The organism is Brevundimonas sp. LM2 (assembly GCF_002002865.1).
In the GTDB taxonomy this organism is placed as follows: Bacteria; Pseudomonadota; Alphaproteobacteria; order Caulobacterales; family Caulobacteraceae; genus Brevundimonas.
The window spans coordinates 1581103-1691876 of the sequence record NZ_CP019508.1 but is presented as its reverse complement, the minus strand read 5'-3'; the positions used below and the strand labels follow the sequence as shown (position 1 = coordinate 1691876).

The following is a 110774-nucleotide window of genomic DNA, read 5'->3' as shown; positions in this document are numbered from 1 at the left end:
GGGGGTAGTGGGGGCGGAAGGCGGAACGGCCCTGGGCCCGCCGGTCGCGCTCGGCGGCGGCGCGGGTCGGAGTGGCGACGGCGTCGAACAGGGCCTCCATCTCCGCGAATGCGAAGGCATGGGCGGGGTCCGCGGCCAACCAGGCCTGGAAGGCGGCGGTCAGCGCCGGGGTGTCGGGCTCGCGCAGGCGCACGAGCCAAGCGACGGCCGCCTCATAGTGGTCCGGCGTGGGATCGTGCCCGGCGTCCGGTGTGGATTGGAGAACGGGGGCGGGGTCGGGCATGGCTCGGGCTGACGCTTTCGTGACATCTCTATGACGCTCGGCGGGCCAAAAATCCCCATCGCCGAGACCGATGTCTCCGTCGTCGGATCCGCTCACGGCCAAAGCCCCGCCTCGGCCAGGCGGTGACGGCAATGGACGAGGGCCTTGGCCACCTGGTGCTCGACGGTCTTTTCGGAAATGCCCAGCTGCGCCGCCACCTGCTTCATCGTCATTCCGTGGCCGCGATAGAGCAGAAAGGCCTGTCGCCGCTTGGGGGGAAGCTCGTCGATCACCTCGGCAAGATAGTCGACCGCGCGGCGGGCGTGGAGCGCCCGATCCGCCTCAGGAGCCGGATCGGCGGCCAGGGCCGGATCTACGTCCGAGGCGACGAAGGCCGAGCGGAAGCGGCGGCGACGGAGCCAGTCCAGCGCCAGATTGCCGGCGATGCGCTGGAGAAAGGCTTCCGGATTCACAGGGGCGGCCTGGTCGCCGAGGGCGGCGACCCGGACCCAGACCTCCTGGGTCAGGTCCTGGGCCGCCTGGTCACAGCCGGTGCGGCGGCGGATGAAGGCGGCCAGGGCATCGCGCCGGCGGAGGTATACGGTGGTGAGGGCGGAGGGCGTGGTTGGGATAGGGGCTGGATTCGGATCCGCCCGCGCGCGGCGGACGGCGTCCAGCTCGACGATCTCCGGTCGCGCCGCCATGCGCCAGCCCCCTGCCCTGGCGGTCTAGCACGACTGCCGTGGAGTTTCGACGTTCGAAGGGGCGAAAGTCCCTATCGGAGCACCGCGCGGCTTTGTGGTGCGGTTTGGTCGTCGGCCAATCGTTCAGACCAAACACGCGGACTTTTCGACCGATGGTGAGATGACGCCCGACGCCCTGCGACAAACCCTTCTGTACGCCCAGACCCACCGCATTCCCGAGACCGAGCCCCTCGCCTGGGGCTTTCGAGACGGCGGACGGAAGCTCGCTTTGGACGCAGACGGACAAGCCCTGAGCCGGCCGAACCGCGAGATTCTGGTCGCGCGCGCCCCCGAAGAGGACGTCGCCCTGGCGCGGGTGATCACCGAGGCGAGGCGGGCGGTCGGGCCCGGGGCGCCGGATCTGGATCAGGTCGATACGCTGGCCACGCTCGTCGACGCCGCCCTGGCCGAGAACAGCATCAACAAGAACCACGCCCTGCTCATCGAGATCGCTGGGCAGCAAGGCCTGGCCGGGGCGGAGATCGACCTGGGCCAGTTGATTACCGCCCGCACGGGCGTGTGCCGGCACCGGTCGCTGCTGTTCAAAGTGCTGGCGGACGCGGTCGGTCTGCCCTGCGCCCTCGTGCGCGGCCTGCATCGCGTTCCCGATCCCGAGCCCGGCCGACCTGGGCGGCGCTCGGCCCACGCCTGGAATGAGGTCGTCCTGCCCGACGGCGAGCGCCTGCTGGTCGATGTCATGGACCGGATGATCGCCGATCTGTCCGACCCGATTGTGCGGCCGTATGCGGATGCAGCCGGGACCCCGCTCTATCCGGAAGGCGCGCAAAGCCCGATCCTGTCAGATCCCCAGCGGGTTGGGGGCTCGGCGGAGGATAAATGGGCCCTTGAGGCGGTGCGCGCCGCGCCCTGGGGACCCGTAAAAGGCGGGCGCGGCGGGCGGGGAGCCTATGTTTATCTCGACGATGTCAGCACCGATCAAGCGCGAGACCTGCGCCAGGCGCTGACGCAGCTCGCCCTGCGCCATGACGACCACCAGACCAGCGTTGGCGCGGCCGAAGGCCAAAAACGCGATGTGCTTCGCGTTCGCGGCGGGGCGTTCGTGCGGTTAAGACGGCTGGTTCGGCTGTAGGCTTGGGAGCAGGGATCGGCCTGATCATAGCCAGCGCGGCGTCGAAGGAGGGCTCCCCCGACGATGCGCGCCTCACGCTGCCCAACACTTCCTCACCCCCAGTTTCGAAAGCGAGAGTGCGGCGCATGGCGATGACGCGGCCTATAAGGCGAAAACGCTGATTGTCACTGGCTTGCCCGGGTTAAAGATCTTTCGTTAAGGACCCCTCAGATGCCAGCCAGCCTTGGCACGAGATGGCGTGATCCCTCGGCGAGACAAGCGTGGGCATCACCATTTTGCGCGAAGCGAAAGTGTAAATGAGCGCGGCTCGCCATACCAGTTTCCAGTCCCAGCTCCTGTAGTCTGGTAATATGTCTCGTCGGTTAGGTTATTCACGTTCACGGCAAACGACCATCTGTCGTCGAGGTCATACTCAACTCGGCCGCTCCAAATGGCTCGACCGCTCTGTGTGTATCGATACGGAACAAACCCGCCAGCCGCAAAGTCACAGCTGAGCACGCCAAGAAAGTTCACGGAAAATCTCACACACGCCGTACCAGAGTTGTAGGCACTAGATTGTGCGACAACGCCTCCGCCAAAAGTGAACCGATCCAACTGTCCTCTTGGAGACCAAGCCGCCCACGCTTTCAGGGTATGCTCTGGCTGACGGCTTACAAATGGCGTTCCAGCGCCCGTCTGTGGATTTGTACCGAACGAACTGCCACGTTGCTCGTTTTCATTGTACGTGTATGAAAGCGATAATTCGAGGTCAGGAAAAATCTGACCTCCCAGTTCAAAATCTACCCCTTGACTGAAAAATGTCCTGCCTGGATCGCCAATGAAACAGCAACGCAACTGCCCGCCAGGCAGTAGACCATTCTGGTACCTGTTTCCGTCGTTATCGACGTAATAAGTGACACCGTTCTCAACCAACTGCGCTGAGACGTCAAATACGGCAAAGCCATTTTGTTCGATCTTGTAGGCAGCGATGGTCGCATTCAACCTTCCATCTTCTCTCAACCACTTTAAGCCAACCTCGAGGTTCGAGCCTGTAATGGGATCGACGGCGTCCAGATTGCGATCGAGTTGATTTCCTTGGCTGATGTAGACATCCGTATAACCGACGTACGCCGTGAGTTGATCATTAATGTCGTAGAGTAGCGAGACTGACGGTGGCCAGGAGACATCCTCACTATCATACTCTTGAACTGTCGGATTGACTGCGGGTGGCCCCGCGGGCTCTCCAACTTGGCGGCCAGTGCAGCCAGTCTGTGCTAGGCTAGTGCATAGTGTGTCAAACTTGCCGTTCAACTCAAAGCTGCTGTATCGAAGGGCCGTGACGAGATGGAACCGATCTAGAGCCGTTAGCCGCAGATTTAGATATACACCCGTTTGCTCTTGACCAAAATCCCTGTAGCGCGTCGTAGGTAAAGCGCCACGCGGCTCAGTGTATAACGGATCGTAGGGATCAAAGTCAAAAACATTGATGCCAGGGACACCGCTAGGTCCGCCAGGATAAGGAATGTATGGACCAGATGCGGTGTTACCTACCAAGGTGCCATAATCGACCCGTCCACTTCCATCAGCAATGGATCGATTTGCCCCCACGGTGATTTCTTGCACCTGACCAAGCACAGTAAACTTACCACTAACGATAATCTCCGCTGCGAGTTGATCGGAATCATAATCCCGCATCTGACCGGCGAGCACAGGACCGGTAAGATTTATAGGGTTCACTGGCTGAGAATTATATCCTACTTTCTGCCGGCTTGACTGCCTGTTATTAGTAACTGATCCTTTTATAGACCAATTCTCTGTCAGTTGGTGCTCTAGGGATGCAAACAGTTCGGTCGTATCAAAATCCCACCGGTTCCAGGCAAAGCAAAGACAAGTTTCTCGTGGCAAAGCGAGATCGTCTCCGTTTTGAAAGCGTGGAAGGCCCCGATACCAAGGGACGCTATCTTGACGCGTAAAGCTAGCGCCCCACGTTAATAGAGTTCTTGACGTTAAATCATATTCTAGAATTCCGTAAATCAATGTTTTGTTGTCTGATGCAATGTCATAAAAGTATTCGTTATCCTGATAGGTCGTCACCAAACGCCCACGCAGATCTCCATTGAATGCAAGCGGACCCGTGACGTCCAAAACCGTGCGATAGTTGCTCCACGAGCCAACCTGGGCCTCCAGCACAGCCTGATAATTTTGAAGCGGCTTCTTGCGGACGAGATTGACTGTGCCTGAGGGATTTCCATAGCCGTTCAATGCGCCAGCGGCGCCGCGCAACAGCTCCACATGGTCGTACTGCGAGAGGTCAATCTGAGGGAAAAAGCCCGTCGAGTTGGCGTTCGCGCCTATTCCTGTGATAAGGGGCGCGCCACCGTCGATCTGAATAGAGGTAATCGCAAATCCTCTGGAGTAGAAAGTGTTCTCCAGACTTGTATCTCCCCGAACAAGCGTAACTCCGGGCGCTCGGTCCAACGCCCCGGTGAAGTCAACGATCCTTTGATCTTCCAGCAGCTGCGCGGTGAGCACGCTTACGGATTGAGGCAAGTCTCTGATGGTTGTCGGAATTTTGGATCCCACAGTGAGTGCGTTGGACGTATAGCTCTGCGTCCCCTCGGTCGCCGTCGTATCCCGGCTACCGTTCGTTCCGTTGACCACGGTTGCGCCGGATAAGCCCGCGCCCGTCGCCCCCTCTACCCGCACCGGTCCCAACACCCTCTCGTCGTCCACGCCCCCGGTGACGACCGCCTCGATCACCACCGTCCGTGCATCGCTGAACCGAAAGGTCAGCCCCGTCCCCGCTAGCAGCCGGCCCAGAGCCGTCTCCGGCGAAACCGAGCCCGACACACCCGGTGACGTCTTCCCGTTCGCCAGCTCGGCCGGATACACCAGCGCCAGGCCGCTCTCATTCGCGAACCGGTTCAACGCCGGGGCCAAGGGTCCGGCAGGGATGGCATAGGCACGAGCCTGCGCGGTCGTGGCCTGCGCCATCGCGGGCGCGGCGGCCCCCGCGGCGAGCAGGGCCAAGCTGCTGGCGCAGGCCAGAGCGGCGACACGCCAAGCGCGCGGCGAAGCTGTGGTGATCATGACGGCATCCCCCAAGGCTGCCGGCGCGCCCCCTGGCCCGCCGTCTGCACCCTATGACGCCGCGCCCGGCAAAAGCAGGAGGTGGGGAGAGCCGTCCGGCGCGGTCGTGGCCCCGGAGACACAGGGGGATCAAGAGCCGGGGCTGATCAGTCGGCGCGGACGACCACCAGGCCCGGAAGGCGGTGGACCCGCAGGCCGCGCTTTCTGTCCAGCGCCATCAAACCGCCCAGCGGATCCCGGGTTCGGAAGACCCCGCTGACTTTCAGCTCGCGCGCCGAGCCGAGGACCATCAACCGCTCGCGAGCATAGGGGTCGAGTTCTGCGGCGATGGCGGCCAAGGGTTCCCCCTCGAACTCCAAAGACCCGTCGGTCCAGCCGGCGGCATTGGGATCGGTCGCGGCCGCGACCGCAGAGACCGCCCTGCCCCAGGTCCAGGCCACTGTCTGGCCGGGGCCGAGGTCGCGGGTCGATCCGCCTGCGACGGCGCGGATGCGGTGATCGACGCCTGTGACCCGCGCGCCGCCGCCGTCGGCTAAGGGCCGGGTCTGGACGACGAAGACGGTGCCCAGAGCGGTCACGGTCCCGCCGCTGGCGCTGACCACGAAGGGCCGGGACGGATCGGGGGCGACGGTGAACAGGGCACGTCCCGACAGCAGACGGACCGCGCGGCGGTCGCCGGCGTAGACGACGTCGACGGCAGCCCCGGTGTCGAGCACTAGCCGGCTGCCGTCGTCCAGGGTGACCGTGCGCTGTTCGCCGACGCCAGCCCGGGCGTCTGTCTGAAGCGCCCGGCCCAGGCCTGGGCCGAAGGCCACGGCCGCGACCGTGGCGGCGACGAGGCCAGCGGCGAGCGCGCGGGGGCGGCCACGCGCCGACAGGGCCGCGGCGCGAGGCGACCAGCGGCGCAGGGCCGCCGCTTGGGGACCGAGAGCCGGGGCTGCATCGAGATCCAACCATAAAGCGTCGACAGCCTGGTAGGCGCGGGCGTTGGCGTCGTCCGCTAACCAGGCCTGCAGGCGCTGACGTTCGGCTGGGCGCAGGTCGCCCCGGTCCAGGCGCACACGCCAGCGGCGCGCTTGGCGGGCGCGGCGAGCGGTGGCGGACAGCGGGTGGGGACGCGACGGCATCAGGACAGGTCTAACAAGTTCGGGGCGGTCCAGCAGCGGCGCCTCTGAGTTCATGACGCCACAACCCGCCGAAAGAGGAGGTTTTTGTGACAGATTGTTTTCAGTCGACGGCGTCGAGACCCGCGGAGATTTCGGCCAAGGCCCGACGCAGGTGTTTTTCCACCATGTTTCGGCTGATGCCCAGACGCTCGGCGATGGTCGCTTGGTCCAGACCCTCAATCTTGCGCAGCACGAAGACCTCCCTGCAGCGGGGTGGGAGGGTCGCGGCCAGATCCAGAGCCCGCCGCAGCCGAGCCTGATCGATTACCCGCCGTTCGGCGGAAGGGGTGGCGTCGGGAAAACCCGCCAAGGCGGCGTCCCCGTCCCAGCCGCGCCGCGCTGCGTCTCGCCTGTGGTCACGAGCGAGATTGCCCACGATGCGATAGACGAAGGCTTCGGACTGGATCATCCGCTCATCCGCCCCGCCCGGTCGGCCGGCAAGCCTCAGATAGGCGGCCTGGACGATGTCCTCAGCGGCGTCCGGGTCGGCGATGCGGCGCGCCGCCCAGGCCCTCAACCGGTCATAGAGCCTCAAATAGGCGGCGGCAGGGGTGTCGGGACCGCCCTCGCTGGTCTTGGTCGCCGCACTGTCCATGGCCTGCCCTCCCCCGGCCTGGCCGCTACTGGCCGCCGTGCTCCAAGGCCCAGGCCCGGTAGTCGGCGATAAAGGCGTTGATCTCGGTGACGCCGGCGTTGTGGCCTTCCGCCAGAGCACGCGCCTCGGTCATCAGGGCTTCGGCGCGGGGCCCGAGGGTTTCCAGCTCGCGGCTGCGGCATTCGACATAGGCCTGGGCCCGCTCCCCAGTGTCTGCGACGTCTTCGGCCGTCAGCCCCATCCGATCCGGCAGCGGCGGCTTGCGGCATTGAGACGGCGGAACCGCCGCGGCCGTGCTGGGGGGCGCAGTCGGGGACGGCGGTGTCACCGCGACCCCGCTCTGGGGCGCAGGTGTGGGCGGCGGGGCGCTCGATGTCGTAGCCGGCGGGGCCGCCTGCAGAGCGACCAGGAGAACAAGGACGAGCATGGCAGGGCGCTCCAGCGGTTCGTTGGATTGAACGACTGGCGCACGGGCGGCCCGCACTCTGGCGTGACGCTCGCGCCCGCGGCGCGACCAGCGGGCGCGAGCGCTGGGTTCGACGCGCACCCAACGACCCTCTCCCGTCCTTATGAAGAAAGCCGCCCCGCTGGCAGGACAGCGAGGCGGCTCCTTGGACACCGGGGGCTCACACCCGGAGGAAGCGCCGCGAGGGTTCCGATGCGCGGACGGCTCCGGGGAACGAACGAGCGGAGCCCGGTCCGGCCGCAGGGGCGTGCCGCGCCACGCGCCGACGGCCGTGGCTCGGGTCAAGCATTGAGGATAAGGACATCGCGGTTCGCGCTCGTTTTGTCGTTTGCCAAGGCCGCGAGGAACGCCTGCAGACGGCGGAGCGGTGCCGCGTCAGCCCCGGCGTCCGCATTGGCGATGAGGACCGTGAGCAGCACCTCGGCCTGGTTTAGGTCGGCGGGCGGATGTTCCAGAAGATACTGCTCCGCGGCCATGAACCGGTCCCAGACCGTCTCGTCGCAGCGATCGACCCAATCGGTCCAGAAGGCGGCGGCAGTCTCGGGGGTCCAGAGGTCGCTCCCGGCGACAGAGCGATGGGCAAGGACGTGGGATCGGGCCATGGGGCCTCCAATCAAATGGGGGTGATCGCGCGCCGGTCTAGGACAGAGGGCGCAGACGGCGCGCGTAAGGGGCCCAGCGGGCTTCGGCGACGCCGAGAACGGCGATGAGCATCAAGGCGACCCAGAGGGCCAACCGCACCGTGACCGCGCCCCAGACCCGCGTCTCGGGTTCGAGGAAGGGCAAGAGATGGGTGGCGACGACGAGCCCTTGGAGCGCGACCGCGAGGATCAGCCACCAACGGTCGTGAGCGAGGCTGAGCCAGGCGAGCCAGACGAGAGCGGTGGTCGACAGCAGCACCATGCCGGGGCGGAATTCGGTGTCCACGAGAGGAGAGCCGAACATCAGCATCGTCAGGGCTAGGGCGGCAAGGCGTTCGGCCCCACGACCCTGCCAGACCAGCAGGATCAGGATCAAACAGCTGATCCCGGTCAGGCCGATCTGGAGGGTGTTGACGAAGCCCAAGGTCAGGCGGCCGCGACGACCAGGCCCAAGGGCGGCCGCTCCTTCTGTTCCAAGGGGCCGTCCATTCGGGTGCCTTCCCGACGCCAAGCGATGCCCTGGGCCTCGGCGACCGCCGACAAGCCCTTGTGGTTGGCGACGACGGCGCGGCGCGCCTGGGCCAGGCCTGTCATCATCTCCATGGCGTGGTCGAACTCAGGTTGGCCGACCTCGGCGGCGAGCTGGGCGGTCTTGCGGCCCTGGACCATCTCCGTGATCAGGGCCGCGGTCTTGAGCAGGGCGTCGTCGACGGCGTGTTCGGCGCCGTGAAGGGCGCGGGCGATGCGCAGGCCGGTGGCGTAATGGGTCATGGTCGGAAAAGCCTTCAGCGAGGGGTCAGGTCCAGCGCGTCCGCTAGAGGCCGTTGCCGGGCGCGAGGGTCGAGGCGCGTTCCGAGATCACTCCCATCACCACCACCACCCCCGCGAACAGCATCGCCATCACGATCGCGATCCCGAGGCTGATCCCCAATCGGAGGGGACCGGCCGGCGGTGCGGGCAGCCGGCCAAACAGTGCCGCCAGTCCGCTGTCGCGATCCCGAACCGGCGACGGCCGGGACACCGCTCGATCTGCAGGGGCTTCCGGGGGTGGCGACAGACCCGTTTCTTGCTCTGAGTAATAATGGGTCAATCGCGCCGCCGCCGCCTCGCGGTTGCGAACCCCCAGCTTGCGATAGGCGCGGCCGAGGTGGTTGGAGACGGTGCGTTCGGACAGACCCAGCTGGCGCGCGATGGCCTTGGTGCGCAGGCCCTGGCCGGCAAGCTGGACGCACTGAACCTCCTGCCGGCTCAGACCGAGGGGCATGGAGGGGTTCCGGGCGCGTGGGCCATGACGGACGCAGGACCGAACGGCGCGACCCGCAGGCCTAGTCTTTCGATCGCGCGTGATGCGTTCCTAGCTGGCATCGTGATCCTTTAGAGCGTCTCACGACAACCGTAGCTGGATCATCGGAATCGTCCAAACAAGGCGACCGCCCGGCTGGTGGGATTGAGACGACCCAAGGCCGCCCCGCAGAATCCGGGACGCAAGGCCAAGGCAACAGGCTGATGCTTTCCGCGCGACTTGAGCGGGTGCTTGTTGCGCTATCTGCCGTTCGGCCTGGCTGAGCGGAGGCGCCGATAGCCCGCGTCATAGGCGCGGCGCTGATCGCGATCGAGCGCCCGGACGAGCTCGGCACGCATGCCGTCCAGGCAGAACTGCCTTTGGAAGCGGTGGTGGTGCGGGGTCACCGCCGGACCATGGACGGCGCACCAGGCGGCCACGGACCGGTCGATGCGATCGACCAGAACGTCTTGGTCGGCGGGGCGGTCGAGGCGGAGATCCTGCACGCTCACGCGAATCACGCCGAGGTCAGGGTCGGGCTTGGGCGCGGCCGGCGGAGCGGGGCTGAGGGCCATGGCGGCCAGGGCGATGAGAAGGGTCATGGCTCATCTTTCGGGTTGGAGGGGGCGGGGCCCGTCTTGTCGGCGGCCCGGGCGCGATGGAGGCTGAGGGCCCGACCGGCCGGATCGGGGACATAGGCGAGCTCGGCGATGGCGTGCTCGACCCGCAGCCGGGTCGCGGGCTTGACCCGGTTGGCGCCGGTCAAAAACCGCGAGACCGTCGCGACCGATACGCCGGCCCTCAGGGCGACGTCCTTGATGGTGGAACGTGCGGCGGTCATGCAGACATGAGGCCTCAGAAGGGCGCGGCGGAGGCACCGGCCGGGGTTAAATCTTCGAGAGAGCGAGGTTGGGGTCTCGGGCCCGTGGGGTCGGGCCTCGCGCGCTATGTGGACTAGCCGGGGGCCACGAGGATGCCGGACGGGGCAGGGATGACGGCGCGGGTCGGGATCGAACGGACGACCGGCGTCGCGGTGGGCGGGCTCTCAAGTTGAACTAGGTCGCGGCGGAGCGCGGCTGCCTGGTCGCGCAGGTCTGCGGCCCGGGCGCGGAGACCCGGGACCCGGCTGGCCATCCGCGACCGGCGGCCGGCCGAGATCGACGGCTCGACCGCGATCTCGCGCTCGATTTCGTCGGCGGTGGCGTCGAACTCCTGGGCGGTCCCTTCGATGTCGGCGATCGCCCCCGCGGTTTCCGCGATCCGGTGCAGCCGACGATCAGCGTCATCGGCGCGGCGATCCGCTTCGTCATCGAGCCGTTCCTGCGCCCGCTCCCGGCGGTCCAGCTCCTCCTCCAGACGATCCGCGTCGTCGGCCGGCGGATCCATCCTCGGCTCGGCGGCGGCGTTCACCACGGGCTCAGGCTGCGCCGCCGCCTCTGCCGTCGCCGGAAGCGTGACGGGCCGCAGGGTGGGTGACCTACCGGGCGTCTGGACCGTGATGACAGTATCGACGCCGCCACCCGACGTGATGGGGGTTCGGACGAAGCTGGCGGGCGTCAGAGCATTCGCGGACGGATCGCCGAGGACCAGGGTGGACAGACAGACGGCGAGACCCACACACCCGAGCGAGACCATCGTGAGCAAGGATCGATCGCCCGGTCGGCGCGGGGACCCCGCCAGCAGGCGAGAGATCCGGCGCGACAGGGCGCGAGCCGGCGGCCCAAGCGCTGCGGCGGGAACCCGAGCCCCGGGACGGTCGGCAAAGGTCGCCAGCACCCGGGCATAGGTCGGAACATCGATGCGGTGAGTGGCGAGGGCGTCGGCCGCCTCCTCGGACCGGTCGGCGAGGCGCTGGGCGAGGCTCCAGACCAGGGGATTGAACCAGTAGACCGCCGTGGCGAGTCGCGAGACCACCAGCCAGCCCCAATCGCGTCGCGACAGATGCGCCAGTTCATGGGCGAGCACCGCGTCGGCGCAGGCGGCGGCGTCAGGCCGAGTGATGTCGGCGGGAGAGAGGAGGATAACGCCCCGTCCCGGACCCCAGCTGAGCGGTCCCCGCGCACGTTGCGCGGCGACGAGGCGAGGTCGGCCACGGCCGTTCAACTGGCGGGTCAGGGCCTCGGTCCAGACCGGATCGGTAACCGCCTCGCCTCTCCGGGTCCAGACGGACAGGACGGCGACGCCGACGGCGAGGCGAACGATCAGGATGGCGACGCCCAGGCTATAGACGATCCCAAGACCCTGCCAGAGCATCTGGGGATCTCCAGACCCAGGGAGGATTGGCGGCCAGCCACTGTCGCGGGCAGCGACGGCGGTCGCGTGCACGACGATCCCGGGATTTTGGAGGGGGGCCGCCGGCCCGGGCGAAGGGTCGCCCCCCCAGGTCACCAGGTCCACCAGCCCCTGAAGGCCGAAAGGGAGACTGAGCGGCGGGAGCAGGAGGGCGAGCCCTGGCCAGGCCAGCAGAAGTGCCGCGCCGAGCCGCAGCAGCTGGGCCTGATCCGCGGCCCTCCGGCCGCGCAGCAGCAGCGTGGCGATGAGAATGAGGCCGGCGAGGACAGCGGATTTCCAGGCCAGATCAAGGGCGAATTCCGGGCTCATGACCGGTCTCCGGTGCGGCGGACCTGCGCCGCGTCGATGGCGCGATGGAGGGCAGCGACCTCCTCGGGCTCGAGCGGGCCCAGATCCATCAGTGCCGTGGCCGTATTGGCGGCCGAGCCGTCGAAGAAGGTCTCGACCAGGCGACGGAGCGCCGAACGCGCCACGCTGGCGGGCTGGGGAACCGGGGCATAGACGTAGGTCTGGCCTTCCGCCCGATGGGCCACCAGCCCCTTGGCCACCAGGCGTCCCAACAGGGTGCGGACCGAAGAGTCGCTCGGCGCATCTTGGAGCGCTTGGCGCACCTGAACGGCGGTCGCTTGGTCGAGCCGGCAGAGGGTTTCAAAAACCTCGCGCTCGCGACGGGGCAGGGATTCGATCATGGCGCTTCCTGATCTGCGACAGGCGTAACATGCGACATTTGTCACAGGATGGGAAGCGTTTTTCTCGCGATTGTTTTTGTCTCACCCCTCGCCACGCGCGTCAGTCATCCGAACCCAGCTCCGAAGCCTTCGCGCCTGAGACCGGGCAAATCTCAGGCAGTCAGGACAATGGTGGTCAGGACAGGCGGGCGCATTCGGCGCAGCGCGGCTTGCCGCCCGTGCCGGACTGCCGGTTCTCTTTTTCGATATTGTTGCCCGTGTTGCAGTTGGTGTTGTCGTGATGCACCGTTTGCTTGATCGAGTGCCAGGGGCTGACCTTGGTCATGTCGTTTTGTCTCCAGGCTGGACAATTCCAGCGAATCGAAATGCCGGCGATTCGCCCGCAGAGTCCACACGCAGGAAGCGGTGGACACCCGCATGACTTGCGGATTGAATGACGTCGGAGGGGGAGATTAATGGCGGGACCCAAGACACCGGCCTGGGCCGGATGGGCGGTGGCGGCGGTCCTGGGCGTCGCCCTGGTCAGCCGCTGCGGCGGCGGGCCCGGGGGGGACCCCGGCAACAAGGGCGAAGCCAGCGTCGCGTCCGAGGCGACCCGACCTGTGCAATATCTCTATGTCCGCACCGACCGTCTGAATTGCCGGACGGAGGCGTCGACCGGAAGCGCCGCAGTTGCCCGGCTCCGAGACGCCGCCCTGGTCGGCGTCGTCGAGGAAGCCAACGGCTGGGCCCGGCTGAGCGAACCGGACTGCTGGGTGAAGCGGGAGTTCCTGGGTCAGTCGCCCCGCCCGCCGGCCCCTCCCCCGCCGGTGCCGCGCCCCCAGGCCCTGTACTCGGGCGGCGACAACGCAAGCGGCGGACGGCGCGCGGCCCGGTCGTCGCAAGGCGCTTACTACGCCAACTGTTCGGCGGCGCGCGCGGCCGGCGCGGCACCGGTCTATGCCGGCGATCCCGGCTATGCCTCCCGGCTGGATCGGGACGGCGACGGGGTGGGCTGCGAATGAGGCGGCGCAAACCGGACCGGATCGAGATCGGCCTGATCGCCGCCCAGGTGGTCGTGACCGGCCTATCCATCGGCCTGACGGTCTGGGGCTGGGTAGAATAGGATGCGGGGCGAAGGCGGCCCGGACGTTTAGACCGTAAGCGCTAGGGAGACTGTCGATGACACGCCGCCTGGGTTTGATTGTTCTGCTCGCCGCCGTCGGGGGGTGTGCGCCGACCGGCTCGGTCGACACAGGGGCCTCAGCGGGCGACGCGCGCCGGTGCTTCAACGTCAGCCTGGTCAGCGGCTTCTCGGAGCTTGAGGGGTCCGCGGTGCGGGTCTCGGCCGGGGCGCGGGACTATGACCTGGCGCTGAGTGGGCCGTCCTGCGACGACGTCGCCTGGGCCCAGGTGATCGCTGTGGAGTCGCGGCCGTCCGGCCAGCTCTGTGTGGGCGACCAGCCGGGTATCGCACGGGTCTTGTTCCGCGCAAGCGCCAGCCGCCGGGTGGTGCGGTGCGCGGTGACGTCGGTGAGCGAACAGGCGGCAGCGCCGGCCGCCTAGGTTCGGTCGATTGTGCGGGGGGTGCCGCGCACATGAATTCAGTCGCTCAAGACACCTCATTGACCTTCGCCGCATTGACAATTGCGTGTTCGACGACCCTCTATGTAGTCGCAAGGGAGGGTTGCATATGTCTTCACAGTTGTGGAACCGCGTCCGTGTGGATGGGGTCGGGCGGGCGTTGAGGCTGGTGCGGATGGGTCGCGCCGCCTTGGTAATGTCCGCTCTTGTGGCGACAAGCGCCTGCGCTTCACTGACCGCCGACCCGGCGGCGAACGGCGCGAACTCCGCTGGCCAGCCCTACTATCTGCCCATGGTCACCCTTGAGGTCGCGCTGGCGGTGAACGAAAGCGACAACAACGCCAGCCTGACCGTCCTGCCCGGCTATGTCGCTGACACAGCGGCCGGCGCGCTGACCCTCGCGAGACGGCCGGGTCTGTTCTCGGCCGACACGATCGAGATCAAGGTCAATGACCAAGGCCTGCTGACCTCGGGGACAGCCGCCTTTGACAGCCGCGCGCCCGAGACCGCCACGGCCGCTGGCCAGGTCATCGGACGACTAGAGAGCGGCGTGTCGTTCCGCATTTTGAGCTCCGAAGCTTTCGACCCCACCAACGCCACCGAGCGCGACGCGGCCGCGGCGCAACTGTCTGCGGCTTTGAGGGACTGGGCAGGGCGCGAACGGGCCGAGCCTGTGCCGGGGGAGGTTGTGGCCCCGCGCGGGGCTCCCGCCCCCACCGCCGCTGAGCGCGCCGCCGCCACCGAACGCGCGGCCGCCCGCGCGGCCAGACGCCGTCACCTGGATGAGGTGACGCGGACGCGGGTCGGCTTCGAATGGTCGTGGGTCGGCTCCGACGTCATGAGTGCTTCATCCGCTTGCGGCGCGGGTGCGGGCGTCTGCGTCCGCGCGCCCCGCCCCGGTCGATTGCGGGTGTACCGCTGCGAGAGCGCCCCGGAGCGGCCCGCGCCGGCGTCCTGCGGCCGCGAGACCGGAATTCTGCTGGGAACCTATGCGATGACCGTCCCCAACGGCGCCCCGAGCGTGGCGGTCCCGGTCCAGGGTGGTGTGTTCGCCGACACCGACCACACGCTGACCCTGTCGAACGGTATGCTGACCGGCTACCGCTCGGTGCGCGGCAATGAGTTGGAAGGCCTGGCGACCTCGGCCGGGAACCTGCTCACTGGCATCGCCAAGGGGGCGCTCGACGGCTTGACGTCCGACAGGGGTTTGATCGAAGCTGAGACCGCGCGGATCACTGCCCAGACCGCCCAGCTCGAGGCCTTGGCCAAGCGCGACGCTCTGCCGGTGCCCGGGTCAACGCCAGCGACCAGGCCGACGCCGGAAGCCGCGCTGCGTGAGGGGCCATTCCAGGTCACTCTGTTCGGGCCGGTGGAAGCCGCCTTCGGCTCGGGCAGCGCCATTCCTCCGCCCTCGAGCCCCGCACCGGCCGCTGCGCCTGCCGCGGCAGGAGCCGCGCCCACGCCGAACGCCGCAACGGCGGCGAACCCCGGCACGGCGGCCGGGACGGCGGGCGCGGGCGCGACTTCACAAGGCGCCGCCCCTCCGCCTTCGCGCGGCACACCCGGCGCGACGGGTGCTGCACAACCCCCCGCAGGCTGAGCGTCGCCATGCCGAAAAACAAAATCCCCGAAAGGCTCGACGACCGTGAGGTGCGCACCCCGTTCGGTCCGGACGATCGGTCCCTCGGCGGCTTTATCCTCGACCCTGTTGCGCTCGAGACCGGCCCCCGCGAGCCGGACCGGTGCACCACCCCCTTCATGGTCGAGACCAATGGCGGCGGCTCCTGGGAATCCGTGCCCGGGTTCAACGCCTTTCGCGCGCGCAACGTCGGCCTGCCGGCCTTCGCGGGCGACGCCAGGACGCCGGACCCCCGCTCCGCCTGGAGCCCGGAGCCGCGGCCGGACCTGTGCTCTGACCCCCGGCCGGAGAACACGATCGGCCCGGACGACCGGGTCCCGATCCCGGACACCACCGCCATCCCCTGGCGCTCGATCTGTCGGCTGGACATCCGCTACGACACGGGCGCACGCGCCTTGGGCACGGCCTGGTTCGTCGGGCCCCGCGCCCTGGCCACGGCCGGGCATAACCTGCTCCACCCGCGGGCTGGCCGGGCCGTCGACATCAAGGCCTGGCCGGCCTTCGATGGCGTGATCCGGTACAACGCCCCCCAGATCCAGGAGGTAGTGTTTCCCGACCAATGGCGACGAGGCTTCAAACTGGACTACGACTACGGCGTAATCCTGCTGGCCGACGGCGCGCTCGGCCACCAGCTGGGCTGGTTCGGCATCGCCGGCTACGACGACCCGCCTCAGAACATGCCGGCCCAGGTCTGCGGCTATGCCGAGGGGACGCCCTCCCCCACCCAGTATTACAATGGCGGGCGAACGTCCCACTGGACCGAAGACTTTGTCTATTACACCTTCGATACCGGGCAGGGGATGAGCGGGTCGCCGGTTTTCGTGCGGCTGGGCGAGGCTCGCCATGTGATCGGCATCCACACCTATGGAGAGCCGACGATCAACCGGGCGCGGCGGCTTTCGGGCCACGCCTATGATCTGTTGCGAGACGCGAACGCTTATCGGTAGGTGGCGAGGGGCTGTCGCCAACGCTAAAGGGGCCACTCCCGGGATCAGGGTTGGGCCGAGGGCGACAGGCATCTATCCGGGATCTTATCGACGCTCATGAGATCGACGAGACCTCGGCCGATCCGTTGCCGACCGTCCTCAGTTTGACGAGATCACAGCCCCTGAGCTTGGCATCCAAGGCCACGTTGAACATCGCTAGGTCACGCACGGCTCCGACCGATTTGAAGTGCTGTCGGATGGCCCAGATATGCTTTGGCTTCAGCGGTGCTTTCGCGCCGGTCAGCCGACCCGCGTTCCAGGGTTTACGGGGCGTGCTGAAGAGTTCGGGCTGGCCCATGGCCACCTCCTACGATCGAGACCCCAAGCCGAAGCTACACCCATCAGGCCCCCTTGCGGATGTCGAATAATCGTCTGTACACGATAGACAAATACGGAGACGCAGACCTATGGCGTGACCATGGAAGCTCGTATTGTCAGAGGCACGCCATCGACCACCCATCTAGGAAGAGCGCTCTGGCAGCTTGAGACACGACCCAGCCCTGGGTCGGAATGGTCTCGCCTGTATGGCACCGGCCATACCTCAACCTCGGTGGAAGAGCTTCGCGAGGCCGCTCGCGCTGGGGGACTTGCCCTGATCCCGGCGCAAGATGGACGCTGGAACGAAGTGAAGTAGGTCGCCTATCTAACGCGATGCGCGTGAATACTCCTAAACATCCCGCGCCTGGGCTGGTCAGTAAGCCCGTTGCCTTCAATGTGCCCGGGCCGTAGTCTGCGTTCCTCGGAGAACCGTCATGACCTTGATAAATTCGAGCGTGCCGGTGTCGTTTCTCTACGTCACCGACCGCGATAGAGCGCTGCTGTTTTGCGAACAGCTTGGCTTGGCGCTCCGTGGCTCTGATGATTTTGGAGACTTCATGGAAACGGGAGGGGGGCTGATCCGCATGACCGTCATGCCCGACCACATCGCTAGCCCTCACCCGGTTCTCGGTTGGGAGGTGTCAGACATTCTCGCTACCGCACAGGAGTTGAGCGAGCGCGGCATCGGGCTGACGATCTACGAAGGCATGGGTCAAGATGAGCTGGGGGTGTGGACCTCGCCGGATGGCAAGGCGAAGGTCGCTTGGTTCACAGACCCTGACGGGAATGTGTTGAGCTTATCGCAGGCTTAGCCATAGCTTCGACAGTTAATCCTCCGAAACGACCGGCACAACGTTCGCTCGCGGAGCGTCCATCAGATGTCCGCCAAGGGCTGTCCGGCTGACGACCGGACTCGACCCTTAAGCGGCCCGTGGAGGTTCTGATTCGAAGCGGCGGATCTGGAGTCTGATTTTCGCCCGGGAGGATATGAACGATCCCGACCCAAAGTGGAGGTTCGCGACGGTTCTAACCGAACAGACGTCATCTCTCGGTCCTAAGGAATCGTATCAGGCGTCGGTTCAGGCGTCGGTGGCGTCGTCGGCCAGATGATCGCATCTCCGACACCTTCCGCAGTGCAGCCAACCTTAGCCATCTCGACCAGCGCCAGGCGCTCGCGTTCCCACATCCATTTCGCTGTCCAGCCACAGCCTGTCGACCAATGCGTGCCAGATGCAGATATTACCTGCGTCTCCGCATCGAAAATCAGGTCGGAAGCGCATCCTCGCGACTCCATTTTTCGCTGTCGCTAAACCCGAACACGAGCAGCGGCACCTTCACAGGCGTTTCGTCGCCCGCAGCGACATAGAGGCGGCTGAAAACGTCGACCATGCCGTTTGCACATTCGACGATGACGCCCGTTCGACCACCAAGGTCTACAGCTACGACCTCCCGCGGCAGAAAATTGTCAGCTAAGACACATTCCGGGTCCGCTTGCACCAATGCCGTCACCCGTTCCAAGAGAGCTTCGTCTGAGGGTATGTCTGGCGCCTGTGTGTAGACTGAGATCGGTGGCGCAAGGGGTTCAGCCCTGCAGGCGACAGCCGCCAGTCCGGCGAGTGCCGTGAGCGTCACCTTTCTGAACATCGTTCTCTCCCAACAAGCGATCCCGATCTCGCACGACGGCCGCGACGAAGCCATTCTCCGTGTGAACAACCTGCTGACCAAGATGCCGTTAAGCAGCCGTACCCCCATCTTGGGGAACGGCGCTTCCGTCCCGCTTTAGGCTTATCTGCGGCACTATCCGCTGAACGGGACCGCGCCAAGAGGGGACTTTGTTGACCTCGCCGAGAGGCGACATTTATCGGCTGAGCACACCACTTGCGGTCGGGTCGATGCGAGCAGAGCTCTCGTCGTCCGTCGCGACCCGCTTAGTGAGCCGCGAAAGTCAAAGCCTCAATCTTGTTTCCGTCGGGATCGCGTACGAATGCAGCGTAGTAGTGCGGGTCATACTCTGGCCGCGGCCCAGGTTCGCCATCGGCGGCCCCTCCGTGCTTAAGCGCGGTGCGGAAAAAGGCATCAACCGCGGTCCGCGTCTCCACTTCGAACGCGATATGAACCCCATTGCCCGGAGACGCCGCGCCGCCATCGGCAGGCATGTTAAGACTGAACACGGTAATTCCCGCGCCATATCCTATTGCTTCATCGACCCGAAGGGTCTTGTTAAGCCCAACCTCACGCATGACTGCGTCATAAAAGGCTTCGGCCTGTTCCAGATCAGACGTTCCAAGAGAGACATGGTGGAGCATCAGCCGAGAACTACGCAATCATTGGTGGGTTCCGCCAAGCGCCAGCAACGGACTTTGAACTTCATCCTGAAAGTCATTTTCGCCGGAATGCGTATACCTGAGGGCAAGGACTCTCTCGGGTGACCTGTGCAGGGCGGACCGACGGCCTGAACGGCCTGGATACGCAGGCCGCCGCCGAGTTCAGCCTGTCCCAGCTTCAGCCCGATGATGCTAGCCAGACAATCCCGTACTGCGGAGGAGCGTGAGCCAACAATGAGCGATAGGACAGCTATACCCACCTTGAGCCAATGGCTGGGAGGCCGAGACCGTTTGGCCGAACTGACGCGCGGCTTCTACACGAAGGTTCCTGCGGACCCTATTCTTGGCCCTGTCTTTGCCAATATGGATCCGGGCCATGCCGCTCACGTCGCAGATTTTATCGACGAGGTCTTCGGCGGTCCCGCCGCTTACTCGGACGCGGGCGGCTCGCACGCCGGCATGATCGGTCAGCACCTGGAACGCGCCTTAACCGAAACCCAGCGCCGACGCTGGTTCGATCTGATGCTGGAAACCGCGGACGAAGCGGGTCTGCCCGATGACCCTGAATTCCGTGCGGCCTTTGTGGGCTACCTGGAATGGGGAACGCGCCTTGCCGTGATCAACTCCGCTCCAGGTGTGGCAGACCCTGCTCCCGCCATGCCGATGCCGGTGTGGGGTTGGGGTCCGCCCGGTGGCCCTTGGAAAGGCTGATGTTGCGGAGGATCAAAACCACTCCATGGCCGCTCGGCGCCAACTGCGGACATTGGCTGCAACGCCGCAAGCGGACATTCTGATCGCTATTTGGCTGTAGCCGAATTGCCCGACGCCGATTGGGTTGAAGCATCACCACAAAGGGTGAGGCGTGTGGGGTTATCACCCGCCTAGCGCGACACGAAGGCTGGGACTGGGCTCAACCTGATCGATGATCGCGTTGTAGATCTCGATCAGCCGCGTTAGCTGGCTTCGAACGTCCAAAGCTTTGAAGCCACCGAGGCTGTAAAGTTGCACGCAGACGAACTGCTCGAAGTCCACGAACTCAATCCGACCGCCAAGCCCTTCTGCGTCAGCAAGTACCTCGGCAGCGATCAGAGGCTTGGGATTGGTGATGATGACGGGCCGTCCCCCGGCGTCCAGGTTCGCGCGGCATTTGCCGATCAGCTGAGCGGTGGGCGCATTGGTGACGTGCAGCACCGCGTCCTCCAGCTCGAAATCGCCGCCCCTGCCCTTGGCGTCATTCTGGTTGGAGCCGTGATGGGTCACGCCGCCTTGCCCCAACGACAGCTCGAGGACCGCCCCCACGATATGCTGCATGACCGCGCCCACGATCATGACCCCGCCCATGGACTTCTGGCGCAGCTCGGCCTGGGCGAGGAGCTCGCGCAAGGCCATCCGCAAGCTCAGCGCCGGATCGGCCCGGAACGCAATCGGAGTGGTGTTGAAATAGTCCCGCGCCTTCTGCACCCAGAAGGCCTCAACCGCGTCGAGATCCAGATCCCCTGCTGCATGACGACGGTTGAGCAGGGCGACCAGCTCTTCCATCCGGTCGATGCTGCCGCGACTGGTTCGTCCACCCTCGCTGCCCAGGCTGTTGGTGACGCCATGTCGTCTGAGGATCCGGTTAGCCGCTACCCCGCCAGCTCCGGCGACCTGGGCGCTGTTGGCGGCCCGGAAGTCGAACGCGTCCAGCGGCATGTCGCGCCCCCGGGCACGATCCACCACGACCAAGGCGATCGCCAACGGCCCCGTCGTGGCGAAACGGCCGCCGTCGACTAGAGCTTCCAAATCCGCCAAGGCTTCGGCGCTGAGGGCCGGAGGAGTCAACTCATCACCGGTCATGCGCGATCCACCGATAGGGTCTGATCGGTCAGGGCCAGTTCCGCAAAGCGAAGGAAGTCTTTCACCCGACGGGCATGAAGCACGAGAACGCCATCATCGGTCACGACTTGCAAGAGCCCGGCCCGGACCGCCCAACCCGACACGATGAGAAACCGTCGCGGGCGGATGTAGCAGGCCACATAGGGATTGGAGCCCAGATGGACCCGGCCAAACGCGCCGCCGTTGCAGCTGGCGACAGGAACTGCGCCGACGGCGGCCAAGACCAGAACGGCTGAGGCGACGCCCAGGTCGAGCCCCCGCAACGGGGTTTCGTCGTCGTCATCGCGCTGGCCGTCCAGTTCGGCCTCGATCTGGCTTTCCTCGCCGATTGGGTCGAAGGCGTCCTCGACCCGACGCATCAGGGCGGCCTCCACCTCCAGCACGCGGGAGACATCCGCCCAGCTGGCCGCAGTGAGATCCTGATAATGTTGATTGCCGGCAGGCGCGGCCTCATCGCCCGACACTTCCCAGCGCCGGGGCCATCGGAGCCGCCCCGGATCGGGCGCGGCGGGCGTCTCAAGGTCGAAGGTCTTCATTCCAGCGCTCGCCTAGCGTGCAACCTTGTCCACCGATTCGCCTTTTTCAGCATTGACGTTAACGGAACATAAGTGGAACTAGAATGAAGATGTGCGCCGATTCGGAGGGTGAGCCATGACCGTCAGCCCGTTCCCCGCGCCCGGATCGCAAGGCGCGCAGCGCGTCTTCTTTGAGTTCTTCGCCGGCGGCGGCATGGCGCGAGCCGGCCTGAAGGGTTGGCGCTGCGACTTCGCCAACGATTTCGACCCGATGAAGGCGGCGGTCTACGCCGCCAACTGGGGTGACGACCACCTGGTCTGCGGCGACGTCGCCAAGGTCAAACCGACCCAGCTGCCCGGCCGCGCCGATCTCGTCTGGGGCTCCTTCCCCTGTCAGGACCTGTCCTTGGCCGGACTCAACAAGGGCCTGGGTGCACGCAACGACAACGAACACACCCGCTCGGGCTCGTTCTGGCCCTTCTGGTTCCTGATCACGGCGCTCAAGGCTGAGGGTCGCGCGCCGCGCACCCTGATCTTGGAGAACGTCTACGGCGCCCTGACCTCCAACCAAGGCCGGGACTTCGCCGCCATCTGCGAGGCTATCACCGAAGCCGGTTACCGGTTCGGTGCCATGGTCATCGACGCCCGCCGGTTCGTCGCCCAATCGCGTCCGCGCCTGTTCATCGTCGCGGTCGACGAGACGGTCGCCCTGCCAGACGGCGCCATCAGCCATACGCCCGAGGCGGCCTGGACGCCGGCCCGGCTGCAAGCCGCCGTCGACGGCCTGCCCGAAGCGGTGCGCGACCAACATGTCTGGTGGGCCTTGCCCGTCCCGGCCGAGGCCCCGCCGCTCTTCTCCGACCAGATCGAGGAAGAACCGGCGGACGTCGCCTGGCACACGCCGGCCGAGACGCGGAAACTTCTGGCCATGATGAGCCCGCTCAACCGCGCCAAGGTGAAGACCGCCCAGACCCTGGGCCGGCGCGTGGTCGGGGGCGTCTATCGCCGGACCCGTCCGGACGCCCAAGGCCGCAAGGTCCAGCGCGCCGAGGTGCGCTTCGACGAGGTGGCCGGCTGCCTGCGCACCCCTGCCGGCGGCAGCTCCCGCCAGATCATCCTGGTGGTCGAAGGCGACCGGGTCCGTTCACGACTCCTGTCCGGCCGCGAAGCCGCCCGGCTGATGGGGTTGGACGACGATTACGTCCTGCCGGCCCGCTACAATGACGCCTACCACGTCGCCGGTGACGGCGTCGTCGCCCCAGTCGTCACCCACCTGGCCCGCAGTTTGATAGAGCCCGTTCTTGCTTGGGATGACGGCGCACCGGCGATGATCGCGGCTGAGTAGCGGCAAACTGCGCCACGCGGATTATGCGCCACCTACAACAGCCACCGTATTCCTGAACGCGCCAGAAGCGGAAGCGGTGGCGTGTCCCAGACGCTAACTTGACCGGGCTGTGCGTTTTACGACGACGGTCTGGGCGACGATGCGTCGGTTGATCTTCACTTTCCAGGCGAGCTGCTTCTCCGACAGAATACGCTTGCGCACGGTCTGTTTGAGGAAGGTGTATTCTTTCTCGCCGTAGAGATATCCCATGCGCATCGCATGCTCGATCAGATCGTTGTTCGCATTGGCCGTCGGATCCTTTGCGATCCGCTTCAGGCCGTCGAACAGATTGCCAGTGTCGATCTGGATGAAGCGGTTGATACAGACGTTGCCGACATAGGTCTCGCGGCCGGTCATCCGATTGCGGATGTAACAATGCTCCTTGATGTCCTGGCCGCACGGACACTGGTCCCACTCGTCGCTGATCTCCACCGCGACGAGCCCCCACTCTCGCCTAGCGACGTCGAAATCGTGGGAGAGCGACAGCGGCAGGATGTGGGCCTTCAGCCTCTCGAAGTTATGGCCGTCCATTTCCGCGTCTCCATTGACGGTCGCGCATCCCGCTTCGGCGGCATGCGGACGGGCTCACGCCCTACTTCGACCAGTGCCCGAGCACCCACTCCCAGGCGTGACCATCGTAGTCCCAGCGCCAGTGGGCGCGGACCCATTTGGTTTTCCCCAAGGGGCGGATCGTCCGCATGTTCTGCAGACGATCGACGGGCTTGGGCGGACAGGGCGGGCGGATTCGACGGGGCTTGATCATGGAGACCTCAGTTCAAGGTGTACTCGCGCCAGGGAATGGCGCTGAGGGGGACACGGGCCAGAAAACGCGCGATGTCGGGCCGGCCGAAATAGGTGGCTGCGCCCCGATGGTTCTGAGCCATCAGCACCACGGGCATGCCGGGGAAGGCCGGTTGGAAGCTGCGTGCCACCCGGTTGTATCCTGCGTTGTTGTCGAGGATGTGCCGCTTCACCACGACGATGGCGAAGACGATCCCTTGTTCGCGAACGATGGCGCCTTCAAAGCGCATGGATATCCTCCTGATGACCGAAAGGCCGCGTCACGGATGACGCGGCCTTTCGAGGTTCAGCCTTTCGGCGGGTAGGGATCGTTGCCGAAGCTGTCGCGCTCGCGGATCTGACCGTTGCGACGGTGGATCAGCAGTTCGCTCTGCTGATTTTGAGCGATTCCTCGGGCCTGAGAGATCGCTTCCGCCTGCGTCGGATGCACCGTGGTTGCGCGCGCATTGCCCGCGCCACGGACGGCCCAGCCATTGGCGTGGGGGACGACGTGTTGGTTCTTGCCCATTTCCTTCACCTCCCTTCCCGCTCTCGATGAACGTGACGTATGATATAGTTTACGACCGTGGCGCTTGTCAACCCCGTCTTCCGGCGCGTATGATTCATCTGTACAGCGTTTCCGAGGGACCGAATGTCTTTGGCCACCAAGCTCAAGGACCTGCGGGTCAAAAGCGGGCAATCGCTTCAGCAGGTCGCCGACGGCGTCGGCGTATCCAAGGCTCACATCTGGCAACTCGAACGCGGCGACAGCACCAATCCGAGCTTGGACCTGCTCCGGGGGCTCGCGGACCATTACAAGGTGACGGTGGCGTTCCTGTCGGACGAGAGCGAGCCTTCGGAAGAGGCGCCGGCCCTCCAGTTCTACCGGGAGTTTGACGGCAAGCTGGATGACAAGGCTTGGGCGGCCGTTCGCGCCATGGCCGAGGCGTTGAAGAAGCCGTGAGCGAGCTCCTCATGGATTTGGCGGACTGCGGCTCTCCCGAGCGGCTGATCCAGACGATCCTGAGGCATCACCCTGAGTGGACGCCACCTGTTCCGATCGAGGCACTCGCGGCGGCCGTGAATATTCTCGAGATCAGGGATCTGGACACGACCTCCTTCGAGGGGGCCTTGCTGACCGATCCTGACAAAAGCCAGGGCATCATTCTCTGCAGGCCGGGCGTGCCCGGCGGCCGTCGGCGCTTCACCATCGGTCATGAGTTGGGTCATTTCCTGATCCCCACCCACGTCGGGAACCAGCAGTGCACCCAAGCCCATCTCAGCGAGCGCGGGTTCTCGACACCGGCGCAACGGCGGGAGGCCGAAGCAAATCGTTTCGCGGCGGGCATTCTCATGCCGAAGCCCTGGTTTGAGCGCGACGCGGACCGACTTGGCCTCCCGGAGGTCGGTCATCTCCGCAAGCTGGCGAGATCCTATGACGTCAGCCTGGAAGCGGCCGCGAACCGGTTCGTCGAGCTGGCCTCGATGCCGTGCGCCGTCATCTTCTCTTACGACGGCGTGGTCCGGTACGCCCGTTCGCATGTGAGCTTCCCGCGTCTGGCCGTGGAGCGGAAAAGTCGCCTTCCCTCAGACTGCGCCACAAAGGTCAGGCCGTACGCCGGCACTGCGGCCCCGTCCGACTGGATCGAGATGGATGGGACGATCTGGCTTCAGCATGAGTGGGGGCGTCCGTCACCCCGTGTCCTTGAACAGGTCCTCCGGCAGGCCAACGGGCACGCGGTGACCATGCTGCTCTTGGCCGACGGCCCGACCAACGACGAGGACGAAGAGGAAGACGACATCTTGGCGCGCTGGAGCCCGCGGTTCTAGCTCGCGTGCCGTGGACCTGCAGGCTGGGACACGGCAACCGCTTCGGCCGCCAAACGCGACGAGCGGTCATTAGCACTCCGCAAGTAGCCCTTCTGCGCAATCTGACGGTGCCGGCCGCTGTGGCCTGCTTGCTCGATAATGCGGTCAGACGGCGTCGGCCAAGGTCCGGGTCCGACGGAGCCGACGATCTAGCCCACGACCGCATTCGCGATACGCAAGGTCTGGTCGACGAAGCCGAGCAGTTCCTGCTGATCGAGCGGCGGCTCCTGCATCCCGCGTGGATCCTCGCCGTGGTGATAGTCCTGCGTGTAGTCGTTGATCCGATCGAGTTCGTCGTAACGGGCGGCGGCGGGATGGTCCGCACTCCCTCCTCTGATCTTTCCTAGGATCCCGCCGAGATTGTCCGCCGGAGCGAAGCTCGCCGGGTAGAGATCGCGCATCTTCGTTTCTAGGACCACCCGCAGTTTCTTGATGATATCGCGCGGCTCACCCTGCCCGAGGTTGCGGTAGGCCAGAAGATCGTCGAGCTCGCTCTGCGCCCTGCCCCTACAGGCGTTGTCGAGATCGAACTCTGTCAGCCGCGTGCCCGTCGCCGAATGGTAGTCCAGCTGCGCGGCTGACCGTTCTGCGGGCGGCGATTTGTCCCACAGGCTCTTCAAGAAGGCTGCGTCGTGTGAGAGCACGATGACTTGGGCACCACGGCGGGCCACGGCCATGATCTCATGAATCGTGTTGCGCCGCCGATAGGAATCCTGACTGTTAAAGGGGTCGTCGAAGACCACCACGCGCTCGGCGATATCTGCCTCGCGTTCCAGCTCCGCGAGGAAGAAAGCCATCGCCAGCGTCGTCCGGTCGCCCGCACTCAGCGTGTTCTTGAAGCTCTGACGATCATCGCCCGTCCGGCCGTCGCCTAAAGCCACCTCGACGTTATCGATCCGCAGTCGGTAGGTGCAGGTCGCAAGGCCGCCAGGATAGGCGTGGTCGACGTCGACGATCTCGAAGCCGGCGTTGAAGAGATGCAAGAAGTGGTTGATGCGTTGCTCATAAGGTTTGACGACCTGGCGACAATGCTCCTCCAGCTGGGCTCGCACGGCCGCTTTCGCGGCATTATTCGCCGTCCGCGCTTCTACGGCCTCGCGCCACGCCCGGCTCGCCTCGATTCCCTCCTGACCATGCCGGCGAGCCACCCGTTCCAAATCGCTAATCGCCCGGCGCAAGACGGCCTCATCCGCAGCCGCAGTTCGTGCACGGGTCGTCTCAATAGTGATGTTGGCCCGATCGACGGCCCGGTTGTAGGCCGCTAGCTGGCCTCGGATCGCATTGATCTCCTCTGCGATCTCGGCGATATCCCCCTCCCGATCAATGACCTCGAGCGGCCGGGCCGCTTTGCGCTCCACAACGCTCCGCAGTTTGTGATGGACGCTCAAATAAGCGTCCCGCAGCTGGGCCAACGCGGGCAAATCCTCGCCCAAGTCGCAATGCTGGCCCCAAAACTGACGAGCCGCGCCATTCGCGATCGCCGACGCCCTAAGCTCGGCAAAGACCTCGGCTCCGAACTGCAAATCGATATGTTGTCCGAGCGTCTCGATTTCATCTCGCAAGCCGCGATAAGCTTCTCCGAACAACGCCCCATAGGATTGAACCAGAGGCAGCCCACCGACACCGTCCCGGGCACAGAACGGGCAGTCGTCCTCGTCCGTCAAATGACGAAGCCCATGCTCGAGCCAGCGCTCCCCGTCGTCGCCGAACCTGTGACGGGCCAGATGCGCGCCGACGCGTTGCTCGACCGCCGGGTCGGCACCGTCGATTGTGCGGCCCACCATCTCCCTCAAGTGCGCTGGCAACGTCGGGAGCGTTACCGCCTGCAGGCCAGCGCGCTCTCGAATCTGCGCCGACTGCTGCTGCGCGACCAGCGCGGCACGCGCGTCGGCAAGTTTGGCGGCCAGCTCGTCATCCGCTGGCAGTTGGTCGAAGGCTTGGGCGGCGAGGCCGGCAGCCATCGGCTCCAGCCTGCGTTCGGCGGCGGTCGCGGCCTGCGTGAGCGCTCTCCCCGCTTCTGCCAGCCGCGCCTCCTCCCGCGCTAGACCCACGCCATTCCGGCCGACGACGACGCGATACAAATTCCGCCGATTGGCGACGTCGACTAGGTCCCCGCTGTGGACATTCTCCGCGACGAAGGTCCCATCGAAGATGGAGAGCTTCGGCTCAGGTCCCGGCCAAGCGTCATTCTGGAACGTCCGCTGTGCGCCGGACCATAGCAAGTTAACCTGCTGCGCCGCGTCTACGCCGAGCGTCTTGCGGCCTACCACCAGCGCCGCTTCGTTCCGCTCCAAAGATCTGAGCACCGCGCACAAGGTCGTCTTGCCGAAACCATTCGGCCCGAAGATGAACGCGTGGCGAGACAGTTGAGGATTCGGCTGGGCGGCCGAACTCCGAAAACGACCGACGTTACGGATGCCGATTATTCTTTGAAGCATTTGGCCCTCCCGCCGCTACCTTAGCGCGCGGCGCGAGCAACATGCCAGCCACTGGAGGTGGACCTCGCGACCAAGATGCCTGTTGCTGATCGACTTCGCTGGACAAGCACAAAGCGGTCACTCCGAACCGCCGCAATGAGCCAGAGTCAGTCATGCCTGTGCAAAGGGCATCAGCCCCCATGCCTTGCGGCGGTCACGTCCGAAGCTTTAGATCGCTGTACGGCCAACGGCTACGCCCGGCCCTTTGAAGGCTTACCAGGCGACGGCCGGCCGAAGTGGCTCATAGCGGACGTCGTGGCCCCGAAATCTTTGCGGACGGGCAGCGGGGCGGGCTTCTGGCGACAAGCGGACGACGAGATGATCGCCGTCGTCTGCCTTGCGGCGTTCGACCGTGGCCTGCCCGTCTGGAACGCCAAGTTGCGCCAGGAGGGCCTTGCGGTCTTCGGTCGTGGCAATCTTCTGGGCGGATTGAACGGTCATCATGCACCTGCAGGCGGAATATGGCCTGAAACCAGCGTTAATTCCAGATGATCCAGTAAAGGTCTTAACGGCAGCATATAGCTCACATCCGATTCCCGGCCTGCGAACAGAATGCCCACAGCCGTCCGACGGTTGCCTTCGCCCAGCTGGGTGACCAGGGCCCCGGAATCGCCGGGAGCGGCAAAGGCGCGCCGCACGCCGCGCAGGACGAAAACCGGCTTGAAATAGACCGTCGCTCGGAACTCGATCGGCTCTTCGGCCGAGATCCACACCGTGGTCTTGTAGCTGACGGGATGGGAGCCCGCGAGCTCGCTCTCGATCACGCCCTTGGTGCGGCGCGTGCTGCGACCGACCTTTTCGATCTCGGCGTCTTCGATCGGATCGCCGACCTCGGCCGGTGTGTCGTAGAAATCGCCCTGCCAGGAGGAGATTTCGTCCGGTTTGATCAGTTTGAAGATCGCGGCGTCCGTGTTGAGGTGGGGCGGCACGGTGGCGGGGTCACCCGCCACGAACGGACCTGCGCGATCGTGATAGCCGATGGTGCGCGGATCGGGCTGTCCCGCCCCTACGTCCTTGATCCCCGGGGCCACGATCGGGTGGCCCTGCCGGGCATTGGAACAGCCGCCGGTCACATGGTTGGCGGATAGGCCATAGATCGCCCCCTCGCGGTCGCGGACCAGACAGCCGAGTGTCCCCGCGTCGCGAACATTGCCGAGGCTGACCGAAGACCCACAGGTATAGCGGCTCCATTGTCGTGCCAGGTTGATCGGTGCCGCGAGACTGGCCGCCCCGGGATCGACGACGAGCGGGCGGGCCGTCTTGAACTCGATCTCGGCCTGTCGGTCATAGCTTTCGATCAGTTCGGACCGCTCGCCGGCGTTGAGCGGGCGGGCCGTGTAGACGATGACTGTGCCCTTGTCGCCCCGATTGGGGTTGAACCCCACGGCGGTGATCGGCTTGCGGGTCAAGGCCTCGGCTGCGGCGGCCGAGAACATCTCCGCCCCGCCGCCCCGACCGGCCGGCGTGAGCCGTCCGCTGGACCCGCCGATGGCATGGAACAGCTGGCGCGCCTCGGCCCATGCTCGGAGGGCCTGGGCCTCCTGTTCCAATCGCGCGCGCGGCGGTCGAGCCATGATCAAACTCCTTCGGACACGAGGAACGGGGCGACGTCGTTGTCCGTCAGCGTGGTGTGGGTTGGGCCGTCGATGCCCAGACGGTAGCGGCCCGGGGCGTCCGGGGCGTTGACCGTCAGCCGCAGCTGGCCGACGGCCGCACCCGACCAAGCCACCGCGCCGAGATCGGGCTGGGTCTGCACCGCCCGGCCCTCCTCGTCGATGAGATCCAGAGTGATCCGAACCTCGAGACGGGCGGCGGGCATAGGCGCGATCAGCACCAGATCCATCGGCTCTCCCGCCGCATAGACCAGTCGGTCCAGCGATATCGACAGGGCAGCACGACCATCGCTGGCGCTGAACGGGGCGACGCGCGGGGTTGCGCCGAACAATCGATACAGATGATCGCGGAAGTCGCGCTCGCGCAGCACCTTGTTGTGCTCGCCCGGCGTGAAGGCATGCGGCGCTGTAAGCAAGGCCGCGCTCCAAATCGGCACGGCTCCGTCGCCGGCGTCGACGTCGCGGACGGCCAGATCGGGGCGGCCCCCGCGAAGCTCAACCCGGGTGCACGTCCGATGTCCGGTGGCGACGACCCCGTCGTATTGCACATGACCCGGACGACGGGACGGGCCGAGCCCGGCGCGGAAATCCTGCGCCGCTTGCAGATTGTCCAGCGACAAGCCGAGGGCGCGCGCCGTCGCGGGGTCGTAGAGGTCCGTGATCTGGGACACGCTGCCCTGCCAGGCGAGGGCGGCGACCACATCACGGTCCGGAAACAGTTGATAGAGCGATGGATAGCGCGCGTCCGCCGCAAGGCGCGCCGTGTCTGGGCCCGAGAGGCCGGCGGTCGATTCCAAACCCAGGGCCCGGGAGACGGCAACGGGGGCACCGGCATGGGGCACGGCAAGGGCGATCAGTCGGGTCACCGCGCGCCAGCCGGGCCGGTCCTCAAAGCCGCCGCTTTCCAAGAACCAGCGGGCGACCAGCCCCCCCATGGAATGGGCCACGAGGACGATCTCGTCCGAGCCCTCTTCCATCACCTCCTCGACGAGGGTGGCCAGGCTTTCGGCGGCTTCGCGCAGATCGCGCCGCCAGTCGTAAGGAAAGGCGATGAATGACGCCTTGGGCACACCCGCGGTTCCCGAGGCGATGTCGCGCAGATCATCGAGGATTGGCCCATAAACTGGCAGGCACGCGACCCGGTCGATCACCGCTGTGGGCCGGACGGCCGGATCCGCCAAGGCCACGATCCGGCGATAGCCCCGCACCGCCTCGACGGGTGTCGGCGGCCAGACCTCCTGGCCTCTGAGGCTGAGCCGCGACCCCATGATGCCGGGGACGAAAAGGATGGCCTGCATGGTGACCTCCACGACGCGCCATCGACTCACCGACACCCGTCATAAGAGCATAACGCGCCACGGTTGCCGCGTCCGCTGGAAAAACGAACGGCTGGCACCGAGGCAGACGGCGCAGGGGCTCTAGCGGTCGTCGCCTGCGGGATCGTCCCGGCTTCGAGTTTGCCGTCGCGCCTTGCGGCGCAGGACGATCCGACCCTCCAATGGCAGAGCGTCCAGGTCTAGCGCGTAACCCTCGCCGTCCTTGTGCGGGCGAGCCACGCCGATCTCGATCCAGCGCGCACCGGGGCCGTCGCCCTTGACAAGATAGACGCGCAGCACGGCGGGCGGCGGGGTCGGCATAACGAACGAGCCATCAGGGTGATCGGAGCACCGACCGAGCCTATGCCGGGGTCGCGGTCATTTTCGGGCAGGCACGCCTGCGTCGAGGCGGGTTATGGCTCCATCGCCTAAGCCGGCGAGACCCCGCTCAGGCGGCGAACCGCAACGTGGAGGTCGTGACGGCCCGCCGGGCCTGGGCCCAGGCGTCGAGGTCTGGCAAGGCGTAGACGATCTTCTGTCCGATCTTGCGGCAAGCCGGTCCGGTCCCCGCCCAACGGTAGGTGTGGAGCGTGGAGACAGCCAGACCCAGATGCCCCGCCGCCGCCTTGACGTCCAACCAGCGCAGCTGGGCGGCCGTGCCCAACAACCCCTGTGCCCCTGGAGGCGCTGGCGCGGTGGTGGCCTCGAGACGCGTCTGGGCTCGAGGCACAAGTGCCTGACCCATAAGCCGCGCCATTTCCGCCGAGATGCGCTCGGCAGCATCCTTCAGAGGATGGTCGGACAGGTGCGCGTAACGCTGGGTCGTCTTGGCGCTGCGGTGCCCGAGAAGGGCCCCGATGACCAGCAGACTGTCGCCGGTCAGGGCTCCCATGCTGGCGAAGGAATGGCGCAAGTCATGCAGCCGCACATCGGACAGACCGGCCGCGCTACGGATCCGCTCCCAGCTGGACTGGATGTCGGCGAGGTGACCGACGCCGTTGCGACCCGGCAGCAGATGGGGGTTGCCGGCCACCTCGGGCACGGCGTCGATCACCTGAAGGGCGGCGTCGCCCAGGTGGACGATCTTGGCTCCGGTCTTGCTGTCCGGCAGACGCAGACACCGGTGATGGTGATCGATCCATGCGCGCTGCAGCGACAGGATCTCGGTCCGGCGACAGCCGGTGAGGATGAGCAACCGGACGGCGGCAAGGGCATAGGGGCTCTCGACGCCGATCGCCTCGGCGGCCGCTAGGGCTTCCCCCAGCCGGGCCAGCTCGGCTGGCGACAGGAACCGCTCAAGCTTCTTCTCTGGAAAGCGTCGCACGCGCAGCGCCGGATTGTCGACGCGGATCTGACGGCGGATAGCGAAGTTGAAAGCGGCGCTGAGAATGGTCACCGAAGCGTTCGCGGCCCCCTTCCCGCCCCGCACGCGCGACACGCCCCGCTTCTTGGCCGTTTTGGCAAGCCTCGCCGTCTTGCCCGCGGCAATGTCCAGCAGCAGCCGATCGACGTCTTGAGATGTCACGGACCGGGCCTTGAGCGTGCCGATCAGGGGTTTGATGTGGTTGGTGATGTCGGAGCGCGCCGAGGCGATGGAGCTCTCTTTCCGCGTCGCCATGCCCTCGGTCAGATAGAGGTCGCACAGATCGGCGACGGTCACGTCCTCGCGCCGGCCCGCCTTCTCGGTCTGTGGATCGACGCTGTCGACCAGCCGCCCCTGGAGCGCCCGGGCGCGATCGCGCGCCATATCTACGGTCCAGGGCGAGCCGTGCGTCCCGATAGAGTAGCGTCGAGCCCGTCCCTCGAAGCGGTACTGCAGCACATAACTTTTCAGGCCCCCGGCGCTGATCTTAAGGCCCAGGCCAACGACCTCGCTGTCCCAGAGGAACTGGTCCTTCGCTTTCGGCCGCGCGGCGTCGACCGTCCGCTTCGTCAATCTGACCCGCCCGTTCGCCATCTTGGACGCCTCGCTCGCTCCGTCGCTCGATCCCGCCCCCTCACGCTCTAGTAAGCACATAGTAAGCGCGGGGACGAAACTCACGGGTTGCAACGTCGCGAAGGCTTCGGCGTAAGTCAATGATACGTAGTGATATTTCGCAGTCCAGCGAATGTACGGATACAACCTAAGGTAGTTTGGTAAGGCTGAGGTCGTGGGTTCGATTCCCCCCGGCGGCACCATCTGAACGACAAAGGCCCGGTCTCGCGACCGGGCCTTTTGCGTTCGGCGAACAGAACGAATCAGCGGCGATCGTCGCTTGGGCGGTCGTCGTTGGACGAGGACTGATAGGACAGGCCGAAAGACTGTCGGACGTCGCTGTCGCCTCTCGGACGGTCGCGCCCATACCCACCTCGGCCGCGGCCCAAAGACCGAGGCGCGTATCCGAAATCGGACCCGGCATAGCCGAAGTCGCCATATCCCCATCCCGGATAGCCGTAGCCGTAGCCGTTCTGGCTCTGCGAATAGGTCAGGTCCAGCCGGCCGCTGTCGCCGATCGGCAGCGACACGCCCGTGGCGACCGCGCTGAAGTCGCCCGTGCCGATGGCGCCGCTGACGAAACCGTGCATCTGCCGGTCGTCGACGGGCCCGCTGTCCTGGGCGAACGGCGCGTCGGACGCCGTGCGGGTCGAGATCCAGCGGTCGATCTGCTGGGCCGTGGTCAGGGACTGGGGCGTGGGGGCGATCACGGTGGCGTCCGGAACGGAATCCGCGACCGGGGCCACCGCGCCGACGACCACCGCATCGGCCCCTCGCGGCGCGGTCGAGACCACGCCGTCCGGGTCGGAGGCGAGGGATAGGCCTGCCAGGACGAGAAGGATCAGCATCGCGGGAACTCCACTTCGATCTTCATCCTAACCCGGAATGCGGCGGAAGGGTGATGATCAGGCGATGCCGTCGCCGCGACCCAGGGGATCCGGCAGGCGCTGGCCCTCTGGCACGAACTGAAGGGCAACGGAGTTGATGCAGTAGCGCAGGCCCGTCGGGGGCGGACCGTCGGGGAAGACGTGGCCCTGATGGCTGCCGCAGCGGGCGCAGGTCGTCTCGGTCCGGGTCATGCCATAGGACCGGTCGACGATGGCGGTGACGTGGGCCTCATCCACCGGCTCGGTGAAACTGGGCCAGCCGGTGCCGCTCTCGAACTTGGTGGCGGCGCGGAACAGGGGCAGGCCGCATTCGCGGCAGCAGAACACGCCGGGACGCTTTTCGCCCAGCAGAACCCCACAGAACGGCGCCTCGGTGCCGTGGCTGAGCAGGACCCGCTTTTCCTCGGCATTGAGGTCGGCCTCCAGGGCCACGCGCTGGCCTTCGCTGGGCGGCGTGAGGTCGAAACCCGAGGCGGAGCGGAGGGTCGTGTCGATGTCTGTCATGACGATAGAATAGGAAGGGCCGGACGAGGGTTCCACCCCGCCCGGCCCAACTTTCAGTCGATCTCGGCCGCAGCGCTCAAGCAGCGAGCGACCGCGTCGCGGCGTTAGCGCCCTAAGCTTACTGGAACAGCGTGCCCACCCAGGTCCGCACGGCGGTCTCGTCGGCGGGGTTGCCGGCGTAGACCAGGCCCTGGGCCGGGGTGAAGGGCTGGTTGTTGCCGCGCTGACGGCTGGTCCAGGCCTTGTGGCCATAGCTCAGGTCCGAATAGTTGGACGGCAGACGTTGCGTGGTGGGCTCGATGAAGATCGAGTCGGTCGCCGTGGTCGAGCCGGCGATGCGCACGTTGGGCAGGCGGGTCAGCAGGTCCAGCGTGTCCAGACAGCCCCCCGAGCAGCCGGCGTCCACCAGCACCACCACCGGGCCCTGAACCGGGTTGGCGGCCCCGGTATCGGCCTGGGCCTCGCGACCCGGCAGGGTGAAGGTCGGTTGGCCGGCGGCGATGGCGGCGTCGAAGGCGGCGACGATCGCGATGGTCTGTTCGATCACCGGGGCGGATTCCTGCACGAAGCGCGGGTCGGCCTGCATCCGGCCCAGGGTCGCCGCATACCAGTCGCGGTTTCCCTGCGTGGCGCGATAGGTGATCTCGCCCGCCGCCGGCTGGCGGCTGACGGTGAACTCCGGCGTCCAGATACGGTTGGCCAGGCCATAGCCGCGCGCGGTCGAGGTGTAGTCCGAGGACCCGGCGGCGGCGCGCAGATCCAGCACGAAGCCCTGGGGCCCGCGCAGGGCCGCCGCTTGGCCTTCGACCTGGGCGTTGAAGGCGTCCCAGCCGGCGCTGTCGGCGAAGGAGTGGACATTGACCCAGGGACGGCCGTTGACCGTCTCGACGCTCAGCGGGGTCGCGGACGGCATGTAGTTGGTGGCGCGGTAGGCGGTCTCGAGGTCGCCGGCGACCAGCGGCACCGGGCGGAGTTCCGTTTCCCGCGGACGGCCGCGCTCGCCGCGCTGGAATTCGCAGGTCGAGGGCACGCCGGCGGCGAACGGGTTGTTGCGGTTCCACAGCAGATAGGGGGCCGACGTGACGCGGCCGGCCTCGGTTTCGAGGTTGCCCTCCCATTTGTCGAGCTTGCCGCGCGCGTATTCTTCGATCGGGGTCAGGTTGCAGCTGACGACGATATCGCCGACCCGCGGCGCGTTGCGGACGCCGGATTTCACATAGGTGACCTCATAGCGGCCGTTGCGCCAGCCGGTGGCGATGCCGGGCCAGCTGGTGCCGAAATACGGGCCCATGCCCTCGAACGACGGGGTGATGGCGATGTTCGAGTCGCGGAAGCCGGCGGCGTAGTAGCGCATGAGATAGGCATGGCTGTCGCCCGAGTTGACCTGACCCAGGCGGCCGGTGGACTCGGCCAGACCGGCGTCGATCCAGGCGCGGAACGTGTCACCGGCCGGACCGGGAACCACGGCGGCGGGGTGGTTGTCGCGCAGGGCAGCGTGCGCCGCCTGGAGATCGGTCTGGGCCAGCTGGCGGAAGTCCTGTGCGGACGCCGCCCCCGCGACGAGAACGAGGGCAGCCGCCGAGGCGGCGGTCAGGAAACGGGTCATGGGCGAACTCCAGGGCCGGGGAATGCGAAGGATCGAGAGAGGTTAAAGCCGATTAGGCCCGGCCTTGCCAAGCCGGAACGATGATCGTGTGTCGCTTCGCCCCCGACGCGCGCCATGCGCCGCCCGTTTACACGCCCCCCGGCCCCGCCTACGAACCGCATCATGTTCTCCAAGATCCTGATCGCGAACCGGGGCGAGATCGCCGTCCGGATCATCAAGACCGCCCGCCGCATGGGCATCGCCACCGTGGTGGTCCATTCCGACGCCGACGCCGGCTCCATGGCGGTCGAGATGGCCGACGAGGCCATCCACATCGGCCCCTCCCCCGCCGCCGAGAGCTATCTGGTCCAGGACAAGATCGTCGAGGCGGTGCGATTCTCGGGGGCCGAGGCGGTGCACCCCGGCTTCGGCTTCCTGTCGGAAAACCCCGTCTTCGCGCGCCGGCTGGAGGCCGAGGGTATCGCCTTCATCGGCCCCAATCCCCACGCCATCGAGGCCATGGGCGACAAGATCACGTCCAAGAAGTTCGCGGCCCAGGCCGGGGTCTCGACCGTCCCTGGCTACATGGGCCTGATTGAATCGAACGCCCACGCGCTGCAGATCGCCAATGAGATCGGCTATCCGGTCATGATCAAGGCCTCGGCCGGCGGCGGCGGCAAGGGCATCCGCGTCGCCCACTCCGACGCCGACATGGCCGAGGGTTTCTCGGCCGTGAAGGCCGAGGCGCAGACGGCCTTCGGCGACGACCGCGTCTTCCTCGAGAAATTCATCATCGACCCACGGCACATCGAGATCCAGGTGCTGGGCGACAAGCACGGCACTATCGTCAGCCTGTTCGACCGCGAATGCTCGATCCAGCGCCGCAACCAGAAGGTCATCGAGGAGGCCCCCTCCCCCCTGCTGGATGACGCCACCCGCAAGGCCATGTCCGAACAGGCCGTCGCCCTCGCCCTCGCCGTGAACTACGACTCGGCCGGCACGGTCGAGTTCGTCGCCGGCCAGGACCGCAGCTTCTTCTTCCTGGAGATGAACACCCGGCTCCAGGTCGAACATCCGGTGACGGAACTGATCACCGGCGTCGATCTGGTCGAACAGATGATCCGCTCCGCCGCCGGCGAACGCATGGCCTTCGGTCAGGATGATCTGAAGATCGACGGCTGGGCCATCGAGAGCCGGATCTATGCCGAAGATCCCTATCGCGGCTTCCTGCCGTCCATCGGCCGCCTCGTCCGCTACGACCAGCCGGAAGAGGGCGAACAGGACGGCTACACGGTCCGGAACGACTCAGGCGTCCGCGAGGGCGACGAGATCTCGATGTTCTACGACCCCATGATCGCCAAGCTGAACACCTGGGCCCCCACCCGCCTCGCCGCCATCGACGGTATGGCCCGGGCGCTGGAGGACACCCATCTGCAGGGCGTCGGCCACAACGTGCCCTTCCTCGCCGCCGTGATGGATCAGGACCGCTTCCGCTCCGGTCAGCTCTCCACCAGCTACATCAAGGACGAGTTCCCGGACGGCTTCCAGGGTGCGGCCCCGGACCGGCGCCGGCTGGACATCCTGATCGCCACCGCCGCCGCCATGAACGAGATCCTGACCGAACAGTCCGGCGATCCATCCGACCGCACCGACTGGATCGTGCTGGTCGACCGCGACGCCCACGGCGTGTCGCTGGGCTATGACGAGGACGAGACCCTGACCCTGGACCTCGCCGGCGAGGACCGCGCTTTGCAGCTGGGCGAGATCGACTGGCGTCCGGGCCTGCCCCAGTTCCGCGCCGTCCTCGACGATGTACCCTACACCGCCGAGGTCGCCCGCATCGCCGACGGCTTCCAGATTCGCACCGGCGCGACCAAGGCCCGCGTGCGCGTCCTTACTCCCCGGATGGCCGAACTGTTCGCCCGCCTGCCCGTTAAACAGGCCGCCGATACCTCGAAGCTGATCCAGTCCCCCATGCCGGGCCTGGTCGTCTCCATCGCGGTGACGGTCGGTCAGGAGGTCAAGGCCGGCGAGACCGTCGCCGTCATCGAGGCCATGAAGATGCAGAACATCCTCAAGGCCGAGCGTGATGGGGTGGTCAAGGCGGTGGGGGCGAAGGCCGGCGACCCGGTGGCCGCCGATGACGTGCTGGTGGAGTTCGGCTGAGTGGACTAACCGGGGTTAGTCCGCTATTTTCGCGGTATGGATACCATCAACATCCACGCCGCCAAGACCCATTTCTCCGGGCTCGTTGAGCGCGTGGAGAAGGGTGAGACGATCATCATCGCCCGCGCCGGAAAGCCGGTTGCCAGACTGGTTCCACCGGAGCCGGAGACCACGGCGATGCCCGCAAGGCGCGCCATCGGTTTCTCGGAAGGCGAGTATGACATCGCCGCCGATTTCGACGCCAGGGCCACCGGGCACCGGGAGATCGAGGATCAGCCGAAGCCTCGCGCCACCCACCGCCTCGGCTTTCTGAAAGGCCAAATGGGCATCCCCGATGACTTCAACGAAATGGGTCGCGAGGACATCGAGCGCCTGTTCAACGGCGACCCGTGAGACTGCTGCTCGACACCCAGCTGCTTATCTGGGCCTCTGACCTGTCTCCACGCCTTAGCCGCAGGGCGGCCGACCTGATCGAGGATCCCGACAACGATCTGCACTTCAGCGTGGCCAGCATCTGGGAGACCGCCATCAAATTCGGCCTCGGCCGTCCCGACTTCCACGCCGATCCCCGCGTCCTCCGTCCCGGCCTGCTCGCCGCCGGGTTTCGGGAGGTACAGGTCACCGCCCGCCATGCGCTGACGGTGCTCGACCTCCCCCGCCTCCACGGCGACCCGTTCGACCGCATGCTCGTCGCCCAGGCGCGCAACGAAGGTCTCGTTCTGCTGACCAGCGACCGCCTGCTGGACGGCTACCCCGGCGACATCCGCCGCGTCTGACCTATCCAGACCCCTGCCCACCCCAAGGGCGAGCGCGACGGGGTGATAAAGGTTCTTGGCAGGCTCGCGACCCCTTCGCGGCCGACGATGTGCGGGTCGAGCTCGCCTAGCCCAGATCGGCGATCGCCTCGAGCACCTCGTCCACGGCCTCGTCCGTCGTGGCCCAGGAGCAGACGAACCGCACCGAGCCGTCGTCGAACCGGTAACAGGCCCAGCCCGCCGCATTCAGGGCGGCGTGCGCCTCGACCGGCATGCGCACGAAGACCGCATTGGCCTCGACCGGATGGGCCAGGGTGAAGGGCGAGCGGGTGGCGATGCCGGCCGCCAGCCTCTGGGCCATCAGATTGGCGTGGGCCGCTCCGTCCTCCCAGGCGTCGCTCTCGAGCATCCCCAGCAGCGGAGCCGCCAGGAACCGTCCCTTGGACGCGGTCTGCCCCGTCTGCTTCAGCCGGTTGTCGACCCGACGGGCCAGCGTCCGGTCGAACATCACGATGGCCTCGGTGCACAGACCACCGGCCTTGGCCCCGCCGAATACTAGCACGTCGACGCCCAGCCGGGGGATCTGGGTCAGGTCGAACCCGGCCGCCGCGGCATTGGCCAAGCGGGCCCCGTCCAGGTGCACGCCGTAGCCCCTGGCCTTCACCGGCTCGATCAGGTGGCGCAGCTCCTCCTCGGTATAGACCGTGCCGTATTCGGTCGACTGGGTCAGGCTCAGCGCGGCGGCGGGCTGGCGATGGCCGACCTCGGGTTCCTCCAGCGCGGCTTCCAGCGCCCGGACGTCGATCTTGCCCGACAGGCCCGGCAGGCCGATCAGGCCCACGCCCTGGCCGAAGAACCCCGGGGCCCCCGTCTCGTCGGTGCAGACGTGGGCCGAATGGTGCGCCAGCACGGCCTCGTGAGGCCAGGCCAGCATCGACAGGGCGATGGCGTTGGCCGCCGTGCCCGAGAACACGAACCGGATCTCCGCATCGGCATCCAGACGCTGCCGGATCTGGTCCGCCGCCCGAGCCGTAGTGTCGTCCGCCCCATAGGCGCGCGCATAGCCGGCGTTGGCCTCGATCAGGGCCCGCAGGGCGGCCGGGGCCATGCCCGCGGTGTTGTCGGAGCCGAAGTCGTAACGCATCGCCGGTCAGGCCTCGTTCTGGTCGCTGTCGCGGCCGGGATCGAAGCCGGCGCTGCGGGGATTGGTGGAAGCCCGCAGACCGCTCAGGACGAGCGTCTCGGGCAGGTCCTCGTCGCCATAGGGGACGGCGACCTGGTGCGGGAACGGGATCTCGATCCCGGCGTCGTCCAGCGCCTCCTTGGCCGCCTGAAAGACGTCGGCGCGAGTCTGCCAGTAGTCCTCGGACTTGCACCAGGCGGCCAGGGTCATCTCGACGGAACTGTCCAGCAGGTTGGTGACGCCACACCATGGCGCAGGATCCGGCAGGACCTTCTCATGCGCCGCGGCGGCGCCGGTGAGGGCCTGTTTCGCCGCGTTCAGGTTCTCGCGATAGCCGACCCCGATCTTGAGCTCCATTCGCCGGGTTTTCTGGCCCGAGAGGTTCAGGATCATATCGCCGAAGACCTTCCCGTTCGGGGCCATGATCTTCACGTTGTTGGCGTCGGCGATCTGGGTGAAGAACAGGTCCAGCCGCTGCACCTTGCCGATATTGCCACCGATATTGACCAGATCGCCGACGCGATAGGGCCGCAGCACCAGCAGCATCACCCCCGCCGCAACATTGGACAGGGTCCCCTGCAGGGCCAGGCCCACGGCCAGGGACGCCGCGCCCAGCACGGCGATGATCGAGGTGGTCTGCACGCCCAGCCGCTGCAGCACGGCGATAAAACCGATCAGGAAGACGATGACCCGCACCACCTGGACGGCAAAGCTGAGCACGGTCGGGTCGTGGCGGAAGCCTCGCACCCGCCCCAGGCCCTTGCGCGTCGCCGAGGACGCCCACCGCGCGGCGAAGATCGTCGCGGCGAGAATGATAAGGGCCACCGCAAGATTGACGGCGAAGTCGCCCGCGATCTGGGTCAGCTTGGCCACCATGGCCACGTCCACGGCGCTGACCTGTTCTGTGGCGGCGATGAGGGACGTCAGGGGATCGGTCGTCGAAAGCATCGGTGCGGTCTAACGCCTAACGTCCGGATTGGAACCCGCCGGGCGGGAAAAACTGGTGCTCGACGGCGGGACGATACGGGTTCAGACCAAGGATCGCTTCTGGAGTGGTGCGCTGAAGAAATCTTCCCTGATCGTCGGCGTCGATGTTCCCTGGGTCACCAGCTGGACCGCGGAAGCGATCCTCGGCGTACGACGCTGTCCGTCCGTAGGCGGACGACTAGCCCTGAGCCAGGGCGAACAGGCGGGCTATGGCCGGCCGGAGTATTCGAAGAATCATTTGCTACGCCAGCGCTTGAGCGTGGCGCGGATGCTGTGTCCGATGTGCGGTGAAGCGACCGCCGAAGACGACCGGGTAACCCAGGTCGCCCGACGCGTTCCGGCCGGGCGGCTGCGGGCGTCGGGCCGGGGCCTGGACCTGTCGCCCGGGATCGACGACGCCCAGGTCCTGATCGACGCCGGCGCGATCGCCCCCCTGCATCGCCGGTGCTCGGACCTCTCGCTCGCGCATTGCCCGCATCTGCGGGCGGAACCAGCCGTTGATGTCCAGCCCTTCCCGACCCGCTGGACCCTGGTACCGCTCATGATCGAGGCGACGGCACCGGCTCCGGCCGGTCACGCTCTTATACGCAGCCTAGGTGCGCCGCAGTCCGTTTCAGTGATCACCTTCCTGCAGCTCTGCGGGATCTCGGACCAGCTGGATCGCGCCTGGCGGACACGACGCAAGGCCGCCTAGCCGCTCTTGCCGATCCGACCGCCGCCGCCTTCGATGGCGTCGAGCAGGTCCATGACCTCGGCGATGGTCGCCGCCTCGCGCGCGGGCTTGTCCCAGCGGATGCGGCCGATGCGGGGGAAGCGCATGGCCACGCCGGACTTGTGCCGGGGCGACCGGTTCAGGCCTTCGAAGGCGATCTCCAGCACCAGACCGAAATCCCGCCCGGCCTTGACCGAGCGCACAGGACCGAACCGGTCGATGGTGTGGTCGCGCACGAACTTGTCGAGCTGTTTCAACTCCTCATCGGTGAAGCCGAAATAGGCCTTGCCGACCGGCGTCAGCGCGCCGTCCGCGGTCCAGACGCCGAAGGTGAAGTCGGAATAGAAGCTGGAGCGTTTCCCATGGCCGCGCTGGGCGTACATCAGCACGCAGTCGATGGAATGCGGATCGCGTTTCCACTTGAACCAGGGCCCCTTGGGGCGGCCGGCGACATAGACGCTGTCCCAGCGCTTCAACATCAGCCCTTCGGCCGCCGCGCCAACCGGAGGGTCGGCGCGCAGCACGCCCAGGGCCTCCCAGCTGTCGTAGGCGACCAGCGGCGACAGATGCAGCCGCTCGCCCGCATGGGCCGCCACCATGGCCTCAAGCCGCGCGCGCCGTTCGCGCAGCGGCAGACCGCGCAGGTCCTCGCCGTCCAGCGCCAGGGCGTCATAGGCCACGATGGCGGCCGGATAGGCGGCCATGGTCTTGGCGTCGACGGCCTTGCGGTTCAGCCGCTGCTGCAGATCGCCGAACGGGGCCACCGCGCCGTCGCGCCAGACCAGCAGTTCGCCATCGATCGCCCCCTCGAACGCCAGGGCCTCCATCACGTCGGGAAAGGTGGCCGAGATTTCGTCACCCGTGCGGGAATACAGGCGTGTCACTCCCGCCTCGCGGACCGCCTGGACCCGGATGCCGTCCCATTTCCATTCGGCGGCATAGTCGGCCGGCCTCAGCTTTGCGAAGTCCACCGCTTCATCGATGGCGACGGCCAGCATGACGGGCCGGAAACGGCCGGGGGCGTCGGGGCTGGGCCGTTCGGCCCGCCCTTCCAGCCAGGCGAACAGATCCCCATAGGGGGCTTCCAGCCCGTGCCAGACCTCCTCGATCTCGGACACGTCCACCGGGTCCAGCCCGATCACAGTCTCGTCCCCCTCCGGATCGGGCGGCTGCGATATGGACTCAGGGCGCACCATGGCCGTCGCCGTCTTCGCCAGCCGGGCCGACAGGCCGACGCGCAGCGCCCCGGTCACCAGCTTCAACAGGGCCCACCGGCCTTTTGGCGCCAGGGCGTCCAGCCAGCCTTCGAGCAGACCCTGAACCTCCCCGCGTTTGGCGCCCATCAAGGCGTCGACGATCTCCCCCAGCTCCGGCTCGCGGTTGGGGCGATGGTCGGGGTCCGCCGGCCAGATCAGGGCGACCGTCTCGGCCAGATCGCCGACATAGTCGTACGACCAGCGGAACAGCACCGGATCGACCCGCGCCTCGACCGCGCGGCGGATCATGGCCGGCTTGGCCGCATTGAAGCTGAGCTCGCCCGTCAGGGCCGCCAGGGCCCAACCGCGGTCCGGGTCGGGCGTGGCGCGCAGATAGTCGCGCAGAAGCACCAGCTTGGCATTCCTCGAGCCCGTCAGCGACAGGCGATCCAGCAGTTCGGCAAAGGCGCGCATCGACCCTCATCTAGGCACGGGTCACTCCAAACGCGAAAACACCCCGGAGGTCTCCCCCCGGGGCGAAGTCTTGTCGAACGCGCGAGCCTTAGTCGAACAGGCCGGCGATCACGGCGGTGATCAGGCCCCCGGCGACGGCGGCCAGGACCACGTCGTTGCCGCTGCGGACATACTGGTAGCCGCGCGGCGGGGCGCGAAGGCCGTAGCGGTTGTAGTCGTTCACGACATAGCCCCGCGAGTAGTAGCTGGGCAGGCGCTGGCCGTAGGACCAGCTGCGAACCTGGTAACCGCGCGGCGGGGCATAGCGGGGCGCGCTGTAGCGACGCTGAGCCTGTTGCCAACGGTCATAAGCCCGCGCCTGCTGACGGTTGTCCTGACGGTATTCCCGACGATCCTCGCGATTGTCCTGACGGTACTCGTGGCGATCTTGGCGGTTGTCCTGGCGGTCGTCGCGCCGATCGTCACGCTGTTCCTGGCGGTCGTTGCGCTCGTAGCGCGACTGGGCGTCGGCGGCCGATGCGACACCCATGGAGCCTGCGGCGATGAGGGCGGCGAGAGCGGCGGTGGTGAACTTCTTCACGGCGGTGTCTCCTGATGCGTCGGACGATCCGACTTGCCCTCACACTAGGAGTCCGCCGCTGAGCGGCTTCTGAACGCCGGCCGTCAGCCCCGGTTCAGGCCGCCGCCGCCGTCTGAACACTTTCCGCGGCCGCCTGCAGGCCGGCCCGCCCGCCACGAACCCTCTGCATCAACTGCGCCAGGGCGGCGAAATCGATGGGCTTGTTCAGATAGGCGTCCGCCCCCGCCTCCAGCCCCGCTTCATGGTCCTCGTGACGCGCCGAGGCCGACAGCACGGCGATCGGCGTTTCCGTATTGGCCCCGCTCGACCGGATCAGACGCGTAGCGGTCAGCCCGTCCATCACCGGCATGTTCACGTCCATGATGATCAGGTCGAAGGCTTGATGTCCCGCCATATCGACCGCGATTCGACCGTCTTCCGCGGAGGCCGCGACGTGGCCGGCCGAGCCCAGCCAGGCCTCCAGGATCATGCGGTTGACCGGATGATCCTCCACGACCAGCACCGATAGGCTCTCGCCCTGCCCCACTTCTGCGTCGACGGCCTCGGCCTGCGCCACCGCCTGCCATTCGACCACCTCGGCCTCGACCGTCAGGGTGAAGGAAGACCCCTGGCCGACCGTCGACTGGACCGCGATGTCGCCTTTCATGATGTTGGCCATCCGCCGGGCGATGGTCAGGCCCAGACCGGTCCCGCCGAAGCGGCGCGTCGAGGAGGCGTCGACCTGGGTGAAGGGCTGGAACAGCCGCTCCAGATCCTGGGGCGCGATCCCCGAGCCGCTGTCGGTCACGGAGAATTCGAAGGCCGCGCGACGGTCGTTGATGCGGCGGGCCCGCACGGCATAGCGGATCACCCCCGTCTCGGTGAATTTGACGGCATTGGACAGCAGGTTCTGAATGACCTGGCAAATCCGCAGCGGATCGCCCCGCACCACGGCCGGCATCTCGCCCTCGAACGCGCAGTCGAACTGCAGTCCCTTGGCCTCGGCCTGGGCGATGAACGGTCCGGTGACGCGGCGATGCAGGTCGTCCATGCAGATGTCGATGACCTCGAAGGTCATCTTGCCGGCCTCGATCTTGGTCATGTCCAGGATGTCGTTCAGCAGGTGCAGCAGGTTGTCGCCGGAGTTGCGGATGATCGACAGATATTCGCGCTGGGTCGTCTCCAGCCGCGTCGCGCTCAGAAGCTGGGCCGCCCCCAGCACGCCGTTCATGGGCGTGCGGAGCTCGTGCGAGATGATGCCCAGGAAATTGGACTTGGCCTGGCTGGCGGCATCGGCCTTGTCTCTGGCTGTCTGCAGTTCCTCGATCAGATGGGCCTGATGCTCCTGAAACGCCTTGATCCGCTCCTCGCGCAGCATCGTCATGGTCACGAGCACGAAAAGGCCGGCGGACGTCAGCGGCAACAGGCTGAGAAAGGAAATGAACTCGGGTCCGCCCCAGAGGCTGGCCGCGATGATCAGGGCGACCACCGAATAGGGGGAGGAAATCACGATCGCCTGTTTCGGCGAGCTTCGAAGCTGCGAGAAGACCAGCACATAGCCGCTGATCAGCAGGCCGACGGCCAGGGGTTGACCAAAGGCGACATCCGCGAACCAGGCCATCAGCGGCGCCGAGGCCCAGGCCGCGGTGGTCACGGTGGCGACCGCGGGAAACAGCAGGCCCCATCCGGCGTCGACCCGTCCGGCCATGCGACGCTCGAACGCCCCGCGCAGAGCGCCCGCCGCCACCGTGCCGCAGAACCAGACGATCGCCGCGAACGACCCGACGGTGCCCCAGAGCCCCAGGGCCCAGCTGGCGATGATCAGATAGCGAAGATATTGCGTCTGCAGGATCGCGGTCAGCGCCTGCGCCGCCTCGCCCGCATCGCTTCGGCCGCTCTCGAGGCTTTTGCTGATATCCTCAGAGCCAACCATGCATTTCCCAAGCGTCTGAACAGTCCCGCCACGACGTTACGGCGAACCTTCTAAGACGACGTGAACACTGGTTTTCCTACAGAAACCTCGGCTTCTGCCGGCGTCATGGCCCGGATCGAAAGGGCATGGACCGGGCCGGCCAGCTGTTCGGCCAACAGACTGTTCACCGTCCTCTGCCGCTGCACCCGGCCCTGGCCGAGGAAGGCGCTCGAGACCAACAGCAGATTGAAGTGGCTTTCGCCGCCAGGCCGCGCGTCCATCCCCCCCTCGTGATGATGTCCGGCGTGCCGCGCGCTGTCGTCCTCGATCTCCAAATGTGTCGGATCGAGCGAATCCGTCAGTTTTCTGCGGATAATCGTCGCGATCGGGCCTTCGGGCATATTCGCTTCCTTGATGGTGACCAATTCCACCCTACACTGTGACCAATGCCAGCGTCATTCGAGTACAAGCCCCGCTTCAAAGATATGCGGATCAAACCCCCCAAGGCCGGAGAGGCCGAGGCGGAGGCCGACGTCCTGCACCTGAAGCCTGGCGAGAAGCCGTGCAACTGGCCCGACTGCACCAAGCCCGCGACCGCGCGCGCGCCCAAGTCGCGCGAGCGGTTGAACGACTTCTATGATTTCTGTCAGCCGCACGCGGGCGAGTACAACAAGAGCTGGAATTTCTACGCCGGCATGAACGAGGCCCAGATCCGCGCGGCCAAGGAAAACGAGGCTATGACCGGCGGCCGCCCGACCTGGGAGATGAAGGCCGGCAAGAACTCGCGCGAGGCCGCCGCCTTCGCCGCCAAGATGGGCACGGCCAACACGGCCGGGGCCGGCAGCTGGCGCGACAGTTTCGGCCTGTTCGGCCGCAAGGGCGACCAGGCCCAGCAGACCCCGACCGAGGACCGCCGCGTCGGCAAGATCGAGCGCGGGGCCTTCGCCGACCTCGACCTCGAGCCCGGCTCGTCCAAGGAGAAGATCAAGGCCGCCTATCACGACCTGCTGAAACGCTGTCACCCCGACCACAATCAGGGCGACCGCGGGGCCGAGGCCAAGCTGGTGCGCGTGATCAAGGCCTACAAGATTCTCAAGAAGGCCGGCATCGCCTAGCGGTCAGCGTGACCGTGCCTATCTGAAGCGCTCCCTCTTTCGGAACGGAGCCTTCCCATGGACGTCCTCTACAAAGCCCACGCCACCGCTTCCGGCGGCGGTCGCGCCGGTGGCCGGTCGCGCACCGACGACGGCAAGATCGACGTCTCCCTGTCGGTGCCCAAGGCCATGGGCGGAGACGACGGCCCGGGCAGCAATCCCGAACAACTGTTCGCGGCGGGCTATGCCGCCTGCTATCTCGGCGCCCTGCGACTGGTCTCCAAGGACGCCGGCACGCCGGTCGGCCCGGATACCCAGGTCCATTCCGGGATCGGCTTCGGCAAGAACGACCACGGCGAGGGGTTCAACATCTCCGTGGACCTGAAGGTCACCGACCACGGACTGGACCAGGCCACGATCGACGCCCTGATCGAGAAGGCCCACCAGGTCTGCCCCTATTCCAATGCCACGCGCGGCAATGTCGATGTCGCCCTCAGCGCTGAGTAGAACTCAGATAGTATAGACTCGAAAAGCTTCGAATATAAGGAAACGTCGATTGCGACAGCGATCGACGTTTTCTTATTTTGAAAGAGCTGGAACAAATATTGTCCAGCTTCGCTATATTGGTTCATGGCGCAGGGAGCGCTAACCAATATGGACCGCGTCGAATCTTCAACTGAAAATACTACTCGGCGTCATTCTATTATTCCGGATTTCGAATATTCGTTTGACCTTCAAACTTTGAGCGGACGCGGTTTACGGCGGGATCTTGCCATGCTGAGCCGGGGGCTGCGGGCTCTGCGGCATAGGCCGATTTCGCGCCCGGCGGCTGATCCGAGCTGAGGCACGCGCGGCCAAATCGCCGCCTCCGCGATTCGTGGGCGGCGGCGCTGGACCCGGCCTTCCGCGTTTTCTAAGGGTAGGCCATGGCCCTCTCCCTCCTCGACGCGACCCCCGACCCCCTGCTGACGTTCGAACCCCACCGCAAGGTCACCGTGCGTGAAGCCTTCGGCATCGACGCCGACATTACCGTGCCGATTTTCGACACGGTCGACAGCCATGTGCCCGAAGCGGACCCGGCCTACCGGTTCGATCCCCAGACCACCCTGGCCATCTGCGCCGGCTTCGCCCACGACCGTCGCGTCATGGTCCAGGGCTATCACGGCACCGGAAAGTCGACCCATATCGAACAGGTCGCGGCCAAGCTGAACTGGCCCCTCGTCCGCGTGAACCTGGACAGCCACGTCAGCCGGATCGACCTGGTCGGCAAGGACGCCATCGTCCTGAAGGACGGCAAGCAGATCACAGAGTTCCGCGAGGGCATGCTGCCCTGGGCCATTCAGCGCCCGATCGCCCTGGTGTTCGACGAATATGACGCCGGCCGCCCCGACGTGATGTTCGTGATCCAGCGCGTGCTGGAGGCGCAGGGCCGCCTGACCCTGCTGGACCAGAACCGCGTCATCCGCCCCAACAAGTATTTCCGTCTGTTCGCCACGACTAACACGATCGGCCTGGGCGACACCTCGGGCCTGTACCACGGCACCCAGCAGATCAATCAGGGCCAGATGGACCGCTGGAACATCGTCACCACGCTGAACTACCTCGACCACGACGTGGAGGCCGAGATCGTCGCCGCCAAGGCCCCCGAATGGGCCACGGCCGACGGCCGCCGCGCCATCGCCGCCATGGTCCGCGTCGCCGACATGACCCGCAACGCCTTCATGAACGGCGACATCTCCACCGTCATGTCGCCCCGCACGGTGATCACCTGGGCCCAGAACGCCACCATCTTCGGCGGCGACCTCGGGCTGTCGTTCCGCCTGACCTTCCTGAACAAGTGCGACGAGCTGGAACGCCCGACGATCGCCGAGTTCTACCAGCGGGCCTTCGGCGAGGACCTCCCCGAGGCGGCGACGCGGGTGAAGGTGGGTTAGCGGCTCACCGCTTCCGAAACCGCACCGCCTCCGCCGCCAGCCCCGCGCCCCAAGGATCGGTGTCCTCCTTCGGCTCCGGCACGAACGGAGCCTCCGGCAGCCCCCCCGCCACCCCCCGCATGGCCAACGCCAGCGGCTCGGCCATCACCGCCAGCATCCGCAGCGGCTTCTTCTTCGCATCGGTGACTTCCCAGCCCTCGGCGGCGAAGGCCTCGACCTGGTCCAGCGGCGACAGGCGCTCTATGCTGTCCCAATCCTCCGGCCGCGCCGCGTCCTCGGCCGCCTCGGCGGTCAGGCCGAACACCGCCGTCAGAACCGCGTCCACCTCGGGAAACTCGTCGCGGCGTGCGGGGTCGGCGTGGCCGGGCTTCATCAGGGCCTTGGCCTCGAGGTCGGCGACGCCGGGCAGGTCGATCAGGCGGCGGAGGGGGGTCTGGGTCATGCCCTGCTCTACCCCCGCCGCCCCCGCCGGAAAACCCTAAGGCCGGATCCGGGCGAAGTAGGCCGCGATCAGGTCCAGACGCTCGCCGTACGGCACTGGCCCAGCCACAGGCCCGTCATTGGTGAACTCCATCAGCTGGTCCCCCTCGACCCGGGGCCAAACCACCCGCCCTTCGGCATTGGGGTCGGCGCTGCGGGCGAAGCCGGTCCAGTAGTCGGCCATGGCCCCGGCGGCGCGGACGTCGCGCTCGCCCACCGGACGGCCGAGAGTGTGCAGGGTGTCGAACACATAGGGGCGCTCCGAGGCGTGGGTCGCCCCGCCGCTCGGCTCGGGATTGCCCTCGGCCACCACGTCGAACCGGTACATCCAGGTCGGGTTGCCGGCCGTGGCGTGCAGCCGGGCCAGATGCCGCGCCGGCTCGTTGAAGATCAGGTCGCTGACCACCGAGGCGTCGTAGCCCGCCTGCCCGCCATAGGCCTGCACCAGGGCCTCGTATTCGGCGTCGGTCAGGGCGTCGTCGGTCTGGCCATAGACGCCGGGGCTACCCGGCCGGATCCACCAGAATTCGGCGCTGTTGGTGCCGATGATCATCGGCACCGGGGCCTGACGTCCGGCGGCGAAGGCCTCGACCACGTCCTCGGGCACCACGCGGCCGTCGACGACCAGATTGTCGGTCGAAAACACGGGCGCCGGCGACAGGGTGGCCTCGGCGGGCAAGGCCCTCAGGGCCTCGGCATCGGGCACCGGCAGGCCGACGCCGCGCGCGAAGGCGACGCCCAGGCTCTGGGCCGAGGGTCGCCCGGGTCGATCCTGGTCCAGCAATGCCGAACGCTGGCGGCCCAGGCCGGACTGGACCACGGCCCGGTGGAACAGGCCCCGCGCGGCCGGGGCGACCATCAGCTGGGTCACCGCCACCCCGCCGGCCGATTCGCCGAAGATCGTCACCTGGCCCGGATCGCCGCCGAACCGGCCGATGTTGTCGCGCACCCACTCCAGGGCGGCGATCTGGTCCATCACCCCGTAGTTGCCCGCGGGCTCCTCCGGCGCGCGGTTCAGGGCCAGGGCCGGGTGGTCGAAGAAGCCCAGCCGCCCCAGCCGGTAATTGATCGTGACGACCACCACACCCCGCCGCGCCAGGCTGGTCCCGTCGTACAGCGCCGCCGTGCCCGACCCGTTGTTGTAGGCCCCGCCATGGATCCAGACCATCACCGGCAAGGGCCCCGACGCCGCCTGGGGGGTCCAGACGTTCAGCGTCAGACAGTCCTCGCTCATCGGCAGGGGGCCGACCCCGGGATCGCCATTGGCCGGGGGCTGGACGCAGATGGCCCCGGGGCGGGTCGCGTCCCGCACATCGGTCCAGCCCAGGGCCCGCTCGGGCGGCCGCCAGCGCAGCGGCCCCACCGGCGGCGCGGCATAGGGCAAATTCTGGAACGCGGCGATCCCGGCCTCCGCCCGTCCCAGGATCCGGCCCTGGTCGAGCACGATCTCGGGGTCGGGGGCGGCGGGCACGGCGGTCGTCATCAGGGCGGACATCAGGGTGGCGAGAAGCATGGCGCGACCCTAGAGCCTGATCGGCTCCAGGGGAATCGTTTGACTGCAAAGGTTCAACGACGCCCTGGGCCGGCGTGGCTGCGCAATCTTTGCGGTGATCTGGTCACGGACGGCATAGCCCGCTAAGGAAGCGTTGGATTTGTGGCGGAAAGTTATGTCCGCTGAACCGGGGTATGAACTACATGTCTGATGGCGTGCGCGGTCGCCGCATTCTGGTGGTCGAGGACGAGGCTCTGGTGGCGATGCTGCTGGAGACGATGCTCGAAGACATGGGCTTCAGTCCGGTCGGGCCCGTCGGCGACATCGATTTGGCGCTGGAAATGCTGTCCGACGACGGCCGGCTGGACGGTGCCCTGCTCGACGTCAATGTCGCGGGACGCGAAGTGTTTCCCGTCGCTGCGGCTCTGAAGGCGCGTGGCGTCCCCTTCGTGTTCTCGACCGGCTATGGCGAAGGCGGACTGCCCGAGGACTGGCGCGGCCACCCCACCATCCAGAAGCCCTTCACCGAAGACGCGGTCCGCGACGCCCTGTTCAAGGCCCTGGGCGTCGCCGCCGTCTGAGATCCTTCAGGACTTCGCGCGCGGCGTTGTGACCGGGCGCGCCGGTGACGCCGCCGCCCGGATGCGCGCCTGACCCACACAGATACAGCCCCGGCACCGGCATCCGATGATCGGCATGCCCCAGCACGGGCCGGGCGCTGAACAGCTGGTCCAGCGTCAGCCGCCCGTGAAAGATATCGCCACCGATCAGGCCGAAACGGCGCTCCAGATCCAGCGGCGTCAAAGCGATCCGGCCCAGGACCGAGGCGCGGAAGCCCGGGGCCCAGGCGTCCACCGTGTCGATCATCAGGTCCGCGACCGTCTCGCGGTGATCGTCCCAGGAGCGCCCGTCGGACAGCGCGGGTGCCACGTGCTGGCAGAACAGACTGGCCACATGGGCGCCGGCCGGGGCCAGGCTGTCGTCCAGGGTCGAGGGGATCAGCATCTCGATGATGGGTCGGCTCGACCATCCGTTCAGCCGTGCCTCGGCATGGGCCCGGTCCATATAGGCCAGGCTGGGGGCTAGGATGACGCCCGCCGTGTGATGATCCCCCGGCTCGGGCCGAGCGGTGAAGCGCGGCAGTTCCGACAGGGCCACATTCATGCGGAAGGTCCCCGACCCGGAGCGATAGGCCGCGATGCGCTCGCGGAAATCGGAGGGCACCACGGCCGGATCGACGAGGCGGTCGAACAGCAGACGCGGATGCAGGTTCGATACCACCGCCCGCGCGCGCACGACGTCCCCGGCCTCCGTCACCGCCCCGACCGCCCGGCCCCCCTCGGTCACGACACTGGCGACCGGGGCCTCGAGGTGGATGTCGACCCCCTGTTCAGCGCAGGCGGCGGCCATGGCCTGGGTGATCGCCCCCATGCCGCCGAGGGCATGGCCCCAGGCCCCCTTGACCCCGTTCACTTCGCCGAAGACGTGGTGCAGCAGCACATAGGCCGACCCGGGCGTATAGGGGCTGGCGTAGTTTCCAACGACGCTGTCGAAGCCGAACAAAGCCTTGATGGGCTCGCTCTCGAACCACCCGTCCAGCCAGTCCCCGGCCGATTTGGTGAACAGGTCCAGCACGTCGCGCCGCGCGGTCAGGTCCAGCCCGCCCAGCCGCCGCGCCACGCCGGCGGCCTTCAGCATCTCCGGAAGGGCGTCCAGCCAGCCGCCGTCCGTCAGGTTCGGCGGCGTCTGCAGCACCAGGGCCCGCAGCACCTCGGCCACCCGCTCCAGGCGCGCCTCATAGGCGGGCAGGCGCTCGGCGTCCCGGGGCGAGAACTTCGCCACCTCGGCCTGGGTCCGCCCCTGCCCTGCCGCCAGATGGCGTCCGTCCTCCAGCGGCAGGAAGTTGGACATCCGCCTCTCCACCATCCGCAGGCCATGGCGGGCGAGAGCCATGTCGGCGATGACGCGCGGGTTCAGCAGGCTGACGGTGTAGCTGGCGGTCGAGTTGCGAAAGCCGGGATGGAATTCCTCGGTCACGGCCGCGCCGCCGACCACGCCGCGCCGTTCCAGCACCGTGACCTTCAGCCCCGCGCGCGCCAGGTAGAAGGCGCAGACCAGACCGTTGTGGCCGGCGCCCAGGATGGCGACGTCGGTGTCTCGCTCAGCCAAGCCGCCCTCCCCGCCCGGCTGGACAGGGACGCGTCGATCGCTGCGTCAGCGCCCCAGCGGCAGTCCCGTGAGGGTCCAGACCAGCATGACGATCTGCCCCAGGCTGATGACGACGACCAGTCCGCGCAGGGCGATGTCCCGAGCACCTGATCGCGCGCCCGGGGCTGGTGCGGGCTTGCGCTCGTCCCGATGCCGCCGCGGACGCCCATCGGCCGGCGCTCGCGCCTGTCGTCGGATCGGCTCCGATGCCTGTGTCCATGCCATGCCCCGCTTGTAACCTAGGGTTGATAACCGCGAAAGCCCCCGGGCAGGCCGCTACTGCAGCCTCGCCTGCCGCAAGGCTGTCAGATTGGCCGAACCGGTGCAGAAACAGACCGTCCTCAGCTGCTGGATCACGATCTGAAAATGCTCGATCACGGCGGCGGTCGACACGGTTGCGGCGGCGAGTACGCCGGTGGCCTGTCCTACCAGATCAGCGCCCAGCCGGATTGCCTTGGCCGCATCCACCCCATCCCGGACGCCGCCGGATCCGATCAGGACCGCCTCGGGACAGGCGGCCCGGACCTCGACGATGGCCTGCGCCGTGGGGATGCCCCAGTCGGCGAACGCCAGGGCATGGGCCTTGTCCGATGCGCGCGTCGCCCGCTCCCCTTCGATCAACCCCCAGTTGGACCCGCCGGCCCCCGCCACGTCGAGCGCCGCGACGCCCATGTCGACCAGCCGCTGAGCCGTGGCCGCCGACAGGCCGGCCCCGGTCTCCTTGACCACCACCGGCACACCTAGGCTGCCGACCAGGGCCTCCAGCGCGGCGCCGACGCCCCACCAGTCGCGGTCTCCCTCCGGCTGGCAGGCCTCCTGCAAGGGGTTCAGATGCACGATCAGCGCATCCGCATCGATCATCTCCACGATTCCCCGTGCCTGATCGACGCCGAACCCCTGGGTCAGCTGGGCCGCCCCGATATTGGCCAGCAGCGGCGTGTCGGGCGCGCGATCCCGAAGCGCGGTGTCGAGGCCCCCGGCCACGCCCGACTGGGCCGCGCCGCGCTGCGAACCGACCGCCAGGGCGATGCCAAGGGCCTGGGCCGCCTCGGCCAGATGGCGGTTGATCGCCTCCGCCCGCGCGGGCCCCCCGGTCATCGAACTGATCAGCAGCGGAGCCTTCAGACGCCGCCCCAGGAAATCGACCCCCAGATCGATCTTGTCATAGCCGAGGTCGGGCAGGGCCTCGTGCACGAAGCGCACCGAATCGAAGCCCGCATCGGTCGCGTGCCGCCCCCGCCCCGCCAGCACGACGTCGAGATGCTGGTCCTTGCGGTCGCGGATCGGATCGTCGGTCATCGCAAACAGCTTAGCGACGCCTGGTCACGGTTGGAACCGTCGACATCGCGGCGTAGAGTCCGTCCATGTCGACCCTCTGGTTCATCCTCCTGACGCTCGCCGTCTTCTTCCTGATGGAGGGCGTGGCCTGGTGCACCCATCGCTATGTCATGCACGGCCCGCTGGGCTGGGCCTGGCACCGCGACCATCATGAACCCCACGACAAGACGTTCGAGGTCAACGACCTCTATGGCGTGGTCGGCGCCCTGGCCGGCACAGGCCTGTTCGTCCTGGCCTGGTTGACGGGTCTGTGGTGGGTGCGCGCCATCGCCCTGGGCGTCACATTGTACGGCGTCATCTATGCCTTCATTCACGACGGACTGGTCCACCAGCGCTGGCCGTTTCACTGGATGCCGAGGAACGGCTACGCCCGCCGGCTGGTCCAGGCGCACAAGCTGCATCACGCGGTCCAGACCCGCGACGGGGCCGTGTCCTTCGGCTTCGTCTTCGCCCCGGACCCGCACCGACTGAACGCCATCCTGAAATCCCGCCGGACCGAGCGCGCGCCCGATCCGGGCGTGCCCCTGGCATGAGCCGGGGTCGCCAAACCGCCATCGGCCTGACCCTGGCGCTGCTGATCTTCAGCGGATGGCTGGCGCTGCACATCTGGGGCGTCTTCTTCCAGGCCCTGATCTGGCCCGCCCTCGCCCTGGCCCCGTTGCTGATCCTGACCCAGAGCTGGCTCGGGGCCGGCATGTTCATCGTCGCCCACGACGCCATGCACGGATCCCTCGCCCCCGGCCGTCCGCGCCTGAACGCCGCGATCGGTCAGCTGTGCGTCGGGGCCTATGCGGGTTTCTCCTACCGCACGCTCAACGTCTGCCATCACCAGCATCACCGCGCCCCGGGCAGTGCGGAAGATCCGGATTTCCACGCCGAGCGGCCCGGGGCCTTCCTGCCGTGGTTCCTGGCCTTCTTCACCCGCTATTTCGGGCTGCGCGAGTTCGCCATCCTCAGCGCCGTGATCGCCGTCTATATTTTCGTCTTGAAAGCCAGTCCGCTGAACATGCTGTTGTTCTGGGCGCTTCCGGCCATCATCAGCGCGCTGCAGCTGTTCGTGTTCGGCACCTGGCTGCCGCACCGGCATGAAGGCGACGGGCCCGACTTCATCGACCGGCACAATGCCCGGACCCTGCCGATGCCGTGGATCCTGTCGCTGCTGACCTGTTTCCACTTCGGCCTGCACCACGAGCATCACAGCTCGCCGAACACCCCCTGGTGGCGGCTTCCGACCCTGCGGACCGAAGCCGTCAGACCCGTGTCCACAACGCCGGTCTAGGCGGGGGCGGCTTGCTGCGGTCCAGCACCTGGGTCCACAGCGCGATGAGGGCCCCGCGCGCGAACAGCCACAGCTTCATGAATCGACCTACCGAGACCCGGCTGCGCCAGATCCCCGGCCCGCCGCGCCGCACCTTGCGACCGATCTCGCGATAGACGCCCCGCGCCGCGGCGATGGCCATCGACGACCGGAAGGGCAGGCCGCGTAGGCCGTCACGGGCACTGTCGTAATAGGGTTCGGCCACGGCCAGCAACCGCTGGGTCACCTGGTGGACGACCGCGCGATGGGCCGGATCCGCCACCGCCTGCGCGGTCGGCTCCAGCCCCGCCTCTATCAGCCAGTCCGCGGGCAGATAGACCCGTCCGCCCTGAGCGTCCTCGATCACGTCGCGCGAAATATTGGTCAGCTGAAACGCCAGGCCCAGATCCTGGGCCCGGCGCAGCACCGCGGCATCGGTGACGCCCATCACCCGCGCCATCATGACCCCGACCACGCCGGCCACATGCCAGCAATAGGCCATGACGTCGTCGAGGGTGCGGTAGTCGCGGTGCTCGACGTCCATCGCGAAACCGTCGATCATGTCCATGGCCCAGCGCTCCGGCAGGCGATGACGGATGGCCACGCGCTGGAAGGCGGCGAAGGTCGGGTCCGACATCGGCTCCCCGGTCATGGCCCGGCGGGTCATGTCGTACAGCCGGGCCAGCCGGCGCTTCTGTTCCTCGACCGAAAGTTCCTCGTGGCCGAAGCCGTGATCTTGGCCGTCGATCTCGTCGTCGCAGGCGCGGCACCAGGCGTACAGCAGCCAGGCGTCCTCGCGCACCGCCGGGTCGAACAACCGCGAGGCCGAGCGAAAGCTCTTGGACCCCTTGGTGATTGAGGCCTTGGACGCGGCGAGGACGGCGTCGGTCATTGGGCCCCGACCGCTCCCGTTGGGGTCTGTTCCAGCATCAGGCCCGCCGTGGCCTTGGCCGATCCGACCACCCCGGGAATGCCCGCGCCCGGATGGGTGCCGGCCCCGACGATGTAGAGGTTGGGGATGACGTCGTCGCGGTTGTGGGGGCGGAACCAGGCGCTCTGGGTCAGGATCGGCTCCAGCGAGAAGGCGGACCCCAGGTGGGCGTTCAGGTCGGTCTTGAAGTCCTTGGGCGTCCAGATCCGCGTCGTGACCAGATCGCGCCGCAGGTTCGGGATGTAGCGCTCCTCCAGATAGTCGATGATCTTCTCGCGGTATTCCGGCCCCTTGACGTCCCAGTCGATGTCGGCGGCCCCCAGGTGCGGCACGGGCGACAGGACGTAGTGGCTGCTCATGCCCTCGGGCGCCATCGACGGGTCGGTGGCGCAGGGGGCGTGGAGATACAGCGAAAAGTCGTCGGGCAGGGTCGGGCCGGAGAAGATTTCCGAGATGAGCTCGCGATAGCGGGCCCCGAAGCAGATCGTGTGGTGGGCCAGCTGCGGCTGCGGCTGCGACGTGCCGAAATGCAGCACGAACAGCGACATGGAGAACCGCTTGGACTTCAGCGACTTGGCCTTGGACTTGCCGCGCGGCGTCCGGCCCAGCAGGCGTTCGTAGGTGTCGACCACGTCGGCGTTGGAGGCCACCATGTCGGCCGGAATGACCTCCCCGCCCGCCAGGGTGACCCCGGTGGCCCGATCGCCTTCGGTCTCGATCCGTTCGACCGGGCTGTTCAGCCGGAAGTCGCCGCCCAGATCCTGGAAGAACTTCACCAGACCGCCGATCAGGGCGCTGGTGCCGCCGCGCGCGAACCAGACCCCGCCGCGCCGCTCCAGGGCGTGGATCAGGCCATAGACCGAGCTCGTCTTGAACGGGTCGCCGCCCACCAGCAGGGTGTGGAAGCTGAAGGCCTGGCGCAGGTGCGGATCCTTGATGTGCCGGGCCACCATGGTGTGGACGCTGTTCCAGGCCTCCAGGCGGACCAGCTCGGGGGCGGCCTGCAGCATCGATCCGAACGACTGGAACGGCACGGCCCCCAGCTTCAGATAGCCCTCCTGATAGAGCTCCTCCGAATAGGCGTGGAATTTGTTGTAGCCCTCGACGTCGTCGGGATTGAAGGCCGCCATCTGGCGCTCCATCGCCTCCTGGTCGTCATTGTAGTCGAACGACGCCCCGTCCTCCCAGCATAGGCGGTAGAAGGGATCGACCGGCAGCAGGTCGACATAGTCGCTCAACTGCGACCCCGTGCCGTCGAACAGCTCCTTCAGGCAGTCCGGATCGGTGATGACGGTCGGGCCGGCATCGAAGGTGAAGCCGTGTTCCTTCCAGACATAGGCACGGCCGCCGGGCTTGTCCCGCATCTCGACCAGGGTCGTCTGGATGCCCGCGCGCTGCAGCCGGATGGCCAGGGCGATGCCGCCGAAGCCGGCACCGATGACCACGGCGCGTTTGGATGTCACGTCTCTCATGAGGATCTTCCTACGCCGGTTTCGCGCAGCTGTCGCAGCGCGCGATGGATGGGCACGGGGGGTTTTCCGACCAGGATGCGCGCCTTGTCCAGCATCGTGCTCCGTCCTGCGTAGAAGCGCCGCACCAGGGGCTCCGACAGGCCGTAGAAACGCCGCATGACGCTCCATCGATCCCCGGGGTCCGCCGCGCGGAACAGCATCCGGTCCAGCAGCCGATAGAAGGCCCGATCAGCCCAGAGTTTCTTGGAATGGGCTTCCATCAGGGTCCGGAGCCCGGCCGAAGACACATCGGCCGCCCCGGCCACCAGCCGGGCCGTCGCCACGGCGTCCAGCAGCGAATAGCCGGTGGTCGGATGGAACAGGGCGGCCGACAGGCCCGCGCGGGCCACCGACGGTTCCTGGGCCCAGAAGGCGTCGATGTCGCCGTCCAGGGCGATGGGCAGGATGCCCTCCTCCTCGTCCACCACGGCCTCCACGGTCCAGCCGCGCGAGCGGACATAGGCGTCGATCCGGCCCCGAACGACCTCGCGATCCAGCCGGGACCCGTCGACGTAATAGGTGTCCTCGATCAGGACCGTGCGGTCGTCGAACGGCAGCAGATAGACGAATCGATAGGCCTCGCCCTGGGCCACCGTCGCGTCCATGATGGTCGGCCGGGTCAGGCCGTGCGGCTCGGTCAGGCGGACAGTGCGCCCCAGGAACAGCTGCCAGCCCAGATCCAGATGCGGCGTCGGGGCCGGCCCCCGGGCGTCGATGACGCCCTTGGTGCGGATCACCCGCTGGTCCGACAAGGTCACGCCGTCGGGCGACACCACCACCGCCTCCCCCGTGATCAGCCGATCGCCCAGCAGCGGGGCCACGGCCTGATGCAGCCGCTCGGACGTCATGCTGTTGTAGGGGGTCTTCATCGACCGGCTGAGGCCGGGGAAGTAGATCTCGTAACCGCCGGTCCAACGGTGCGGCGTCGCCGGGGCCAGCCAGGCGCGGTCCTCGGCCGAGATGTCGCCGTCGAAGAAGGACCAGGTGTGTTTCCCGCCCAGACGCCCCTCGCGCTCGATCACGGCGACGCGCAGCTCCGGCCGATCGATCGCCAGCCGCCAGGCGATGAGGCTGGACGCCAGGCCACCGCCGACGAGGATCAGGTCATAGTCGGCTTGGCCCATCGTCGAACCTTAGAGCGAAACGACCGCCGGTGCGACCATCCCCAGGACGGCCGCCTGCGCCTATTCGCCCTGTTCGACCGTCAGGGCATAGGCCCCTTCCTGACCCGAGGCGAAGCTGCGGGCGCGGATCACATAGTCGCCGTCTTCTTCGACGGTCCAGTCGATCTTGGCATGGGTGTCCGACAGACTGTCGTCGTCGGCGACCACGGACGTGAAGACCCCGTCATCTTCCGTTCCGACATCGAGATAGGCATCGAAGGCATTGGAAACCATCGTCAACGTGAGCTTTTCCTCAGCCTTCACCGTGACCTTGTAGGCATCGTAGTTGGCCCCGTCCTCGGTCAGGGCGTCGTCTTCGGACAGGGTCCCGCGCGCCGTCGCCCCGACCAGGATGCTGCCCGGCAGCGGCTGCGGCCCGCGATCGATCAATTCCAGCGAGTAGAGGCCGGTGGTGTCGCTCGACAGCGGCGACGCCCGCACGATGTAGTCCCCGTCGGCCGGCAGGATGTGGTTCAGGCGCGAATCCGTGCCCTCGCCCAGACCGTCGTCGTCGCTGGCCTGGGCCGAGAACTCGCCCTCGGCGCTGCCGACCTGCAGATAGGTGTCGAAATCGCCGGACCGCATGATCACCTGCACCCGATTGCCGGCGATGCCCGTGAAGCGATAGGCGTCATAGCCGCGGCTCTCGTCGTCGACCGCATCCCCCTCGACGATCTCACCCTGGACCGTCGCGCCCATGGCGAGCGCGGCGGCCGCGGGCTCCGGCGCGGCCGCCTCGAGGCTCAGGGTGAAGGGACCGCTGCCGTCTTCGCCGAAGGCCCGCGCCTCCAGTGAATAGTCCCCGGCCTCCGTGACGCTATAGGTCAGGCGCGCATCGGTCCCCTCGCCCGCCCCGTCATCATCCATGTCGACCGAGACCCGGCCGCCGTCATGCACGGCTTTCTCGGCGAACAGTTCCAGATAGGCGTCGAAGGCGTCGGACCGCAGGGTGGCGACGATCCGCTGTCCGGCGAGGGCGCTGAAGGTATAGACCTCGGCCGGGGCCCCGAGATCGTTCTTGTCGCCCCCCAAGGTGCCCTCCACCGTATCGCCCAGCGCGATCGGCGTGCGCGGGGCCGCCGGTCCGGCCTCGGCGACCGTCAGCGTATAGGCCCCGGTCGTGGCTCCATCCAGCGGCGCGGCGCGCACGATGAACTCGCCCGAACGGGGGGCGGTGAAGATCAGATAGGCGTTCAGGCCGCCGGCCCCCGAATCATCGTTCGACGCGATCTCGTCGAAATCGCCTCGGCCCGTCCCGATTCGCACCACGCTGTCGAAGTCGTCGCTGTCGAGGCTGACCGCGTAGCGCTGACCCTCGCTGGCGCGGAACGTATAGGCGTCATAGAGATGATCGTCGTCGTTCACGGGATCGGTGTCGGCGATCCGGCCCTCGACGGCCGTGCCGATGCGCAGGCCGGTGGGCCGGGGGGCCCGGGGCGCGGCAGCGCGCTCGCTGACCTGCAGACTGTAGTCGCCGCCCTCGAACCCGCTCAGCGTGCGGGCGCGGAGGCGATAGGCACCGTTCGTCGGGGCGGCAAAGCGCAGCCGCGCGTGGGTGCCCTCGCCCAGCCCGTCGTCGTCGCTGGCCAGGTCCCTGGTGTCCTCGGTCGGCCCCGACACGCTCAGATAGGCGTCGAAAACGTCCGAGCGCATGACCGCCTCGACGCGCTGCCCCTCCCGCAGCTGGACCACATAGTCGTCGTGGACGAACTGACCCTCGTCCTCGCTGTCGACCCGCGCGTCCTCCGCCGTCAGCGCGCCCGACACCGATGCCCCGATGCGGATCGGCGTCGCCTCCTGCGCCATGACGGGCCCGACGGAAAGCAGGGCTATGGCGCTGACGGTGACGGCGAGCGAAGAGCAGCGCATTTCATTTCCTCAGGGATAAGCCCTTCGCGATCATAGACGACGATCCGCGACATCTGTAAATCGCCGCGCACCGGTCGATTGCTGCCGAAGGAGGAGCCTTTCATGGCGGACGAGATCGCGCGCGCATCCATCATTGACGGCAAGGCCTTCGCGGCCACTCTGGTCGATCGCGTCGCCCGGGCGACCGACGACCTGATCGCCGACCACGGCATCAAGCCCGGCCTGGCCGTCGTCATCGTCGGCGAGGATCCCGCCAGCCAGATCTACGTCCGCAACAAGGGCGAGACCACCGCTCGCGCCGGCATGCGCTCCGACACCCACCGCCTGCCCGACACGACGACCCAGGCCGACCTGCTGGCCCTGGTCCGGTCGCTGAATGCCGACCCGGGCATCCACGGCATCCTGGTGCAGCTGCCCCTGCCGGCTCAGATCGACGCGGCCGCCGTGCTGGGCGCGATCGACCCCGACAAGGATGTCGACGGGTTCCACGTCGTCAACGCCGGGCGTCTGGCCGTCGGCCTGCCGGGTCTGGTGCCCTGCACCCCCCTGGGGTCGGCCCTGCTGCTGAAGGATCGGCTCGGCGATCTGTCCGGCCTGCACGCCGTGATCGTCGGCCGCTCCAACATCGTCGGCAAGCCGATGGCCCAGTTGCTGCTGGCCGAGAACTGCACCGTCACGGTCGCCCATTCGCGCAGCCGCGACCTGCCCGCCCTCTGCCGCTCGGCCGACATCCTGGTCGCCGCGGTGGGCCGTCCCGAGATGATCCGCGGCGACTGGATCAAGCCCGGCGCGACGGTGATCGACGTCGGCATCAACCGTGTCCCCTCCGCCGATCCGGTCAAGGCCGCCGAAGGCAAGACCCGCGTCGTCGGCGATGTCGCCTTCGCCGAGGCGGCCGCAGTGGCGGGTGCCATCACCCCGGTGCCCGGCGGCGTCGGCCCCATGACCATCGCCTGCCTGCTGGCCAACACCTATGTCGCCGCCTGTCGCGCGAACGGTCTGGAGCCGTCATCGTTCGACGCTTGAAGCGCGCGCGCGATGCGGGGATAGTCCCGACCGGAACGACGGCATCGGCCGTCGCACGGAGGGATCCATGGTTCGCATCAACTCGCGCCTCGGCGCGGCGGCGGCGGTTGTTCTGGCCGTTCCGGCTCTGTCGGCCTGCGGCTACAACACCATTCCCACGAAGCAGGAACGCGCCCAGGCCGCCTGGGCCGACGTCCAGAGCCAGTATCAACGGCGCGCCGACCTGATTCCCAACCTGGTCGCCACCGTCCAGGGGGCCGCGATCCAGGAACGCACCACCCTGACCCAGGTGATTGAGGCCCGCGCCCGCGCCACTTCGGTCCAGGTGACGCCCGAGACCCTCAGCGACCCCGCCGCCTTCCAGCAGTTCCAGGCCGCCCAGGGCCAGCTGACCAGCGCCCTGTCGCGCCTTCTGGTCACGGTCGAGGCCTATCCGCAGCTCCAGGCCAATCAAAACTTCCTTCAGCTGCAGTCGCAGCTCGAGGGGACGGAAAACCGCATCACCATCGCGCGCCGCGACTACAACGAGGCTGTGCGCGACTATAACACCAGCCTGCGCACCTTCCCGACCGTGATCTGGGCCAAGACGGCCTTCTCGGGAGAGGAGCCGATGCAGCTGTTCACCGCCACGGCCGAGGCCCAGAACGCCCCGCAGGTCGAGTTCAATCTGAACGGCGCCCCGGCCGCCCAACCCGGCGGCGGGGCTCCCGCCGTCGCCCCGGGATCGCCCCCGCCGAGCGCGTGACACAGGCCCGGATCACCAAGGTGACCAAGACCGTATTCGCCCGCGTCATAGCCGGTTGGGTGCTGTGTCTGATGCTGGCCTCGACGGCCTTCGCCGCCGAGCCGACCTTCCCGGCCCTGTCCGGGCGCGTCGTCGATCAGGCGCAGCTCCTCACGGCGGAGAGGGAAGCCGAAATCACCGCCAAACTGGCGCAGCTGGAGGCTGACACCGGCGACCAGTTCGTGGTCGTGACGCTGAACAACCTGCAGGGCTATGAGATCGAGGACTTCGGTTACCGGCTCGGGCGCGCCTGGGGCCTCGGCAATGCCGAGAACGACGGCGGCGTCCTGCTGATCGTCGCCCCCACGGAACGGAAGGTCCGGATCGAGGTCGGCTATGGGCTGGAGCCGATCCTGACCGACGCCCTGTCGAACCAGATCATCCAGAACGACATCTTGCCGCCGTTCCGGGTCAGCGGGTTCGAGCGCGGCATCACGGCGGGCGTGGACGCCGTCATCACCCAGTTGCGCCTCGACCCGGCCGAGGCCCAGGCCCGCGCCGCCGCAGCCGCCCCCACCGAGGCTGACGAGCCGGTCTTTCCGGTCCTGATCGTCGTCCTGATCTTCCTGTTCCTGTTCCTCAACCTGATGCGCGCCGGCACCCGGCATGGTCGCCGGCGTCGCGGCGCGGACGGTCTGGGATCGGTCATCCTGTGGGGGGCCGCCGAGGCCTTGAGCCAGGCCGCCAGCGGTCGCTCCGGCGGCTTCGGCGGCGGCGGCGGCGGGTTTTCGGGCGGCGGCGGCAGTTTCGGCGGCGGCGGGGCCTCGGGAGGATGGTGATGCGGATCAAGCCCGACGAACACGCAGCCATCGCCGCCGCCATCGCCGCCGCCGAGGCGAAGACCTCTGGCGAAATCTTCTGCGTTCTGGCGCGGCAGGTCTCCGCCTACCGCGACGTCAGCCTGATCTGGGCCGCCGCCGCCGCCCTGATCCTGCCGCTGGGGCTGATCCCGTTGGGGTTCGACGCGCGCTGGCTGCCCGGTTTCGCCGAGACCTGGGAGGCGGGACATCTGGCGGCGCGCGACGTGACGATCGGGCGGACCATTGGCGTCTATGCCGTGATCCAGGCCGCCGTCTTCGTGTTCGCCTATCTGCTCCTGCGCATCCCGCCGCTGTTGCGCCTTCTGACCCCGCGGTCGATCCGGCGCGACCGGGCCCGCCAGGCGGCCATGCATCAGTTCCTCGCCCACGGCCTGCACGTGACCCAGGATCGCACCGGCGTGCTGATCTTCGCCGCCCTCGACGACCACCAGGTCGAGGTCATCGCCGACGAGGGCATCTACAGCCGCGTCGATCCCGAAATCTGGGCCGAGGCGGTCGCGGCCCTGACCTCGGGTCTGAAGGCGCGGCGGCCGGTGGAAGGATTCCAGCGCGCCATCGACTTGACCGGGGGTGTCCTGGCCGAGCACTTCCCGCCGCGCGCCACGAACCGGAACGAAGTGCCCGACCGGCTGGTCGAGATCTGAAACGCCGCCGCATGGCTTTCACACCAGAAATCGCCTAGCGGGTCCGCATGCGTCTGATGACATACAATGTGCACCGCTGCGTCGGCGTCGATCGTCGTCTCGACGTCGAGCGCATCGTCGGGGTCATCGCCGAGCACGAGCCCGACATCGTCTGCCTTCAGGAACTGGACGTCGGACGCGCCCGCACGGGCGGAGTCGACCAGGCGCAGAAGATCGCCGACCGGCTGGTCATGGCCGTTCGCTTCCACGCCGCCATGACGATCGAACAGGAAGAATATGGCGACGCCATCCTGACCCGCTGGCCGGAGCGGCTGATGCGGGTCGGGGCCCTGCCGACCGTCAAGGGGATCTATGGGCTGGAGCCGCGTGGGGCGATCTGGGCTCAGGTGCAGAAGGAGGGTTCGCCGCCGCTCAACGTCCTGACGACCCATCTGGGCCTGGTCCCGCGCGAGCAGCGCCTGCAGGCGGCGGCCTTGATCGGAAAGGACTGGATGGGTCACGCCGACTGCCAGGGACCGACCATCCTGGCGGGGGATTTCAACGCCACCTCCATCACCCGCCCCTATCAGACCCTGGTGCGCCGTTTGGCCGACTGCCAGCGCCAGCTGGCCCTCAAACCGACCATCAAGACCTTCCCGTCCGGCTTCCCCGCGATCCGCATCGACCACGTCTTCGTCAGCCCCCACATCCGGGTGACCGGGGTCAAGGTCGCCTTCTCGCCCCTGGCGCGGATGGCGTCCGACCATCTGCCGCTGATCGTCGATTTCGAGTTTCAGGACACCTGATCCAGCAGGCGCTGGGTCCGGTTTCGGCGTTTCCAGGGTCGCCAGGCGTCGGCCGGCGACACCGGGTCGCCCAGCTGGAACTCGGCGATGGCGCGCTGGATCATCGATGGCTGGCTGGCCCCCAGGGGCGACATCCGTCCGGTGTCGAAGGTCTGGATGGCCTTGGCCGTCGTTCCCATCACCGCCTCGGCCGCCTCGAACTCCGCGCCCGTGATGCCGATGAAATGGCCGATCGACCTGTGCCGGAAGGCGCGGATCCGGGCCCGGCCCGCGTCGTCCTCCGGCGCGATGGCGACGTCGCATTCGGTATCGAACCCCAGCGAGCGGTTGTTGATATTGGTCGAACCGATCCGCAGCAGGCGGTCGTCGATGACCGTCACCTTGGCATGCACGATAATCCGTGCCCCGCCACGCGTATTGGGACTGAAGGCCGAGAACCGGTTGTGCACATCGGCGGTCTCCAGCCGGTACAGCACCTCGGCCCGGGCGGTGTCCATGGTCATGCTGTCGAACCAGCTGGGACTGCGGCCCGTCGAGACCAGCACCACCTCGGGACCGTCCGGTTCGCCCAGTCGCTCCGCCAGCGCCGCCGAAATGACGGGTGAGGTGAAATACTGGTTCTCCATATAGATCAGCCGTCGCGCGCCGCGGATGGCCGCCAGATGCAGCCGCTCGTTTTCCCGCACGCCAGCCCGGCCCGCGTGCCGCGGCTCGGTCCGCGCGATCCCCACCGCGACATCTTTGAAGTCGACCGCGACCCCGTCGGGCCAGGGATCGCTGTCGACGGGCTCGGGCACGGTCCGTTCCCAGGTCGCCTTGAACCAGCGCTCGCGCGCAAGATCCCCCAGCGCCAGCGCCGCCGGTCCGCTCATCACGCACATGGTCTCGTGCCGCGGCGCTGACATGATGCCCGAGGGCTGCATGCGGCGGGGATCATCGTCCCGGTGGGCCGACGAGTCCCAGCGATCGACGGAGATGTCGCCGCCGCCGCAGAAGGCCACCGCGTCGTCGATGATGACGGCCTTCTGGTGGTGACAGGCCCCGATCGGCCCCGGGGTGTCCAGCCGGAACTCGACCATCCGCTTGCGGAACCAGCCCTGGGCCCGGTGCGGATAGAAGCCTTGCGAAGCGGCGATCAAAAGCGGCGACTTCCAGATCAGCAGGCGCACATCCAGCTCGGGCCGCGTCTTGACCAGCATCCGCAGCTTGTGGCCGATCTCGGCCTGGCGGTCCCCGGCGCGCGTCTCGGGATCCAGCCGGGTCCGGGGGTCGAACTGCCAGCCCAGCACCACGACCGAGCGCCGCGCCTTGTCCAGGGCCGAAGACAGGGCGTCGAAATAGGCCTCGTTCTCCATCAGGATCGACAGCCGGTCCGCCGGCTCGACCCGCCAGCAGGTGTCCCCGGGGATCAGGACGGCCCGGGCGTCCAGGGTCGTGTTGTCGACCGCCTGCTCCATGACCCAGATTCGCCCCATGCTGACGATCCCGCCGGATCGCCGTCTCGTCCCACTGCGGGCCGTCGGGGTCAATGGCACAGGTGCGCAACGGTTCCGTCCTCGGATTGTGACGCTCTGCGAAATCAGGCATATATGCGCGCGCACCAGGGGAGCACGCGCGTGCAGGCTTTGATCGATCTGCTGGCTGGCTTCATCGCCCTGCTCGTCGCGGCGGCGCTGGCCCAGTTCGGCGCCGACATGGAGCGTCCGCCGCAGCCGCGACCGGAGGTGCACCGCATCAGCGACTGCCCCCCGCCGCCCGAGACGGCATCGGCCCAGGCCCGACAAGAGGACTGCTAGGCACGGCGCACGATTTTCGGGGAGCGCGCCCAGGTCGTGACCCGAAACGCTTTCACCGCGCAGGATCAGGCTCTAGGGTCGAAGGCGTGTCCGCCCTGTCTGCGCAGACACCCGCCCTACGAGATTGATCCTCCATGAAGTCCCGCCAACGGCCGCCGCTTGTTCTGACCGATCCCGAAGCGACCTTCCCGGCCGAGGCCACGGCTCCGGACGACATCGGGATCCCGGACGAGACCCCGGCGGCCACGCCCGCCCCGTCGCGCGAACGGCCGGTTTCGGAGCGCCGTCGTCGCCGGTTGCTGGAACAGGAACGTCAGCACGATGCCGTGGCAACAGTCGAGCCGGAGGTTCCCCCCGCCGCGGCGGCGCCCGCCCCCCGCCCGGAGCCCAGGCCCGAACCCCCGACGGTGGCCCCTTTCGCGGTCAGCGCCGACGCCCCCCCTGCCCGCTATTCGGGGCCGGAGCTGCCGGCACCATCGACCCTATCGACGACCCGCGCGCCCCAGACCGGCGCGCCCTATGCGATCGCCGGTGTCGCCTCAGCCCTCTGGATCGGCGGCGTCGCGGCCTGGGCGGCCTATGAGATCGGGGCCGGCGACGTGCTGGCCGACCCGCTGCGCCTGGCCATCTACACCCTGATCGCCCTGGCCCCGGCCGGTCTGGCGCTGATGCTGGCCCATGCGATTCGACAGGGCAACGGCCTGGCGCTGGAGACCCGCCGCGCGCGCCAGCTGGCCGAGGCCCTGGTGGCCCCGACCGCCTTGGCTGCCCAGCAGGCCGGCGATGTTCTGTCCGCCCTGCGCAACGACATCGACCAGGCCGCCCTCGCCGCCGAGCGGGCCCGCAATGACATGGCCCTGTTGCGCGAGGCTCTGTCTCTCGAGACCAATCGGCTGAACGAGGCCGCCGAGAACGCCGGGCGGACGGCGCGCCGTCTCACGGAGCAGCTGGGGCGCGAGCGCGAGGAAATGGCCACCCTGGGCGGACGCCTGGATGGCCAGGCGTCCGGCGTGCTGGACGCCGTCGAGCGCCAGTCCCGGCTGATCGTCGATGCCTCCGACCTGGCGCAGACCCAGCTACGCGAGGCCGAGACCGCGCTCGCCGCCCGGGCCGCCGATCTGGCCGCCGCCGCCAATGAGGCCCAGGACGCCGCCCGCCTGGCCGCCGACGACCTGGCGCGTCAAACGCTGCGGCTGGAGAACGCCGGAACCGGCGTGGCGGAACAGATCCTGTCGGTCGAACAGGGTCTGGGCCAGCAGCGCGCCGCCCTGGTCACCGCCGCCTATGCGCTGCGCACCGATCAGGAGGATTTTTCGGCGCAGGTCGAGAGTCAGCGCGCCCAGCTGACCGAGCAGCTGTCCGCCGCCCGCGCCGCCGCCGGGGATCTGGGGCAGACGTCCACCCGGGCGTCCGAAGGCCTGCGCGACCTGGTCGAATCGGCGACCGATCAATTCCGGGCCCTGGTCGACCTCTCGCAACGCGAGGCCGATGGCTTCGATGCGGCCACCAAGCTGTCGCTCGACCGGTTCGAAGCGCTCGCGGCCGAGGCGCGCGACACCCTGCTCGAGGAGACCCGTCGGGCCCTGGCCATGCTGAAGGCGACCGCGGAAGAAAGCCGCGCCGCCGCCGACGAAGCCGCTGGACAGGCGCAGATCCGCGCCGATCGTCTGGGGGAAGCCCTGTTCGACGCAGCCCAGAAGGCCGATCAGGCCGCGGACGCCCGTGTGGACGGAGCCCGTCGCATCGTCCAGGAGACGAGCGGACTGGTGGACCAGGCCGGGCAGCGCGCCATCGAAAAACTGGAGTCCACGCTGTCGCGCATGACCCAGGCCCTGGGGGAGGTCGATGCCGCCATCGGCGACCTGGACGAGCGGGCGTCCCGTCTGCCCGAGGAGGCCCGCGCAAGGGCCGAGGCGGTCCGCGTGACGGTCGAAGAGGGCCTCGCCGCCCTCGCCGCCGCCTCGCGCAAGGCGGCCGCCGACACCGAAGCTTTGGACGCCGGCTTCCAGGACCGCGTCCGACGCAACTACGACATGCTGACCGAGGCCGTGCGGCTGATGGGCGTCGTCTCGGGCGACCCCCAGCCGATGCGGCGGCGCGAGCCGTCGTTGGAAACGCTGGCCACGAATGCCGAGGATCGGCCCCGGCGGGTTGAGGCCGAACCTGAGCCTGAGCGGGATCGCGGTTTCGGGCTCCGGGGGCGGCTGCGCCTTTCACCCGCAGGCGGCGAGCCCCCGGCGCGACCCACGGCCCCCGCGCAGGACAAGCTGGACTGGAACGACCTGGTGGACGACCGGCCGGGTGAGGCCCCGATGACGCTTGACACCCCCGTCATGCCCGCCGACGACGACGCGCTGGCCGACCGGATTACCGCCGCGATCCGCCGGATGGGCGTCGATCCGAACGCACTGCTGCCTCGTTCCCGGGTCGAGGAGGCCGCCACCGCCTTCGCCGAACGCGATCCCGACCGCGCCCGCCAGATCGTGCGTCGAGTGGCCCCCGCCGCCGTCCGCAGCGTATCGCGCCGGGTCATGAGCGATGCCGATCTGCGGGCCGATGCGGAGCGCTACGTTCGGGGCTTCGCGATACGCCTGGGCGAACTGGGTCGCAAAGGCGATGGCCCGGCCGTGCTGGCCACCCTGGCCACCGATGGCGGCCGCGCCTTCATGCTTCTGGATGCCGCGGTCGGCGACCTCGCCTGACAGGAAAAAGAGACGTTCACGGTCGATCCCGTTCGGATTTGGCTTGACGATCCTGTCCGCTTGCCGACACGGTCCCGCGTTGTCACACCCCCGTCACACGCCCTGAGATCCCATGCTCGACATCACCGCCGAGACCCAACCGGATCGCAGGCCGGAAATGCTCGTCTGTATCTATGAGAACGGCGATCCGTCCTGGGACGCGATGAACGCGGCCACGACCGAGGGCTGGGCTCCCCCGGCCGCACGGACTCGCTTGATCGGTCCGGACGATCCGGCTGTGCTCGCCGGTCTGGTCACGGACGAGCTGAATAGCGCCGACTGCCGCGCCGTCCTGCTCGTGGGCCGCACCCGGCGCAGCGAGGGATTCCGCATCCAGATGCGGGCCGAGAACCGGGCGCTGGCCGGACAGGCCAAGCTCTCGTCGACCGGCCCGGCCATGGCGCGCGCAACCGCCCCCGTCGCGGAAATTGTCCGTGCTCTGAACGACGCGGGCCTGTCCACCGGGGCCACCTCCGAAAGCGAGGACGATGCCGGCAGCTATCTGCTGTACCGCGTCCTGACGGCGCTGCCGGACGCCGCCGATGCGCCCGCGGTCGGGCTGTTGCGCATGCCCCTGACGGCGCATCCCGACGCTGTGCACACCGCCTTGCGCGCAGCCGCATCCGCCATGGCCCGGCACCTGTCGCCCCTGCCCCGCACCCGTCTCAGCTGACCGCCAGGACGCCCTTCAGCCGCCATCCCGCGATCAGGCCGACCAATGCCAGGCCGGTCATGGAGAGATACCCCAGGGTCCCGAACCGGTCATAGAGCGGCCCGGCCGACAGGGTCGCCAGGCCGATCAGCACGCCCGACGCCATGACGGAATTCAGGGTCTGGGCCGCCGTGTGCTGGCCGGCGGGGGCCAGGCGCTCGACGATCTCGACCCCGCCCAGATAGGTCGCCGCGAACGTCAGCGCGTGCAGGCCTTGAAGCGGCCATAGCGCCCACAGCGGCGGGGTCACCGCCAGGAGGGACCAGCGCACGACGGCCGCCACGCCCCCGACCATCAAAAGGGCCCAGGGCCCGATCCCGCGCGCCCGGCGCCACGGCTCGATTACCCACATAAAGCCGATCTCGACCACGACGGACATGGCCCACAGCAGGCCGGTCATGGTCTCGCTGATCCCCTGGGCCTTCCAGGCGATGGCCGAAAATCCATAGTAGAAGCCATGGGTGGCCTGAACCGCGCCGATGGCCACGATGGCCGTCATGAAGCCCGGGTCGGCCGCCAGCTTGGCGATCCCCGCATAGCGATCGCGTTTGCGGCTGGGGCCCGCATCCGAAACCGGCTCGGGTGGCAGCAGGCCGGCCGCCGTCACGGCGATCAGCGCCCCGGCGGCGACGATCCAGACGATGACCCAGTCCACCGCCGCCCGCGCCAGAATCGCGCCCATCAGCACGTTCGCCGCGACGAAGGCGGCCGACCCCCAGCCCCGCGGGCTGGCGAAGGCGAAGCGGTGTCGCTGGGCGGCCGTCAGGTTCAGAACGTCGGTCAGCGGGATCATCGCCGCCATCGCGGTGGCCCCGAGAAACCAGAGCCCCCCCTGGATGAACACGCCCTGCGTCAGCCCGGCCCCCAGATAGGCGAGCGCGGCCATGGCCCCCAGGAGGGCGATCGGCGTTCGTCGCTCTCGGAACCCATCGGCCCAGACCGCCAGCACCGGGCCTGTCACCACCCGCGCCAGCATGGGCGCGGCCAGCAGGGCCCCGATCTCGGCCCCGCTGAAGCCCTGGGCCCGGAACCACAGGCCGGCGAACGGCAGGCTCACGCCATTGGCACCGAAGAGCAACACATACTGCAGCGCCATGCGGCGAGAGGGAATCATGACCCGTCCGATAGCAGACGCGGACGAAACCGTGGGCTACGGTCTGCCGATGACATGGAATCGTCACCTCGCGGCCTTCGCTGCACTGAACGGCGCGATGGCGGTGGCGGTCGGCGCCTTCGCCGCGCACGGGGCGGGGCCCCAGATCAAGACCCTGCTGCAGACCGGGGCCTCCTATCAGATGGCGCATGCCGTGCTGGGGGTCGCCTGCGCCGCCTTTGCCCCGCGCATCGCCCTGGCAGGCCTGGCCGGGTGGCTGGCCGCTGTCGGCGGTCTGATCTTCTGCCTGGCGCTGGCCTTCATCGGGCTGTTGAGCCTGCCGGCCTTCGGTCGCGTCGCGCCGGTCGGCGGCGTGCTGATGATCGCGGGCTGGATCGTCCTGGCCGTCGCCGCCCTGCGCCCCCCTGCCTCAACCGTCTGAAACCACAGCCACAAGCATCGACCCCAGCATGTCCTTTCCCGTGAACGAAACGCCCCGACGCGAGCTCTATCCCGAGCTTGAGCCCTATGCCTCGGGCTGGATGCAGACGGACACGGCGCACGAAATCTATTTCGAGGAATGCGGCAATCCCCAGGGCAGTCCGGTGCTGGTGCTTCATGGCGGTCCAGGCGGCGCGATCAATGCCGGAATGCGGCGCTATTTCGATCCGGCCATCTACCGCATCGTGCTGTTCGACCAGCGCGGTTGCGGCAGATCCAGACCCAATGCCTCGCTGGACGACAACACCACCTGGACTCTGATCGAGGACATCGAACGGCTGCGCGAGCGCTGCGGCATCGACACCTGGACGGTGTTCGGTGGGTCCTGGGGGTCGACCCTGTCCCTGGCCTACGCCATCACCCATCCCGAGCGGGTCAAGGCCCTGGTCCTGCGCGGGATCTTCCTGCTGACCAAGAAGGAACTGCACTGGTTCTATCAGGACGGGGCCTCGATGATCTTCCCCGACGCCTGGGAACGGTTCGTCGCCCCGATTCCCGAGGCGGAGCGCCACGATCTGATGGGCGCCTACTACAAGCGGCTGACCGGGGACGACCGCGCCGAGCAGGAACGCTGCGCCATCGCCTGGTCCAGCTGGGAAGGCGAGACGGTCAGTGTCGAGGGCCCCGCGGCCCGGCCGGACAAGTTCGCCGAGGCCGACTTCGCCCTCGCCTTCGCGCGCATCGAATGCTGGTATTTCGTGAATGGCGGCTTCTTCCCCGAGGAGCACTGGCTGATCAACAACATCGGCCGCATCCGCCACATCCCGACCTGGATCGCCCAGGGACGGTTCGACGTCGTCACCCCGATCGCCAGCGCCTGGGCCCTGCATCGCGCCTTCCCCGAAGCCCGGCTGGACATCGTCCCTGACGCTGGTCACGCCTCGTCGGAGCCCGGCATCGTCGACAGCCTGATTCGCGGCACCGACTGGGCGGCGACGCTCTAGGGAACGAACCGTGGCCGTGGTCGCTTCGACCGCATGGCGGCGCGTCTGAAAGTCTTCACCTGGTCCGACGGCTTCCACGCCTTCACCGTCGCCGCGTCATCGCGACCCAAGGCGCTCGAGGCCTGGGGCCTGACGGGCGACATCTTCAAGACCGGCCTGGCCAAGGAAGCCTCCGCCGACGGGCCCGACAACGCCGCCGCCCTCGCCTCCCCGGGGTCGGTCGTCACGCGCGGGCTGGCCGTCGACATCGGCGAGACCAGCCGCCGCAAGGCCCCGGCCAGGAAGGTCGTCTCCGAAAAGGCGCGGCGGCGCGTCACCGACCTCGAAGCCCGTCTTGAAGCGCTGGACGGCGAACAGACGAAGGCCCGCGAAGCCCTGGAGGCCCGCCGCGCCGCGCTCGATCAGGCGCAGGCCGATCTGCAGCGGGATCAGGCCGCCGCGCGCGCAGGCCTCGAGCGACAGCTCAAGACGGCCCGCGCGGCCATCCGCTGATCAGATCAGCCCATAGCCCTTGGGCAGTTCGGCATAGCGGTGGACCCGGGTCGACAGGATCAGGCCGAAGCCGAACATCACGGTCATCATCGACGACCCGCCATATGACAGCAGCGGCATCGGCACCCCGACCACAGGCGCGAGTCCCATGACCATCGCGCCGTTGACCAGGACGAACACGGCGAAGAAGGCGACCATGCCCGCCGACGCGAGGCGGCCGAAATGGCTGTGGGCCAAGGACGCGATGCGGAGGGCGATCAGAATGACCGCGATATAGCAGGCCAGAACGGCGAAGGAGCCGAGAAAGCCGAACTCCTCGGCGACGGTCGAGAAGATGAAATCCGTCTGGCGTTCGGGCAGGAATTCCAGCTGGCTCTGGCTGCCCAGGCCATAGCCCTTGCCGAGCAGCCCGCCGGATCCCAGGGCGATCTTGGACTGGATGATGTTGTAGCCGGTGCCGGACGGGTCGGACTCGGGGCTGAGGAAGGTCAGGACGCGGTTGCGCTGGTAGTCGTGCATGACGAACATGACGAACGGCGGGATAATGGCCACGACCGCGGCACCGCAGGCGGCGATGACGCGCCAGCTCAGGCCGGCGAAGAACATGACCGCCGCCCCGGTCAGGCCGATGACCATGGCGGAACCCAGGTCGGGCTGTTTGGCCACCAGCAGGAAGGGAACCCCGATCATCGCCGTCGGGATCAGCAGCTTCCACGACCACCGCGCTTCCTGGGCGGTATGGCTGTGGTACCAGCGCGCCAGGGCCAGGACGAGACCCAGCTTCATGAACTCCGCCGGCTGGATCCGCATGAAGCCCAGGTTCAGCCAGTTCTTCGCGCCGCCCGCGACATAGCCGAGCGGGGTGAACTCGATCATCAGCACCAGCAGGAGGAGGATACCGTACAGCGGATAGGCCGCCCGGAACCACCATTTCGGATGCAGCATGGCGAGGCCCAGCATGACCACCAGCAGGGCCCCGAACCGGATCACATGGTTGATCGCCCAGGGCCGCCAGTGACCGCCCGCGACCGAATACAGCATGGCGGTGCCGACGAAGGCCAGCAGGCACAGCAAGCCCACCAGACGCCAGTCCAGCTCGCCGATCTTGACGGACAGGCGATCGCGTTCGCCGGGACGGGTCAGGGCCGAGGACGTCATTGCGGGTCCGCCGCATAGGGACGCGGTCCGACATCGGCAGTCGCAGGCGTCGGCGCGGGGGCCGAGGCGGTCTGGGCCGCCAGCGAGGGCCCCTCCGCGTCGCCGGGATAGGAGGTCGCTTCGGCGAATCCGGATTGTTCGATCCGGGCGCGGATCTCGGGATCCTTCAGCAGGGCCACGCGCATGACTTCGCGCGCGCGCGGGGCACCGGCGGTGCCGCCGCCCATCCCGCCGTGCTGAACGATGACCGAAACCGCATACCGCGGGTTGTCGATGGGCGCGAAGGCGATGAACAGATTGTGGTCCTTTTCCTGCCAGGGTCGCCCGGCCCCCTTGCGCGATCCCGCCCCATAGTTCCGTGGCTGCGCGGTTCCGGTCTTGCCCGCCATGCGCACGGGACCCAGCCCCAACTGGCTGTTGCGGAAACCGGTCCCGCCGACGTCGGTCACGGCCTCCATGCCGTCCCTCAGCACCTTCACCAGTTCGGGGTCATAGGGCAGGTCCGCGAACGCGGCCCCCATGGCCTGCTCGATACCGCCGATGGACTTGATCAGCCGCGGCATCACCGCCTTCTGGCCATTGGCCAGCCGCGACGTATAGACGGCCAGTTGCAGGGCATTGACCGTCAGCGCCCCCTGCCCGATCGCATAGCTGGGGGTCTCGCCCGGATACCATTTGCCGTCGCCGCGCACGGGGTTGTCACGCCGCCACTGACGATCGGGCACCAGGCCGGGCTTCTGACCGCCGATGCCGATATCGAAGACCTGGCCCAGACCCAGGTCGCGCGCCGTCTGGGCGATCGCGTCCGGTCCGATCTCGACCGCCAAGGTCATGAAATAGACGTTGCACGACGCCTTGATCGCGCCCCGCATGTCGAGGGAGCCATGCGTGCCCAGGCAGGCGAACCGACGGCCGAGGTAATAGCCGCCCGTACACGTCACCCTGCGATCGGGGCTCACCCCCCGCTTGAGGGCCGCCAGGCCGACCACCGGCTTGAAGGTGGATCCCGGCGCGAACGTCCCGTCGATCGCCTTGTCGGTCAAAGGACGCCGCTCATAGTCCGCCAGGGCCCGGTAGGTGCGGCTGGGCACACCGCTGACGAACAGGTTCGGATCGAACGACGGCGCGGACACCATGCAGAGGATGTCGCCGGTGCGCACATCCATCATCACGCATCCACCGGCCTCCTCGCCGAAGACCTCCAGCGCCCGGTTCTGAACGTCGGCGTCCAGCGTCAGGACCACGTCCTTGCCCGGCACGGCGGGCCGAGATCCCCCGACGTCCTCGGCCACCACCCGCCCCCGGACATCGACCTCGACCCGGTTTCCGCCCGCCTCGCCGCGCAACTGCGGATCCAGCGCCTTTTCGATCCCGGTCCGACCGATCCGAAAGCCGGGGTTGTAGAGCATGGCGGGGGCGTCCTCCCCCTTGGCCTTGATGGCCGCGATGTCCCGGTCGGACACCTTGGCGACATAGCCGATGACATGGGCGAACGCCCCGCCGAAGGGGTAGTACCGCGCCTCGTTCATGTCCGCCATGACGCCGGGCAACTCGGGGGCGTAGATGTTGACCTTGGCGAACTCCTCCCAGGTCAGATCGCTCTTGACCGGGACCGGCGAGAAGCGGGGCGCGGCGTTGACGTCGCGAATGATGGCGCGCCGGCGATCGACGGTGTCTGGCAGGAGCCGCCCCAGCAGGTCCAGGGTCTGGTCCAGGTCCTTGGTCTCGTCACGCACGACCAGGACCCGGAAGCTGGGCCGGTTGCCGGCGATCACCTGTCCGTTGCGGTCCAGGATGCGCCCGCGGGGTGGGGGCACGAGGCGGAAGTTGAACTGATTGTTGGACGCCAGGGTGGCGTATTCCTCGGCCTGGACGACCTGAAGCTGAGCCAATCGAACGGTCAGCGCGGTCACGCCCAAGGTCGCCAGGCCGCCGACCACCAGCGTGCGCCGCAGGAACGATCCCTGCCGCTCATTGACGTCGGAGAAGAAGATCGAAGGCTCGCTCATCGGAACCGCACATCGCCGTCATCGAACCGCTGGACCATCCAGTCGGCGATCGGAAAGAGCAGCAGCGTCGGAATCACCTGGCTCAGAAGGGCCAGGAGGCTCGGTGCCCGCCCGGCGTCCAGACTAACCACCAGATACGCCATCAAGAAGGCGCCCGTCGTACACAGGGCGTACCAGACGAACAGGACCTGGGTCTCCTGACCGGCCAGCAGGCTGCGGGACCCGAGAACGACGGCATAGACCGCCAGCAGGCACAGCGGCCACAGGCCCATGGTCCCGCCCCAGAACATGTCGAGGAACAGCCCGAGGCCGAAAAGCACAGCCGGCGCCATCATCGAGGGGCGGATCAGCGGCCAGGCGAAGGCGAGCACCAGCGGCAGCACCGGCTCCGGCAGCTTGAGCCCGAACAGCTCGACCGGGGTGGCCAGGATCAGGGTGGCGGCCATGCAGACGAGCGCGGGATAGATGACCCATTGCAGCGGGCCGACCACGCGGACCTGCACCCCGCGTCTCACGCCGCGCCTCCGGGCGGAGGCTCTGAAGGCGTATCCGCCGTTGGCGACGCGGGCGTTGCTGCCGGGGCCGGGCGCTCGGGGGCCGGGGCCGGGCGAGCGGGCGGCGCGGCGGCGCGCGAGGGGGCGGGGGCGGTCTCACGGGCCGCACCTTGCGCGGGCGGCTGGGACGGGGACTGCGTCTGACGCGTGGCGGGGGCCGCAGGAGCCGTCGAGGGGGGTGTCGGGGCCAGGCCGGCCAGCGGCGGCGCGTTCAAGGCCTCACGGTCCGCCAGCTGGGCGAAATCCTGGAACAGCATGATGCGGACGTAGTCGATGGCGCCCCGGTCGCTGAACAGCTTGACCCGCCAGGAGCCGTCGATGCCCTTGGCGACGACACCGATCGGCACGCCGCGCGGAAAGCCGCCGCCGTCGCCCGAGGTCAGGACCCGGTCGCCCGCCTGAACGGCGTCCACGCCTCGGATGAACTCCAGCTTCGGATTGCCGGACCCATCGCCCGTCAGCAGGGCGCGGGCGTCGGTGCGATCGATCAGAACAGGCGTCCGGCTGGCCACGTCGGTCAGCAGCAGCATCCGGCTGACCCCGCCGGTCACCCCCACGATGCGACCGACCAGGCCCTGTTCATTGATGACGGGATTGCCGACCTGAACCCCCTTGTTGGACCCGGCGTCGAGCAGACGGGCGTTCACGAACGGACCGCGCGATTCGGAGACCGATCGCGCCGTCGCCAGGGCGACCACCGGCTCGGTCCGCAGGCCCAACATGGCCTCGTATCGCGCATTGACGTTCTTCAGGGCGATGGCCTGGTCGCGCCAGGGTTGGAGCTCTTCCAGCTCCCGTTTCAGTCGGCGGTTTTCCGACACGGCGAAGAAATAGCCGCCGACGAAGTCGGTGACCGCGCCGGTCCAGCGCACCGGGGCCGCGAACAGTCCGTTGATGGGGCCGGCGCCGGCGTCGAAGCCGGCCCGGACAGGACCATAGCCGTCCGCCGCCGCGTCATGGCGGCGATCGGCGACGATGAGCAGGACGGATGCTATCAGGGCGACCACGACCACCACCGCGGCGGTCCACACCAGCGGTACCTTGAACTGATCGAACGGTCCGTCGCGAAACGCCACGGCCTGCCTTCCCAAAAAGAGTCAGAATCGGCGGGACGCCCCCCGCCGCTGTGCGCAGCCTATCGCAAAAAGCGAGCCACAATGAAACCGGCGAATTGGCTGCAATCGCGGGGATTTGCAGCGCCGCGCGACCCCCGGCCTAGAGGGCCGAGTCGAGCACGCCCTTCATCCACCGCGGATGCTCGAGCACGCGTCCGCAACCGATGGCCACGCACGACAGGGGATCGTCGGCCACCGAGACCGGCAGGCCGGTGTGGTCGCGAATCTCGGCGTCCAGGCCCCGCAGCAGGGCCCCGCCGCCGGTCAGCATGATGCCCTTGTCGGCGATGTCGGCGGCAAGTTCCGGCGGCGTCGCCTCCAGCGCCACCTTCACGGCGTCGATGATCTGCGACACGGGCTCGGCCAGAGCCTCGGCCGCCTGACGCTCGCTGATGCGAACTTCGCGCGGCACGCCCTGCATCAGGTCGCGACCCTTGACCTCGATCGACAGGCCTTCGCCGTCGGCCGGGATGCGGGCGGTGCCGATGTCCTTCTTGATCCGCTCGGCGGTCGTCTCGCCGATCAGCAGGTTATGGTTGCGGCGCATGTAGCTGATGATGGAGTCGTCCATCTTGTCGCCGCCCACGCGAACCGAGCGGGAATAGACGATGCCGGACAGCGACAGCACGGCCACCTCGGTCGTGCCGCCGCCGATGTCGACCACCATGGAGCCGGTGGGCTCGTGGATCGGCAAGCCCGCGCCGATCGCGGCGGCCATCGGCTCGTCGATCAGACCGACGCGGCGGGCCGAGGCGTTCAGGCACGAATCGTTGATCGCGCGCCGCTCGACCGCCGTGGCGCCCGAGGGCACGCAGACGATGATCTTGGGGTTCACGAAACCCTTGCGGTTGTGAACCTTGCGGATGAAGTGCTTGATCATCTCCTCGGCGACTTCGAAGTCGGCGATGACCCCGTCGCGCATCGGGCGGATGGCTTCCATGTGGCCCGGCGTGCGGCCCAGCATCTGCTTGGCCTCGATGCCCACGGCGTGGACGATCTTCCGTCCACCAACGTTCCTCAGCGCGACCACCGACGGCTCGTTCAGGACGATCCCCTTGCCCTTCATATAGATGAGGGTGTTGGCGGTCCCCAGATCCATGGCGATGTCATTGGAGATGGCGCCGAAGAGGGAAAAACTCATGGGGGTCGGTTACCGTTCGGTTGGGGCCTTCAAGGCGCTGCAGATGAGCCGGTTTCGGCGACGCCCCACCCGATGCGTATCCCCATACGCAAAGGGTTTCCTGATCGTCCTCGCCTGACCGGCTGTTCGCTCGTTTGCCCGCATGGGCAGGTTAATACAAGCCCCGATCCCGTCCGGGGGCATAGGCGCGATCACGACCCGGTTATGGCTCCGCTTGGGCTTTCTCCCTGTCCGACGTCGGAGCATCAGTCCGCTTCGCCGCCGGCCCGCTCGCGACCCTTCACCAGTTCGCGCACGCCCAGCATCAGCCCCACGGCCACGACCGCGACGCCGGCCAGGATCAGCGACGTCCAGACACCGTCTCCGCTGACCGCCGCGACCACGGCCCCGCCGAAGAAGGCGACCAGGGCGGTTTTCGGCAGCACCCCCAGGGCGCAGCCCGTCAGAAAGGCCGGGAAAGAGGCGCGGGTGGCTCCGAACGCCATATTGACGACGATGAAGGGGGCGGACGGCACATTGCGGATCATGAAGCTCGCATAGAAGGCGTTCTCGCCCACGAAGCGCTTCAGTCGGTCCAGGGTGGCCCCGCCGAACCGGTCCAGGATCCGCGCCGTCGGGCCGCGTCCCAGCCAGTAGGTCACCCCCGCCGAGGTCACCGTCGCCGCCCAGCTGTAGAAGAAGCCGAGGGTCGGCCCGAAGGCGACGACGCAGGCGGCGATCAGAATGAACTGCGGCGCGCCGATGAAAGCTGCGGCGACGAACAGCGCCACGGTCGCCGCGAAGGCCCACGGACTGCCGCGATACCCCTGAAGCCAGCCCTCCAGGTTCGCCTCGGCCGCCAGTCCGAACTGGCTCTTGCCCAGCGCCAGCAACGCCAGGGTCGCGCCCAGCAGCAGGGCGGCCGCCAGCGCGGTCCGCCAGCGACGGGCCTCCATATGCAGGATGAAGTCGACGATGGCCTTCATGAGAGGCGCTTAGCACCGCTGGCGCAGGCCGCGCGAGCCTCGCCGTTTGATCCGCGTTTCGCATCTGCGTAAGAGAACGGTGCCGCTCTCCCGGGGAATCGCCGATGTCCGATCTTCAATCCACCGCCCTCGCCCGCGTCCAGCCGTCGGCGACCCTCGCCGTGACCGCCAAGGCGCGCGAGCTGAAACGCGCCGGCCGCGACGTCATCGGCCTCGGGGCCGGCGAACCTGATTTCGACACGCCGCAGAACATCAAGGACGCCGCTATCGCCGCCATCCAGCGCGGCGAGACCAAATACACCGACGTCGACGGCATCCCCGAGCTGAAGGCCGCCATCGTCGCCAAGTTCGCGCGCGAGAACGACCTGACCTACACCGCGGCCCAGATCCATGTCGCCTCGGGCGGCAAGCCGGTGATCTACAACGCCCTGGTCGCCACGCTGAATCCCGGCGACGAGGTCATCGTGCCGGCCCCCTACTGGGTCAGCTATCCGGACATGGTGCTGCTGGCCGGCGGCGAGCCGGTCTTCGTCATCGGCGCGGAGTCCGACGGCTTCAAGCTGCGGCCAGAGGTGCTGGAGGCCGCCATCACGCCCCGCTCCAAATGGCTGATCCTCAACAGCCCGTCCAACCCGACCGGGGCCGCCTATACCCGCGCCGAGCTGGAGGCCCTGGCCGAGGTCCTGCGGCGTCATCCGCAGGTCTGGGTCCTGACCGACGACATGTACGAACACCTGATCTACGGCGATTTCGACTACACCACGATCGCCCAGGTGGCCCCCGACCTCTACGACCGCACCCTGACCGTCAACGGCGTGTCCAAGGCCTATGCCATGACCGGCTGGCGCATCGGCTACGCCGGCGGGCCCAAGGCCCTGATCGACCTGATGCGCAAGGTCGCCAGCCAGACGACCTCCAACCCGGCGTCGATCAGCCAGTGGGCGGCGGTCGAGGCCCTGAACGGCCCCCAGGACTTCATCGCCGAACGCGGAGCCGCCTTCGAGAAGCGGCGCGATCTGGTGGTGTCGATGCTGAACCAGGCCACGGGCATCCGCTGCCCGAACCCCGAAGGGGCCTTCTACGTCTATCCGTCGATCGAGGGCCTGATCGGCAAGACGGCCCCCGACGGCACCGTGATCAGCGACGACGCGACCTTCACCACGGCCCTGCTCGAGGCCGAGGGCGTCGCCGTGGTCCAGGGGGCCGCCTTCGGCCTCAGCCCCTATTTCCGCATCAGCTATGCGACGTCGGAAAGCGTGCTGGAAGACGCCTGCGGCCGGATCCAGCGGTTCTGCGCCAACCTGCGCTGACGCCCGACAGGACTAGCTGGCGCGGCTGACCGCGAAGTCGGCCAGACGCTCCAGCGCGCCGCGCCAGTCGCCGGCCGGCAGGGCCCGCAGGGCGGCCTTGGCCGCGTCGGCATAGTCGCCGGCCGCATCCAGGGTGGCCGACACGGCGCCGGTGCCCACGATCAGCTCGCGCGCGCGGCGGAAATCCTCGTCGGTGCGCTGGCCGCCGTTGATGGTCCGGTCCCAGAAGGCGTCCTCGCGCCCCCGAGTGCGCGACACCGCCAGCAGCAGCGGCATGGTCACCTTGCCCTCGCGGAAGTCGTCGCCCGCATTCTTGCCCAGGGCCTCGGACGACCCGCCATAATCCAGGGCGTCGTCCGCCAGCTGGAAGGCCAGACCCAGGTTCAGCCCATAGGACCGCAGCGCCGAGGTCGTCGTCTGGTCGGCCCCCACGCCCACGGCCCCGGATTCGGCCGCCGCCGCGAACAGCTCGGCGGTCTTGGCCGAGATGATCCGCAGATAGGTCTCCTGGTCCAGGTTCAGGTCGTGGGCCCGGGTCAGCTGCAGCACCTCACCCTGGGCGATCACGCTGGAGGCCTGGGCCAAAATGCCAAGCGCGCGGATCTGGTCGGTCTCGACCATCAGTTCGAACGCCCGCGCGAACAGGAAGTCGCCGACCAGGACGCTGGTGGCCGAACCCCAGATCAGGTGGGCCGCGACCTTGCCGCGCCGCCGCTCCGAGCCGTCGACCACATCGTCGTGCAGCAGGGTCGCCGTGTGGATGAACTCGACCGAGGCGGCCAGCTTGCGCGCCGCCGTCAGATCGGCCTCGGGCCGGTCGACCGTCGCCGATCGCGCTGCGGCGATGGTCAGAAGCGGCCTCAGCCGCTTGCCGCCCGCCGAGACGATATGCTCGGCCAGCAGAGGGATGACCGGCACGCTGGACTGCATGCGGTCCAGGATCAGGGCGTCGACCGCCGCCATGTCGACCTGAGCCAGCCGGGCCAGGGCCTCGGCGTCGCCCCGGTCCCTCGCGGGATGGGCTCGGGGCGCGGTCAAAGTGACGGCATCCAACGGAAATCTCTCTCAAAATCGCGGCGCGCGGGAGGATCGCACCGCTTCTTCATCGCGCCCGCTTGCAGCAAACCGCTTCGCCGGACAATGGTGACGCCACCATGAGGGGTCAAGCCGCGTGACCGTCGCATCACCATCGTCCGCCGTCGTGGCGCAGGCCGAGCCCACCGAGAACGCCCTGCTGGGCGGAAAGGTTCGCCTGCTGCAGGCCGCGGACGGTTATCGCGCTGGCATGGACGCCGCCCTGCTGGCCGCGGCGGTCGCGGCGCAGCCGGGGCAGCGGGTGCTGGAAGCCGGGTGCGGCGTCGGCGCGGTTCTAACCCAGATCGCCGTACGCCGGCCAGGCGTGGCCTTGACCGGCATAGAGCGTGACGCGAGGGCGGCCGCTCTCGGGGCCCGCAATGCCGTCCTTAATGGACTGGAAGACCGGATGGCCGCGGTACAGGCCGACGTGGCCGGGGGCTTCGCCGCGCTCGGCCTCGAGCGATTCGACTGGGCCGTCAGCAATCCGCCCTTCTTCGATCACGAGACCGCGCTGCGGCCGCCCGCCCCCGCCAAGCGTGGGGCCTGGATCGCCGACGACGGTCTGGCGGCCTGGACGCGCTTTCTGATCGACGGCGTCCGCGACGGGGGCCGCATCGTCGTCATCCACCGGGCGGACCGGCTGGCCGATCTGCTGGCCCTGCTGGGCGAGCGGTGCGGGTCGTTCGCCATCCGCCCGATCCAGCCCTTCGCCGACCATCCGGCGAAACGCGTTCTGGTCCAGGCCGTGCGCGGGGGACGCGCGCCGTTGACGCTACTGCCCGCCCTGGTTCTACACGACCGGTCCGGGGCCAAGCATACGGCCGAGGCGGAGGCGATCCTGACCGGCAAGGCTGGACTGGACTCCGAAAAACCGAGTTCACAGAGTCCAAAATCGACAGGAACCCAGGCGAAGCCCCTCGGTTGAAACGCTTTCTTCGTTTTGGACTCTCGTGGCCGAGAGTCCGTTTTCCGTCCATCCCGCACGTCTCCGTCTCGGCGGCTCCATCAGGCCGGATGTCATCCTAGACGGCCGGTGCGTCAGTATCGGTCGCGCGCCGCGTGGACGAGGCTGGGTCGCTGAGGGTAGGAGAAGCCATGTCCCTGCGCCCCCTCTTCGTCACCCAGGTCTATGAGGCCACCCTGGCCACCGTGCCCGGTTTCGCCGACTTCAACGCCGAGCTCGTCGAGGCCTGCCGCATGCTGGCGTCGGAGGACGGGGCCGGCCGGGCCTGGAGCAAGACGCACAATTACCGCGGCTACACCTCCTACAGCTCGCTGAACGACCTGCCCCAGCGCCTGCCCGAGTTCGCCGAGCTGAAGAAGCATCTGGACCGCCACGCCCTGGCCTATGCCCGGGGCCTGAATTTCGATCTGGCCCGCAAGCCGCGGCTGGACACGATGTGGGTCAATATCCTCAAGCCCGGCGGGGCCCATTCCGGCCATCTGCACCCCCACGCCTTCCTCAGCGGCACCGTCTATGTCGAGGTCCCCGACGGGGCCTCGGCGCTGAAGCTGGAGGATCCCCGCCTGCCGATGATGATGGCCCGACCGGGCGTCGACCCGGCCGCCCCCCAGTCGGAACAGCCCTTCGTCTATCTCGCCCCGCAGGCCGGATCGGTGCTGATGTGGGAAAGCTGGCTGCGCCACGAGGTGCCGGTGAACGCGGCCAAGTCCGACCGCATCTCGATCAGCTTCAACTACGCCTGAGGCGTCACGGCAGCTTCAGCAGCCGATCGAGGCTGAAAGCCCCGGCCCCGAACCGGATCAGGTAGAGCAGCAGTGCCGCCCAGAGCAAATGCGTGGGCCAGCCCGACGGATAGACGAAGATCTGGATCACCAGGGTCATGCCCAGCAAGGCCAGGGCCGACACCCGCGTGGCCAGGCCCAGGACGATCAGAACGGGGAACAGGTGTTCGGCATAGGTGGCCAGATGGGCGGCCAGGGCGCTCGGTAGCAGGGGCACGCGGTACTCCTCCGCGAACAGGAAGTAGGTGCTGTCGGTGAGGGTCAGCAGGCCTTCCACCTTGGTACGGCCCGACAGAAAGAAGACCGCCGCGATCGCCCCGCGAACGATCAGGGTCAGCAGGTCGAGTGGCAGCGCCCGCTCGATCCCGCGCACGATCGGATCGAAGGCGGCGGCGGGATTTCGCGCGATGCCGTCAGAGGTCGTTGTCATAGCGGAGCGGCTCCTTCTGAAGTCCGGAAAAAACGCCCATGCCGATCAGATCGGTCAACAGGCGGGAGAGGTCGAGGGTCGGGCGATCCAGGCGGAGCCTCGCGGCGGCCTGGCCCAGCGGCAGGTCCTGGCGACACAGATCGAGGAACCGCCACTGTGCGTGGCTGAGCCTGTGATGCCGCACGGGCCCGTCAGGCCGCGCCAGGAGCAGCCCTTCGGACTGTTCGTCCCAGACCACGGCGGTTCGGGGGTCGCTGTCCGGACGGTTGGCCAGCCAGACCGAGGGCACCGTCCAGTCGAACCAGAAGACCCGGACCGAGGGATGCAGGCGCGCGCGCAAGCCGAACAGATCCGCAGACGACAAGACGGCGAAGTCCGCCGCGCGCATGACCGACGCGTCCGGCGCGCGATGCGCTTCGCTCCAGGCCCGGTCGATGCGGGCGATCGGAGCCAGAAACGGCAGGTCGATCGCAGGCGGAAAGGTCTCGAGCCAGTCGGCGAAGGCGCCCCCATAGTCATCCATGACCGGATTGCCCGGCGGGTGGGCCCGGGCATGGATGACGGCCGCGTCGCGAAACCAGGCGTCTCCGACCAGCCGGGCCACGGTCGGATAGAGCGCGGCCAGGGCGTCGGCGCGCGCCTTGGCGATGGTGTTCCGATAGACGGCGAGGCCCGGAAGGCCGGCCTCCGGGGTTGAAAGCCAGGGCGTCAAAGCCGCGTCGTCGCCCTCGATGGCCGCCTGCATGGCCGCATGAAAGGGCTCAGCCACAGCGCATCCCCTCGACGCGAAGCACGACGGCGGCGCGTTCGCGCTCCGCCATCAGCGCGGCGAACGGAGGAATGTCGCCGTCGCGCTCGATCAGGGTCGGACGCGGACCGATCCGCCGGATCGTTCGCGCGTAGAGATCCCACACGGCTTCCGAGACGTCTGCCGCGTGGGTGTCGATCAGCAGGGCCTCGCCCCACTCCGGATCAGGCGCATGGCCCGCCAGATGGATCTCGCCGATCGCGTCCGACGACAGCGCGTCGATGTAGGTCGTGGCGCTGCCACCGACATTGTTGGCGCTGACGTAGACGTTGTTGATGTCGAGCAGCAGACCGCAGCCGGTCCGGGAGACGAGCCGATTGAGGAAGTCGGGTTCGCTCATCTCGTGTCCGGCGAGGGGCAGATACAGCGACGGATTCTCGATCAGGAGGGCGCGCCCGAGAACGTCCTGGGCGCGGGCGACGTTGTCCGCAACCCGATCCAGCATGCCTTGCGTCCGTGGAAACGGCAGCAGATCCGGGTGATAGACGCCGCCCCGCTGGGACCAGGCCAGGTGCTCGGACATGAGGAAGGGTTCGAACCGGTCGGCCAGGGCCCTGAGCCGCGCCAAATGCTCCAAATCGAGCGGCTCGTCGGCCGCCAGCGAGAGGCCGACGCCGTGGAGCGACAGGGGCTTGTCGCGCCGGATCGCCTCCAGCCAGGCCAGCCGAGGCCCGCCCTCGACCATGTAGTTTTCCGCGTGGACCTCGAACCACAGACCGGCCGCGGGACAGGCCAGGGCCTCTTCGTAATGGAGGGGCTTCAGGCCCAGCCCCACCGTCGGCCCGGGGGGAACGGACCGACCGGGGCGCTGTCCGGCGACCGATCTGTGCGACATCGCGCTAAACCGAGATCAGCGCGAGACGGGCGTCAGCGAACCGTTGCCGCGCGGGGTCTGGATCGAGGTACAGGTGCCCGCCGGCACATTCTTCCAGGCATTGCCCTGATAGTCGCGAACCGAGGTGCCGGCGCAGGTCGTGCCGGGCCCGGCCGCGCAGTCGTTCTTGCCGGCGAGCGCGACGCCATAGCATTTCTCGACGCTGGGGGCGGTGGCGCGCGTGTTGCTCTGGGCGTTGGCGAGGCCGGTGCCGGCGACGAGGGCGGCGACCGCGGTCAGGCCGGCGACGGTGGCATGGGAGCGGGTCATCAGAAGTCTCCTGGGTTTAACGCGATCGGTGGTGACCGCATGCCCTGGGCTTCGTCAGGAGCCGGTGCCGGGTTACGGCTGCAGAACAGGAATATTTTTGCGTCGCCCCGACGTTCGCCGTAACCTTTCGGCTCCGTCGGCGAAGCGGGGGTGACGTGACCGATCGCGAAGCGCACCTCCAGTCCCTGATGCTGCGTGGCCTGGACGGCGACGCCGGGGCCTGGCGCGTTCTTCTGACCGATCTGGGCGCGCATCTGCGGCCCTTCTTCGCCCGCCGGCTGTTCGACGGGGGCGCGGATGCCGAGGATCTGGTGCAGGAGACCTTGATCGCCATCCATGCCAAGCGGTCCACCTGGGACCGCGCCCAGTCCTTCACCGGCTGGGCCTATGCGATCGCCCGGCACAAGCTGATCGATCACCTGCGGCGTCGCGGCCGCCGTCCGACACACCCGCTGGAGGAGGCCGCCGAACTGTTCGCCGACCATACGGTCGAGGACGGTGCCACCAGCGCCGACCTGTCCCGCTGCCTGGCCCTGCTGCCCCCGCGCCAGCGTCGCCTGATCGAGGACGTCCGTCTGAGGGGCCTGACGGTCGCCGAGGCCGCAGCCAATCACGGCTACAGCTTGGCCGCGGCCAAGGTCAGCATCCATCGCAGCTTGAAATCGCTGAATGCCCGCTTCGCGAACGTCTCCGCCGAAGGAGGCGACCTTGAAGACTGAAGACCTCATCGAGGCCCTGGCCGTCGACCTGCCCCCCTCCCCTCATCGCCAGATCGAGCGCCGGCTCCTGCTCTGGATGATCCCGGGCGTTCTGCTGGTCCTGGCGAGCGTCGGCCTGTGGCTGGGGTTCCGCAGCGACCTGCCCGGGGCCATGGGGGGCCCGACCTTCTGGGCCAAGGCCGCCTACACCCTGGCGCTTGCGGTCACCGGCTTCTGGCTGCTCGTCCGCCTGGGTCGGCCCGGCACCGGGGTCGTGGCCCCGCTGCTGACGCTGTTTGGGCTGCTGTTCGGCGTCCTCGCTCTGGCCGGCTACGAGATCGCGACCATGCCGATGCCCCAGCGGATGCCTGCGCTCATGGGCGACAGCGCGCGGGTCTGTACGCCCAACATCGTACTGTTGAGCGCCCTTGCCGCCCCCTTCGTGTTCTGGGCGGCGCGGGCCTTCGCGCCCACGCGCCCGACCCTGGCCGGAGCGGCGGCGGGCGTGCTGACCGCGGGCACGGCGGCCACCCTGTACGGCCTGCATTGCCCGGAGCACACGGCGGCTTTCGTGGCCGTCTGGTACTCCCTCGGCATCGTCGTCGCCGCGGCGACCGGCGCATTGGCGGGACGCTTCGTCTTTCGCTGGTAGGCTCGGCGCCTTCAAACCGCCGCGCCCTGGGCCTAGGTCATTTGCCACCCGGCGTGCGGGTCGCTACATCCCGCGCCTACATCCCCATTCGATTTAGACGACAGGGCGCACCGCACCTCATGGCGCAGCAATATATTTTCCAGATGCAGGGCCTGACCAAGGCCTTTCCCGGCGGCAAGAAGATCTTCGAGAACATCTGGCTGAGCTTCTACAACGACGCCAAGATCGGCGTGGTCGGCGTGAACGGCTCGGGCAAGTCGACCCTGCTGAAGATCATGGCGGGTCTGGATCCGGAATTCTCGGGCGAGGCCAAGGCCGCCGACGGGATCAAGCGCGGCTATCTGGAGCAGGAGCCCCACCTCGACGACGCCCTGAACGTGCGCGAGAACGTTGAGGCCTGGTGCGAGGAGAAGCAGTGGGTCAACCGCTTCAACGCCATCGCCACCGAGATGGCCGAGGAATACACCGACGAACTGATGGAGGAGATGACTGCCCTTCAGGAGAAGATCGACGCCGGCGACGTCTGGGACATCGACAGCCGCATCGAGATGGCCATGGACGCCCTGCGTTGCCCGCCCGACGACTGGGCCGTGACCAACCTGTCCGGCGGCGAGAAGCGCCGCGTCGCCCTGGCCCGCCTGCTGCTGTCCAAGCCCGACATGCTGCTGCTGGACGAACCGACCAACCACCTGGACGCCGAGTCCGTGGCCTGGCTGCAGCACCATCTGGAAGCCTTCCCGGGCTGCGTCATCCTGGTGACCCACGACCGCTACTTCCTGGATCTGGTGACCAAGTGGACGCTGGAGCTCGATCGCGGCAAGGGCATCCCCTACGAGGGCAACTACTCCAGCTGGCTGGAGCAGAAGCAGAAGCGCGTGGTCCAGGAGAACTCGGAGTCCGAGGCCCGCCAGCGCGCCCTCACCCGCGAACTGGAATGGGTCCGCTCGGGGGCCAAGGCCCGTCAGGCCAAGTCCAAGGCCCGTCTGGCCGCCTATGAGCGGATGGTCACGGAACAGGAGAGCCTGCGAGGGGCCCAGACCCACGCCCACATCCAGATCCCGCCCGGGCCGCGCCTGGGCAATGTCGTGCTGGAGGTCGAAGGCCTGCAGAAATCCTATGGCGACAAGCTGCTGTTCGACAACCTGACCTTCAAGCTGCCGCCCAACGGCATCGTCGGCGTGATCGGGCCCAACGGGGCCGGCAAATCGACCATGTTCCGCCTGATCACCGGTCAGGAGACGCCGGAGGGCGGAACCATCAAGGTCGGCGAGACCGTGAAATTGGCCTATGTCGACCAGTCCCGCGACAGCCTTGACCCCAACAAGACCATCTGGGAGGAGATCAGCGGCGGCACCGACGTGATGATGGTCGGCAAGCGCGAGATCAACACCCGCGCCTATGTCGGTTCGTTCAACTTCAAGGGCGGCGACCAGCAGAAGAAGGTCGGGCAGCTGTCGGGCGGGGAGCGCAACCGCGTCCACCTGGCCAAGACCCTGGCCACCGGCGGCAACCTGATCCTGCTCGATGAGCCGACCAACGACCTGGACATCGAGACGCTGCAGAACCTCGAGGAGGCGCTGGAGGAGTTCGCGGGCTGCGCCGTGGTCATCTCCCACGACCGCTGGTTCCTGGACCGTCTCGCGACCCACATCCTGGCTTTCGAGGGCGACAGCCACGTCGAATGGTTCGAGGGGAACTTCGAGGCCTACGAGGAGGACAAGAAGCGCCGCCTCGGCACCGACGCCCTGATCCCGCACCGGATCAAGTTCCAGAAATTCGGTCGCTGATCGAACTGTGATAGGATGCGGGACATGAGCGAAGACCTCCTGTCCCGCATCACCATCGAGCCCGGCAAGCGCGGAGGAAAACCCTGCGTGCGCGGCATTCGGATTACCGTCGCTGACGTCTTGGGCTGGCTTGCTGCGGGTGAGAGTCCGGACTCGATCCTGTCCTATCATCCCGATCTGGAGCCGGACGACATTCTCGCATGTCTCGCCTACGGGGCCCGTGAGGTGGATCATCCCCCGGTCGTCATCGCTGCTTGAAGATCATCATCGACCAGCAGCTGCCGCCTGTGCTGGCGCGATGGCTGCGTGACGAGCACGACATCGACGCCGTCCACGTCCGCGAAATCAGGCTGAAGGACGCGCCGGATCACGACATCTGGCTGGAGGCTAAGCGCCGAGGTGCGGTCGTCATCAGTCGAGATGCCGATTTCGCCAACTTTGCGCGACAGGACGTGGCCGGCCGCCTGGTCTGGCTCCGGATTGGCAACTGCACCAACCCCGAGTTGATCGCCGTATTCGAAGCGATCTGGCCCATCGTGTGGGCCAGGCTTCTTGATGGAGAGCGGTTCGTCGAGCTCAGGAACGACTAAATTCGAGATCGAACGCGATCAGCCTCGCGCCCACATCGGCGCATCGACCTCGGCCACCGGCCGAGCGGCCGGGAACAGCACCGCCGGCGACACCGCCACGCCGTCCTCGTCCGGCGTGACCATCCAGCCCTTGCGGGCGAAGGCCTCGCCCAGGGCGCGGCGCGAGGTGAAGACGGCGATCGGGGCGGCGAACAGCAGGGGCAGGACGATCGGGGCGAACCAGGTGGCCAGGTCCGGACGGATGAACAGGCCCAGGGTGAAGAGCACGCCCGTTGCCATCTGCCAGCGCATGGCCGTGAAGGCGTCGCGCCAGGCCAGGCCGTCGGCGCTGCGCTGCTGGGTGGCCCAGCCGGCGTCGTGGCCGCTGACGATCTTGGCGACGGCGATCGTGTTGGCGACCATCAGGATGGGGGCCATGGCGGCGGACAGGGCGATCTCCAGCGCCATGCCCTTGGCGATCTGGCGGGCCCCGCCAAAGGCGCGACGCTCGCCCGGACGGCTCAGCACCAGGACGAAGCCCATCAGCTTGGGCCCCATCAGCATCACCCCGCCCAGCAGCGAGGCCAGCATGAAGGGCGAGAGCTGCGGGTTCAGGATGTAGAAGAAGGACGCCCAATCGACCGGCCCCTGCAGCTGCATCGCCATGCCGACGATCAGGGAGGCGAACCACAGGGGCGAGGACAGATAGGCCATGCAGCCCATGGCCAGCTGCAGCCGGCTGATCGGGTTCAAACCCTTGGCCCCGATCAGGGCGATGTGCTGCAGGTTGCCCTGGCACCAGCGATGATCGCGGCGGATGAAGTCGGTGAGGGTCGGCGGCGTCTCTTCGCAGCTGCCGTCCAGGGCGGCGGTGACGTGGACGGCCCAGCCGGCGCGGCGCAGCAGGGCGGCCTCGACCACGTCGTGGCTCATGATATGGCCGCCGAAGGGCTTGCGACCCTCCAGCTCGGGCAGGCCGGCGCAGTCGGCGAAGGCGCGGGTCCGCAGGATGGCGTTGTGCCCCCAGTAGCTGGCCTCGGACCCGGCCCACCAGGCCAGGCCGGCGGCGGCGACGCGGCCGTACAGGCGCACGCCGAACTGCGACACCCGGGCGAACAGGGTCTGGGCCTTGATGATGGTCGGGGCGGTCTGGATCAGGCCGACGCCGGGGTGGCGCTCCATGGCGTCGACCAGACGCAGGACGGTCTCGCCGGCCATGGTCGAGTCGGCGTCCAGCACGATCATGTACTCGTAGGCTCCGCCGAAGGTGCGGGTCCAGTCGGCGATGTTGCCGGCCTTGCGCTCGATGTTCTCGGTCCGGCGGCGGTAGTAGACCGCGCTGCCCGCATGCGCCCGCAGCGACAGACAGGCCGACATCTCGGCCGCGGCCGCCTCGTCCTTGGTCGAGTCGCTGAGCACGAACAGGTCGAAGGCGTCCGAGGCTCCCAGGCGGGCCAGCGAGGCGTCCAGCGCGCCCAGGCGGGCCAGGGCCGCGCGCGCGTCCTCGTTGTAGAGCGGCATCAGCAAGGCCGTGCGCCGGCTCGGCAGGGGCGGATACGGCGCGAAGGCCATGTCGTCCTGTTCCCGGCCCGTCAGCATGACGATCAGACCGGCGAAGGTGCTGCAGAACCAGCAGGCGATGGCCGTGATCAGGACGGCGAAGATGGCCAGGGCCAGGATCTCGAGCGGCTGGAACCCCTCGCGCGCGCAGAGGATCACGGGCGCGATCAAGGCCAGCAGGGCCACGACCAGCGTCGAGCCGAAGACGATGAACCGCCGCGTCAGCAGGCCGTCCGGCCGCGACGCCATCTGTCCGGCGACCTGCAGCGCCGCATCGGCAAAGGCTTGGCGCGGCATGGCCAGAGGCGCGGTCTCCGGCAGCCAGCCGCCGACACCGGTAAAGGCGGAAATGGCTTCGATGCGATCGCCGGCGATATGCGCGCGTGCAGTCGACCCGTAGCCAATCATTGGATCTTCCTCAGGGGTCGCGCCGACTCGGAACAAGCGGTATTATTGCGGCGCACCATCCAGCGCACATTTGATCACTCTTGCGCGATTTTCAATCACATAATGGTGAGAACGCGTTTTTTTGGGCTATCGTGGGGAACCGGGCTCGAGCCGCCGCCTGAGGCAGAGCGCCGCCACCCCGACCCACCCGACCAGAACGATGGCAAAAGCCCTTTCCCAGTAGCCGACGTTGAGATCGGTCACAGTGCCCGGAAACAGGAGATGCTTGGTCAGAAGCGTCAGGACCGCCATCGCGCCGAAGGCAGCCGCCAGGAAGCGTCGCAGCCCCGACAGGCCGGACGTCTGTCTCAAGGCGACCAGCAGGAAGACGGGCGCCAGTTGGATGCCCAGTCCCAGATTGATGGCCATGTGGCGAGGATCGGGCCAAGGATACAGGCTGGACAAGACCAGGCCGGTGCCCGCCAACACGAACAGCAGACCCACGAGCGCGGCCGACACGAGCGATCGCGTCAGGATCACCACTGCGAGTCCGAAGCCCACGCCCGCCACCCCGGTCATGGCGCCGGCGATCAGCACGCCGACATTGAACAGGGCGGGCACGGTCGCCGTGGCCCCGCCCAGCTCGCTCAGATACTGGCGCGCATGATCGAAGCCCGGATAGGCGCTGCCTGCCGCCAGCACCGAGGCCAGGGCCAGGATCGGCGCCGCGATCCCCACCGCCAGCAGATGTTGCGCCACCGCCGTCAGCCGATCCGGCTGCAGCCTCATCACAGGACCTGCGGGGCTCGGGTCCCCACCTCGCCCGGCGGGGCAGGCGGCATCGCCGCCACGGGTTTCAAGCCCCAGATCGGTCGGATCGATGGAATGCGCCGCACGATCTCATAGATCAGCAAACTGCCGCCGATCGTGACGCCGGCCAGGACGACCACCTCGACCGCGGCCGGCAGGGCCAGGGGCCGGACCAGCCAGACGGCGGCGACCAGGATCGTCTGATGCGCGAGATAGCAGGTGAACACGGCGTCGGAGAGATAGCGCAGCACCGGGCTCTCGACCCGCCGCAGATACAGGCTGGCGAAGCCCAGGATGGCCGAGATCACCACCCACTGGTCGATGGCGAACACCAGATTGCGGGGAATGCCCCAGAAGGCCCCTCCCCCCGGATGGGCGGTCTGCAGCATCATGATCGGCAGGGCCAGGATCGCGACCCCCAGCCCGACCCAGCGGTACCGCTCCAGCTCCCGCCACACCGATTCGCGCCGCGCGATCAGATAGCCGAACAGGAAGGCCCCCAGCGACAGGGCATGATTATAGGCGTCGTGGCCGAGCGCATTGGTCACGCCGAACAGAGGAAACAGGGTCAGCCGGATCGCCATCAGATACAGGATCGGCACGGCCAGCACCCGCCAGCCCGACAACAGCCGGACCAGCCGGTCCTCCAGCCAGAGCAGCCGCTGCGGACGCAGCATCAGCAGGACCACGATCGCGCTGTAGACGGCGATATAGACGATGAACCACAGGTGATTGACCGGCACCCCATTGGCCAGACCGCTCAGCGAGAACTCCCGGCCCCACCACCCGGCCAGCCCCCCGGTCCACGCCCCCTTGTCCAGGGCCTCGATCCAGGACTGGATCGGCACGAGCACGAGCGTGCCGAACAGCAGGGGCGGGATCAGGCGCTCGGCCCGGGCCCGCGCGACCTGGCCGGCATCGCGCCGCGCGGTCATGAAGCGAAGCGCCGCGCCGGACACCAGAAACAGCAGGGTCAGCCGCCAGGGATTGGTGATCAGCACCCCTTCCCGCATCCATTCGAAGGTGTGCCGGCTGTGCACGTGCCAATCATAGGGCGCATAGACCAGACCCACATGATACAGGATCAGCAGGCCGAACGCGGCCACCCGGATCCAGTCCAGATCGAGGCGACGGACGGCGGCGGCGGCGGCAAGGGTCACAGCGCGTCTATGATCGACCGGACCCGCCCTGTCCACGCTACCTTAGCCGCACCGGGAGGGCCGGCCGCCTCGGGCAGACTGGTTCACACCCGGCGACGGGCGTAGATCAGACCCATGCCCCATCGTCCCGCCGTCCTGATCATGCCGCCGCAACTGGGACGGCTGACGCCCTTCCTGGAGGGGAGCTATCGGGTCTTTCACCTGTGGGAGGGCCCGCCGGTCGAGGCCCAGGCGGATATCCAGGCCATCGTCGTCGTCGGCGAGGCCCCCCTGGACAAGGCGGTGATCGAGCGCCTTCCGAACCTGAAGCTGATCGCCTGTTTCACCTCGGGCTATGACGCCATCGATCTGGACTGGTGCGCGGCGCGCGGTCTCCCGGTCACCCATGCGCCGAACGTCAATCATGAGGACGTCGCCGACCATGCCCTGGGTCTGATCCTGGCGGCGCGGCGTCAGATCGTCTGCGGCGACCGCGCTTTGCGGGCCGGGGACTGGCGCATGGAGCACCGGCTGATCACCCCATCCATGCGGGGCCAGAGGGTCGGCATCGTCGGTCTGGGGCGGATCGGCGAGGCCTTGGCCCGGCGTCTGGAGCCGCTGGGCTGCCCCGTCGCCTGGTGGGGTCCGCGCGACAGGCCCTCGCCCTGGCCCCGGGCCGACAGCCTGCTGGGCCTTGCCGCGACCAGCGACATCCTGGTCGTGGCCTGCCGCGCCGACGACACCAATCGCGGTCTGATCTCCAGCGACGTCATCGCGGCGCTGGGCCCGACGGGCCTGCTGGTCAATGTCGCGCGCGGATCGCTGGTGGACGAGGACGCCGTGATCGCGGCCCTGGCGTCGGGGTCCCTGGGGCAGGCCGCCCTGGATGTGTTCGAGCGCGAACCCACTGACCCCGCCCGCTGGGCCGACGTGCCCAATACCGTTCTGACGCCGCACACCGCCGGGGCGACGACCGAGGCGGTGCAGGGCATGCTGATGCTGTTGATTCGCAACCTGGCGGCGGCGATGGCCGGCGAACCGCTGGTGACCCCCGTCCCGCAGGCCTGACACCCGCGGCGGGCGTTCGAGCGCGCGAATTCGCGCTGGCCATCATATAAGGATATCCTTATATGATTATGCCATGTCCCTGACCGCCGACCAGACGATCGAAGCCCTGCGCGCCGCCGGCGAGCCGACCCGGCTGCGCATCCTGTCCCTGCTGGCCGGCGAGGAACTGTCGGTCATGGAGCTGTCGCGGGTCCTGGACCAGAGCCAGCCGCGCGTCTCCCGCCATCTGAAGCTTATGACCGACGCCGGCCTGATCGAACGCTTTCCCGACGGCGCGCGCGTCTTCTATCGCATTTCCCACGACTTCCATGTCCGCCGCCTGACCGACACGGTTCTGGACCTGCTGGACGATGCCGAGGGCGAGGCCGACCACATTCGTCTGGACGCCGTGCGCGCGGAACGGACCGCCGCCGCCGCCGCCTATTTCGAGACCGTGGCCCCCCGCTGGGACCGGATCCGCTCCCTCTACGTGTCCGAATCGGCGGTCGAGAGCGCCATCGCCCGCGCCGCCGGGCCCGGCCCGTTCGAGCGGGTCGTCGATCTGGGCACCGGCTCGGGGCGGATGCTGACCCTGCTGGGCCCCAAGGCCCGGATGTCGATCGGTCTGGACCTGTCCCAGAACATGCTCAACATCGCCCGCGCCAATGTCGTGAAGGCGGGGCTGGACAAGGTCGAGCTGCGCCACGGCGACATCTTCGCCACCCGCCTGCCGGCCCAGTCGGCCGACCTCGTGCTTGTGCATCAGGTGCTTCACTATCTGGCCGATCCGGCCGCCGCCGTCGTCGAGGCCGCCCGATTGGTCGAGCCCGGGGGCAAGCTGCTGATCGTCGACTTCGCCCCGCATGACCTCGAAAGGCTGCGCGAGGAACACCAGCACCGCCGCCTCGGCTTCGCCGACGAAGAGATCCGACGCTGGCTGGCCGACGCCGGCCTGGAGGCCTCGGCTTCCATCGCCCTGCCGCCCGACACGGCGGGCCTGACCGTCACCATCTGGACCGCGACGCGTCCCTCGGCTTCGGCCGCCGTCGCCAAGAGGAGCGTCGCCTGATGGCCGCCACCGCCCCCTCCCTCGCCGAGGCCCGCGCCCTGCTGCTGTCGCCGCTGGGGCCCGTCGCCCGCGCCGGCGACAATGCCGATGCCGTCCGCGTCTCGTTCGAATTCTTCCCGCCCAAGACCGACAAGGCCGAGGAGACCCTGTGGGAGGCCGTGCGCCGTCTGGAGCCGCTGAATCCCGACTTCGTCTCGGTCACCTACGGGGCCGGCGGCTCGACCCGCGAACGCACCCACCGCACCGTCCAGCGCATGCTGGCCGAGACCACGCTGAAGCCCGCCGCCCACCTGACCTGCGTCGAGGCCAGCCGCGCCGAGGTCGATGAGGTGATCGAGAGCTACAAGGCGATCGGCGTGAACCACATCGTCGCCCTGCGCGGCGACCCGCCGGGCTCCGCCGGCATCGGCGGCGCCTATCAGCCGCGTGCCGACGGCTACGCCAACGCCACCGAACTGTCCCAGGCCATCCGCCGGGTCGGCGGCTTCGACATCACCGTCGGGGCCTATCCAGAAAAGCACCCGGAAAGCCCCTCGATCGACCACGACATCGACGTGCTGAAGGCCAAGGTCGACGCCGGCGCGACCCGTGCGATCAGCCAGTTCTTCTTCGACATCGACGCCTTCCTGCGCTTTCGAGACCGCATCCGCGCGGCGGGCGTCACCATCCCCCTGATCCCCGGGATCATGCCGGTGTCCAACTTCGCCGCCACCCAGAGGATGAGCGCCTCGTGCGGGGCCAGCGTCCCGGCCTGGCTGGCCACCCATTTCGACGGACTGGACGACGACCCGGAGACCCGCAAGCTGCTGGCCGCCTCGGTCGCCGCCGAGACCTGCGCCCGGCTGCAGGAAGAGGGGTTCCAGGACTTCCACTTTTACACCCTGAACCGCGCCGACCTGGTCTATGCGATCTGCCGCGTCCTGGGCGTGCGCGAACAGAAGGCCGTTGCGTAATGACCTCTCCCCTCACCCGGCCCCACCGCATCGCCGCACTTCACAAGGCCGCAAAGGAACGCATCCTGGTCCTCGACGGATCGTGGGGCGTGATGATCCAGCGGCGCGAGCTCGATGAGGCCGACTTCCGCGGCGACCGCTTCGTGGAAGCCAATGGCTACAACGAAAAAGACCAGATGAAGGGCAACAACGACATCCTGTGCATCACCCGCCCGGACGTCATCGGCGATCTGCACGACCAGTATTTCGCCGCCGGGGCCGACATCTCGGAGACCAACACCTTCTCCGGCACCACCATCGCCCAGGACGACTACAAGCTGGACGAACAGGCGGTCTGGGACATCAATCTGGAGGGGGCGAAACTGGCCCGCGCCGCCGCCGACCGCTGGACGGAAAAGGAGCCGCACAAGCCGCGCTTCGCCGCCGGTTCGATCGGCCCGCTGAACAAGATGCTGTCGATGTCGTCGGACGTGAACGACCCCGGCGCGCGGCTGGTCACCTTCGACCAGGTCTATGAGGCCTATCGCCACCAGATCCGCGCCCTGAACGAGGGCGGCGTCGACCTGTATCTGATCGAGACCATCACCGACACGCTGAACTGCAAGGCCTGTATCAAGGCCATCAAGGACCTCGAGGACGAGGGCATGGACGCCCTGCCGATCTGGATCAGCGGCACCATCACCGACCGTTCGGGCCGGACACTGTCGGGCCAGACGGCCGAGGCCTTCTGGAACAGCGTGCGCCACGCCAAGCCCTTCGCCGTCGGCTTCAACTGCGCCCTGGGCGCCGACCTGATGCGGCCCTTCATCGCCGAACTGAGCCGCGTGGCCGACACCCTGGTCGCCGCCTATCCGAACGCCGGCCTGCCCAACGCCATGGGTCAGTACGACGAGGAGCCGCACCAGACCGCCCACTTCATCGAGGAATGGGCAGCGTCCGGCCTGGTCAACATCGTCGGCGGCTGCTGCGGCACCACGCCCGACCACATCAAACACGTGGCCGAGAACGTGTCGAAACTGGCGACGCGGGAGATCCCGGAGCGGCCAGTGGCGATGCGGCTGTCGGGGCTCGAGCCGTTCGAGCTGGTGGCGTGATGAGCGAGAAGATCGCCGATCTGTTCAAGGACCCCGAGCACGCCCGCACCTATGCCGACCGGCCGCGGAAGATCATTCCCGGCTTAGACGGTCTGCATCGCATCACGGCCCAGCTGCTGGCCGAGACGTCTCCCGGGCGGATCCTCGTGGTCGGCGGCGGCGGTGGGCTGGAGCTCAAGACCCTGATCGGGGCGTTCCCCGACGCCCGCTTCTGTGCCGTCGATCCGTCCGCCGAGATGATCGGCCAGGGCAAGGCCTACCTCGGTGACCCCGAGTGCGTGGACTGGGTCGAAGGCTATGTCTTCGACGCGCCCGAGGGCCCCTTCGACGCCGCGACCTGCCTGCTGACCTTGCATTTCGTGCCTGATGACGGTGCCAAGCTGGAGACCCTGGAGGCCATCCGCAGCCGCCTCAAACCCGGTGCGCCCTTAGTCATCGCCCATCTGAGCGTCGACAAGACCGACCCCGCGTCGGAACGGCGGTTCGACCGCTATCTGAAGTTCGGCAGCGACAGCGACATGGACCCAAAGGTGTTGCAGGAGGCGCATGCGCGCGTCCGCACCCATCTCAACTGCGTCGGCCCCGTGCGCGACGAAGAACTCCTCTACGAAGCCGGCTTCCGCGAGGTCGAACCCGTGTTCCGGGGCCTCTCCTGGTGCGGATGGATTGGATACGCCTGATGCGCCCCACCTTCATCAACGTCGGCGAACGGACCAACGTCACCGGCTCGGCCAAATTCAAGAAGCTGGTGATCGAGGGCGACTACCCCGCCGCCCTGACCGTCGCGCGCCAGCAGGTCGAGGCCGGGGCCCAGATCATCGACATCAACATGGACGAAGGCCTGCTGGATTCGAAGCAGGCCATGATCACCTTCCTCAACCTGATCGCGGCCGAGCCCGACATCGCCCGCGTCCCGGTGATGATCGACAGTTCCAAATGGGAAGTCATCGAGGCGGGCCTGAAATGCGTCCAGGGCAAGCCGATCGTCAACTCCATCTCGATGAAGGAGGGCGAGGACGCCTTCCGCGCCCAGGCGGTCAAATGCCTGCGCTACGGGGCCGCCGTCGTCGTCATGGCCTTCGACGAGGTGGGCCAGGCCGACACCGCAGCCCGCAAGATCGAGATCTGCACCCGCGCCTACCGCATCCTGGTGGACGAGGTCGGCTTTCCGCCCGAGGATATCATCTTCGACCCCAACATCTTCGCCGTGGCGACGGGGATCGAGGAGCACGACAACTACGCCGTCGATTTCATCGAGGCGGTCAAGGTCATCAAGGCCACCCTGCCCTACGCCCGGATCTCGGGCGGGGTGTCGAACGTCTCGTTCAGCTTCCGCGGCAACGAGCCGGTGCGCCGGGCCATTCACAGCGTCTTCCTGTACCACGCCATCGCCGCCGGCATGGACATGGGCATCGTCAACGCCGGCGACCTGCCGGTCTATACCGACATCGAGCCGACCCTGCGCGAGGCCGTCGAGGACGTGATCCTCAACCGGCCGCAGCGGACCAATGTCTCCAACACCGAACGCCTGGTCGACATCGCCCCCAACTACAAGGGCGACAAGGGGGTGGCCCGGGTCGTCGATCTGAAATGGCGCGACCAGCCCGTCGGCAAGCGGATCGAACACGCCCTTGTCAACGGCATCACCGAATACATCGACGCCGACACGGAAGAAGCCCGCCTGTCGGTCGAGCGGCCCCTGCACGTCATCGAGGGTCCCTTGATGGACGGCATGAACGTGGTCGGCGACTTGTTCGGCTCGGGCAAGATGTTCCTGCCGCAGGTGGTCAAGTCGGCCCGGGTGATGAAACAGGCCGTGGCCTGGCTGGAGCCCTTCATGGAGGCCGAAAAGGCCGGCAAGCCGAGGGAACAGGCTGGCCGCATCCTGATGGCGACGGTCAAGGGCGACGTCCACGACATCGGCAAGAACATCGTCGGCGTCGTGCTGCAATGTAACAACTACGAGGTCATCGACCTGGGCGTCATGGTCCCGGCCGACCGGATCCTGGACGCCGCCGTCGAGCACAAGGTCGACATCATCGGCCTGTCCGGCCTGATCACGCCGAGCCTGGACGAGATGGTCTTCGTGGCGCGCGAGATGGAGCGGCGCGGCTTCGACATTCCCCTGCTGATCGGCGGGGCGACGACCAGCCGGACCCATACGGCGGTCAAGATCGAGCCGGGCTACCGCAAGGGCTCGACCACCTATGTCGTCGACGCCAGCCGCGCCGTGGGCGTGGTCTCGGGCCTGCTGTCCAAGACCGAGCGGTCGAAGAACGAGGCCCTGACCCGCGACGAATACATCCGCATCCGCGAACAGTACGCCCGCGGCCAGGAGGTCAAGGCGCGCGCCACCCTGCCCCAGGCGCGCGAGAACCGGTTCAAGCCCGATCCCACGAACCGCATGCCGGGCGCGCCGTCGTTCATCGGCGTCAAGGCCTTCGACGCCTGGGACCTGCAGGACCTGGCCGACCACATCGACTGGACGCCCTTCTTCGCCAGCTGGGAGCTGATCGGCCGCTATCCGCACATCCTCGAGGACGAGATCGTGGGCCAGGCGGCCCAGGACCTGTTCGCCGACGCCAAGGTGATGCTGAAACAGATCGTCGACGAGAAATGGTTCACCGCGAAAGGCGTGGTCGGCTTCTGGCCCGCCAATGCGGTGGGCGACGACGTCGCCGTCTATGCCGACGAGAGCCGCACCGAGGAAATCGCGCGCTTCCACACCCTGCGCCAGCAGATCAAGAAGGCGAACGGCAAGCCCAACCTGGCGCTCAGCGACTTTGTCGCCGAGGCCGGCCAGGACTACATCGGGGCCTTCGCCGTCACGACCGGGCACGGCGAACTGGAGGCCTCGAAGCGCTTCAAGGACGCCGGCGACGACTATTCCGCCATCATGGCCGCCGCCCTGGCCGACCGCCTGGCCGAAGCCTTCGCCGAGCGGCTGCACAAGGAAGTCCGGACCCAGCTGTGGGGCTATGCGGCGGATGAGGCGACCGGCATCGACGAGCTGATCGCCGAGCAATATCAGGGCATTCGCCCCGCCCCCGGCTATCCGGCCCAGCCGGATCACACCGAAAAGGCGACGTTGTTCCGTATACTGAATGCCGAGGCCAATGCGGGCATGGCCCTGACCGAGAGCTATGCCATGACCCCGCCGGCCAGCGTCTCAGGCCTGTATTTCGGCCACCCGGGCAGCCACTATTTCGGCGTCGGCAAGATCGATCGCGACCAGATCGAGGACTATGCGGCGCGCAAGGGCTGGGACGTCGAGACCGCCGAACGCTGGCTGGCCCCGATCCTCAACTACGAGCCGGGCGAGACCGCGAGGGGCGTGGCGGCTTAATCCTCCCCCATCGGGGGAGGTGTCACGGCGCGGCTTCGCGTCGTGACGGAGGGGGCCCGACCCAGACAGGGCGTTCGCCGTGAGCCCCCTCCACCGCTTCGCGGTCCCCCTCCCCCGACGGGGGAGGTTTTACTCCTTCGGCGTACCGACCTCGTCCAGGCCCGCCGCATCCAGCGTCACCGGCGGGGTCGTGATGTTGCCGCGCACGCGGCGCGCCGCATGCTCGCACCGGCCGGGCAGGCCGAAGAACAGGCCGAAGGCCTCGCTGCGGGCCGCCTCGTCCGTCTGCGCCATCAGCGGCGTCCATTTGGCCGATGCCTCGGCCGCCGCCGCCTCGGCCGCGGCCAGGGTCGCGGGCGTCTGCCGCCCCCGGCCCGCCGCCAGGGCGTCGCGGAAATCGGCCGCTTCCAGCCCGCCCAGACGAATGATGTCGCGATCCAGATCATCCGCCTCGGTCAGGGTCCGACCCAGGGCGATATGCCCCTCCACGAGCGCGGCGCACCAAGCCACGAGCGGATAGTCCTGCTCCGGTGCGCCCCGCGGCAGCGGCGTCTCATAGGCGATGGCCTCGCGCGCATTGCGGGCGTCGACGCTCTCGCCGGCATCGCGGGCCGTGGCGATGGGGCCGGTCGCGTCCTGTGCCAGGGCTGGCGACTGAAGCGCGACGGCGAGGACAAGGGCGAGCAGCGAGGGGGCAGAACGAAGGAGCATGAAGAGTCCAGTACCGGGGTGAGAGCCGTAAGGCCCCACTCGTGATGCGTCGCCACGGTTTTTCTGCGGCGCGCCGCACAAGAAAAAGGCGGCGGACCCGAAGGTCCGCCGCCCCTTGTTCCTGAGACCTTTGCGGGTCCTAGAACTGGTAGTCGAAACCGACGCGGATGAAGCGCGGCTGTTGGAAGGCGGTCGGCTGCAGGTAGTTCGGGTCCCGCGAGCCGTTGGCCAGTTCGCCGGCTTCGTTGAACTCCGTGGCCGTGCTCTCGTTCGTGACGTTGAACACGTCCGCGCGCAGGATCAGCTCGCCCGGGATGGAGACCGGCACGGTGTAACGGGCGGACAGGTCGATTTGTCCGCTCCAGTCGGAACCGAAGCGCGAGCCACGGGGCACGCCCACGGAACCGCCGATCACGGTGCCGTCCGCGCTGAACGTCTTGCAGAAGCGAGAGTCAGCGCCATAGGCGGCCGCGTCCGGATCGGTCGGGTGAACGCCCAGGCAGCCGTAGGGCTTGCCCGATTGGACGCGCACGTTGGCGCCCACGAGGAAGCCATCGAACAGCTGGTACGAGCCGAACACCTTGATCTGGTGCGCACGGTGGTTCGGCAGCAGACCGGTTTGGTTGTCCGCGAGACCGATGTGATCGAACAGGATCGTCGAACCGGCGTCGGCCTGACCGATGTCGGACAGAACGGTGCCCTCGTAGTTCCCTTCGGACTTCGAGACCGTATAGGACCCCTGAAGGCCCCAGACGCCGTCGAAGGCCCGCTCGAACTGCGCGGTCAGAGCGGTGTACTCGCGCTTCACTTCCGAATAGCCGCTTTCGGCGGCGGTCACCGTGATGACCCGCGTGTTCGGCGAAGGCGCAACGCCAGGGCCGCCCGGGAGCGGATCGCGCAGGAAGAAGGTCAGGTCGCGACCGGGGTTGGCGATGATGTACTGGTAGTCGCCGAAGTAGATGTCGGAGCAGCCGACGCGACCTTCACGCGCGCAGAGCGCGTTGATGTAGGAGTCGACGGCGATGTCTTCCGACGTGTCGTTGAGGCGACGGTAGGTCAGCGACAGACCAGCGCTCCATTCGTCGTTGAACTGACGCTGGTAACCCAGGATGTACTCGTCTTCGCTGGTCGGACGCAGGTTCAGATCGGACTTCGAACGCGAAGGCTCGACCGTGCCGTTGCCGAAGACTTCGCAGCCGACGACGCCGACCGTGCCACGACCGCCGGCCGGGCAGGCCGAAGGACCGGTGCTGTAGTTCGGGCTGTTGGCCAGGGTGATCTGCGGCCCCAGGGCGGCCGGCAGGCCGGTCGTGGGATCGATCACGAAACCACCGGCGGGCGCCTGGAAGTACTCGTTGAAGAACAGGTCGCCCGAACGGAAGCCGAGGTTCAGCGCCGGCGGGATGAAGTAACGGCCATAGGAGCCGTAGACCTTGTCGCGGTTCTCACCGGTCGGATCCCAGGTGAAGCCGGCGCGAAGCGCGACTTCATTTTCCAGATCGACGATGGGCTCGCCGGCCAGGTTGTTGGCCTGGAACGAGTCGCTGCGGACGCCGAACTGCAGCGTCAGGTCGTCGTTGATGTCCCACGAGTCCTGGATGTAGATCGCCTGGTTTTCACCATCGATCTGACCCCCCAGGGTCACGACAGCCACTTGCACGTAGTCGGTGCCGACGGCTTGACCTTGGGCGTTGTTCGCGGCGGCGCGGCGGTAGGTGTAGTTGAAGCCACCGTTACGACGGGTCAGCTTGCTTTGCTCAAGCTGCTCGATGTCGAAGCCGGCGCGCACGTGGTGCTGACCGAACAGGTCGAAATACAGATCGGCATCGGCGCGATAGAACTCGCGGCGTTGATCGATGATGCTGTTCGACGCCGACGGCTGGGTCAGGCTGAGGCGGCGGGTCGGCGGGACGCGGGCGTCCTGGACGAAGCTGAGCGAGGGATCGCCCGGCAGGGTGTTGTTGACGTCTTCGTTGACACCATAGGCCGCCGAAACCGTCAGCCAGTCGGTGAAGGTGCCGGTGTAGCGCGCGACGAAGTTCTCGCCGCCCTGCTGGAAGGTCGTCAGGTTCGGGGCGACGGAAAGGTTCGCGCCCGTGACGTTGTTGAAGGGATTGGTCTCGCGGGTCGTCTCGCGGGTCGTGTCGAAATAGGTGAACTCGAGACGGTGATCGTCGGTGATGTAGCCGTCGAGCTTGACGCCGTAGAAGGGATCGTCCGAGGTTTCGACGTTGTAGCTCGCGCCCGTCTTGGAGGCGAAGGTGCTCTCGTTGTCGCGGAACTGGGCCAGGCCGTAGAAGAACAGGCGATCACGGATGATCGGACCGCCCAGCTCGACGGTGATGTCGGCGGTTTGGTTCTCGTCCAGACGGTTGGCGTCCTGGTAGGTGTCGTTCGCCGTCTCTTCGAGTTCCGCACCCGTGTAGTTGCCGTGCAGGCCGAAGGTGAAGTCGTTTGAGCCCGACTTGGTCACGGCGTTGATCACGCCGCCCGTGGCGCGACCGAACTCGGCGGGATAGCCGCCGGTCTTGACCTCGACCGTCTTGTAGAAGTCGAACGGCACGGTGACGGCACCGATGTAGGTGTCGAAGTTGGTGGTGTTCAGGCCGTTCACGTAGAAGGCGTTCTCACCGACCGAGCTGCCGCCGACCGAGGGCTGGTTGGCGAACGCGGCGTTGCCCGAGGATCCACCGGAGACCACGCTCGGGGCCAGCAGCGTCACGGCCGTCAGGCTGCGGCCGATGGGCAGTTGGCTGGTCAGTTCTTCCAGATCGACCGTCAGGCCGGTCGTGGTGGCGGCGAAGTCAAGCTGGCGGCGCACGCCGGTGACGACGATGTCGTCCACGCTGCTGCCGCTCGTACCGCCGGCGGCGCCGAGGACGAAGTCATAGCCGGACGAACCGCCCAGGCTGACGCTGACGTCGTCGACCACGGATTCGAAGCCCGGCGCGTTCACGGTCACCTGATAGGATCCGGTCGGGATCAGGGCGACGCGGAAATCACCGTTCGCATTGGTGGTTGCCGTACGCGAAATGCCCTGGGCGTTCGAGACGATCACGACTTCAGCGCCGACGACGGGTTCGCCGTTGGTGCCGGTGACCGAACCGGTCAGGGTTCCGTTGGTGTAGTCCTGGGCGACGGCGGCGGTCGGCGTCGCGACGACGGCGACGACGGGCAGGGCTGCAAGAGCGACAATCGCCGCGCCGCCCATCATCGTGGTCGCAAGCATGCGTTGGCGAATGGTGTTCATTCTCAAGATCGTTCTCCTGAAATGACGACGAGGCCCTCCGCCACGCCATCGAGTTGTCATCATGCGACGCAATCCCGCCACAGATTGCCCTAGTGATAGGCGGGTTAACCTCACTCTGGCCACACCAATTACGCGGCCGTAATGCGCTCGCCTCATGAGTGTCGCATTCAAGTCACGTTTCTATAGCGTAGCCGTACCGTATCGTTCCGAAGGACTTCATATGACCGTCACGTCCCGCCCTTTGGCGCCCGGGCTCTGGATCGCGCCGCAGATCGCGCTGGACGATCTGCCCGATCTGGCCGCGCAGGGCGTGAGACGGATCGTCAGCCATCGACCCGACGGCGAAGATGCGGGCCAGCCGAACGCCGCGGTCGTGGCGGCCGCGGCGCAGGCCGCAGGGCTGGAATTCGTGCACGTTCCCGTGGCCGGGATGCCGGGCCCCGACGCCATCGCGGCCACCGCCCGGGCTCTGGAAGACGGGGCCCCCACCCTGATGTTCTGCCGTTCGGGCACGCGATCGGTCTTCGCCTGGGCCCTGGCCATGCGGTCGCTGGATCGGGCCGATGCGCAGACCCTGCGCGCCGCCGCCGCCGCCGTCGGCTACGATCTCAGCCGGCTGCCGCTTTAGCGCCGGATGGCGACCTGGGCGGCATAGGGGATGGGCTCGGGATCGCCGCACGAGGCGAGGACCAACTGCGCCGCCATGAGACACAGCAGCGCGGCGGCCACGGGCTGAAGCCGATTTGAGACAGTCAGTGCGATCGAACGGGCCATGACAGGCGCTCCAGAACAGATTTACGGTCTGTTAAGGCAAGGGTTGGACCGCTGCCGTCCGACCCGCTCCGAGACCGCCGCATGTCCGCTGTTCAATCGATCCCCTTCGTCCGCGCCTTCGATTTTCGGCCTGGCCGCGTGGACCGCGTCTCGCCGCTGATCCAGCGGCTGATCTGCGACAATCCGGGCCCCTTCACCTTCACCGGCACGGGCACCTACATCGTCGGCCATCCGACGGCGGGCGCCGGCGTGGCCGTGATCGACCCCGGCCCGCTGGATGACGCCCATTTCCAGGCTCTGCTGAACGCCGTCGAGGGGCGCCGGGTCACCCACGTCCTGGTGACCCACACCCACCGCGACCATTCCCCCCTCGCCCGCCCCTTCGCCACCCGCGTGGGAGCGCCCGTCCTGGCCGCCCGCCCCCCGGCGCAGATCACACACGCCTCGGGCCCGCTGGACGAGGAGGAGGACGCCGTCTTCGCGCCGGATACCGTGCTCGCGGGAGGCGAGGCGATCGTCGGCGACGGCTGGACGCTCGGGGCTTTGTTCACCCCCGGCCACGCCTCGAATCACATGGCTTTCGCCCTGGCGGAGGAGAACGCCCTGTTTTGCGGGGATCACGTGATGGGCTGGTCCACCACCGTCGTCGCCCCGCCCGACGGCGACATGGCCGACTATCTGCGCAGTCTGGACGCGGTGATCGCCGCGGGCTTCTCCACCCTGTGGCCGACTCACGGGGCTCCGGTGACGGATCCAGCCCCCTTCCTCGCCGCCTATCGCCAGCACCGCCTGGACCGCGAGGCACAGATTCACGCGCGGCTCGCGGCGGGCGGCGGCACGATCGCGGAGATGGTGCCGGTCCTCTACGCGGCCGTGGACCCGCGCTTGTGGCCCGCCGCAAGCCTGTCGGTCTGGGCGCACCTGATCAAGCTGGTGAAGGAGGGCCGGGCGCGATCCGACGGCGCGCCGACCCTGGCCGCCACCTACCGCTCGGTCTGAAGCCCGGCGATCAACGCTCTGGCCAGTTCGCAGGTCGCCCCGCCGTCGGGACGGTCATGACGCGCCGCGACCCGGACATCGGTCGCGCCGGGTCGGATGCGGATCACCGCTTCCTGGTCCAGGCCGAACCAGAACCCCGGTTTGACGCCCCGCACGGAAAACCGCTGCACGTCCTCGATCGCGAACCCCGTCTCGACCAGAACATAGGAGGCCGCTTCCAGCGCGACCTGCCGCGGAATGGCGACCACACCCGCGCACGGGACCGGTGGGCCAGCCTTGCCTGGAAGGGCGGGCGGATCGGTCAGGTTGGTCGAGACGTCCGAGGGACCCGCCACGGCCAGGGCCCGCGCCTGCCAGACGAACAGGCCCGAGATCGCGGCGCAGACCACCAGAACCGCCAGGCTCGCCGCGCCCAGCCGCTGGAACTGGCCCAGCGACAGCACGAACGACCCCAGGGCGAACGCCAGGGCCACGAACGACGTCCACAAGGCGATCTTCAATGTCAGAACGTCCAGACCGAAGTCCAGCGACACCAACCCGTTCCCCACCAGCAGCACCGCCGCCAAGACCATCAGGGGGGCCAGAACCGCGAGGGCGACGGACACCCACACCCTGGACCGCCCGACAGTGACGCGGGAGCGTGCGCCGCGAGCCACGCTCAGACCCGCTCGGGGGCGACGGTGGACGGCAGGCGATAGTCCTTCAGCCGCTCGCGCAGGGTCTTCTTGTCGATCTTGCCCGTGGCCCCCAGCGGGATGTCGTCGACGAAGACCACGTCATCCGGCATCCACCATTTGGCGATCCGGCCGACCAGGAAGTCCAGGTGCTCCTGCCTGTCCTCGGACTCGCCGGGCTTCAGCTTGATCACCAGCACCGGCCGCTCGTCCCATTTCGGGTGCGCCGCCCCGATGACGGCGGCCAGTTCGACCTTCGGGTGGCCGACGGCGATGTTCTCGATCTCGATCGAGCTGATCCACTCGCCGCCGGACTTGATCACGTCCTTGGCCCGGTCGGTGATCTGCATGAACCCCTGTTCGTCGACGGTCGAGACGTCACCGGTGTCGAAGAAGCCCTCGTGGTCCAGGATGTCGCCGCCCTCGTCCTTGAAATAGGCCTTCGACACGGTCGGGCCGCGGACCATCAGTCGGCCATAGGTCGTGCCGTCGTGCGGCATCTCCTGCCCGGCGTAGTTCTTCAGCTTCAGCTCGACGCCCAGGGGCGGCGTGCCCTGTTTGACCCGCCACTTCATGCCCTCGTCATAGGGCAGGGCCTCCAGCTCCGGGGTCAGGTTGCTCAGCGTCCCGATCGGCGAGGTCTCGGTCATACCCCAGCCCTGAAGCACCTCGATGCCGAACTCGTCGTGGAAGGCGCGGATCAGGCTCTCCGGCACGGCCGAACCCCCGATCAGCACGCGCTTGACCGTCGGGATGGTCAGTTTGTGCTCGCGCAGGTGGGCCAGCAGCCCTTGCCAGACCGTGGGCACGGCGGCGGAAAAGGTCACGCCTTCCGACACGATGAGCTCGTAGATGGACGCCCCGTCCATGCGCGCGCCCGGCATCACCAGGGTGGCGCCCGACGCCGGCCCGGCGAAGGCGATGCCCCAGGCATTGGCGTGGAACATCGGCACCACCGGCAGGATGACCTCCTTCGGCGACGGCCCCAGCACCGTGGACTGCATGCCCAGCAGCGTGTGGATGAAGTTCGACCGGTGCGAATACAGGACGCCCTTGGGGTTGCCGGTCGTGCCCGACGTATAGCAGAGCCCGCACGCCGTCTGCTCGTCGAAATTGCCCCAGACGCAGTCGTCGGACACGCCGTCCAGCAAGGCCTCGTAGCAGTCCGCCTTCGGCAGTTTGGTGTCCGGCATGTGCAGGGCGTCGGTCATCACCACCACCCGCTCGACCTTCGGGCAGTGGGGCAGAATTGCTTCCAGCAGCGGCACGAAGGTCAGGTCGACAAAGATGATCCGGTCTTCGGCGTGGTTGATGATGTAGACCAACTGTTCGGGGAACAGACGGGGGTTCAGGGTGTGGCACACGGCCCCCATGCCCATGATCCCGTACCAAGCCTCGATATGGCGGCCGGTGTTCCAGGCCAGGGTGGCGACGCGATCGCCGACCTGTACGCCCCAGTCCTTCAGCACATTGGACACGCGCTTGGCCCGGCCGTGGATCTCGCCATAGCTGCTGCGCACGATCGGCCCCTCGACCGAACGGGTCACCACCTCGCGGTGCGCGTGCCAGTTCTTCGAGTGGTCGAGGATCCGGTCGACCGTCAACGGCCAGTCCTGCATCAATCCCAGCATCGCATTTCCTCATTGCCCCGGCTGCCTGCGAGGCTTCCGGCCACGCTACCCGAGGTCATCGACCTGAATCAACGTGACGCAAGGGAAGCGCGGATCGGAGGACTTGAGCCCGGCGGCCCATCGTGGTCTGCCGTCCATCGACTGAAACCGGATCCGACCCCATGACCCTGACGTCTCATGCCGCACTGGCGATGGCCGCCGCTTTTGCCCTGAGCGCCTGCGGCGAAGCCGTGGCCCCCGCGCCCGCCCCGGCTCCCGCCTCCGCCGCCGCGCCGGCGACGCCGCCCGTCGATGCGGCTGTCCCGGCTCCGGCCTCGGCCGAGGGCGGGCTGGCGATCGAGGGCGAGGGCCTGCGCCTGTTCACCGCCTCCGGCAGCGCCCGGCCGATCCCGTTCGGTGCGCCCCAGGCCGACGTGCTGGCCGCGGTCACCCGCGCCGTCGGCGGCGCGGCGCCCGCCGTCACCACCAATGGAGAATGCGGCGCCGGGCCGGTCCAGTTCGCCCCCTTCGCCAACGGCCTGAATTTGGCCTTCCAGGACGGCCGGTTCGCCGGCTGGTTCCTCGACAAGCCGGGCCCGACCACGGTCGACGGCGTCGGTGTCGGCACCCCGCGCGCCGCTCTGGACGACGCCCGCACGATAGAAATCGTCCCGGACTCGACC

General features: G+C 67.7%; 116 protein-coding genes (2 of these 116 only partly in view). 48 read left to right on the top strand and 68 right to left on the bottom strand.

The annotated features are described in order from the left end of the window. Positions 1-283, bottom strand: partial view of a FecR domain-containing protein gene (locus BZG35_RS08325; RefSeq protein WP_077355219.1) — the 5' end (the start) only. The gene continues 731 nt to the left of window position 1, outside the view; the window shows 283 of its 1014 coding nt (coding positions 1-283); its start codon is at positions 281-283; the stop codon falls past the left edge of the window. A 92-nt stretch (positions 284-375) separates the two neighbouring features. After that, positions 376-966 carry an RNA polymerase sigma factor gene (locus BZG35_RS08320; RefSeq protein ID WP_077355218.1) on the bottom strand — a complete coding sequence of 197 codons (591 nt, stop codon included), beginning with the start codon at positions 964-966 and terminating at the stop codon, positions 376-378. Between the two features lie 160 nt (positions 967-1126). Here BZG35_RS08320 and BZG35_RS08315 point away from each other — a divergent pair, with 160 nt between their 5' ends. Then, positions 1127-2095, top strand: coding sequence for an EDR1-related protein (locus BZG35_RS08315; protein WP_077355217.1), 969 nt, complete (start codon positions 1127-1129; stop codon positions 2093-2095). 267 nt (positions 2096-2362) lie between these two features. Here the strand turns inward: BZG35_RS08315 and BZG35_RS08310 are convergent, their stop codons facing one another. The 13 genes from BZG35_RS08310 to BZG35_RS17920 all read right to left on the bottom strand — a co-directional run bounded on the left by BZG35_RS08310 (position 2363) and on the right by BZG35_RS17920 (position 12620). After that, on the bottom strand, positions 2363-5164 hold the full coding sequence (locus BZG35_RS08310; protein ID WP_077355216.1) for a TonB-dependent receptor: 2802 nt from the start codon (positions 5162-5164) through the stop codon (positions 2363-2365). Positions 5165-5310: 146 nt separating this feature from the next. Beyond that, positions 5311-6345, bottom strand: a complete 1035-nt coding sequence (locus tag BZG35_RS08305) for a FecR family protein (protein WP_077355215.1) — start codon at positions 6343-6345, stop codon at positions 5311-5313. Between the two features lie 46 nt (positions 6346-6391). Further along, positions 6392-6925 (bottom strand): RNA polymerase sigma factor, encoded by a 534-nt coding sequence (locus BZG35_RS08300; protein WP_077355214.1) that lies wholly within the window; start codon positions 6923-6925, stop codon positions 6392-6394. A 25-nt stretch (positions 6926-6950) separates the two neighbouring features. After that, complete coding sequence (locus tag BZG35_RS08295) at positions 6951-7166, bottom strand: hypothetical protein (RefSeq protein ID WP_077355213.1); 216 nt, start codon at positions 7164-7166, stop codon at positions 6951-6953. 506 nt (positions 7167-7672) lie between these two features. Next, positions 7673-7993 carry a hypothetical protein gene (locus BZG35_RS08290; RefSeq protein WP_077355212.1) on the bottom strand — a complete coding sequence of 107 codons (321 nt, stop codon included), beginning with the start codon at positions 7991-7993 and terminating at the stop codon, positions 7673-7675. A gap of 37 nt (positions 7994-8030) precedes the next feature. Further along, positions 8031-8456: a hypothetical protein gene (locus tag BZG35_RS08285; RefSeq protein ID WP_077355211.1), complete on the bottom strand. Its 426-nt coding sequence runs from the start codon at positions 8454-8456 to the stop codon at positions 8031-8033. A 2-nt stretch (positions 8457-8458) separates the two neighbouring features. Beyond that, complete coding sequence (locus BZG35_RS08280) at positions 8459-8803, bottom strand: hypothetical protein (protein ID WP_077355210.1); 345 nt, start codon at positions 8801-8803, stop codon at positions 8459-8461. Positions 8804-8846: 43 nt separating this feature from the next. After that, positions 8847-9296: a helix-turn-helix transcriptional regulator gene (locus BZG35_RS08275; RefSeq protein WP_077355209.1), complete on the bottom strand. Its 450-nt coding sequence runs from the start codon at positions 9294-9296 to the stop codon at positions 8847-8849. Between the two features lie 278 nt (positions 9297-9574). Next, positions 9575-9916, bottom strand: a complete 342-nt coding sequence (locus BZG35_RS08270; protein WP_077355208.1) for a UrcA family protein — start codon at positions 9914-9916, stop codon at positions 9575-9577. Further along, on the bottom strand, positions 9913-10155 hold the full coding sequence (locus tag BZG35_RS08265; protein ID WP_077355207.1) for a LacI family DNA-binding transcriptional regulator: 243 nt from the start codon (positions 10153-10155) through the stop codon (positions 9913-9915). Before BZG35_RS08265 ends, BZG35_RS08270 begins: the two co-directional genes overlap by 4 nt. A 113-nt stretch (positions 10156-10268) precedes the next feature. Continuing rightward, a complete protein-coding gene (locus BZG35_RS08260) occupies positions 10269-11915 on the bottom strand; it encodes a M56 family metallopeptidase (protein ID WP_077355206.1) in 1647 nt (548 codons plus the stop codon). Beyond that, the gene (locus BZG35_RS08255; RefSeq protein ID WP_077355205.1) at positions 11912-12295 is read right to left on the bottom strand and encodes a BlaI/MecI/CopY family transcriptional regulator; all 384 of its coding nucleotides are present in this window, start codon (positions 12293-12295) and stop codon (positions 11912-11914) included. The genes BZG35_RS08260 and BZG35_RS08255 overlap by 4 nt, the downstream gene beginning before the upstream one ends. A 175-nt stretch (positions 12296-12470) precedes the next feature. Continuing rightward, the gene (locus BZG35_RS17920) at positions 12471-12620 is read right to left on the bottom strand and encodes a hypothetical protein (protein WP_171981911.1); all 150 of its coding nucleotides are present in this window, start codon (positions 12618-12620) and stop codon (positions 12471-12473) included. A 130-nt stretch (positions 12621-12750) separates the two neighbouring features. Between BZG35_RS17920 and BZG35_RS17915 the strand changes: the two genes are divergently transcribed. The 4 genes from BZG35_RS17915 (at position 12751) to BZG35_RS08235 (ending at position 16444) form a co-directional block, all read left to right on the top strand. Next, the gene (locus BZG35_RS17915) at positions 12751-13299 is read left to right on the top strand and encodes an excalibur calcium-binding domain-containing protein (RefSeq protein WP_171981910.1); all 549 of its coding nucleotides are present in this window, start codon (positions 12751-12753) and stop codon (positions 13297-13299) included. 157 nt (positions 13300-13456) lie between these two features. Continuing rightward, complete coding sequence (locus BZG35_RS08245; protein WP_077355204.1) at positions 13457-13840, top strand: DUF6491 family protein; 384 nt, start codon at positions 13457-13459, stop codon at positions 13838-13840. Positions 13841-13967: 127 nt separating this feature from the next. Then, on the top strand, positions 13968-15458 hold the full coding sequence (locus BZG35_RS08240) for a hypothetical protein (protein ID WP_150125978.1): 1491 nt from the start codon (positions 13968-13970) through the stop codon (positions 15456-15458). 8 nt (positions 15459-15466) lie between these two features. Next, complete coding sequence (locus BZG35_RS08235) at positions 15467-16444, top strand: serine protease (protein WP_077355202.1); 978 nt, start codon at positions 15467-15469, stop codon at positions 16442-16444. 94 nt (positions 16445-16538) lie between these two features. Here the strand turns inward: BZG35_RS08235 and BZG35_RS08230 are convergent, their stop codons facing one another. Then, positions 16539-16781 carry a hypothetical protein gene (locus BZG35_RS08230; RefSeq protein WP_077355201.1) on the bottom strand — a complete coding sequence of 81 codons (243 nt, stop codon included), beginning with the start codon at positions 16779-16781 and terminating at the stop codon, positions 16539-16541. Positions 16782-17235: 454 nt separating this feature from the next. Here BZG35_RS08230 and BZG35_RS08225 point away from each other — a divergent pair, with 454 nt between their 5' ends. Then, positions 17236-17613, top strand: coding sequence for a VOC family protein (locus BZG35_RS08225; protein WP_077355200.1), 378 nt, complete (start codon positions 17236-17238; stop codon positions 17611-17613). 451 nt (positions 17614-18064) lie between these two features. Here BZG35_RS08225 and BZG35_RS17620 read toward each other — a convergent pair whose 3' ends face one another. Further along, positions 18065-18445, bottom strand: coding sequence for a hypothetical protein (locus BZG35_RS17620; protein WP_150125977.1), 381 nt, complete (start codon positions 18443-18445; stop codon positions 18065-18067). A 284-nt stretch (positions 18446-18729) separates the two neighbouring features. After that, positions 18730-19107, bottom strand: coding sequence for a VOC family protein (locus tag BZG35_RS08220; protein ID WP_077355199.1), 378 nt, complete (start codon positions 19105-19107; stop codon positions 18730-18732). Positions 19108-19311: 204 nt separating this feature from the next. Between BZG35_RS08220 and BZG35_RS08215 the strand changes: the two genes are divergently transcribed. Next, entirely contained in the window at positions 19312-19836 is a 525-nt protein-coding gene (locus tag BZG35_RS08215; RefSeq protein WP_371454827.1) for a group II truncated hemoglobin, read from the top strand. A gap of 162 nt (positions 19837-19998) precedes the next feature. Here the strand turns inward: BZG35_RS08215 and BZG35_RS08210 are convergent, their stop codons facing one another. Next, positions 19999-20961 carry a DUF4928 family protein gene (locus tag BZG35_RS08210; RefSeq protein WP_077355197.1) on the bottom strand — a complete coding sequence of 321 codons (963 nt, stop codon included), beginning with the start codon at positions 20959-20961 and terminating at the stop codon, positions 19999-20001. Then, positions 20958-21464: a hypothetical protein gene (locus BZG35_RS08205; protein ID WP_150125976.1), complete on the bottom strand. Its 507-nt coding sequence runs from the start codon at positions 21462-21464 to the stop codon at positions 20958-20960. The genes BZG35_RS08210 and BZG35_RS08205 overlap by 4 nt, the downstream gene beginning before the upstream one ends. Positions 21465-21651: 187 nt before the next feature. On the opposite strand from BZG35_RS08205, the gene BZG35_RS08200 reads away from it, so the two are divergent. Continuing rightward, the gene (locus tag BZG35_RS08200) at positions 21652-22860 is read left to right on the top strand and encodes a DNA cytosine methyltransferase (protein WP_077355195.1); all 1209 of its coding nucleotides are present in this window, start codon (positions 21652-21654) and stop codon (positions 22858-22860) included. 93 nt (positions 22861-22953) lie between these two features. Here BZG35_RS08200 and BZG35_RS08195 read toward each other — a convergent pair whose 3' ends face one another. From BZG35_RS08195 to BZG35_RS08185, 4 genes are all read right to left on the bottom strand, one after another. After that, entirely contained in the window at positions 22954-23430 is a 477-nt protein-coding gene (locus BZG35_RS08195; RefSeq protein ID WP_077355194.1) for a hypothetical protein, read from the bottom strand. Positions 23431-23491: 61 nt separating this feature from the next. Beyond that, positions 23492-23662: a hypothetical protein gene (locus BZG35_RS17910; RefSeq protein WP_171981909.1), complete on the bottom strand. Its 171-nt coding sequence runs from the start codon at positions 23660-23662 to the stop codon at positions 23492-23494. Between the two features lie 7 nt (positions 23663-23669). Beyond that, on the bottom strand, positions 23670-23930 hold the full coding sequence (locus BZG35_RS08190) for a hypothetical protein (protein WP_077355193.1): 261 nt from the start codon (positions 23928-23930) through the stop codon (positions 23670-23672). A gap of 56 nt (positions 23931-23986) precedes the next feature. After that, positions 23987-24208, bottom strand: coding sequence for a DUF2188 domain-containing protein (locus tag BZG35_RS08185; protein ID WP_077355192.1), 222 nt, complete (start codon positions 24206-24208; stop codon positions 23987-23989). A 129-nt stretch (positions 24209-24337) separates the two neighbouring features. On the opposite strand from BZG35_RS08185, the gene BZG35_RS08180 reads away from it, so the two are divergent. Beyond that, entirely contained in the window at positions 24338-24643 is a 306-nt protein-coding gene (locus BZG35_RS08180) for a helix-turn-helix domain-containing protein (protein ID WP_216351896.1), read from the top strand. After that, entirely contained in the window at positions 24640-25509 is an 870-nt protein-coding gene (locus BZG35_RS08175) for an ImmA/IrrE family metallo-endopeptidase (RefSeq protein WP_077355190.1), read from the top strand. Before BZG35_RS08180 ends, BZG35_RS08175 begins: the two co-directional genes overlap by 4 nt. 188 nt (positions 25510-25697) lie before the next feature. Here the strand turns inward: BZG35_RS08175 and BZG35_RS08170 are convergent, their stop codons facing one another. The 8 genes from BZG35_RS08170 to BZG35_RS08135 all read right to left on the bottom strand — a co-directional run bounded on the left by BZG35_RS08170 (position 25698) and on the right by BZG35_RS08135 (position 35926). Continuing rightward, on the bottom strand, positions 25698-27986 hold the full coding sequence (locus BZG35_RS08170) for an AAA family ATPase (protein WP_077355189.1): 2289 nt from the start codon (positions 27984-27986) through the stop codon (positions 25698-25700). Positions 27987-28465: 479 nt separating this feature from the next. Continuing rightward, a complete protein-coding gene (locus tag BZG35_RS08160) occupies positions 28466-29599 on the bottom strand; it encodes a hypothetical protein (RefSeq protein ID WP_150125975.1) in 1134 nt (377 codons plus the stop codon). Positions 29600-29601: 2 nt separating this feature from the next. Further along, positions 29602-30936: a hypothetical protein gene (locus tag BZG35_RS08155; RefSeq protein WP_150125974.1), complete on the bottom strand. Its 1335-nt coding sequence runs from the start codon at positions 30934-30936 to the stop codon at positions 29602-29604. A gap of 120 nt (positions 30937-31056) precedes the next feature. Further along, positions 31057-31275, bottom strand: a complete 219-nt coding sequence (locus tag BZG35_RS08150) for a hypothetical protein (RefSeq protein WP_077355185.1) — start codon at positions 31273-31275, stop codon at positions 31057-31059. A 127-nt stretch (positions 31276-31402) separates the two neighbouring features. Then, positions 31403-33031: a tyrosine-type recombinase/integrase gene (locus BZG35_RS08145; protein WP_171981908.1), complete on the bottom strand. Its 1629-nt coding sequence runs from the start codon at positions 33029-33031 to the stop codon at positions 31403-31405. A gap of 161 nt (positions 33032-33192) precedes the next feature. Then, positions 33193-33777 (bottom strand): hypothetical protein, encoded by a 585-nt coding sequence (locus BZG35_RS17905; RefSeq protein WP_171981907.1) that lies wholly within the window; start codon positions 33775-33777, stop codon positions 33193-33195. A 57-nt stretch (positions 33778-33834) separates the two neighbouring features. Continuing rightward, positions 33835-34320: a peptide-methionine (R)-S-oxide reductase MsrB gene (msrB, locus tag BZG35_RS08140; RefSeq protein WP_077355183.1), complete on the bottom strand. Its 486-nt coding sequence runs from the start codon at positions 34318-34320 to the stop codon at positions 33835-33837. 118 nt (positions 34321-34438) lie between these two features. Then, entirely contained in the window at positions 34439-35926 is a 1488-nt protein-coding gene (locus BZG35_RS08135) for a hypothetical protein (RefSeq protein ID WP_077355182.1), read from the bottom strand. A 162-nt stretch (positions 35927-36088) separates the two neighbouring features. On the opposite strand from BZG35_RS08135, the gene BZG35_RS08130 reads away from it, so the two are divergent. From BZG35_RS08130 to BZG35_RS08120, 3 genes are read left to right on the top strand one after another with little or no spacing between them, the layout of a single operon-like run. Next, on the top strand, positions 36089-38071 hold the full coding sequence (locus BZG35_RS08130; RefSeq protein ID WP_077355181.1) for an acetyl/propionyl/methylcrotonyl-CoA carboxylase subunit alpha: 1983 nt from the start codon (positions 36089-36091) through the stop codon (positions 38069-38071). Positions 38072-38107: 36 nt separating this feature from the next. Next, entirely contained in the window at positions 38108-38464 is a 357-nt protein-coding gene (locus tag BZG35_RS08125; RefSeq protein ID WP_077355180.1) for a type II toxin-antitoxin system Phd/YefM family antitoxin, read from the top strand. Beyond that, positions 38461-38847 (top strand): type II toxin-antitoxin system VapC family toxin, encoded by a 387-nt coding sequence (locus BZG35_RS08120; protein WP_077355179.1) that lies wholly within the window; start codon positions 38461-38463, stop codon positions 38845-38847. Before BZG35_RS08125 ends, BZG35_RS08120 begins: the two co-directional genes overlap by 4 nt. 106 nt (positions 38848-38953) lie before the next feature. Here the strand turns inward: BZG35_RS08120 and BZG35_RS08115 are convergent, their stop codons facing one another. Beyond that, a complete protein-coding gene (locus BZG35_RS08115; RefSeq protein WP_077355178.1) occupies positions 38954-39970 on the bottom strand; it encodes a low specificity L-threonine aldolase in 1017 nt (338 codons plus the stop codon). A gap of 6 nt (positions 39971-39976) precedes the next feature. Then, positions 39977-40957 carry a mechanosensitive ion channel family protein gene (locus tag BZG35_RS08110; protein ID WP_077355177.1) on the bottom strand — a complete coding sequence of 327 codons (981 nt, stop codon included), beginning with the start codon at positions 40955-40957 and terminating at the stop codon, positions 39977-39979. 55 nt (positions 40958-41012) lie between these two features. Here BZG35_RS08110 and BZG35_RS08105 point away from each other — a divergent pair, with 55 nt between their 5' ends. Then, positions 41013-41690, top strand: a complete 678-nt coding sequence (locus BZG35_RS08105) for a hypothetical protein (protein WP_253189314.1) — start codon at positions 41013-41015, stop codon at positions 41688-41690. Here the strand turns inward: BZG35_RS08105 and BZG35_RS08100 are convergent. The 4 genes from BZG35_RS08100 to BZG35_RS08085 form a co-directional block, all read right to left on the bottom strand. Then, on the bottom strand, positions 41687-43378 hold the full coding sequence (locus BZG35_RS08100; RefSeq protein ID WP_077355176.1) for a cisplatin damage response ATP-dependent DNA ligase: 1692 nt from the start codon (positions 43376-43378) through the stop codon (positions 41687-41689). The genes BZG35_RS08105 and BZG35_RS08100 overlap by 4 nt on opposite strands. An 88-nt stretch (positions 43379-43466) precedes the next feature. Continuing rightward, on the bottom strand, positions 43467-43958 hold the full coding sequence (locus tag BZG35_RS08095; protein WP_077355175.1) for an RcnB family protein: 492 nt from the start codon (positions 43956-43958) through the stop codon (positions 43467-43469). Between the two features lie 94 nt (positions 43959-44052). Beyond that, a complete protein-coding gene (locus BZG35_RS08090; protein WP_077355174.1) occupies positions 44053-45870 on the bottom strand; it encodes an ATP-binding protein in 1818 nt (605 codons plus the stop codon). 50 nt (positions 45871-45920) lie between these two features. Next, a complete protein-coding gene (locus tag BZG35_RS08085) occupies positions 45921-46250 on the bottom strand; it encodes a BolA family transcriptional regulator (RefSeq protein WP_077355173.1) in 330 nt (109 codons plus the stop codon). Positions 46251-46295: 45 nt separating this feature from the next. Between BZG35_RS08085 and BZG35_RS08080 the strand changes: the two genes are divergently transcribed. The 3 genes from BZG35_RS08080 (at position 46296) to cobS (ending at position 48877) form a co-directional block, all read left to right on the top strand. Then, a complete protein-coding gene (locus BZG35_RS08080; RefSeq protein WP_077355172.1) occupies positions 46296-46964 on the top strand; it encodes a J domain-containing protein in 669 nt (222 codons plus the stop codon). Positions 46965-47021: 57 nt separating this feature from the next. Then, positions 47022-47450, top strand: coding sequence for an Ohr family peroxiredoxin (locus tag BZG35_RS08075; RefSeq protein ID WP_077355171.1), 429 nt, complete (start codon positions 47022-47024; stop codon positions 47448-47450). Positions 47451-47869: 419 nt separating this feature from the next. Further along, the gene (cobS, locus tag BZG35_RS08070; protein ID WP_077355170.1) at positions 47870-48877 is read left to right on the top strand and encodes a cobaltochelatase subunit CobS; all 1008 of its coding nucleotides are present in this window, start codon (positions 47870-47872) and stop codon (positions 48875-48877) included. A gap of 4 nt (positions 48878-48881) precedes the next feature. Here cobS and BZG35_RS08065 read toward each other — a convergent pair whose 3' ends face one another. After that, positions 48882-49319: a hypothetical protein gene (locus BZG35_RS08065; protein ID WP_077355169.1), complete on the bottom strand. Its 438-nt coding sequence runs from the start codon at positions 49317-49319 to the stop codon at positions 48882-48884. Positions 49320-49355: 36 nt separating this feature from the next. Further along, a complete protein-coding gene (locus BZG35_RS08060; protein ID WP_077355168.1) occupies positions 49356-50870 on the bottom strand; it encodes a carboxylesterase/lipase family protein in 1515 nt (504 codons plus the stop codon). A gap of 182 nt (positions 50871-51052) precedes the next feature. Here BZG35_RS08060 and BZG35_RS08055 point away from each other — a divergent pair, with 182 nt between their 5' ends. Beyond that, positions 51053-51430 carry a response regulator gene (locus BZG35_RS08055; RefSeq protein ID WP_077357967.1) on the top strand — a complete coding sequence of 126 codons (378 nt, stop codon included), beginning with the start codon at positions 51053-51055 and terminating at the stop codon, positions 51428-51430. On the opposite strand, the gene BZG35_RS08050 is transcribed toward BZG35_RS08055, so the two are convergent. From BZG35_RS08050 to fni, 3 genes are read right to left on the bottom strand one after another with little or no spacing between them, the layout of a single operon-like run. Then, complete coding sequence (locus BZG35_RS08050; protein ID WP_077355167.1) at positions 51402-53018, bottom strand: NAD(P)/FAD-dependent oxidoreductase; 1617 nt, start codon at positions 53016-53018, stop codon at positions 51402-51404. The two genes, BZG35_RS08055 and BZG35_RS08050, sit on opposite strands and share 29 nt — an antisense overlap. Positions 53019-53063: 45 nt before the next feature. Continuing rightward, positions 53064-53282 (bottom strand): hypothetical protein, encoded by a 219-nt coding sequence (locus tag BZG35_RS17615; RefSeq protein ID WP_150125973.1) that lies wholly within the window; start codon positions 53280-53282, stop codon positions 53064-53066. A 51-nt stretch (positions 53283-53333) separates the two neighbouring features. Continuing rightward, entirely contained in the window at positions 53334-54356 is a 1023-nt protein-coding gene (fni, locus tag BZG35_RS08045) for a type 2 isopentenyl-diphosphate Delta-isomerase (RefSeq protein WP_077355166.1), read from the bottom strand. Between the two features lie 65 nt (positions 54357-54421). Here fni and BZG35_RS08040 point away from each other — a divergent pair, with 65 nt between their 5' ends. Next, a complete protein-coding gene (locus tag BZG35_RS08040; RefSeq protein WP_077355165.1) occupies positions 54422-54928 on the top strand; it encodes a sterol desaturase family protein in 507 nt (168 codons plus the stop codon). Next, positions 54925-55674, top strand: coding sequence for a fatty acid desaturase (locus BZG35_RS08035; RefSeq protein WP_077355164.1), 750 nt, complete (start codon positions 54925-54927; stop codon positions 55672-55674). The genes BZG35_RS08040 and BZG35_RS08035 overlap by 4 nt, the downstream gene beginning before the upstream one ends. Here BZG35_RS08035 and BZG35_RS08030 read toward each other — a convergent pair. Genes BZG35_RS08030 through BZG35_RS08015 form a run of 4 tightly spaced genes read right to left on the bottom strand, consistent with a single transcriptional unit; the run spans position 55646 to position 61166 of the window. Further along, complete coding sequence (locus tag BZG35_RS08030) at positions 55646-56584, bottom strand: phytoene/squalene synthase family protein (protein WP_077355163.1); 939 nt, start codon at positions 56582-56584, stop codon at positions 55646-55648. The genes BZG35_RS08035 and BZG35_RS08030 overlap by 29 nt on opposite strands. Next, a complete protein-coding gene (locus BZG35_RS08025; protein ID WP_077355162.1) occupies positions 56581-58095 on the bottom strand; it encodes a phytoene desaturase in 1515 nt (504 codons plus the stop codon). The genes BZG35_RS08030 and BZG35_RS08025 overlap by 4 nt, the downstream gene beginning before the upstream one ends. Beyond that, complete coding sequence (gene crtY / locus BZG35_RS08020) at positions 58092-59258, bottom strand: lycopene beta-cyclase CrtY (protein WP_077355161.1); 1167 nt, start codon at positions 59256-59258, stop codon at positions 58092-58094. The genes BZG35_RS08025 and crtY overlap by 4 nt, the downstream gene beginning before the upstream one ends. Before the next feature lie 60 nt (positions 59259-59318). Then, positions 59319-61166 carry a peptidase gene (locus BZG35_RS08015; RefSeq protein WP_077355160.1) on the bottom strand — a complete coding sequence of 616 codons (1848 nt, stop codon included), beginning with the start codon at positions 61164-61166 and terminating at the stop codon, positions 59319-59321. 114 nt (positions 61167-61280) lie between these two features. Here BZG35_RS08015 and folD point away from each other — a divergent pair, with 114 nt between their 5' ends. The 5 genes from folD to BZG35_RS07990 all read left to right on the top strand — a co-directional run bounded on the left by folD (position 61281) and on the right by BZG35_RS07990 (position 65226). Continuing rightward, positions 61281-62192, top strand: coding sequence for a bifunctional methylenetetrahydrofolate dehydrogenase/methenyltetrahydrofolate cyclohydrolase FolD (gene folD, locus BZG35_RS08010; RefSeq protein WP_171982026.1), 912 nt, complete (start codon positions 61281-61283; stop codon positions 62190-62192). Between the two features lie 67 nt (positions 62193-62259). After that, a complete protein-coding gene (locus tag BZG35_RS08005; RefSeq protein ID WP_077355159.1) occupies positions 62260-62937 on the top strand; it encodes a LemA family protein in 678 nt (225 codons plus the stop codon). Between the two features lie 71 nt (positions 62938-63008). Continuing rightward, positions 63009-63755: a YgcG family protein gene (locus BZG35_RS08000; protein WP_077357963.1), complete on the top strand. Its 747-nt coding sequence runs from the start codon at positions 63009-63011 to the stop codon at positions 63753-63755. Beyond that, positions 63755-64441: a TPM domain-containing protein gene (locus BZG35_RS07995; protein WP_253189313.1), complete on the top strand. Its 687-nt coding sequence runs from the start codon at positions 63755-63757 to the stop codon at positions 64439-64441. The genes BZG35_RS08000 and BZG35_RS07995 overlap by 1 nt, the downstream gene beginning before the upstream one ends. Positions 64442-64488: 47 nt before the next feature. Continuing rightward, positions 64489-65226 carry an endonuclease/exonuclease/phosphatase family protein gene (locus BZG35_RS07990; RefSeq protein ID WP_077355157.1) on the top strand — a complete coding sequence of 246 codons (738 nt, stop codon included), beginning with the start codon at positions 64489-64491 and terminating at the stop codon, positions 65224-65226. On the opposite strand, the gene BZG35_RS07985 is transcribed toward BZG35_RS07990, so the two are convergent. Then, entirely contained in the window at positions 65214-66701 is a 1488-nt protein-coding gene (locus BZG35_RS07985) for a phospholipase D-like domain-containing protein (protein ID WP_253189312.1), read from the bottom strand. The genes BZG35_RS07990 and BZG35_RS07985 overlap by 13 nt on opposite strands. 141 nt (positions 66702-66842) lie before the next feature. Here BZG35_RS07985 and BZG35_RS07980 point away from each other — a divergent pair, with 141 nt between their 5' ends. The 3 genes from BZG35_RS07980 (at position 66843) to BZG35_RS07970 (ending at position 70436) form a co-directional block, all read left to right on the top strand. Next, positions 66843-67022, top strand: a complete 180-nt coding sequence (locus BZG35_RS07980; protein WP_077355156.1) for a hypothetical protein — start codon at positions 66843-66845, stop codon at positions 67020-67022. A 134-nt stretch (positions 67023-67156) separates the two neighbouring features. Then, positions 67157-69724 carry a tipN gene (locus tag BZG35_RS07975; RefSeq protein WP_077355155.1) on the top strand — a complete coding sequence of 856 codons (2568 nt, stop codon included), beginning with the start codon at positions 67157-67159 and terminating at the stop codon, positions 69722-69724. Between the two features lie 112 nt (positions 69725-69836). After that, the gene (locus BZG35_RS07970; RefSeq protein WP_077355154.1) at positions 69837-70436 is read left to right on the top strand and encodes a hypothetical protein; all 600 of its coding nucleotides are present in this window, start codon (positions 69837-69839) and stop codon (positions 70434-70436) included. Here the strand turns inward: BZG35_RS07970 and BZG35_RS07965 are convergent. Continuing rightward, on the bottom strand, positions 70429-71589 hold the full coding sequence (locus BZG35_RS07965) for an MFS transporter (RefSeq protein WP_077355153.1): 1161 nt from the start codon (positions 71587-71589) through the stop codon (positions 70429-70431). The genes BZG35_RS07970 and BZG35_RS07965 overlap by 8 nt on opposite strands. Here BZG35_RS07965 and BZG35_RS07960 point away from each other — a divergent pair. Genes BZG35_RS07960 through BZG35_RS07950 form a run of 3 tightly spaced genes read left to right on the top strand, consistent with a single transcriptional unit; the run spans position 71588 to position 73505 of the window. Then, positions 71588-72010, top strand: a complete 423-nt coding sequence (locus tag BZG35_RS07960; protein WP_253189311.1) for a DUF423 domain-containing protein — start codon at positions 71588-71590, stop codon at positions 72008-72010. The genes BZG35_RS07965 and BZG35_RS07960 overlap by 2 nt on opposite strands. A 28-nt stretch (positions 72011-72038) precedes the next feature. Continuing rightward, entirely contained in the window at positions 72039-73013 is a 975-nt protein-coding gene (gene pip, locus BZG35_RS07955; protein ID WP_150125972.1) for a prolyl aminopeptidase, read from the top strand. A gap of 33 nt (positions 73014-73046) precedes the next feature. Continuing rightward, a complete protein-coding gene (locus BZG35_RS07950; protein ID WP_077355151.1) occupies positions 73047-73505 on the top strand; it encodes a hypothetical protein in 459 nt (152 codons plus the stop codon). Here the strand turns inward: BZG35_RS07950 and rodA are convergent, their stop codons facing one another. The 6 genes from rodA to BZG35_RS07920 all read right to left on the bottom strand — a co-directional run bounded on the left by rodA (position 73506) and on the right by BZG35_RS07920 (position 80447). Beyond that, on the bottom strand, positions 73506-74663 hold the full coding sequence (rodA, locus tag BZG35_RS07945) for a rod shape-determining protein RodA (RefSeq protein WP_077355150.1): 1158 nt from the start codon (positions 74661-74663) through the stop codon (positions 73506-73508). It abuts the gene before it with no gap. Continuing rightward, positions 74660-76672, bottom strand: a complete 2013-nt coding sequence (gene mrdA / locus BZG35_RS07940) for a penicillin-binding protein 2 (protein ID WP_077355149.1) — start codon at positions 76670-76672, stop codon at positions 74660-74662. Before mrdA ends, rodA begins: the two co-directional genes overlap by 4 nt. Further along, positions 76669-77187, bottom strand: coding sequence for a hypothetical protein (locus BZG35_RS07935; protein ID WP_253189310.1), 519 nt, complete (start codon positions 77185-77187; stop codon positions 76669-76671). Before BZG35_RS07935 ends, mrdA begins: the two co-directional genes overlap by 4 nt. Further along, positions 77184-78302, bottom strand: a complete 1119-nt coding sequence (gene mreC, locus BZG35_RS07930) for a rod shape-determining protein MreC (protein ID WP_077355148.1) — start codon at positions 78300-78302, stop codon at positions 77184-77186. Before mreC ends, BZG35_RS07935 begins: the two co-directional genes overlap by 4 nt. Before the next feature lie 139 nt (positions 78303-78441). Then, a complete protein-coding gene (locus BZG35_RS07925) occupies positions 78442-79482 on the bottom strand; it encodes a rod shape-determining protein (RefSeq protein WP_013269710.1) in 1041 nt (346 codons plus the stop codon). A gap of 245 nt (positions 79483-79727) precedes the next feature. After that, positions 79728-80447, bottom strand: a complete 720-nt coding sequence (locus BZG35_RS07920) for a TVP38/TMEM64 family protein (protein WP_077355147.1) — start codon at positions 80445-80447, stop codon at positions 79728-79730. A gap of 104 nt (positions 80448-80551) precedes the next feature. Here BZG35_RS07920 and BZG35_RS07915 point away from each other — a divergent pair, with 104 nt between their 5' ends. Continuing rightward, positions 80552-81757: a pyridoxal phosphate-dependent aminotransferase gene (locus tag BZG35_RS07915; protein ID WP_077355146.1), complete on the top strand. Its 1206-nt coding sequence runs from the start codon at positions 80552-80554 to the stop codon at positions 81755-81757. Positions 81758-81769: 12 nt separating this feature from the next. Here the strand turns inward: BZG35_RS07915 and BZG35_RS07910 are convergent, their stop codons facing one another. Further along, the gene (locus BZG35_RS07910) at positions 81770-82810 is read right to left on the bottom strand and encodes a polyprenyl synthetase family protein (protein ID WP_150125971.1); all 1041 of its coding nucleotides are present in this window, start codon (positions 82808-82810) and stop codon (positions 81770-81772) included. Between the two features lie 118 nt (positions 82811-82928). On the opposite strand from BZG35_RS07910, the gene BZG35_RS07905 reads away from it, so the two are divergent. Together BZG35_RS07905 and BZG35_RS07900 are read left to right on the top strand one after the other, a co-directional pair. Next, positions 82929-83759, top strand: coding sequence for a tRNA1(Val) (adenine(37)-N6)-methyltransferase (locus BZG35_RS07905; RefSeq protein ID WP_077355145.1), 831 nt, complete (start codon positions 82929-82931; stop codon positions 83757-83759). Between the two features lie 170 nt (positions 83760-83929). Next, positions 83930-84541, top strand: a complete 612-nt coding sequence (locus BZG35_RS07900) for a TIGR02466 family protein (protein ID WP_077355144.1) — start codon at positions 83930-83932, stop codon at positions 84539-84541. A gap of 4 nt (positions 84542-84545) precedes the next feature. Here BZG35_RS07900 and BZG35_RS07895 read toward each other — a convergent pair whose 3' ends face one another. Genes BZG35_RS07895 through BZG35_RS07880 form a run of 4 tightly spaced genes read right to left on the bottom strand, consistent with a single transcriptional unit; the run spans position 84546 to position 86962 of the window. Next, entirely contained in the window at positions 84546-85010 is a 465-nt protein-coding gene (locus BZG35_RS07895) for a DoxX family protein (protein ID WP_077355143.1), read from the bottom strand. Further along, positions 84994-85779 (bottom strand): DNA-binding domain-containing protein, encoded by a 786-nt coding sequence (locus tag BZG35_RS07890; protein WP_150125970.1) that lies wholly within the window; start codon positions 85777-85779, stop codon positions 84994-84996. Before BZG35_RS07890 ends, BZG35_RS07895 begins: the two co-directional genes overlap by 17 nt. Beyond that, positions 85772-86653 (bottom strand): DUF692 domain-containing protein, encoded by an 882-nt coding sequence (locus BZG35_RS07885; protein WP_077355141.1) that lies wholly within the window; start codon positions 86651-86653, stop codon positions 85772-85774. The genes BZG35_RS07890 and BZG35_RS07885 overlap by 8 nt, the downstream gene beginning before the upstream one ends. A 15-nt stretch (positions 86654-86668) precedes the next feature. Beyond that, positions 86669-86962 (bottom strand): DUF2282 domain-containing protein, encoded by a 294-nt coding sequence (locus tag BZG35_RS07880; RefSeq protein ID WP_077355140.1) that lies wholly within the window; start codon positions 86960-86962, stop codon positions 86669-86671. Positions 86963-87117: 155 nt separating this feature from the next. Between BZG35_RS07880 and BZG35_RS07875 the strand changes: the two genes are divergently transcribed. The 5 genes from BZG35_RS07875 to BZG35_RS07855 all read left to right on the top strand — a co-directional run bounded on the left by BZG35_RS07875 (position 87118) and on the right by BZG35_RS07855 (position 90689). Further along, positions 87118-87681 carry a sigma-70 family RNA polymerase sigma factor gene (locus BZG35_RS07875; RefSeq protein ID WP_077355139.1) on the top strand — a complete coding sequence of 188 codons (564 nt, stop codon included), beginning with the start codon at positions 87118-87120 and terminating at the stop codon, positions 87679-87681. After that, positions 87671-88312, top strand: a complete 642-nt coding sequence (locus tag BZG35_RS07870) for an NrsF family protein (RefSeq protein WP_171981906.1) — start codon at positions 87671-87673, stop codon at positions 88310-88312. The genes BZG35_RS07875 and BZG35_RS07870 overlap by 11 nt, the downstream gene beginning before the upstream one ends. 119 nt (positions 88313-88431) lie before the next feature. Continuing rightward, positions 88432-90099: an energy-dependent translational throttle protein EttA gene (gene ettA, locus BZG35_RS07865; protein WP_077355137.1), complete on the top strand. Its 1668-nt coding sequence runs from the start codon at positions 88432-88434 to the stop codon at positions 90097-90099. 24 nt (positions 90100-90123) lie between these two features. After that, positions 90124-90357: a DUF433 domain-containing protein gene (locus BZG35_RS07860; RefSeq protein WP_077357955.1), complete on the top strand. Its 234-nt coding sequence runs from the start codon at positions 90124-90126 to the stop codon at positions 90355-90357. Then, positions 90354-90689 (top strand): DUF5615 family PIN-like protein, encoded by a 336-nt coding sequence (locus BZG35_RS07855; RefSeq protein WP_077355136.1) that lies wholly within the window; start codon positions 90354-90356, stop codon positions 90687-90689. Before BZG35_RS07860 ends, BZG35_RS07855 begins: the two co-directional genes overlap by 4 nt. 18 nt (positions 90690-90707) lie before the next feature. Here the strand turns inward: BZG35_RS07855 and mdoH are convergent, their stop codons facing one another. The 3 genes from mdoH to BZG35_RS18140 all read right to left on the bottom strand — a co-directional run bounded on the left by mdoH (position 90708) and on the right by BZG35_RS18140 (position 94585). Beyond that, on the bottom strand, positions 90708-92636 hold the full coding sequence (mdoH, locus tag BZG35_RS07850; protein ID WP_077355135.1) for a glucans biosynthesis glucosyltransferase MdoH: 1929 nt from the start codon (positions 92634-92636) through the stop codon (positions 90708-90710). 126 nt (positions 92637-92762) lie between these two features. Beyond that, positions 92763-93404 carry a DUF998 domain-containing protein gene (locus BZG35_RS18145; RefSeq protein ID WP_216351895.1) on the bottom strand — a complete coding sequence of 214 codons (642 nt, stop codon included), beginning with the start codon at positions 93402-93404 and terminating at the stop codon, positions 92763-92765. Continuing rightward, positions 93404-94585 (bottom strand): acyltransferase family protein, encoded by a 1182-nt coding sequence (locus BZG35_RS18140; RefSeq protein ID WP_216351894.1) that lies wholly within the window; start codon positions 94583-94585, stop codon positions 93404-93406. The genes BZG35_RS18145 and BZG35_RS18140 overlap by 1 nt, the downstream gene beginning before the upstream one ends. Before the next feature lie 114 nt (positions 94586-94699). On the opposite strand from BZG35_RS18140, the gene BZG35_RS07840 reads away from it, so the two are divergent. The 6 genes from BZG35_RS07840 to metH all read left to right on the top strand — a co-directional run bounded on the left by BZG35_RS07840 (position 94700) and on the right by metH (position 102073). Continuing rightward, positions 94700-95632, top strand: a complete 933-nt coding sequence (locus tag BZG35_RS07840) for a 2-hydroxyacid dehydrogenase (RefSeq protein ID WP_077355134.1) — start codon at positions 94700-94702, stop codon at positions 95630-95632. Between the two features lie 73 nt (positions 95633-95705). Next, complete coding sequence (locus BZG35_RS07835; RefSeq protein WP_077355133.1) at positions 95706-96680, top strand: metalloregulator ArsR/SmtB family transcription factor; 975 nt, start codon at positions 95706-95708, stop codon at positions 96678-96680. Continuing rightward, positions 96680-97633, top strand: coding sequence for a methylenetetrahydrofolate reductase [NAD(P)H] (gene metF / locus BZG35_RS07830; RefSeq protein WP_077355132.1), 954 nt, complete (start codon positions 96680-96682; stop codon positions 97631-97633). The genes BZG35_RS07835 and metF overlap by 1 nt, the downstream gene beginning before the upstream one ends. After that, entirely contained in the window at positions 97633-98727 is a 1095-nt protein-coding gene (locus BZG35_RS07825) for a homocysteine S-methyltransferase family protein (RefSeq protein WP_077355131.1), read from the top strand. Before metF ends, BZG35_RS07825 begins: the two co-directional genes overlap by 1 nt. Continuing rightward, complete coding sequence (locus BZG35_RS07820) at positions 98727-99407, top strand: trans-aconitate 2-methyltransferase (RefSeq protein ID WP_077355130.1); 681 nt, start codon at positions 98727-98729, stop codon at positions 99405-99407. Before BZG35_RS07825 ends, BZG35_RS07820 begins: the two co-directional genes overlap by 1 nt. Beyond that, on the top strand, positions 99407-102073 hold the full coding sequence (metH, locus tag BZG35_RS07815) for a methionine synthase (protein WP_077355129.1): 2667 nt from the start codon (positions 99407-99409) through the stop codon (positions 102071-102073). The genes BZG35_RS07820 and metH overlap by 1 nt, the downstream gene beginning before the upstream one ends. Positions 102074-102202: 129 nt before the next feature. On the opposite strand, the gene BZG35_RS07810 is transcribed toward metH, so the two are convergent. Then, complete coding sequence (locus tag BZG35_RS07810) at positions 102203-102784, bottom strand: hypothetical protein (protein WP_077355128.1); 582 nt, start codon at positions 102782-102784, stop codon at positions 102203-102205. Between the two features lie 139 nt (positions 102785-102923). Continuing rightward, complete coding sequence (locus BZG35_RS07805) at positions 102924-106190, bottom strand: TonB-dependent receptor (RefSeq protein WP_253189309.1); 3267 nt, start codon at positions 106188-106190, stop codon at positions 102924-102926. Positions 106191-106254: 64 nt separating this feature from the next. On the opposite strand from BZG35_RS07805, the gene BZG35_RS07800 reads away from it, so the two are divergent. Further along, positions 106255-106662 (top strand): TIGR01244 family sulfur transferase, encoded by a 408-nt coding sequence (locus tag BZG35_RS07800; protein WP_077355126.1) that lies wholly within the window; start codon positions 106255-106257, stop codon positions 106660-106662. On the opposite strand, the gene BZG35_RS17900 is transcribed toward BZG35_RS07800, so the two are convergent. Beyond that, positions 106659-106808 carry a hypothetical protein gene (locus BZG35_RS17900; RefSeq protein ID WP_171981905.1) on the bottom strand — a complete coding sequence of 50 codons (150 nt, stop codon included), beginning with the start codon at positions 106806-106808 and terminating at the stop codon, positions 106659-106661. The two genes, BZG35_RS07800 and BZG35_RS17900, sit on opposite strands and share 4 nt — an antisense overlap. Positions 106809-106889: 81 nt before the next feature. On the opposite strand from BZG35_RS17900, the gene BZG35_RS07795 reads away from it, so the two are divergent. Next, positions 106890-107807: an MBL fold metallo-hydrolase gene (locus tag BZG35_RS07795; RefSeq protein WP_077355125.1), complete on the top strand. Its 918-nt coding sequence runs from the start codon at positions 106890-106892 to the stop codon at positions 107805-107807. Here BZG35_RS07795 and BZG35_RS07790 read toward each other — a convergent pair. Both BZG35_RS07790 and BZG35_RS07785 read right to left on the bottom strand, forming a co-directional pair. Further along, complete coding sequence (locus BZG35_RS07790; protein WP_077355124.1) at positions 107792-108412, bottom strand: DUF1499 domain-containing protein; 621 nt, start codon at positions 108410-108412, stop codon at positions 107792-107794. The two genes, BZG35_RS07795 and BZG35_RS07790, sit on opposite strands and share 16 nt — an antisense overlap. 53 nt (positions 108413-108465) lie before the next feature. Then, on the bottom strand, positions 108466-110112 hold the full coding sequence (locus tag BZG35_RS07785; RefSeq protein ID WP_077355123.1) for a long-chain-fatty-acid--CoA ligase: 1647 nt from the start codon (positions 110110-110112) through the stop codon (positions 108466-108468). Between the two features lie 161 nt (positions 110113-110273). Between BZG35_RS07785 and BZG35_RS07780 the strand changes: the two genes are divergently transcribed. After that, positions 110274-110774, top strand: the 5' portion of a protein-coding gene (locus tag BZG35_RS07780; protein ID WP_077355122.1) for a hypothetical protein. The gene runs 108 nt beyond the window's last position; the window shows 501 of its 609 coding nt (coding positions 1-501); its start codon is at positions 110274-110276; its stop codon lies beyond the right edge, outside the window.

Excerpts from the sequence above, each read along its gene's own strand:
- BZG35_RS08320 (WP_077355218.1), bottom strand. The coding sequence starts at position 966 with ATGGCGGCGCGACCGGAGATCGTCGAGCTGGACGCCGTCCGCCGCGCG.
- BZG35_RS08315 (WP_077355217.1), top strand. The coding sequence starts at position 1,127 with ATGACGCCCGACGCCCTGCGACAAACCCTTCTGTACGCCCAGACCCAC.
- BZG35_RS08310 (WP_077355216.1), bottom strand. The coding sequence starts at position 5,164 with ATGATCACCACAGCTTCGCCGCGCGCTTGGCGTGTCGCCGCTCTGGCC.
- BZG35_RS08305 (WP_077355215.1), bottom strand. The coding sequence starts at position 6,345 with ATGAACTCAGAGGCGCCGCTGCTGGACCGCCCCGAACTTGTTAGACCT.
- BZG35_RS08300 (WP_077355214.1), bottom strand. The coding sequence starts at position 6,925 with ATGGACAGTGCGGCGACCAAGACCAGCGAGGGCGGTCCCGACACCCCT.
- BZG35_RS08295 (WP_077355213.1), bottom strand. The coding sequence starts at position 7,166 with ATGGGGCTGACGGCCGAAGACGTCGCAGACACTGGGGAGCGGGCCCAG.
- BZG35_RS08290 (WP_077355212.1), bottom strand. The coding sequence starts at position 7,993 with ATGGCCCGATCCCACGTCCTTGCCCATCGCTCTGTCGCCGGGAGCGAC.
- BZG35_RS08280 (WP_077355210.1), bottom strand. The coding sequence starts at position 8,803 with ATGACCCATTACGCCACCGGCCTGCGCATCGCCCGCGCCCTTCACGGC.
- BZG35_RS08275 (WP_077355209.1), bottom strand. The coding sequence starts at position 9,296 with ATGCCCCTCGGTCTGAGCCGGCAGGAGGTTCAGTGCGTCCAGCTTGCC.
- BZG35_RS08270 (WP_077355208.1), bottom strand. The coding sequence starts at position 9,916 with ATGACCCTTCTCATCGCCCTGGCCGCCATGGCCCTCAGCCCCGCTCCG.
- BZG35_RS08265 (WP_077355207.1), bottom strand. The coding sequence starts at position 10,155 with ATGACCGCCGCACGTTCCACCATCAAGGACGTCGCCCTGAGGGCCGGC.
- BZG35_RS08260 (WP_077355206.1), bottom strand. The coding sequence starts at position 11,915 with ATGAGCCCGGAATTCGCCCTTGATCTGGCCTGGAAATCCGCTGTCCTC.
- BZG35_RS08255 (WP_077355205.1), bottom strand. The coding sequence starts at position 12,295 with ATGATCGAATCCCTGCCCCGTCGCGAGCGCGAGGTTTTTGAAACCCTC.
- BZG35_RS17920 (WP_171981911.1), bottom strand. The coding sequence starts at position 12,620 with ATGACCAAGGTCAGCCCCTGGCACTCGATCAAGCAAACGGTGCATCAC.
- BZG35_RS17915 (WP_171981910.1), top strand. The coding sequence starts at position 12,751 with ATGGCGGGACCCAAGACACCGGCCTGGGCCGGATGGGCGGTGGCGGCG.
- BZG35_RS08245 (WP_077355204.1), top strand. The coding sequence starts at position 13,457 with ATGACACGCCGCCTGGGTTTGATTGTTCTGCTCGCCGCCGTCGGGGGG.
- BZG35_RS08240 (WP_150125978.1), top strand. The coding sequence starts at position 13,968 with ATGTCTTCACAGTTGTGGAACCGCGTCCGTGTGGATGGGGTCGGGCGG.
- BZG35_RS08235 (WP_077355202.1), top strand. The coding sequence starts at position 15,467 with ATGCCGAAAAACAAAATCCCCGAAAGGCTCGACGACCGTGAGGTGCGC.
- BZG35_RS08230 (WP_077355201.1), bottom strand. The coding sequence starts at position 16,781 with ATGGGCCAGCCCGAACTCTTCAGCACGCCCCGTAAACCCTGGAACGCG.
- BZG35_RS08225 (WP_077355200.1), top strand. The coding sequence starts at position 17,236 with ATGACCTTGATAAATTCGAGCGTGCCGGTGTCGTTTCTCTACGTCACC.
- BZG35_RS17620 (WP_150125977.1), bottom strand. The coding sequence starts at position 18,445 with ATGTTCAGAAAGGTGACGCTCACGGCACTCGCCGGACTGGCGGCTGTC.
- BZG35_RS08220 (WP_077355199.1), bottom strand. The coding sequence starts at position 19,107 with ATGCTCCACCATGTCTCTCTTGGAACGTCTGATCTGGAACAGGCCGAA.
- BZG35_RS08215 (WP_371454827.1), top strand. The coding sequence starts at position 19,312 with ATGATGCTAGCCAGACAATCCCGTACTGCGGAGGAGCGTGAGCCAACA.
- BZG35_RS08210 (WP_077355197.1), bottom strand. The coding sequence starts at position 20,961 with ATGACCGGTGATGAGTTGACTCCTCCGGCCCTCAGCGCCGAAGCCTTG.
- BZG35_RS08200 (WP_077355195.1), top strand. The coding sequence starts at position 21,652 with ATGACCGTCAGCCCGTTCCCCGCGCCCGGATCGCAAGGCGCGCAGCGC.
- BZG35_RS08195 (WP_077355194.1), bottom strand. The coding sequence starts at position 23,430 with ATGGACGGCCATAACTTCGAGAGGCTGAAGGCCCACATCCTGCCGCTG.
- BZG35_RS17910 (WP_171981909.1), bottom strand. The coding sequence starts at position 23,662 with ATGATCAAGCCCCGTCGAATCCGCCCGCCCTGTCCGCCCAAGCCCGTC.
- BZG35_RS08190 (WP_077355193.1), bottom strand. The coding sequence starts at position 23,930 with ATGCGCTTTGAAGGCGCCATCGTTCGCGAACAAGGGATCGTCTTCGCC.
- BZG35_RS08185 (WP_077355192.1), bottom strand. The coding sequence starts at position 24,208 with ATGGGCAAGAACCAACACGTCGTCCCCCACGCCAATGGCTGGGCCGTC.
- BZG35_RS08170 (WP_077355189.1), bottom strand. The coding sequence starts at position 27,986 with ATGCTTCAAAGAATAATCGGCATCCGTAACGTCGGTCGTTTTCGGAGT.
- BZG35_RS08160 (WP_150125975.1), bottom strand. The coding sequence starts at position 29,599 with ATGGCTCGACCGCCGCGCGCGCGATTGGAACAGGAGGCCCAGGCCCTC.
- BZG35_RS08155 (WP_150125974.1), bottom strand. The coding sequence starts at position 30,936 with ATGCAGGCCATCCTTTTCGTCCCCGGCATCATGGGGTCGCGGCTCAGC.
- BZG35_RS08150 (WP_077355185.1), bottom strand. The coding sequence starts at position 31,275 with ATGCCGACCCCGCCGCCCGCCGTGCTGCGCGTCTATCTTGTCAAGGGC.
- BZG35_RS17905 (WP_171981907.1), bottom strand. The coding sequence starts at position 33,777 with ATGCTGATCCTTCTCGTCCTGGCAGGCCTATCCCTCGCCTCCGACCCG.
- msrB (WP_077355183.1), bottom strand. The coding sequence starts at position 34,320 with ATGACAGACATCGACACGACCCTCCGCTCCGCCTCGGGTTTCGACCTC.
- BZG35_RS08135 (WP_077355182.1), bottom strand. The coding sequence starts at position 35,926 with ATGACCCGTTTCCTGACCGCCGCCTCGGCGGCTGCCCTCGTTCTCGTC.
- BZG35_RS08130 (WP_077355181.1), top strand. The coding sequence starts at position 36,089 with ATGTTCTCCAAGATCCTGATCGCGAACCGGGGCGAGATCGCCGTCCGG.
- BZG35_RS08125 (WP_077355180.1), top strand. The coding sequence starts at position 38,108 with ATGGATACCATCAACATCCACGCCGCCAAGACCCATTTCTCCGGGCTC.
- BZG35_RS08115 (WP_077355178.1), bottom strand. The coding sequence starts at position 39,970 with ATGCGTTACGACTTCGGCTCCGACAACACCGCGGGCATGGCCCCGGCC.
- BZG35_RS08110 (WP_077355177.1), bottom strand. The coding sequence starts at position 40,957 with ATGCTTTCGACGACCGATCCCCTGACGTCCCTCATCGCCGCCACAGAA.
- BZG35_RS08100 (WP_077355176.1), bottom strand. The coding sequence starts at position 43,378 with ATGCGCGCCTTTGCCGAACTGCTGGATCGCCTGTCGCTGACGGGCTCG.
- BZG35_RS08090 (WP_077355174.1), bottom strand. The coding sequence starts at position 45,870 with ATGGTTGGCTCTGAGGATATCAGCAAAAGCCTCGAGAGCGGCCGAAGC.
- BZG35_RS08085 (WP_077355173.1), bottom strand. The coding sequence starts at position 46,250 with ATGCCCGAAGGCCCGATCGCGACGATTATCCGCAGAAAACTGACGGAT.
- BZG35_RS08080 (WP_077355172.1), top strand. The coding sequence starts at position 46,296 with ATGCCAGCGTCATTCGAGTACAAGCCCCGCTTCAAAGATATGCGGATC.
- BZG35_RS08075 (WP_077355171.1), top strand. The coding sequence starts at position 47,022 with ATGGACGTCCTCTACAAAGCCCACGCCACCGCTTCCGGCGGCGGTCGC.
- cobS (WP_077355170.1), top strand. The coding sequence starts at position 47,870 with ATGGCCCTCTCCCTCCTCGACGCGACCCCCGACCCCCTGCTGACGTTC.
- BZG35_RS08065 (WP_077355169.1), bottom strand. The coding sequence starts at position 49,319 with ATGACCCAGACCCCCCTCCGCCGCCTGATCGACCTGCCCGGCGTCGCC.
- BZG35_RS08060 (WP_077355168.1), bottom strand. The coding sequence starts at position 50,870 with ATGCTTCTCGCCACCCTGATGTCCGCCCTGATGACGACCGCCGTGCCC.
- BZG35_RS08055 (WP_077357967.1), top strand. The coding sequence starts at position 51,053 with ATGTCTGATGGCGTGCGCGGTCGCCGCATTCTGGTGGTCGAGGACGAG.
- BZG35_RS17615 (WP_150125973.1), bottom strand. The coding sequence starts at position 53,282 with ATGGCATGGACACAGGCATCGGAGCCGATCCGACGACAGGCGCGAGCG.
- fni (WP_077355166.1), bottom strand. The coding sequence starts at position 54,356 with ATGACCGACGATCCGATCCGCGACCGCAAGGACCAGCATCTCGACGTC.
- BZG35_RS08040 (WP_077355165.1), top strand. The coding sequence starts at position 54,422 with ATGTCGACCCTCTGGTTCATCCTCCTGACGCTCGCCGTCTTCTTCCTG.
- BZG35_RS08035 (WP_077355164.1), top strand. The coding sequence starts at position 54,925 with ATGAGCCGGGGTCGCCAAACCGCCATCGGCCTGACCCTGGCGCTGCTG.
- BZG35_RS08030 (WP_077355163.1), bottom strand. The coding sequence starts at position 56,584 with ATGACCGACGCCGTCCTCGCCGCGTCCAAGGCCTCAATCACCAAGGGG.
- BZG35_RS08025 (WP_077355162.1), bottom strand. The coding sequence starts at position 58,095 with ATGAGAGACGTGACATCCAAACGCGCCGTGGTCATCGGTGCCGGCTTC.
- crtY (WP_077355161.1), bottom strand. The coding sequence starts at position 59,258 with ATGGGCCAAGCCGACTATGACCTGATCCTCGTCGGCGGTGGCCTGGCG.
- BZG35_RS08015 (WP_077355160.1), bottom strand. The coding sequence starts at position 61,166 with ATGCGCTGCTCTTCGCTCGCCGTCACCGTCAGCGCCATAGCCCTGCTT.
- BZG35_RS08005 (WP_077355159.1), top strand. The coding sequence starts at position 62,260 with ATGGTTCGCATCAACTCGCGCCTCGGCGCGGCGGCGGCGGTTGTTCTG.
- BZG35_RS08000 (WP_077357963.1), top strand. The coding sequence starts at position 63,009 with ATGCTGGCCTCGACGGCCTTCGCCGCCGAGCCGACCTTCCCGGCCCTG.
- BZG35_RS07995 (WP_253189313.1), top strand. The coding sequence starts at position 63,755 with ATGCGGATCAAGCCCGACGAACACGCAGCCATCGCCGCCGCCATCGCC.
- BZG35_RS07990 (WP_077355157.1), top strand. The coding sequence starts at position 64,489 with ATGCGTCTGATGACATACAATGTGCACCGCTGCGTCGGCGTCGATCGT.
- BZG35_RS07985 (WP_253189312.1), bottom strand. The coding sequence starts at position 66,701 with ATGGGGCGAATCTGGGTCATGGAGCAGGCGGTCGACAACACGACCCTG.
- BZG35_RS07975 (WP_077355155.1), top strand. The coding sequence starts at position 67,157 with ATGAAGTCCCGCCAACGGCCGCCGCTTGTTCTGACCGATCCCGAAGCG.
- BZG35_RS07970 (WP_077355154.1), top strand. The coding sequence starts at position 69,837 with ATGCTCGACATCACCGCCGAGACCCAACCGGATCGCAGGCCGGAAATG.
- BZG35_RS07960 (WP_253189311.1), top strand. The coding sequence starts at position 71,588 with ATGACCCGTCCGATAGCAGACGCGGACGAAACCGTGGGCTACGGTCTG.
- BZG35_RS07965 (WP_077355153.1), bottom strand. The coding sequence starts at position 71,589 with ATGATTCCCTCTCGCCGCATGGCGCTGCAGTATGTGTTGCTCTTCGGT.
- pip (WP_150125972.1), top strand. The coding sequence starts at position 72,039 with ATGTCCTTTCCCGTGAACGAAACGCCCCGACGCGAGCTCTATCCCGAG.
- BZG35_RS07950 (WP_077355151.1), top strand. The coding sequence starts at position 73,047 with ATGGCGGCGCGTCTGAAAGTCTTCACCTGGTCCGACGGCTTCCACGCC.
- rodA (WP_077355150.1), bottom strand. The coding sequence starts at position 74,663 with ATGACGTCCTCGGCCCTGACCCGTCCCGGCGAACGCGATCGCCTGTCC.
- mrdA (WP_077355149.1), bottom strand. The coding sequence starts at position 76,672 with ATGAGCGAGCCTTCGATCTTCTTCTCCGACGTCAATGAGCGGCAGGGA.
- BZG35_RS07925 (WP_013269710.1), bottom strand. The coding sequence starts at position 79,482 with ATGAGTTTTTCCCTCTTCGGCGCCATCTCCAATGACATCGCCATGGAT.
- BZG35_RS07920 (WP_077355147.1), bottom strand. The coding sequence starts at position 80,447 with ATGAAGGCCATCGTCGACTTCATCCTGCATATGGAGGCCCGTCGCTGG.
- BZG35_RS07915 (WP_077355146.1), top strand. The coding sequence starts at position 80,552 with ATGTCCGATCTTCAATCCACCGCCCTCGCCCGCGTCCAGCCGTCGGCG.
- BZG35_RS07900 (WP_077355144.1), top strand. The coding sequence starts at position 83,930 with ATGTCCCTGCGCCCCCTCTTCGTCACCCAGGTCTATGAGGCCACCCTG.
- BZG35_RS07895 (WP_077355143.1), bottom strand. The coding sequence starts at position 85,010 with ATGACAACGACCTCTGACGGCATCGCGCGAAATCCCGCCGCCGCCTTC.
- BZG35_RS07885 (WP_077355141.1), bottom strand. The coding sequence starts at position 86,653 with ATGTCGCACAGATCGGTCGCCGGACAGCGCCCCGGTCGGTCCGTTCCC.
- BZG35_RS07880 (WP_077355140.1), bottom strand. The coding sequence starts at position 86,962 with ATGACCCGCTCCCATGCCACCGTCGCCGGCCTGACCGCGGTCGCCGCC.
- ettA (WP_077355137.1), top strand. The coding sequence starts at position 88,432 with ATGGCGCAGCAATATATTTTCCAGATGCAGGGCCTGACCAAGGCCTTT.
- BZG35_RS07860 (WP_077357955.1), top strand. The coding sequence starts at position 90,124 with ATGAGCGAAGACCTCCTGTCCCGCATCACCATCGAGCCCGGCAAGCGC.
- mdoH (WP_077355135.1), bottom strand. The coding sequence starts at position 92,636 with ATGATTGGCTACGGGTCGACTGCACGCGCGCATATCGCCGGCGATCGC.
- BZG35_RS18145 (WP_216351895.1), bottom strand. The coding sequence starts at position 93,404 with ATGAGGCTGCAGCCGGATCGGCTGACGGCGGTGGCGCAACATCTGCTG.
- BZG35_RS07840 (WP_077355134.1), top strand. The coding sequence starts at position 94,700 with ATGCCCCATCGTCCCGCCGTCCTGATCATGCCGCCGCAACTGGGACGG.
- BZG35_RS07835 (WP_077355133.1), top strand. The coding sequence starts at position 95,706 with ATGTCCCTGACCGCCGACCAGACGATCGAAGCCCTGCGCGCCGCCGGC.
- metF (WP_077355132.1), top strand. The coding sequence starts at position 96,680 with ATGGCCGCCACCGCCCCCTCCCTCGCCGAGGCCCGCGCCCTGCTGCTG.
- BZG35_RS07825 (WP_077355131.1), top strand. The coding sequence starts at position 97,633 with ATGACCTCTCCCCTCACCCGGCCCCACCGCATCGCCGCACTTCACAAG.
- BZG35_RS07820 (WP_077355130.1), top strand. The coding sequence starts at position 98,727 with ATGAGCGAGAAGATCGCCGATCTGTTCAAGGACCCCGAGCACGCCCGC.
- metH (WP_077355129.1), top strand. The coding sequence starts at position 99,407 with ATGCGCCCCACCTTCATCAACGTCGGCGAACGGACCAACGTCACCGGC.
- BZG35_RS07810 (WP_077355128.1), bottom strand. The coding sequence starts at position 102,784 with ATGCTCCTTCGTTCTGCCCCCTCGCTGCTCGCCCTTGTCCTCGCCGTC.
- BZG35_RS07805 (WP_253189309.1), bottom strand. The coding sequence starts at position 106,190 with ATGAGGCGAGCGCATTACGGCCGCGTAATTGGTGTGGCCAGAGTGAGG.
- BZG35_RS07800 (WP_077355126.1), top strand. The coding sequence starts at position 106,255 with ATGACCGTCACGTCCCGCCCTTTGGCGCCCGGGCTCTGGATCGCGCCG.
- BZG35_RS17900 (WP_171981905.1), bottom strand. The coding sequence starts at position 106,808 with ATGGCCCGTTCGATCGCACTGACTGTCTCAAATCGGCTTCAGCCCGTG.
- BZG35_RS07795 (WP_077355125.1), top strand. The coding sequence starts at position 106,890 with ATGTCCGCTGTTCAATCGATCCCCTTCGTCCGCGCCTTCGATTTTCGG.
- BZG35_RS07785 (WP_077355123.1), bottom strand. The coding sequence starts at position 110,112 with ATGCTGGGATTGATGCAGGACTGGCCGTTGACGGTCGACCGGATCCTC.